At 45.3% G+C, this 115,343-nt stretch carries 102 protein-coding genes, 1 tRNA gene and 4 riboswitches (2 of these 107 only partly in view); of the genes, 74 read left to right on the top strand and 29 right to left on the bottom strand.

What is annotated here, in order from left to right; translation table 11 throughout:
* From MKY63_RS08130 to MKY63_RS08095, 8 genes are all read left to right on the top strand, one after another.
* Positions 1-1,702, top strand: the 3' portion of a protein-coding gene (locus MKY63_RS08130; protein WP_036682608.1) for a hypothetical protein. The gene continues 1,526 nt to the left of window position 1, outside the view; 1,702 of the gene's 3,228 nt are visible here — the last part of the coding sequence; the start codon falls outside the window, past its left edge; the stop codon is at positions 1,700-1,702.
* 209 nt (positions 1,703-1,911) lie between these two features.
* Positions 1,912-2,865: an ABC transporter permease subunit gene (locus MKY63_RS08125; RefSeq protein WP_051491255.1), complete on the top strand. Its 954-nt coding sequence runs from the start codon at positions 1,912-1,914 to the stop codon at positions 2,863-2,865.
* 17 nt (positions 2,866-2,882) lie between these two features.
* Positions 2,883-3,773: a carbohydrate ABC transporter permease gene (locus MKY63_RS08120; protein WP_036682603.1), complete on the top strand. Its 891-nt coding sequence runs from the start codon at positions 2,883-2,885 to the stop codon at positions 3,771-3,773.
* A gap of 92 nt (positions 3,774-3,865) precedes the next feature.
* Entirely contained in the window at positions 3,866-5,560 is a 1,695-nt protein-coding gene (locus tag MKY63_RS08115) for an extracellular solute-binding protein (RefSeq protein WP_036682600.1), read from the top strand.
* A gap of 118 nt (positions 5,561-5,678) precedes the next feature.
* Positions 5,679-7,589, top strand: a complete 1,911-nt coding sequence (locus MKY63_RS08110; RefSeq protein WP_080742381.1) for a sensor histidine kinase — start codon at positions 5,679-5,681, stop codon at positions 7,587-7,589.
* Positions 7,586-9,145 (top strand): response regulator, encoded by a 1,560-nt coding sequence (locus MKY63_RS08105; protein WP_036682597.1) that lies wholly within the window; start codon positions 7,586-7,588, stop codon positions 9,143-9,145. The genes MKY63_RS08110 and MKY63_RS08105 overlap by 4 nt, the downstream gene beginning before the upstream one ends.
* A 73-nt stretch (positions 9,146-9,218) precedes the next feature.
* Positions 9,219-10,022, top strand: a complete 804-nt coding sequence (locus tag MKY63_RS08100) for an AAC(3) family N-acetyltransferase (RefSeq protein WP_036682594.1) — start codon at positions 9,219-9,221, stop codon at positions 10,020-10,022.
* A 38-nt stretch (positions 10,023-10,060) separates the two neighbouring features.
* Positions 10,061-10,699, top strand: a complete 639-nt coding sequence (locus MKY63_RS08095; protein WP_036682592.1) for a histidine phosphatase family protein — start codon at positions 10,061-10,063, stop codon at positions 10,697-10,699.
* A gap of 104 nt (positions 10,700-10,803) precedes the next feature.
* Here MKY63_RS08095 and MKY63_RS08090 read toward each other — a convergent pair whose 3' ends face one another.
* Positions 10,804-17,094 (bottom strand): 5'-nucleotidase C-terminal domain-containing protein, encoded by a 6,291-nt coding sequence (locus MKY63_RS08090; RefSeq protein WP_339812410.1) that lies wholly within the window; start codon positions 17,092-17,094, stop codon positions 10,804-10,806.
* Between the two features lie 418 nt (positions 17,095-17,512).
* A complete protein-coding gene (gene serS / locus MKY63_RS08085; RefSeq protein ID WP_076101338.1) occupies positions 17,513-18,799 on the bottom strand; it encodes a serine--tRNA ligase in 1,287 nt (428 codons plus the stop codon).
* Positions 18,800-19,200: 401 nt separating this feature from the next.
* Between serS and ssuE the strand changes: the two genes are divergently transcribed.
* Positions 19,201-19,749, top strand: a complete 549-nt coding sequence (ssuE, locus tag MKY63_RS08080) for an NADPH-dependent FMN reductase (protein WP_036682586.1) — start codon at positions 19,201-19,203, stop codon at positions 19,747-19,749.
* Positions 19,750-19,930: 181 nt separating this feature from the next.
* Here the strand turns inward: ssuE and MKY63_RS08075 are convergent, their stop codons facing one another.
* The 4 genes from MKY63_RS08075 to MKY63_RS08060 form a co-directional block, all read right to left on the bottom strand.
* Positions 19,931-20,962, bottom strand: coding sequence for a ribonucleotide-diphosphate reductase subunit beta (locus MKY63_RS08075; protein ID WP_036682584.1), 1,032 nt, complete (start codon positions 20,960-20,962; stop codon positions 19,931-19,933).
* 285 nt (positions 20,963-21,247) lie between these two features.
* Complete coding sequence (locus tag MKY63_RS08070) at positions 21,248-23,581, bottom strand: ribonucleoside-diphosphate reductase subunit alpha (RefSeq protein ID WP_076101340.1); 2,334 nt, start codon at positions 23,579-23,581, stop codon at positions 21,248-21,250.
* 55 nt (positions 23,582-23,636) lie between these two features.
* Positions 23,637-24,152, bottom strand: coding sequence for an anaerobic ribonucleoside-triphosphate reductase activating protein (gene nrdG / locus MKY63_RS08065; RefSeq protein ID WP_036682580.1), 516 nt, complete (start codon positions 24,150-24,152; stop codon positions 23,637-23,639).
* Positions 24,149-26,134 carry an anaerobic ribonucleoside triphosphate reductase gene (locus MKY63_RS08060; protein ID WP_036682578.1) on the bottom strand — a complete coding sequence of 662 codons (1,986 nt, stop codon included), beginning with the start codon at positions 26,132-26,134 and terminating at the stop codon, positions 24,149-24,151. The genes nrdG and MKY63_RS08060 overlap by 4 nt, the downstream gene beginning before the upstream one ends.
* A gap of 241 nt (positions 26,135-26,375) precedes the next feature.
* Positions 26,376-26,611: riboswitch (cobalamin riboswitch) on the bottom strand.
* A 378-nt stretch (positions 26,612-26,989) separates the two neighbouring features.
* Between MKY63_RS08060 and MKY63_RS08055 the strand changes: the two genes are divergently transcribed.
* From MKY63_RS08055 to MKY63_RS08045, 3 genes are all read left to right on the top strand, one after another.
* The gene (locus MKY63_RS08055) at positions 26,990-27,298 is read left to right on the top strand and encodes an MTH1187 family thiamine-binding protein (protein WP_036682575.1); all 309 of its coding nucleotides are present in this window, start codon (positions 26,990-26,992) and stop codon (positions 27,296-27,298) included.
* A 94-nt stretch (positions 27,299-27,392) separates the two neighbouring features.
* Positions 27,393-27,464 (top strand) — tRNA-Thr (locus tag MKY63_RS08050).
* A gap of 722 nt (positions 27,465-28,186) precedes the next feature.
* Positions 28,187-28,990, top strand: a complete 804-nt coding sequence (locus tag MKY63_RS08045; RefSeq protein WP_339812404.1) for an undecaprenyl-diphosphate phosphatase — start codon at positions 28,187-28,189, stop codon at positions 28,988-28,990.
* A 278-nt stretch (positions 28,991-29,268) separates the two neighbouring features.
* On the opposite strand, the gene MKY63_RS08040 is transcribed toward MKY63_RS08045, so the two are convergent.
* From MKY63_RS08040 to MKY63_RS08020, 5 genes are all read right to left on the bottom strand, one after another.
* Entirely contained in the window at positions 29,269-29,484 is a 216-nt protein-coding gene (locus MKY63_RS08040) for a hypothetical protein (protein ID WP_036682571.1), read from the bottom strand.
* A gap of 224 nt (positions 29,485-29,708) precedes the next feature.
* Complete coding sequence (locus tag MKY63_RS08035; protein WP_076297301.1) at positions 29,709-30,038, bottom strand: hypothetical protein; 330 nt, start codon at positions 30,036-30,038, stop codon at positions 29,709-29,711.
* Between the two features lie 311 nt (positions 30,039-30,349).
* On the bottom strand, positions 30,350-30,694 hold the full coding sequence (locus tag MKY63_RS08030; protein WP_076103868.1) for a DUF3221 domain-containing protein: 345 nt from the start codon (positions 30,692-30,694) through the stop codon (positions 30,350-30,352).
* A 191-nt stretch (positions 30,695-30,885) separates the two neighbouring features.
* The gene (locus MKY63_RS08025) at positions 30,886-31,707 is read right to left on the bottom strand and encodes an SDR family oxidoreductase (protein ID WP_339812401.1); all 822 of its coding nucleotides are present in this window, start codon (positions 31,705-31,707) and stop codon (positions 30,886-30,888) included.
* Between the two features lie 13 nt (positions 31,708-31,720).
* On the bottom strand, positions 31,721-32,134 hold the full coding sequence (locus MKY63_RS08020) for a MarR family transcriptional regulator (protein ID WP_339812399.1): 414 nt from the start codon (positions 32,132-32,134) through the stop codon (positions 31,721-31,723).
* Positions 32,135-32,461: 327 nt separating this feature from the next.
* On the opposite strand from MKY63_RS08020, the gene MKY63_RS08015 reads away from it, so the two are divergent.
* Positions 32,462-32,875 (top strand): ASCH domain-containing protein, encoded by a 414-nt coding sequence (locus MKY63_RS08015; protein ID WP_076179467.1) that lies wholly within the window; start codon positions 32,462-32,464, stop codon positions 32,873-32,875.
* 196 nt (positions 32,876-33,071) lie between these two features.
* Here the strand turns inward: MKY63_RS08015 and MKY63_RS08010 are convergent, their stop codons facing one another.
* On the bottom strand, positions 33,072-33,464 hold the full coding sequence (locus MKY63_RS08010; protein WP_081386753.1) for a hypothetical protein: 393 nt from the start codon (positions 33,462-33,464) through the stop codon (positions 33,072-33,074).
* Between the two features lie 497 nt (positions 33,465-33,961).
* Positions 33,962-34,052: riboswitch (cyclic di-GMP riboswitch) on the top strand.
* A gap of 108 nt (positions 34,053-34,160) precedes the next feature.
* On the opposite strand from MKY63_RS08010, the gene MKY63_RS08005 reads away from it, so the two are divergent.
* From MKY63_RS08005 to MKY63_RS07955, 11 genes are all read left to right on the top strand, one after another.
* Entirely contained in the window at positions 34,161-35,660 is a 1,500-nt protein-coding gene (locus tag MKY63_RS08005; RefSeq protein ID WP_339812395.1) for a choice-of-anchor A family protein, read from the top strand.
* Between the two features lie 326 nt (positions 35,661-35,986).
* Positions 35,987-36,349 (top strand): LPXTG cell wall anchor domain-containing protein, encoded by a 363-nt coding sequence (locus MKY63_RS08000; RefSeq protein WP_339812392.1) that lies wholly within the window; start codon positions 35,987-35,989, stop codon positions 36,347-36,349.
* Positions 36,350-36,496: 147 nt separating this feature from the next.
* Positions 36,497-37,432: an alpha/beta hydrolase gene (locus tag MKY63_RS07995; RefSeq protein ID WP_305953723.1), complete on the top strand. Its 936-nt coding sequence runs from the start codon at positions 36,497-36,499 to the stop codon at positions 37,430-37,432.
* 819 nt (positions 37,433-38,251) lie between these two features.
* Positions 38,252-38,641, top strand: a complete 390-nt coding sequence (locus MKY63_RS07990) for a NusG domain II-containing protein (protein ID WP_036681022.1) — start codon at positions 38,252-38,254, stop codon at positions 38,639-38,641.
* On the top strand, positions 38,625-39,182 hold the full coding sequence (locus MKY63_RS07985; RefSeq protein ID WP_036681020.1) for a Gx transporter family protein: 558 nt from the start codon (positions 38,625-38,627) through the stop codon (positions 39,180-39,182). Before MKY63_RS07990 ends, MKY63_RS07985 begins: the two co-directional genes overlap by 17 nt.
* A 29-nt stretch (positions 39,183-39,211) precedes the next feature.
* Positions 39,212-40,066 (top strand): ATP-binding cassette domain-containing protein, encoded by an 855-nt coding sequence (locus MKY63_RS07980; RefSeq protein WP_051491165.1) that lies wholly within the window; start codon positions 39,212-39,214, stop codon positions 40,064-40,066.
* Positions 40,057-40,959, top strand: a complete 903-nt coding sequence (locus MKY63_RS07975) for an ATP-binding cassette domain-containing protein (protein ID WP_076215095.1) — start codon at positions 40,057-40,059, stop codon at positions 40,957-40,959. Before MKY63_RS07980 ends, MKY63_RS07975 begins: the two co-directional genes overlap by 10 nt.
* Positions 40,952-41,743, top strand: a complete 792-nt coding sequence (locus MKY63_RS07970; protein WP_339812389.1) for an energy-coupling factor transporter transmembrane component T — start codon at positions 40,952-40,954, stop codon at positions 41,741-41,743. Before MKY63_RS07975 ends, MKY63_RS07970 begins: the two co-directional genes overlap by 8 nt.
* Before the next feature lie 43 nt (positions 41,744-41,786).
* Complete coding sequence (locus MKY63_RS07965; RefSeq protein ID WP_076272721.1) at positions 41,787-43,712, top strand: U32 family peptidase; 1,926 nt, start codon at positions 41,787-41,789, stop codon at positions 43,710-43,712.
* A gap of 96 nt (positions 43,713-43,808) precedes the next feature.
* Positions 43,809-45,095, top strand: a complete 1,287-nt coding sequence (locus tag MKY63_RS07960; protein ID WP_076141847.1) for an aspartate aminotransferase family protein — start codon at positions 43,809-43,811, stop codon at positions 45,093-45,095.
* A gap of 38 nt (positions 45,096-45,133) precedes the next feature.
* Complete coding sequence (locus MKY63_RS07955) at positions 45,134-46,018, top strand: UbiA-like polyprenyltransferase (protein ID WP_076141848.1); 885 nt, start codon at positions 45,134-45,136, stop codon at positions 46,016-46,018.
* 560 nt (positions 46,019-46,578) lie between these two features.
* Here MKY63_RS07955 and MKY63_RS07950 read toward each other — a convergent pair.
* From MKY63_RS07950 to MKY63_RS07935, 4 genes are all read right to left on the bottom strand, one after another.
* Positions 46,579-47,559, bottom strand: coding sequence for a polyprenyl synthetase family protein (locus tag MKY63_RS07950; RefSeq protein ID WP_036682537.1), 981 nt, complete (start codon positions 47,557-47,559; stop codon positions 46,579-46,581).
* 16 nt (positions 47,560-47,575) lie between these two features.
* Positions 47,576-48,025 carry a hypothetical protein gene (locus MKY63_RS07945; protein ID WP_036682535.1) on the bottom strand — a complete coding sequence of 150 codons (450 nt, stop codon included), beginning with the start codon at positions 48,023-48,025 and terminating at the stop codon, positions 47,576-47,578.
* A gap of 245 nt (positions 48,026-48,270) precedes the next feature.
* Positions 48,271-50,151, bottom strand: a complete 1,881-nt coding sequence (locus tag MKY63_RS07940) for an FAD-dependent oxidoreductase (RefSeq protein ID WP_036682533.1) — start codon at positions 50,149-50,151, stop codon at positions 48,271-48,273.
* A gap of 48 nt (positions 50,152-50,199) precedes the next feature.
* A complete protein-coding gene (locus MKY63_RS07935) occupies positions 50,200-51,093 on the bottom strand; it encodes an FMN-binding protein (protein WP_076141849.1) in 894 nt (297 codons plus the stop codon).
* Positions 51,094-51,553: 460 nt separating this feature from the next.
* On the opposite strand from MKY63_RS07935, the gene MKY63_RS07930 reads away from it, so the two are divergent.
* The 5 genes from MKY63_RS07930 (at position 51,554) to MKY63_RS07910 (ending at position 55,866) form a co-directional block, all read left to right on the top strand.
* Complete coding sequence (locus MKY63_RS07930; RefSeq protein ID WP_036682530.1) at positions 51,554-51,757, top strand: CsbD family protein; 204 nt, start codon at positions 51,554-51,556, stop codon at positions 51,755-51,757.
* Between the two features lie 167 nt (positions 51,758-51,924).
* A complete protein-coding gene (locus MKY63_RS07925; protein ID WP_038568513.1) occupies positions 51,925-53,337 on the top strand; it encodes an ATP-binding protein in 1,413 nt (470 codons plus the stop codon).
* A gap of 104 nt (positions 53,338-53,441) precedes the next feature.
* On the top strand, positions 53,442-54,707 hold the full coding sequence (locus MKY63_RS07920; protein WP_339813468.1) for an MFS transporter: 1,266 nt from the start codon (positions 53,442-53,444) through the stop codon (positions 54,705-54,707).
* 19 nt (positions 54,708-54,726) lie between these two features.
* Positions 54,727-55,392, top strand: coding sequence for an oxidoreductase (locus MKY63_RS07915; protein ID WP_076124502.1), 666 nt, complete (start codon positions 54,727-54,729; stop codon positions 55,390-55,392).
* A gap of 93 nt (positions 55,393-55,485) precedes the next feature.
* Positions 55,486-55,866 carry a RidA family protein gene (locus tag MKY63_RS07910; protein ID WP_076185190.1) on the top strand — a complete coding sequence of 127 codons (381 nt, stop codon included), beginning with the start codon at positions 55,486-55,488 and terminating at the stop codon, positions 55,864-55,866.
* A 93-nt stretch (positions 55,867-55,959) separates the two neighbouring features.
* Here MKY63_RS07910 and MKY63_RS07905 read toward each other — a convergent pair whose 3' ends face one another.
* Positions 55,960-56,727, bottom strand: a complete 768-nt coding sequence (locus tag MKY63_RS07905; RefSeq protein ID WP_339812380.1) for a TspO/MBR family protein — start codon at positions 56,725-56,727, stop codon at positions 55,960-55,962.
* Between the two features lie 462 nt (positions 56,728-57,189).
* Between MKY63_RS07905 and MKY63_RS07900 the strand changes: the two genes are divergently transcribed.
* The 3 genes from MKY63_RS07900 to MKY63_RS07890 all read left to right on the top strand — a co-directional run bounded on the left by MKY63_RS07900 (position 57,190) and on the right by MKY63_RS07890 (position 62,391).
* Entirely contained in the window at positions 57,190-60,276 is a 3,087-nt protein-coding gene (locus tag MKY63_RS07900) for a DEAD/DEAH box helicase (protein WP_339812378.1), read from the top strand.
* Positions 60,277-60,309: 33 nt separating this feature from the next.
* Positions 60,310-61,101 carry a hypothetical protein gene (locus MKY63_RS07895; protein ID WP_339812375.1) on the top strand — a complete coding sequence of 264 codons (792 nt, stop codon included), beginning with the start codon at positions 60,310-60,312 and terminating at the stop codon, positions 61,099-61,101.
* A 138-nt stretch (positions 61,102-61,239) separates the two neighbouring features.
* Entirely contained in the window at positions 61,240-62,391 is a 1,152-nt protein-coding gene (locus MKY63_RS07890) for a YCF48-related protein (protein WP_076141851.1), read from the top strand.
* Between the two features lie 362 nt (positions 62,392-62,753).
* Here MKY63_RS07890 and MKY63_RS07885 read toward each other — a convergent pair whose 3' ends face one another.
* Positions 62,754-63,482 (bottom strand): GTP pyrophosphokinase family protein, encoded by a 729-nt coding sequence (locus tag MKY63_RS07885; protein WP_076218890.1) that lies wholly within the window; start codon positions 63,480-63,482, stop codon positions 62,754-62,756.
* A 204-nt stretch (positions 63,483-63,686) separates the two neighbouring features.
* On the opposite strand from MKY63_RS07885, the gene MKY63_RS07880 reads away from it, so the two are divergent.
* Genes MKY63_RS07880 through MKY63_RS07865 form a run of 4 tightly spaced genes read left to right on the top strand, consistent with a single transcriptional unit; the run spans position 63,687 to position 66,301 of the window.
* Complete coding sequence (locus MKY63_RS07880) at positions 63,687-64,478, top strand: zinc ribbon domain-containing protein (RefSeq protein ID WP_036682517.1); 792 nt, start codon at positions 63,687-63,689, stop codon at positions 64,476-64,478.
* A 40-nt stretch (positions 64,479-64,518) separates the two neighbouring features.
* The gene (locus tag MKY63_RS07875) at positions 64,519-65,337 is read left to right on the top strand and encodes a TrmB family transcriptional regulator (RefSeq protein ID WP_036682516.1); all 819 of its coding nucleotides are present in this window, start codon (positions 64,519-64,521) and stop codon (positions 65,335-65,337) included.
* 25 nt (positions 65,338-65,362) lie between these two features.
* On the top strand, positions 65,363-65,665 hold the full coding sequence (locus MKY63_RS07870; RefSeq protein WP_038568522.1) for a hypothetical protein: 303 nt from the start codon (positions 65,363-65,365) through the stop codon (positions 65,663-65,665).
* Between the two features lie 42 nt (positions 65,666-65,707).
* Positions 65,708-66,301, top strand: a complete 594-nt coding sequence (locus MKY63_RS07865) for a xanthine phosphoribosyltransferase (RefSeq protein ID WP_036682513.1) — start codon at positions 65,708-65,710, stop codon at positions 66,299-66,301.
* A 113-nt stretch (positions 66,302-66,414) separates the two neighbouring features.
* Here MKY63_RS07865 and MKY63_RS07860 read toward each other — a convergent pair whose 3' ends face one another.
* From MKY63_RS07860 to MKY63_RS07850, 3 genes are all read right to left on the bottom strand, one after another.
* Positions 66,415-67,371, bottom strand: coding sequence for a diacylglycerol kinase family protein (locus MKY63_RS07860; protein ID WP_339812370.1), 957 nt, complete (start codon positions 67,369-67,371; stop codon positions 66,415-66,417).
* A 110-nt stretch (positions 67,372-67,481) separates the two neighbouring features.
* Positions 67,482-67,820, bottom strand: coding sequence for a membrane protein (locus tag MKY63_RS07855; RefSeq protein ID WP_036682511.1), 339 nt, complete (start codon positions 67,818-67,820; stop codon positions 67,482-67,484).
* A 93-nt stretch (positions 67,821-67,913) separates the two neighbouring features.
* Positions 67,914-68,903 carry a serine hydrolase gene (locus MKY63_RS07850; RefSeq protein WP_339812367.1) on the bottom strand — a complete coding sequence of 330 codons (990 nt, stop codon included), beginning with the start codon at positions 68,901-68,903 and terminating at the stop codon, positions 67,914-67,916.
* A gap of 468 nt (positions 68,904-69,371) precedes the next feature.
* Between MKY63_RS07850 and MKY63_RS07845 the strand changes: the two genes are divergently transcribed.
* The 13 genes from MKY63_RS07845 to MKY63_RS07785 all read left to right on the top strand — a co-directional run bounded on the left by MKY63_RS07845 (position 69,372) and on the right by MKY63_RS07785 (position 80,989).
* Positions 69,372-69,560, top strand: coding sequence for a hypothetical protein (locus MKY63_RS07845; RefSeq protein WP_019913840.1), 189 nt, complete (start codon positions 69,372-69,374; stop codon positions 69,558-69,560).
* A gap of 403 nt (positions 69,561-69,963) precedes the next feature.
* Positions 69,964-71,010 (top strand): cytochrome c oxidase subunit II, encoded by a 1,047-nt coding sequence (coxB, locus tag MKY63_RS07840; RefSeq protein ID WP_076101356.1) that lies wholly within the window; start codon positions 69,964-69,966, stop codon positions 71,008-71,010.
* Between the two features lie 126 nt (positions 71,011-71,136).
* Complete coding sequence (gene ctaD, locus MKY63_RS07835; RefSeq protein ID WP_076185229.1) at positions 71,137-72,984, top strand: cytochrome c oxidase subunit I; 1,848 nt, start codon at positions 71,137-71,139, stop codon at positions 72,982-72,984.
* The gene (locus MKY63_RS07830; protein WP_076101357.1) at positions 72,981-73,607 is read left to right on the top strand and encodes a cytochrome (ubi)quinol oxidase subunit III; all 627 of its coding nucleotides are present in this window, start codon (positions 72,981-72,983) and stop codon (positions 73,605-73,607) included. Before ctaD ends, MKY63_RS07830 begins: the two co-directional genes overlap by 4 nt.
* Before the next feature lie 5 nt (positions 73,608-73,612).
* The gene (locus tag MKY63_RS07825; protein ID WP_036682505.1) at positions 73,613-73,939 is read left to right on the top strand and encodes a cytochrome C oxidase subunit IV family protein; all 327 of its coding nucleotides are present in this window, start codon (positions 73,613-73,615) and stop codon (positions 73,937-73,939) included.
* Positions 73,940-74,024: 85 nt separating this feature from the next.
* Entirely contained in the window at positions 74,025-74,945 is a 921-nt protein-coding gene (gene ctaG, locus MKY63_RS07820; RefSeq protein ID WP_076138229.1) for a cytochrome c oxidase assembly factor CtaG, read from the top strand.
* Between the two features lie 26 nt (positions 74,946-74,971).
* On the top strand, positions 74,972-75,436 hold the full coding sequence (locus MKY63_RS07815; protein WP_076124485.1) for a DUF420 domain-containing protein: 465 nt from the start codon (positions 74,972-74,974) through the stop codon (positions 75,434-75,436).
* 1,015 nt (positions 75,437-76,451) lie between these two features.
* The gene (locus MKY63_RS07810; protein ID WP_339812362.1) at positions 76,452-77,180 is read left to right on the top strand and encodes a hypothetical protein; all 729 of its coding nucleotides are present in this window, start codon (positions 76,452-76,454) and stop codon (positions 77,178-77,180) included.
* Positions 77,181-77,241: 61 nt separating this feature from the next.
* Positions 77,242-77,637: a GntR family transcriptional regulator gene (locus tag MKY63_RS07805; protein WP_248549080.1), complete on the top strand. Its 396-nt coding sequence runs from the start codon at positions 77,242-77,244 to the stop codon at positions 77,635-77,637.
* 19 nt (positions 77,638-77,656) lie between these two features.
* Entirely contained in the window at positions 77,657-78,586 is a 930-nt protein-coding gene (locus tag MKY63_RS07800; protein WP_339812359.1) for an ABC transporter ATP-binding protein, read from the top strand.
* Positions 78,587-78,590: 4 nt separating this feature from the next.
* Entirely contained in the window at positions 78,591-79,493 is a 903-nt protein-coding gene (locus MKY63_RS07795; protein WP_036676693.1) for an ATP-binding cassette domain-containing protein, read from the top strand.
* Positions 79,486-80,766: an ABC transporter permease gene (locus tag MKY63_RS07790; protein WP_339812356.1), complete on the top strand. Its 1,281-nt coding sequence runs from the start codon at positions 79,486-79,488 to the stop codon at positions 80,764-80,766. Before MKY63_RS07795 ends, MKY63_RS07790 begins: the two co-directional genes overlap by 8 nt.
* A 31-nt stretch (positions 80,767-80,797) precedes the next feature.
* Complete coding sequence (locus MKY63_RS07785; protein WP_139329911.1) at positions 80,798-80,989, top strand: hypothetical protein; 192 nt, start codon at positions 80,798-80,800, stop codon at positions 80,987-80,989.
* 464 nt (positions 80,990-81,453) lie between these two features.
* Here MKY63_RS07785 and MKY63_RS07780 read toward each other — a convergent pair whose 3' ends face one another.
* From MKY63_RS07780 to MKY63_RS07770, 3 genes are read right to left on the bottom strand one after another with little or no spacing between them, the layout of a single operon-like run.
* Positions 81,454-81,906, bottom strand: a complete 453-nt coding sequence (locus tag MKY63_RS07780) for a hypothetical protein (RefSeq protein ID WP_038568543.1) — start codon at positions 81,904-81,906, stop codon at positions 81,454-81,456.
* 40 nt (positions 81,907-81,946) lie between these two features.
* On the bottom strand, positions 81,947-82,468 hold the full coding sequence (locus MKY63_RS07775) for a hypothetical protein (protein WP_052096743.1): 522 nt from the start codon (positions 82,466-82,468) through the stop codon (positions 81,947-81,949).
* Between the two features lie 14 nt (positions 82,469-82,482).
* The gene (locus tag MKY63_RS07770; protein ID WP_036676704.1) at positions 82,483-83,037 is read right to left on the bottom strand and encodes a hypothetical protein; all 555 of its coding nucleotides are present in this window, start codon (positions 83,035-83,037) and stop codon (positions 82,483-82,485) included.
* Between the two features lie 68 nt (positions 83,038-83,105).
* Positions 83,106-83,270, bottom strand: a riboswitch (cyclic di-AMP (ydaO/yuaA leader).
* 419 nt (positions 83,271-83,689) lie between these two features.
* Positions 83,690-83,879, top strand: a riboswitch (cyclic di-AMP (ydaO/yuaA leader).
* A gap of 252 nt (positions 83,880-84,131) precedes the next feature.
* Between MKY63_RS07770 and MKY63_RS07765 the strand changes: the two genes are divergently transcribed.
* The 5 genes from MKY63_RS07765 (at position 84,132) to MKY63_RS07745 (ending at position 91,584) form a co-directional block, all read left to right on the top strand.
* Positions 84,132-84,548 (top strand): hypothetical protein, encoded by a 417-nt coding sequence (locus tag MKY63_RS07765; protein ID WP_036676842.1) that lies wholly within the window; start codon positions 84,132-84,134, stop codon positions 84,546-84,548.
* Positions 84,549-84,764: 216 nt separating this feature from the next.
* A complete protein-coding gene (kdpA, locus tag MKY63_RS07760) occupies positions 84,765-86,441 on the top strand; it encodes a potassium-transporting ATPase subunit KdpA (protein ID WP_036676707.1) in 1,677 nt (558 codons plus the stop codon).
* 16 nt (positions 86,442-86,457) lie between these two features.
* Positions 86,458-88,491: a potassium-transporting ATPase subunit KdpB gene (gene kdpB / locus MKY63_RS07755; protein ID WP_339812347.1), complete on the top strand. Its 2,034-nt coding sequence runs from the start codon at positions 86,458-86,460 to the stop codon at positions 88,489-88,491.
* Positions 88,492-88,546: 55 nt separating this feature from the next.
* On the top strand, positions 88,547-89,155 hold the full coding sequence (gene kdpC / locus MKY63_RS07750) for a potassium-transporting ATPase subunit KdpC (protein WP_051490939.1): 609 nt from the start codon (positions 88,547-88,549) through the stop codon (positions 89,153-89,155).
* A gap of 104 nt (positions 89,156-89,259) precedes the next feature.
* A complete protein-coding gene (locus tag MKY63_RS07745) occupies positions 89,260-91,584 on the top strand; it encodes a histidine kinase (protein ID WP_036676712.1) in 2,325 nt (774 codons plus the stop codon).
* A gap of 100 nt (positions 91,585-91,684) precedes the next feature.
* Here MKY63_RS07745 and MKY63_RS07740 read toward each other — a convergent pair whose 3' ends face one another.
* Both MKY63_RS07740 and ytxJ read right to left on the bottom strand, forming a co-directional pair.
* Complete coding sequence (locus MKY63_RS07740; protein ID WP_036676715.1) at positions 91,685-91,924, bottom strand: glutaredoxin family protein; 240 nt, start codon at positions 91,922-91,924, stop codon at positions 91,685-91,687.
* Positions 91,921-92,247, bottom strand: coding sequence for a bacillithiol system redox-active protein YtxJ (ytxJ, locus tag MKY63_RS07735; RefSeq protein WP_038568551.1), 327 nt, complete (start codon positions 92,245-92,247; stop codon positions 91,921-91,923). Before ytxJ ends, MKY63_RS07740 begins: the two co-directional genes overlap by 4 nt.
* 228 nt (positions 92,248-92,475) lie before the next feature.
* Here ytxJ and MKY63_RS07730 point away from each other — a divergent pair, with 228 nt between their 5' ends.
* From MKY63_RS07730 to MKY63_RS07700, 7 genes are all read left to right on the top strand, one after another.
* On the top strand, positions 92,476-93,198 hold the full coding sequence (locus MKY63_RS07730) for an SDR family NAD(P)-dependent oxidoreductase (RefSeq protein WP_036676722.1): 723 nt from the start codon (positions 92,476-92,478) through the stop codon (positions 93,196-93,198).
* A gap of 49 nt (positions 93,199-93,247) precedes the next feature.
* Entirely contained in the window at positions 93,248-93,883 is a 636-nt protein-coding gene (locus MKY63_RS07725; RefSeq protein WP_076101367.1) for a ThuA domain-containing protein, read from the top strand.
* A 144-nt stretch (positions 93,884-94,027) separates the two neighbouring features.
* A complete protein-coding gene (locus tag MKY63_RS07720) occupies positions 94,028-94,420 on the top strand; it encodes a MerR family transcriptional regulator (RefSeq protein ID WP_036676727.1) in 393 nt (130 codons plus the stop codon).
* Between the two features lie 38 nt (positions 94,421-94,458).
* On the top strand, positions 94,459-94,785 hold the full coding sequence (locus MKY63_RS07715) for a thioredoxin domain-containing protein (protein WP_036676728.1): 327 nt from the start codon (positions 94,459-94,461) through the stop codon (positions 94,783-94,785).
* 111 nt (positions 94,786-94,896) lie between these two features.
* Positions 94,897-96,642: a spore germination protein gene (locus MKY63_RS07710; RefSeq protein ID WP_076101368.1), complete on the top strand. Its 1,746-nt coding sequence runs from the start codon at positions 94,897-94,899 to the stop codon at positions 96,640-96,642.
* A gap of 27 nt (positions 96,643-96,669) precedes the next feature.
* Positions 96,670-97,761, top strand: a complete 1,092-nt coding sequence (locus tag MKY63_RS07705) for a GerAB/ArcD/ProY family transporter (RefSeq protein WP_036676848.1) — start codon at positions 96,670-96,672, stop codon at positions 97,759-97,761.
* On the top strand, positions 97,758-98,969 hold the full coding sequence (locus tag MKY63_RS07700; RefSeq protein WP_036676729.1) for a Ger(x)C family spore germination protein: 1,212 nt from the start codon (positions 97,758-97,760) through the stop codon (positions 98,967-98,969). The genes MKY63_RS07705 and MKY63_RS07700 overlap by 4 nt, the downstream gene beginning before the upstream one ends.
* A 28-nt stretch (positions 98,970-98,997) precedes the next feature.
* Here the strand turns inward: MKY63_RS07700 and MKY63_RS07695 are convergent, their stop codons facing one another.
* Entirely contained in the window at positions 98,998-99,885 is an 888-nt protein-coding gene (locus tag MKY63_RS07695) for a CHAD domain-containing protein (RefSeq protein WP_036676731.1), read from the bottom strand.
* Between the two features lie 239 nt (positions 99,886-100,124).
* On the opposite strand from MKY63_RS07695, the gene MKY63_RS07690 reads away from it, so the two are divergent.
* Positions 100,125-101,018: a hypothetical protein gene (locus MKY63_RS07690; RefSeq protein ID WP_081384020.1), complete on the top strand. Its 894-nt coding sequence runs from the start codon at positions 100,125-100,127 to the stop codon at positions 101,016-101,018.
* 100 nt (positions 101,019-101,118) lie between these two features.
* Here MKY63_RS07690 and MKY63_RS07685 read toward each other — a convergent pair whose 3' ends face one another.
* The gene (locus MKY63_RS07685) at positions 101,119-101,904 is read right to left on the bottom strand and encodes a carbon-nitrogen family hydrolase (protein ID WP_036676852.1); all 786 of its coding nucleotides are present in this window, start codon (positions 101,902-101,904) and stop codon (positions 101,119-101,121) included.
* Between the two features lie 158 nt (positions 101,905-102,062).
* Between MKY63_RS07685 and MKY63_RS07680 the strand changes: the two genes are divergently transcribed.
* The 8 genes from MKY63_RS07680 to MKY63_RS07645 all read left to right on the top strand — a co-directional run bounded on the left by MKY63_RS07680 (position 102,063) and on the right by MKY63_RS07645 (position 108,816).
* Positions 102,063-102,491 carry a MarR family winged helix-turn-helix transcriptional regulator gene (locus MKY63_RS07680; RefSeq protein ID WP_036676732.1) on the top strand — a complete coding sequence of 143 codons (429 nt, stop codon included), beginning with the start codon at positions 102,063-102,065 and terminating at the stop codon, positions 102,489-102,491.
* Between the two features lie 35 nt (positions 102,492-102,526).
* Complete coding sequence (locus MKY63_RS07675; RefSeq protein WP_076101373.1) at positions 102,527-103,162, top strand: nitroreductase family protein; 636 nt, start codon at positions 102,527-102,529, stop codon at positions 103,160-103,162.
* 58 nt (positions 103,163-103,220) lie between these two features.
* Positions 103,221-103,514 carry a putative quinol monooxygenase gene (locus MKY63_RS07670; RefSeq protein ID WP_038568563.1) on the top strand — a complete coding sequence of 98 codons (294 nt, stop codon included), beginning with the start codon at positions 103,221-103,223 and terminating at the stop codon, positions 103,512-103,514.
* Positions 103,515-103,689: 175 nt separating this feature from the next.
* Positions 103,690-105,258, top strand: coding sequence for a phospholipase D-like domain-containing protein (locus MKY63_RS07665; protein ID WP_339812334.1), 1,569 nt, complete (start codon positions 103,690-103,692; stop codon positions 105,256-105,258).
* 62 nt (positions 105,259-105,320) lie between these two features.
* Positions 105,321-105,698 carry a hypothetical protein gene (locus tag MKY63_RS07660; RefSeq protein WP_036676739.1) on the top strand — a complete coding sequence of 126 codons (378 nt, stop codon included), beginning with the start codon at positions 105,321-105,323 and terminating at the stop codon, positions 105,696-105,698.
* A gap of 74 nt (positions 105,699-105,772) precedes the next feature.
* Positions 105,773-106,099, top strand: a complete 327-nt coding sequence (locus MKY63_RS07655; RefSeq protein WP_036676741.1) for a metalloregulator ArsR/SmtB family transcription factor — start codon at positions 105,773-105,775, stop codon at positions 106,097-106,099.
* A 107-nt stretch (positions 106,100-106,206) separates the two neighbouring features.
* The gene (locus tag MKY63_RS07650) at positions 106,207-107,970 is read left to right on the top strand and encodes a SulP family inorganic anion transporter (protein ID WP_339812330.1); all 1,764 of its coding nucleotides are present in this window, start codon (positions 106,207-106,209) and stop codon (positions 107,968-107,970) included.
* A gap of 150 nt (positions 107,971-108,120) precedes the next feature.
* The gene (locus tag MKY63_RS07645; RefSeq protein WP_038568569.1) at positions 108,121-108,816 is read left to right on the top strand and encodes a DUF1361 domain-containing protein; all 696 of its coding nucleotides are present in this window, start codon (positions 108,121-108,123) and stop codon (positions 108,814-108,816) included.
* On the opposite strand, the gene MKY63_RS07640 is transcribed toward MKY63_RS07645, so the two are convergent.
* A complete protein-coding gene (locus MKY63_RS07640) occupies positions 108,813-109,130 on the bottom strand; it encodes an MGMT family protein (protein ID WP_036676747.1) in 318 nt (105 codons plus the stop codon). The two genes, MKY63_RS07645 and MKY63_RS07640, sit on opposite strands and share 4 nt — an antisense overlap.
* Before the next feature lie 214 nt (positions 109,131-109,344).
* Here MKY63_RS07640 and MKY63_RS07635 point away from each other — a divergent pair, with 214 nt between their 5' ends.
* The 4 genes from MKY63_RS07635 to MKY63_RS07620 all read left to right on the top strand — a co-directional run.
* Entirely contained in the window at positions 109,345-110,397 is a 1,053-nt protein-coding gene (locus MKY63_RS07635) for a LacI family DNA-binding transcriptional regulator (protein WP_036676749.1), read from the top strand.
* A 67-nt stretch (positions 110,398-110,464) separates the two neighbouring features.
* Positions 110,465-112,876 carry a hypothetical protein gene (locus MKY63_RS07630; protein WP_036676751.1) on the top strand — a complete coding sequence of 804 codons (2,412 nt, stop codon included), beginning with the start codon at positions 110,465-110,467 and terminating at the stop codon, positions 112,874-112,876.
* 92 nt (positions 112,877-112,968) lie between these two features.
* Complete coding sequence (locus tag MKY63_RS07625) at positions 112,969-114,369, top strand: extracellular solute-binding protein (RefSeq protein ID WP_076101376.1); 1,401 nt, start codon at positions 112,969-112,971, stop codon at positions 114,367-114,369.
* Between the two features lie 34 nt (positions 114,370-114,403).
* A protein-coding gene (locus MKY63_RS07620) for a sugar ABC transporter permease (RefSeq protein WP_339812325.1) crosses the window boundary here: on the top strand, positions 114,404-115,343 show its 5' portion. The gene runs 38 nt beyond the window's last position; 940 of the gene's 978 nt are visible here — the first part of the coding sequence; it begins with the start codon at positions 114,404-114,406; its stop codon lies off the right edge, out of view.

Below are 115,343 nucleotides of genomic sequence, written 5' to 3'. Positions count from 1 at the left end.
GCTAGCCCTGTCACAGCAAAACATTGAGGCTGCTTTTGGCGAAGGCTTCTGGTCTGATCACTGGACGTATAATTTGGATCTCGTAGTAGGTTATTTGGACATCTTCCCTGACAAGAAGCAGGAGCTTTTATTTGGGGATAACACTTATGCGTTCTATGACAGCCCAGCATATGTGCTGCCACGTAGTGAGAAGTATGTAATTAGTGATGGAAAAGCCCGGCAATATGGCGCCCTCCTGGAGGATGAGGAGAAGCTGCATAAGCTGAAATGGAAAGCAGGAGATACCCATTGGCTGCGTGCTGAAGGTGGGCAAGGTGCTATTTACCACACCAATCTGTTCGTGAAGATGTTGTCTCTTGCTTTGAATAAATTTGCTACGCTTGACCCTTACGGCATGGGTGTGGAGATGGAAGGCAACAAGCCGGGCTGGAACGATGCCATGAACGGTCTGCCAGGATTGTTTGGCTCCGGAATGAGTGAGACTTTTGAGCTGAAGCGTACTGTAGTCTTTTTGCTGGATGTGCTGAACGGTGCTGAGAATGTACAGGGAGCTGTAAAGCTGCCAGAAGAAATCGCGGAGCTGCTTGAAGCGGTATATCACGCGGTAACTGCTGTCCTAGCAGGAGATGTGGAACAATTCAACTATTGGGATACAGTAGCTTCAGCCCGTGAAGCTTATAGAGCAAGTATCCGGTTTGGCATTACTGGTGTTGAGTCCGCAGTAACGCTGGAGCACATCCGCGAAGCCCTTTCCAAGTTCCTAGTTAAAATTGATGAGGGGATCAACAAGGCGGTAGAAATGGGCAATGGACTTACCCCCACCTATTTCCGTTTTGAAGCGGAGAAATTCCATCAGGTAACAGATGCTGAGGGTCAGCCAGTCATTAGCGGATACGGACTGCCAAAAGCTGTGGTAGAGGAGTTTAAGGCTTATGCCTTGCCTTATTTCCTGGAAGGACCTACCCGCTGGTTGAAGACGATGAAGAACCCGGTGCAGGCAAAAGAAATCTATAATCTGATTAAGCAAACAGAGCTGTATGATCGGGCAACATCTATGTATCAGACCTCTGTTAGTCTAGAAGGCGAATCGCATGAAATCGGACGAATGAGAGCCTTCACACCAGGCTGGCTAGAACGGGAGTCTAACTTCCTACACATGTCCTATAAGTATCTGCTTGAGCTGCTGAAGGGCGGGCTGTACGAGGAATTCTACGGTGAGCTGAAGACGTCGCTGGTGCCATTCCTTGATCCTGCTGTTTATGGACGCAGTACACTGGAAAATTCATCTTTTATCGCAACTGGAGGCAATCCTGATCCAAATAACCACGGTAGAGGGTTCGTAGCGAGACTTAGTGGATCGACTGCGGAATTCTTAAGCATGTGGAGAACAATGATGGCTGGAAGCCATGTTTTCAGATTGGAGGATGGAGCGCTTACGCTGTCTCTCGATCCGGTATTGCCAGGATGGCTGTTTGATGAAGAGGGCAATCTGTCCTTCACTTTCCTTGGGAATACGGAGGTAATCTATTCTAACCCAAAACGTGAAAATACCTTTGGCGAGAAGAAGGTTAGCATTCAATCTTTGATGCTTGTATACCGTAATGGAACTATGACTAAAATATCTGGAGCGTTCGTGCGCGGTGAAGAGGCAGAGGCTCTGCGGCGTGGAGAAATCGCGCAAATTCAAGCAGTATTAGCATAAAAATAGAGGGGCGAGCTGCGGCTCGCCCTTAAATTTTCAATGAATCCGAAAAATGGAACCTATAATCCGAAATTCAAAGCCTTACGGAGACAGGCAAAAGCAAATACAATGGATACATAAACATTGTAAGCGCTTTAGATTAAATACAGATATAGAGCCTGGAGGTCCAAAGGATGGAGAACAAAAAAAGCATGGAAGTAAGCTCAGCGATGAAGCCGTTAATTCCTGGCAATTTCGAAACCGGTAAAGTAAATCGCAGTCCGCTTTGGAAGAGGTTCATTGCCCAGCGTCATTTGCAGACAATGGCTCTACTCGGCATTGCTTGGATGATAATCTTTAACTACATTCCCATGTATGGAATTATCATTGCTTTCAAAGATTACAACATCGTTAAAACGATTGCAGAAGCCCCATGGGTGGGACTTACACATTTCAAAGAGTTCATGGATGATGACAATCTCTCGAATGTAATTAAAAATACACTCGGCATTAGCTTGTTTAAGCTAATTATCGGATTTCCCTTGCCGATAATCTTCGCTCTATTTCTGAACGAAGTTCGTTCAATGAAATTCAAGAAGACTATACAGACGATTTCGTATTTGCCCCACTTTCTCTCATGGGTGGTACTCGGAGGGATTTTGGCTACATGGCTTGCTGATGTAGGAATTATCAATAACATTTTGCTAGCGCTTCATCTTATTGATCAGCCAATTACATACTTGGCTGAGCCGGGTTACTTCTGGACAATTATTATCTCCTCTGATATCTGGAAAGAACTTGGATGGTCAGCGATTATCTATTTAGCAGCAATTTCCGGTGTATCTCCTGAAATGTACGAGGCGGCGACAATCGACGGCGCGGGCAGATTTCAGAAGATGTGGTATGTTACCTTGCCGGCGATTAAATCGACAATCAGCATTCTCTTCATTCTCGCGGTCAGCGGAGTGCTGAACTCCAACTTTGATCAGATTCTGGTCCTGCGCAACTCACTGAATGATAGTGCAAGTAATGTAATTGATTACTATGTGTACTATACAGGGATTCTCTCAGGCCGCTTCTCTTACTCAACTGCAGTTGGATTGTTAAAATCGGTTATCGCTCTAATCTTGCTGCTGATTGCCAACCAAGTATCTAAAAAAATCAACGATACATCGTTGTTCTAGGATAAGGAGGACCATATATGTTTGCACTTAAGCGTAAAACGAAGGGCGAGGCCCTGTTCGATATCATCAATAACCTCATCATGTTATGTATCTGCTTCATAACGCTTTACCCGATCTGGTACGTATTGGTTAACGCCTTCAATAACGGTAATGACGCCATGCGGGGAGGAATCTACTGGTGGCCGCGGATGTTCAGCTTTGAGAATTTCGAGGCCGTGTTTGCCAGCCCCGGCATCATGCAGGCGATGTGGGTTACTGTCGCCAAAACACTTTTGGGTACTGTACTGCATGTATTTTTCACAGCGATGGTAGCTTATGCATTCTCCAGAAAAAACCTCATTGGCGGTAAGTTCTACATGCTTATGGGTACAGTGACTCTCTTTTTTGGCGGGGGACTCATTCCTACCTTCCTGCTGATGAAGGACCTTCACCTATTGGAGAATTTCCTAGTCTATATTATTCCGGTTATGTTTAGTTTCTTTGATCTTATTATCTTCATGACCTTTTTCCGGGAGATTCCCGATGGGCTGGAAGAAGCGGCACGGATTGACGGTGCTAATGATTGGTCCATCTTTTTAAGAATCGTACTTCCAGTATCCATGCCTGTAATTGCTACCATTGCGCTGTTCCATGGCGTGTATCAGTGGAATGATTACTTCACGGGTATGATCTATATCAATAATACTGATCTGCAGCCGATTCAGACGTATTTGTTCCGGGTCGTCGCACAATCGAGCTCTAGTCAAATGATGGTCGCTGTACAAGGCAGCAGCGTTACGAGAAGCGTAACGTCACAGTCCATTAAGCTGGCGACGATGGTAGTGACCACATTGCCGATAGTATTCGTGTATCCGTTCCTGCAGCGTTATTTCGTTAAAGGGATGATGATCGGCTCCATTAAGGGCTGATGTCTAGCAGTGATAACTCCTCCGGTTGCCTACAGCTGTAGGCACTGGGGTTGAGCTTATAATTAACATTCATAGAAAAGGGGTAAACAAGCATGGGCATGAAACGTAAGCCAAAAGCAATGGGAGTTCTGCTTCTCGCAATAATGATGTCATTGTCAGCCGCAGGCTGCTCCAGCGGAAATAATGCTGGCAAGAATGCCGAAGGTAATGCTAACAGCGCTAAAGCTACTAATACGGAGGCAAGTGCTGAACCGACTGCTGCTGCATTATCAGCAGATGAACCGGGATGGAAGATTGATACTTCACCCATTACATTTGACTGGTACCTGAACTTCTCATGGTTCCCTAATAAATGGGGCGTGGACCCAACCTCCCAATATGTAACTAAGAAGACCGGAGTTGATATTAATTTTATCGTTCCGGCTGGTAACGAGAATGAGAAGCTTAATACGCTGATTGCATCCGGTAAATTGCCTGATTTCATCACTTTGGGTTTCTGGGAAGATGCGATTAAGAAAATGGTCGAAGGTGAACTTGTTCTTCCATTGAACAAACTTGCTGATGAATATGATCCGTACTTCTTTAAAGTATCCGATGCTGATAAGCTGGGCTGGTATACACAAGAAGACGGCAATGTGTATGGCTATCCTAACTCTTCTTCCTCTCCTGCCGACTATGAGAAATATGGAGAAAATTACGTATCCAACCAAGTATTCGCTGTCCGCAAGGATATGTATGAAGCTATTGGAAGTCCAGATATGCGCACACCAGAAGGTTTCTTGAATGCGCTTAAATTAGCGAAAGAGAAATTCCCTGACGTAAATGGACAGCCGCTTATTCCACTTGGTTTGCATGAATTTACCGAGAACGGTAACGATTCTTTGGAAGGTTACCTGCAGAACTTCTTGGCAATCCCAAGAGAAAAAGATGGCAAGGTATATGCTCGTGAAACCGATCCTGAATATATCCGCTGGATGAAGGCACTTCGTCAAGCGAATCAAGACGGTCTGCTGGCTAAAGATATCTTTATCGACAAACGCCCACAAATGGAAGAAAAAATTGCCCAAGGCCGTTATTTCGCAATGCTGTATCAACGTACAGACTTTGCAGCACAGCTAGGAACGATTTACCAACAGGATCCAACCAAAACGTATATCGCTGTTGACGGACCTTCCAATACGAACTTGGATAAACCAACCCTTGATGGCCCTGGTATCTCCGGTTGGACGGTAACGCTGATCTCCAAAGATGTTAAGGATAAAGCACGTGCTATCCGCTTCCTCAGCTACTTGAACAGTGAAGAAGGCAACAAAGACTTGTTCTTAGGCGAAAAAGGTGTCAGCTACGATACGATTGATGGAAAAGATCAATTTAAACCAGAAGTGTTTGATTTGATGAATAAAGACCGTTCGACGTTTGATAAGCAAATCGGATCTTCCTTTACATTCTGGATGCTGCAAAATACGAACATTACGGACCAATGGGCTCCTAAATCGGTAGAACCATTTAAGCAATTGGAAGATTGGACTAGAGGTAAATCCATAGGCTCCTCTGAGTTCCAACAAATCGAACCAACAGGAAACTCTCCTGAAGGCATCATCGCTTCGAAGCTGAAACAGCTGCGCGGTAAAACTATGCCGAAATTGCTCATGGCTTCTTCCGATGCGGAATTCGATAAGATTTGGAATGAGTATTTAGAGAAGAGAAAGAAGGAAGGCGAAGATGTATTTGATGCCTACCAACAAAAGAAATATGAAGAGAATAAAGTGAAGCTGTCCATAAAATAAAAAGCATGACCCAAAATGCCCGCTAACTGCGGGCTTTTGGGTTATTTTCGAATTATAATAAGGAATAGTTATTAAGTATTTGAATATTCACTATTTTAGCGAGGTGGACAGGACAGAAGTGTATAAAGTGAATAGGCGAGATCGAATCAGAGCATTATGGCATTCTTTTAGTTATTGGTGGGGGCGGAGATCTCTTCAGAGCCGTTTAATTGCAGCTTATGTTTTTATTGTTTTAGGCCCGTGTATGCTGGTTTCTGTCTATTCCTATAAAGCCATTAATAATACCTATCTCCGCGATGCCGTCGAGAAAAATGATTATTTGTCGCAAATGGAGAAGCTGCATATTCATAATCAGATTGAGGCGATGGAACGGGCGGCACAAATGGCTTATTCTGATGCCGAAGTAGAAAAATTCTTAGCGAATGAAACCGAGCCGCAGCTAGTAGATTTGGTTGATTTTAATACAAATGCCTATGTGAATATGACTCGTATTCAATTTAATAATCCGAATATTGAGCATTTACGGCTGTATTCGAGAAGCAATAAGGTGCATGAAATTTGGCCGATTATCTTTCGCGAAGAGCGAGTTTCTTCCACCCCATGGTTTCAGAAAGCGCTTCAATTGAAGGGGCAGGAATACTGGTCTTTTCAGAAAAGTGATCCGGATTTGATGCAGAGATACTTGGGAGCACCGACGGAGAGTCTGCCAAAGGTTTCTTTGCTGCGTGAGAAGAGTCGGCCAGCAGACAATCATATCGGCATGGTGCAGGTGGATATGCTGCTGAGTCGGTTTACACCCAAGACGTATACAGATGTACGGGATAATCAGACCCAGATGTTCCTTGTGGATAGTGAGCTGCAGCTTTTCACCAGGCCGGACAATTCTTTTTTGCAGGATAATCTAGAGATGGCTGATATGATTGCAGAACGGTATAAGCAGTTCCGGGAAACTGGCGAATGGGACAGTAATTACTCGGAGAATGGTAAATCGTTTTTGTTAATTAACACTCCGCTAGAACGAATTGATGCTTATTTGTTAAATGTAGTGTCAATGGAGGGAGTGATGAAGGATATCTCCCGCACGCGCAACTTAATTATTGGAGCCAATGTTGGTTTTATTACTTTACTAACGCTGATCGCTTATGTGACAAATGCCTTTATTCTAAAAAATCTACGTAGATTGACCGAAACAATGAAAAAAGTGCGCAGAGGTGAAGCGTACACTGGAATAATGATTCGTGGTGGAGGGGAAGTCGGGGAGCTTGCCCATCATTTCTCCAAGCTGATGAATACCATCAATACGTTGGTGGCTCAGGCAGTGAGCAAGCAGGCGTTGTCTAAAGAGGCTGAGCTGCGTACGCTGCATAACCAGATTGACGCACATTTTTTGTATAATACGCTGGAAAATATAAAAATGCTGGCTGAAATTGAGAACCAGCGAACGATCTCGGACGCACTGACCTCGCTGGGTGGGATGATGCGCTATAATTTTAAATGGTCCGGAGAGTATGTGAAGCTGCGGGATGAAGTCCGCCACATTGAAAATTACATTGAAGTGATGAATATTCGTTTTGAATATCCGGTTAAGTTAGTGCTTCATATTGAACCTCGATATTTGGAGCTGGAGGTGCTGAAAATGTCACTGCAGCCTATTGTAGAGAACAGTGTTAAGCATGCTTGGTGCGACGAGAAAGAGAATTTACAGGACCCGAACATTCATATTCATATTTCGGAAACGGAAGGTGATATTTGCATAGAGCTTCGTGATAATGGCATCGGCTTAACTCCAGAGCGTTTGGTTGCTTTGAACGAGGCGATTTATGCGAAAGATGAGCGCTGTGAGAGTGCCTCAGAACAGAGAGATGTTGACCGCCGAACAGGTGGTATTGGACTGAGAAATGTACATCAGCGACTGCAAATCTTTTATGGTGATGAATATGGGCTTGTAGTACAGAGTGAGGCAGGGAGTTGGACGATGGTACGTCTGACCTTGCCGAAAGTTCTTTTGACAGGAGAAAAACAACTATGAAGAAGCTACTGATCATTGATGATGAAAAGAATATCCGTTACGGTCTCAAGACTATGATAGAAAGAGAATTTCCGTCCGTGTATACCATCACAATGGCGAGTAATGGCGCAGAGGGTTTCGAGATATTTAAGATCGAAGGTGCAGATATTATTATTACAGATATACGTATGCCAGTGATGGATGGAATTACGCTGTTGGAGCAGATATCTAAGGTAACAAGTGGTGAGAAAAGCCCAGCAGTGCTGATCTTAAGCGGGTATGATGATTTCGAATATGCCAAAAGCGCGATTCGTTATCGCGTAAAGGATTACTTGCTGAAGCCGATTCGCCGAGATGAGTTGTTCGAAATTTTGAAGAATATCGATAAGGAACAGGAAGAACAGGATCTCAGCGCAAGGCAGCTAGAACAGGAAACGGAACACTTCCGCAGGGAACTGCGGTCCAGTCGTTTACGGGGACTGCTAATGCAGCAGGAGGTTCCGCTGGAGCGTGAGCAGCAAGAGTGGCTAAGTGATCTGCAAGCACCTTTTACAGTTGGTGTGTTGAATTACTATTACAATGACGGAACAAGAATGAAGTCGGGGGATGTTCAGGGACTGGCGGAACGATTGATCGGACCGCTTGAAAAGTTTTTCTCGGAAATCACAACGGATTGGGATGGCAAATTAGTCTTGATCGGGAGTAGAAAACAGGATTTTATGGAGCTGTCCAGACAAGCTGAAGCTAAGGAAATAAAGGGATTATCGATTGGGATTAGCAGCGAAGGAGGAAGTCTTGAGGACCTCCGTTCCTGTTATAAGGAAGCATGCCGGGCACTGCAATATACTTTTTTATATCCGCAAGTGAGTTTATTGGATTATGGGGATGTTGGCCAGGGACGGTCTAACTTTCCGTTACCTAAGGAGGAGCTTCGCAAGCTGCTCAATATGCTGGGAACAGAACGCGAGAAGGAGATGAAGCATCTTCTATCTGTGATTTTTCAAACTGAGCATTTGAAGGAACTGGACCTAGCTTATCTGGAGTCCGTGGGACAGAATGTAAACGAGCTGGTGTTGGATGAAGTGTTTCGGGTGCATGGCGAAGCCTCGGTAGAGGTATTGAAGCTGTATCGTACGGTAGGCAATATGTACAACTATCGTCATTTCCACGAATATTATCGTGCGCTGGAGAACTTACTCTTGAGTGTGAATGAATACATTGTAGGCGTAAGGTCCGCGCATACCGAGCATGCGGATATGGAAGAGGCACTGAGCTATATTGAAGCCAACTACGCCCGTCCACTGAATATGGCTATGGTCAGCAATCATGTATCCTTGAATTATTCTTATTTTAGCGAAGCCTTTAAGGCATATACCGGTGAGAATTTTGTTATCTATTTAAAAAAGGTCCGCATCCGTCATGCTAAAGAGCTATTGGCAAAAGGCTGCGGTAAGCTCGCAACAGTCTCAGAAGAGGTAGGCTTCGAGAACAGTAAACAATTTGCCCGTGTTTTTAAAGAGCTGGAGGGGATTTCCCCAGGTGATTATAGAGCGAAAATAGTATCCGAAGAGTGTTGAGGCTTTTGAAGATGCATTTAGAAGCGGCCCTCCTATATAATGGATTTGAGAAGATTCATTGGAGGAATGAAGGGTGGAAGAAATACAAGGCAATTTGATTACGGTTCAGACATTAGCAGCGGATTTTCGTCGACTGGGCGTTAAGGCGGGCATGACGATTTTATTGCATTCTTCTTTTAAATCGTTAGGCCAATGGGTAGCCGGGGGCCCGGTCGCTGTTATTTTGGCATTGGAGGAGGTCCTCGGAGAATCTGGCACGCTAGTAATGCCCACACATTCCAGTGACCTGACTGATCCCGCAGGCTGGAGCAACCCACCGGTGCCGGAGGCGTGGTGGCAGAGTATCCGCGAGCAGATGCCGGCTTATGATCCAGATCTGACCCAGCTTAGAGGAATGGGGGTTATTCCGGACTGCTTCCGTAAACAAAAAGGAGTAAAACGTAGTGACCATCCGATACATTCGTTTGCCGCTTGGGGCAAGCATAGAGATGAAATTATGTATGGTCATTCGCTTGAAATGGGCCTGGGGGAAGATTCTCCGCTGGCTCGTATTTACGATCTGGGCGGACATGTACTGTTGCTGGGTGTAGGCAATCTTAATAATACTTCCCTGCATCTTGCCGAATGCCGCGCATCTTATGCTGGCAAGAAGGAAACCCTTGGCGGGGCGCCCATTATGGTGGATGGAGTTAGACAGTGGGTTGAATTTAAGGAGCTGGATTGGGATTCTGACGATTTCGTTCAGCTGGCAGATCAGTTTGGACAAGAGACGGGACTTATTACATATGGACAGGTTGCTTCGGCAACCGCTCAATTGATTCCGCAACGGGAAATCGTAGATTATGCAGTGAACTGGATGGAACAGAACAGGAAGTAGAACCTCATTGGATAGGGGAAACGGAAGGAGAAGCTGGCATGAGTACAACAACGATATTTTTAACCCGGCATGGTCAAACGGAATGGAACGTGCAGCATCGGATGCAGGGACATATGGATTCTGAACTGACGGCTCTTGGTGTGCAACAGGCAGAATGGCTGAGCCGGGGAATGCGCACTGAACAGCTGGATGTCATCTATGCAAGCCCCAGCCCAAGGGCGCTGCGCACAGCTGAGATTATTCGTGGAGAGCGGAGCACTCCGCTTAAGACCTCTGAGGCGTTCAAAGAGATTGGCATGGGGGTATGGGAAGGCCGTGATTCTACTGAGCTGGAGAGCGAGTATTCGGAGCAGCATCGCAATTTCTGGCAAGACCCTGAGCAGTTTAAAGTGGAGGGCAGTGAGACCTTCGCAGAGGTGCAGGCACGGGCGCTGGGCAAGCTTCAGGAAATTCTCGTTGACCATCAAGGTGAGACCATTCTTATCGTCACACATACAGTAGTGATCAAGCTGTTAATGGCCTATTTTGAGGGCAGAGCGCTGCCTAAGCTCTGGGATCTGCCTTACATTTATCCGACCTGCTTATGCAGGGTTGATTTTACGGATGGTGTGCCGGAAATCCTGCTGCACGGGGATACGAGCCATTACGAAGAGAGTGAAGCTGGGATGGAATCATAACACTTCCTACAGATCAGGTTGGTTTATTAAAAAAGGCGGTTCCTCGGGTGCGTTACGCACTCGGGAACCGCCTTTTTGTCTTCAGAGCTGGAGATCAGTTTTTGCTAGTTGATAAACTGGAGAGATTTCAATGTCTTCTCCAGCATCGTAACCGCTTCGGCACGAGTTGCCAGCTTCTGTGGAGCAAAGGAACCGTCCGTTGCTCCTTGGATAATGCCCTCAGCAGCGATTTCTGCTACTGCTGCTTGGGACCAAGCAGGAATGCTTGCTGCGTCACTGAATTTAGCCAGTGCTGCAGGATCGGCATTTAAGGTTTTACCTGTGTACTTGATGGCTTTTGCTAATACCGAGGCCATTTCCTGGCGAGTGATTGGGCTACCCGGCTTAAAGCTGCCATCGGTATAACCGGAAATCAAACCGGCTTCTGCTGCGGTGCGTATAGCATCAGCATACCAAGCACTTGGGTTTACATCTTTAAATGTGGTCTCACCATTAGCTGTCGCAAGTCCCAGAGAACGCGTAATTAATGCGGCGAACTCAGCACGTGTGATCGACTGTGAAGGAGAGAACGTATCGTTGCTTGTTCCGCTGACGATCAGCTTGGAAGCTAACAGATCAATGGATGATTTAGCCCAGTGTCCGTTAATATCTGCGAACGTTTTGGAAGACTTAACAACGGTGTAGTAGCTGTTGCTGTTCCGTTTAATCGTAACATCCGTTGTTCCATCTGCTTTAGGAACAAAGATAGCAGGTACGAAAGAGATCTTACCTGAAGCAGGATCAAAGACCACTGCCGTTGCATTATTTGAATTTAAGACGGCAGGTACATTGATCGTGCGCTTCACGTAAGTACTGCCGAAATTGTTCAGCGGCACACTCTTACTTCCGGCTTGCGCTGAAACGCTGAATTCGATTACTGGAGCAGCTAAAGTAGCATTACCTAGCTGTGATGCGATAGCTTGGTTTGTGCTGCTTAGTGTTCCCGAATTCGCTAGTAGAATAGATACCGTAATTGTAAAGTCGCTGGTGCCTAATTGAGCGGCAAGCGCTGCACTGTTTACAACACGGAGTGGCAAGGAATAAGAAGCGCCATCAGTAGTAAAGGTAAGAACTGTGTTAGGCTGTGCTGCTGCTTGTTTTACAAGCACACTGCCTGGAAGTACTACTTGAGCGCCGCCTGTAGTAGCTTTAACCGGAATAACCAGCTCTTGACTACCCGCTGGCAGTTCAGCAAGTTGTTTGGTTAGATCAGCAGCATCAATTGTTGTTACTTGTGCTGAAGCAATTGGTGCTGCAGTTGGAGCAACAGTTGGTGATGGTGTAGCTGTAGCGGTAGGTACTGTTGGAGCCGATGTTGGTACTGATGTAGGCACTGAAGTTGGATCTGGTGTTGGTACTGGTGTTGGGTCTGGTGTCGGAGTTGGATTTGTCTCCGGCAGCGGTGCACCTTTTAGATCAACAATCCGGCCCTCAACGGCGGAAGTGTTCGCAGTGACCGTTCCAACCTTCTGCAGATACTTCGTAAATACATCAAAGTCCGGTAGGTACAGCAGATTCACGCGACCTTCTTTATAGGCCTTTTCAAGTGAAGTATAGAAATCTCCACCCTTAGCTGTGAAAGCATTCGTAGCTACTTCGTAGGATGCGTTCAGATCCAGAGGGACGTATTTATCCCCGTTTTTCACTTCAATACGCAGTACACGTTCGTTCACAGGTTTCGTAGAGTCGTAATAGAATTTCAACCCTGCAACGTGTGGGAAACGTCCGTCTGCTGCCGGCGTTTTGGAAACCCCGTTCTCCATGGCATCCTTAATTTCTTGTCCAGTCAAAGTGATCGTAACCAGATCGTTGTTGAATGGAAGTACGCCGAGTACTTCGCCTTGTGTGATCGGTCCTTCGTTGATGGATTCGCGAATACCGCCGCCGTTTTGCAGGGCGATTACGGCATTAGTGCCCGCTTTTTGAGCTGCATAAAGCATGCCGTCGGCAATCAGGTTACCAAGATTAGTTTCCTTTGTGCGCACATTATCGCGAACGCCGTTTAGAACAACCTCTGAATTTCCTACTACCTCATTGGTTAGTTCTTGAATACCCGGCTTATACTCCGTATCCAGGATCTTTTTGGCTTCTGGGTCCTCGGCGATAACGTAGTTAGTGCCGTTTTTAGCATCGATGGAGATTAATTGATCTTTCCAATCGGTCAGTACGCCATCTTGGTTAAATTTAACTTCAAGTTGTCCAAGGAAAAGACCTTTTTCACCGGTCTGTACAATAAGCTTCGGTGCGTTAGGATCGCTGTTATCAACAACGGCTTGATTCAGTTGCGTGTGGCTGTGCCCCCCAACGATAATATCAATGCCGTTAACAGCTTTGGCTAACTTGAGATCTTCTTCGTAGCCAAGGTGTGAGAGAACAATGATCTTGTTAACATTCTCTTTTTCAAGCATAGCGACCGTTGCTTCCGCTTTAGCGAAGGCATTCTCAAAGGTCACTTTACCTGGTGAAGCAATGTTCGCCGTGTCTTCTGTCGTCAGACCCATGATGCCGACCTGTTGGCCGTCTACTTCTTTGATCAGCGCAGGGTAGATGGTTCCAGCATTACCTGACCGGCCGATTTCATTGGTGAACATTTTGCTAAGAATATCATCCGCTGAGAAGTTCACGTTGGAGGAGACGAATGGGAACTTAGCGTTGCCGATGAATTTGGATAATACATCAGAGTCTTTATCAAATTCATGATTACCGAAAGTCATAGCATCATATTTGACCAGATTCATAAAGGCCAGATCTGCTTGACCCAGATACTTATTGAAGTAAAGTGTTCCGGAGAACACATCACCTGCGTCTACAAGAATAGGATTCTCTGTAGTCGCCTTGGCATCTTGGATTGCTGTTACACGGCGCAAGATGTTGTTTGGCGAGCTGACAGTATCTAATCCTGCGTGTGTATCATTGGTGTGCAGAATGGTTAGTGGGAAGTCTTCAGCAGTATTAAAATCAATCTGTGCCAAAACCGCATCATGATCGGATACCCGGCCATTCGATGGTGAGAAGTCGGCATTTAGATGAACGACATCTACTTTAGAAGAAGCCGTTAGATTTTTACTGACAAGAATATGATCTAGCACTTGAGAGTTTCCGTCATAGGTGTACGTATACTGCTCATTTAAAGGCAATGTATCGATCAAATTGTCTAGTTCTGTACCTTTTAAGAGGGTTGCAGTTTTAGTGAATTGGAAGTCATTCAAATCACCAAGAGCTACGATGTTGGCTTTAGGATTTGCAGTCAGAACCTCTTTGACAAATCCGTTTACGACCGCCGCGATTTTATGGCGCTGTGTTTCACTGGACAATACAGGGGGCTGAACGTTTCCGAAAGGACCGGTATCGCCGCCTTTTGAATTGAAATGGTTAGCGATCACAATTACTGTTTCGCCACCGAATACGAACTGTGCAGCAAGGGGTTTACGTGAACTTGCAAAGGCAGAGTTTGTTGGATCAATTCGGCCCGGATTGTAGGTCAATTGATCTGCCGCTGCATTATATCCAACGGGTTGTGTAGCTGTACCTTTTTGTCCGCTCACACTGTCTGCAAGCTGTACTCTTGCTGGATTGTACAGGAATCCTACGCGAATGTTTCCGCCTGGGGCACCGCCATCCATATTGTTCTCCGGAGCGATGTCTGTGTATTTATATACAGGACCGCCAGCGGTTTCAATGGCTTTAATCAGTTCGGCTGCACTTGCTTCAGTGATTCCATTATTGGTTTCACCATTGCTGTCCTGCATTTCGACAACGCCGATAATGTCAGGTTTTTTCATATTGTTTGTGATGGAGTCGGCTAGTTTCTGGATTTTTGTTGCTCCGACACCGGGGTAGAAGTTTTCAATGTTATACGATGCAATCAACAACTTACTATCATTGACTTCAAGAGTAGTTGTTTCTTGCTTAAAGGTACTTGGAGTGATGGCTGGAAGCTTACCGTTTTCCGGAATCACTTTGAAGTTACCGTTGTTGTATCCGATGACACCAGTAACATCTCCAGCGAACTTATCTCCGGTGATGACTTCTTGCCCCGGATTTCCGTAAGCGATGATGAGGCGCTGAGGATTGTATTGGTTGTATTCTTTGAGAACTAATCCACCAGCTGGTGTGATGACATCAGGTGTATCATTTTCTACTCTTGTAGGGATGTTATAGAGCATAGAATTTCCGCTACCACTTGTCCAATAAGGACTGATAATCGTAGGGGTAGGGAGCTTGACTAGCATACCTTCTAACGATTCGTAGAAATCAATTGCATCTTCATTAGGCTCAAAATTAGCCATGCCGTCATTGTCAATTATGGTAGACGGAATTGCTCTCCCGCCTTTACCAAGTACAACAGGCACCGGCACAGTATAACTTGAAGAGGAGTCCACTTTTATTGAAGTCATAGTAATTTGAGTAGAGGTTAAATTACTTGCGTTACCTTCGTTGTATTCGGAAATAGCTCCACTAACTTGGACTAAATCTCCAATTTGAGGTTTAAGGGATGAATTAGTGCTGTATACAAAAATACCTTCCGAAGTGTTTACATTATCGTCTGGCTGAGGATCTTGCATAAAGAAACCTCTATAAGCGCCAGTTGCAAAGGTGTACCCGTATTGGGTAACGATGCCTTCTACATCAGAAACGTTCTGACCTGTATACTCAGAAGCATGAGATTCTCCTTGAATATCATGTATACGAGGGAGTTCAGACGCTTTATAAGCAAAGGTATAAACCTTACTTGTCTTGCCATCTGCTACGACAATTGCATTGACGGTAAGATCTTGATTAACTGTAATCGGATCTGAATAAAGTTTACTTGCTGTTGTTGGTTCAGTTCCGTTGGTCGTGTAGTAAATCTGTGCTCCAAGAGTAGGGCTGGAAAGGGTCACAGAACTTCCTTTGATGATGCGACCTGCGCCAGGGCTGGCCATAACGGAAAAAGTTTCTTCCACCAAAGTATTTTCGTTAAGTGGAATGAATTGATAAATCGTATTATATTGCTCGATAACCCCAGTGATATTGTCAAAGGTTTTACCCTTAACTAGTTTAGGCAGGGTTGAAAAAATTGTGAATTGTTGTCCACCTTGGCTAGCAGTCACCGTGCTGCCATTTACATTGTCTATGGTCACATTATTCATAGTTACCAGCTGAGCTTCGTGGCTTTCGCCGTTCGCGGCAGACAAGTCGGTTGCGGTGATCAATTTTGGTGCAGGCACCCCAACATTTTGTGCAGCTACATTGTATTGAAGTCCACTTTGGAATTTGATTTCTTGCAGATTGCTGTAGATATCCATTGTGCCGCTTACTTCAACACGATCTCCAACGTTTGCGAACTCTGGAAATCCATAAAGTACGATCCCGCCAGATTCATCCTGAATATACATTTTTGCTGCATTAATGTGAGTTACGATACCTTCTGTTAAAATATTCTGACCTTTACTAGCAAGGCGTGCTGTTGCAACATCTGTTTTGGCCAGAATCGTGTAATCAAAAGTCGATACAGGGCTGTCTGGCATATTTGGTTCTGAAGCATACGCTTTAATCGTAGTGTCCTCAGTTAAGGTAATAGGCCCTGTGTAAGGTTGAAAATTAGTTGAACCACCTGATCCATAAACAGCTGCGTAGACGGATGCTCCAACCGTTGGAGAATTTAAAGATATTTCTGTGCCTACCGGCCAGGCATTAGAGGCTGGTGAAGCTAATACGGAACTAGCAGTCTCCGGTAATTCAGGTAATGTACCGTAGCTGCTGTTTCGTGGACTTGGTGCTTGGACAACAAAATCCGTAGAGTTGTTATCCATATCTAGACCGCGGCTGTCTGCCGGTGCATTAGCCGCAGCTTTACGGATAGCGGCTGTCGTATTGGAGAGAGCAGCGGTCGCACTTCCCTCGACATTTGTGGCTGTTCCGTAGCCAACTAAATCAATCGTTGCACCTGATTTATCAACGAGGTCGACTTTGCCGTTTGTTCCACTCATAGCAAGGATTCCCTTGCTAACATCAGGAGTAGGCAAGTCGGTAGTTCCTCCAGCTCCAGCGGCCTCCTCAATAAGGAAGTATCCATTTGCCGGGATAGTTCCATTTAAGTCTGTTCCACTACTAAAGGTTCCGGCCGCTGAGGTATACCGAACTTTCCATCCAGTCAAATCTACTGGATGATTCGTAGGATTGTATAATTCAATAAAATCATTTTTAAACTCCGCTCCGCCGTTTCCACCACCACCATAGACCTGCGAGATAACAATGTTGCTATTATCCGGTGCTGCCTCGGCAGTCTGGACAGCTGGTAACACACTGCCGGCAACCATTAACATTGCCAGTCCAGTAGCGAACCATTTTCTTACTCTTGAAGAAATAATCATTTGGATAAGTCATTCTCCCCTCGAATCTTTTATTTACAACCTATTAAATCTTAGCATTCAAATGTAAAATGAAAGGTTGTCTTACATGAATATAAATTAAAGTTTGCATCAATTAAATCTAAAAATTGAAATGTTGTGATTTTAGTATAAAAACAGTGCATAAATACAATATTAATAATAAATCTAGTATTTTTATGGTTAATAGATCACCAACATGTTAATTGCATGTTATGTATATTGTTGAATTCAGTATGGATTACGACAAATTTATTCTAGAGTTTTGTTAATTTTTACATAGGGAAAACAATAGAGATTAAAATTATATTGAATGTATCGGAACAAAAATAATGCCCCTCCAGCTTCTTATCGAGAAGTGGAAGGGCATTATTAATTTAAAATCTATTTGGACAACACAGTATTACTGGTGCGGAAGCTCAAGCCGTTCAATTCCATCCATATATTTACGCAGTGCCTGCGGAATGTAAATGGATCCATCCTCCAGTTGATGATTCTCCAGCAGCGGAATTAGGATCCTTGGTGTAGCCACTGCGGTGTTATTTAAGGTGTGGCAGTATTGCAGCTTACCGTCTGTATCCCGGTAACGAATGCCCGAGCGACGAGCCTGGAAATCGAGCAGGTTGGAAGCCGAGTGTGTCTCTCCGTAGGCATCTCTGCTTGGCATCCAAGTCTCGATGTCATACTGCTTATGTGTCTTCAGGGACATATCTCCTGTGCAGACAGCCATGATCCGATAGGGGAGTTCCAAGAGCTGTAGAATATGCTCTGCATTCGCAAGAATTTCCTGCAGCATGCCCTCCGACACGCCCTCATCATTCCGACATACGATAACTTGTTCAATTTTTGAGAATTGATGAACACGGTACAGGCCACGCACGTCCCGTCCCGCCGATCCTACCTCACGGCGGAAGCAGGCCGACATTCCGGCGAGTCGCATTGGCGAATCCAGTTCGACAATCTCATCGCTATACAGCGAAACAAGCGACACCTCCGATGTGCCTACCAGCCAGCGATTGTCTCCGTTTAGCTCATAGGTCTGATCCATCCCGCCGGGGAAGAAGCCCGTACGTTCCAGCGCTTCCGGACGGACGATCACGGGAACATCCATCACCGTGAAGCCGCGGGCAGTCAGTACATCAATGGCCAGCCGCTGTACAGCCAGATGTAACAACAAGCCTGCACCCTTCAGCACATAGCTGCGTGGACCGCCTGCTTTGACGCCACGGGGGATATCGATGATATTGTGGAGCTCGCCTAGCTCCACATGATCACGCGGTTTAAAGCCGAATTCCGGCAACGTTCCGGTTCGTCGTAGTTCTACATTATCTTTATCATCATGACCGATCGGTGTATCCTGCGATACAGGGTTTGGTGCGAGCAGCATGAGTTCTCCACAGCGCCGGTCTGCTTCAGTTAGATCTGCCTCATAGAGATTCAGGCGGTTGTTCAGTTCTCTTACTTGTTCTTTAACTGCTTCTCCTGCCACGCTGTCACCCTGTCGTAAAAGTCGTTCAACCTCTTTGGTCAGGCCGTTACGCTGGGCTCTCAACTGTTCCGTATCTTGGCGCAATTCGCGCCGTTTCTCATCCCATTCCAGCAGTTCATCCAGTGGGAAGTCGACTCTTTTCCAAGCCGTAATGTTTCTTACAAGTTCCTGATTGTCTTTGATCCAGTTCATATCCAGCATACCGTTTCGCTCCTTTTTGGTTAAAAAAACGCAAAAAACGCCCTCATCCATGGGACGAGGAGCGTCAGCTCGCGGTGCCACCCAGGTTGATCGAATCTCCTTAACTGCAGGAACAATCCGACCCTCTTTGGTCTTCGCGGTAACGGGCGAAACCCGGTGAACTTAGGGAGTTGTTGTAGACTCCGGTCGCAGACGCCTCACGGTTGGATGCCGATCATTGGCCTGATTGTTGGATTTAATATTGTTGCTTAGTATAACTTAAGAGCGGGAGGAGCGCAAGTGGTTATGGTTTGACAAAAATATCAATTCTACGTTAGGATTAGTATTAATTTAAAGTAATTTTGTCGGGATAATAAATAAAGCAGTGTGAGCTGCTTAAGTGGGATGGAAGAGGTGGAAAAGTGGCTAAAATTGTTGTGATTAACGGAACGCCTTCCCTGGTATCGCGTATCAATGCAGCTATAGAATATGCGGAGGCCAGCTTAACCAATCAGGGCTTCGAGGTTGAGCGTATTAACGTAGCAGAACTACCCGCGGAGGATTTGATTCACACTAAGTTTGAAAGTGAGTCTATCGTCAAAGCCAATGGCCTTGTAGCGGAAGCTGATGCGGTAATCGTGGTTAGCCCGGTTTATAAAGCTTCTTATACAGGTGTGCTGAAGACCTTTTTAGATCTGGTTCCACAAAAGGGATTGGCCGGAAAAGTTGTACTCCCGCTGTTCATGGGCGGCAGTCTTGCACATCTGCTCACAATTGATTACGCATTGAAACCTGTGTTGTCCGTACTGGGCGCACGTTACATTCTTGGCGGCGTTTATGCCGTGGATTCTCAAGTGGTTCGTAATGATCACGGAGTGGTAGAGCTTGCTGAGGAGCTGAAGCTGCGCCTGAACGATGCATTAGATGAGCTTGCTGAAGAAACTACACATCGTGTGGAACGCAAGGCATAAGACTAAGTAGCAAGCCTTCTGTGCTTAGTGCTAATAACAAATGTATAAGCGTCTCTTTCATCCCTGATACCAGGGGAGAGGGGCGCTTTTTGCATTATATAAGCTATAGCAAAAAGGCCATCTCACTGTGAAAGTAGAGAATGGCCTCTTTTTATATATAGGGCTCGTTATATATCCGGTCTTACAAATCGTCGAATCCGTTATCGTCGCCAACCTTACCGTAGTTGCGGGATTTGGCTTCGAAGAAGTCGGTTTTGGTAGCATTAAGCGCATCATCGGAGAATGGTTTGATCCAAGGCATACAGTTAACGTCAACACCTTGGTAAGCTTTTTCCATACCCATCAAAGTCAGACGTTTGTTCGCTGTATATTTGATGTAGTCGCTAAGCTCGTTAAGATCAATGCCACGCACGTTAGTAAGTGTGTAGTAAGCCCAGTTGGTTTCGAGCTCTACCGCGCGGTCGATGGTACGGTATACGTAATCCATGTTTTCTTTGGTGTTCAGCTCAGGGAAGTCTACGAGCAGCTGCTTAAATACTTCTGCGAAGAAGTAGCAGTGCTGATTCTCGTCACGTTGAATATAAGAGATCATTTGGCTAGTCGCCATCATCTTCTGGTCACGGGCCAGATTGTAGAAGAAGGCGAAAGTGCTGTAGAAGAAAATCCCTTCCAAGATGAGATCTGCTACCAGCGCATGGAAAAAGGTCTGTCTCGTAGGGTTATCACGGAACTCTTGATAAATATCAGAGATAAACTGATTGCGTTCCAGCAGGACAGGGTCTTTTTTCCAATATTCAAAAATTTCCTTCTGCTCACTCTCCGACACGATAGAGGATAGAACATAGGAATAGGATTGGTTATGCACCACTTCTTGCTGCCCGATAATAGCGGAGATAGCTTCCAAAGAGGAATCGGTGAAATAACGCTTCACGTCGCTCACGAACATCGTCTGCATCGAATCCAGCACAGCGAGTAGGGAGATATTAATCTTAAATACGCGTTGTTCCTCGGCATCCAGCATCGGGAATTGTTGCGCATCCTTGGACATTGGAATTTCATCCGCGATCCAGTGATTAAGCAGCAGCACCTTATACAGCTTGTACATATGAGGCATGCGAATATCGTTCCAGTTCAGAATACCTGAGCATTCACCGTCGATAATGCGTGTGGATTGATTAGGTGCTTCAGTATTAAAAATCTTTTGTAATTGCATTTCTTATCCCTCCATTTTTTGCGCGGGTAATCTTTCTTTGGTGTCTAGTTCATAGAAAGACGGTGATGGAGTAACGGAGAGGAAGTTTGGAGCTGTAGGAGCGTCAGCGACCGCCCGAAAGCTTTCCGTAGGAAAGCTCGCATCGAAAGCATATGCTGTCATCGGATGTCATCCGCTAATAGCGGTAAAGATCAAGACATCTGATGACAACAGCGGCCGGAAGCACAAACATTCCTCGCAGTTACGAAATTCATCATCGTTTTTCTATTCAGGGCACTAAGATAATTAGCTAGCGCAAGATTCACACTCTTCTATAGTCAAAGCACGGCTACGCACATAATAAGTTGATTTCAAGCCGCCCTTCCAGGCATTCAGATGCAGTTCCAGGAACTCGGTAGCCTTGATGTCAGGACGGACATACAGGTTAAAGCTTTGGCCTTGATCGACGTGACGCTGGCGAGCAGAAGCCATGCGGATCGACCAGTTTTGGTCAATTGTAAATGCTGTCTTATAGTACCAGATCGTTTTATCGGACAGATCCGGTGCTGGGTTAGCGATCTTATAAGTTGTTTTCTCTTCATAGGATAGCAGTTCATACAGCGGATCAATGCTGGCGGTGGAGCCGGCAATAATCGATGTAGATCCATTTGGCGCAATGGCGAACATCCAAGCGTTACGCACGCCGTCCTTAGCTACTTCTTCTTGCAGCTCGCGCCATTGCTCAGTCGTTACATATTTACCTTCTTGCTCACCGCTAACATACCCGCGGGAAGTGAAGTATGCGCCAGTCTCCCAATCGGAGCCAACAAATTTCGGATAACGGCCTTTTTCACGGGCGAGCTCCATGCTCGAACGAACCAACAGGTAGTTGATATGTTCATATAAATGATTGTTATATTCTACGGCTTCATCGGATTCCCAACGAATGCCCTTGAGTGCCAATAGATGATGCAGGCCGAATGTGCCAAGACCTACTGCGCGGTACTGGCTGTTCGTGTATTGTGCCTGCAGAACTTCAATATTATTAATGTCGATTACGTTATCAAGCATACGGACTTGGATCGGAACAAGTCTTTCTAATACGCCAGCTGGAATCGCCCGTGCCAAGTGAATTGAATTCAGGTTGCAGACTACGAAGTCGCCAGGGATTTTGGAAATAACGATCCGGGTCTGGCCATCTTTAGTTACTAATTCTTCTTGTTCAATTACTGTTGCAGACTGATTCTGCATAATTTCTGTGCACAGGTTGGAGGAGAAAACCATACCTTGATGACGGTTTGGGTTGGTCCGGTTCACGGTATCACGGTAGAACATGTACGGTGTACCCGTCTCTAGCTGTGATTTCATAATCCGTTTCATGATGTCGATCGCAGGAACAGTGATCCGGGATAATTCCAGGTTCGCTGTAGCTTCAGCATATTTTTCACGGAAAGTACCTTTGCCAAGCTCTTCATCGTAGAAATCTTCCAATCCTAGTGGACGGCCATTTTTATCAGTCCAGCCCATGACCTTTTTCACTTCATGAGGGCAGAAGAGGTTCCAGTGGCTGCGCGATTCTACAGCTTCCATGAACAGGTCAGGCAGGGAGACCCCGTGGAACACGTCATGTGCACGCATACGCTCGTCACCGTTGTTCAGCTTAAGATCAAGGAAAGCGAGAATATCTTTATGGAATACATCAAGATAAACAGCTACAGCACCCTTACGTGTGCCCAGCTGGTCTACGCTGACTGCTGTATTGTTCAACTGGCGAATCCAAGGGATTACGCCGGAGCTTGTGTTCTTGTGGCCACGGATATCCGAACCACGTGCCCGTACTTTTCCAAGGTAAACGCCGATGCCGCCACCCATTTTGCTTAGACGTGCTACGTCTGTATTGGAGTCAAAGATACCCTCTAGGGAATCGTCTACAGTATCAATAAAGCAGCTGGATAGCTGTCCAGCGACCTTTTTGCCGGCATTAGACATTGTAGGTGTAGCAGCAGTCATGTAGATGTTGCTCATAGCCCAATAAGCTTCTTTTACAAGCTCAAGACGTTTCTCAGCTGGCTCACGGTGCATCAGGTACATGGCAATAATCATATAACGTTCTTGTGGAAGCTCCATCACACGGCCGTCAAAATCATGCGCCAAATAACGGTCGGATAGCGTAAGCAGACCGATATAGTCAAACAAAAGGTCGCGTGTATAATCGATACACCCACCTAGTTCGATAATTTGTTCTTTGGTGTAATGACTTAGAAGTTCTTCGCGATAGATTCCTTTTTTCACGAGATCCGTAATTAGTGGATACAATTCACCGTAAGGCTCTTCTGGATAAGCTTTGTAGCGGCGATGAACGGCAGCTTTTTTATAAAGGGTTGTCAGAAGGGCGCGGGCAGCTGCGAACTTCCAGGTAGGCTCTTCTTTTGTTACAAGCTCTAGAGCGCTCATGGTGAAGGCGTTGCTGATTTCTTCTCCGCTTACCGAGTCACGACGCAGTTTGGAATTCACTCCACGCAGCAAAGTTTCTTTATTTAGTTGATCGAGACCTTCCAGAATACGGTCAGCGTAGACGGAAAGACGGTTCTCATCAAAAGCCAGTTGGCGATTATCCGGTTTTACTACGAATTGCGGCATGGTTAGTTCATCCCTTCTTATTTCAAATTAATTTTCAATATCAAAAATTGATATATTATAGCGCAGCAGGCTGCCACAGAAAGACCTCCGAGCCGTTCATGCTGGCCGGAATGTCGATAATGCGTTGGTTGGAGCTTCCCCGGTAGAGAAGCGTAGTATCTTTCAGTTCTTCTACAAATCTTCCATCTATTAACACCTGACACTGCTTAAGTAGATCCCATTCCGGCGTACCGGGAAGGGCTGTAAGTTCTTCGTACGTATAACCACTGTAAATCCAGATTGAGAAGCCTGGCAGTACAGCGCGAAGCTCATGAATGAACCCCAGCAACTCTTCTGCTGAGAAAAAAGGATCGCCGCCTGCCAGTGTCAGACCATCCAGCAAAGGGTTAGCGGCGATTTCTGCAATAATTTCATGTTGTCGTTCTAAGGTGAAGACTTCTCCATATTTAAAGTTCCATGTCTCGGGATTAAAACATCCCGGGCAACGATGGCGGCAGCCGCTGAGAAAGAGGACGGCCCGCATGCCCTCTCCCTCGTTAATCGACTCCGGATAGTAACCGCAAATATTCATAGATGCTTAACGCGATCCCGTACTTCAGCTTGTTTGGCGGCATTAAAGCGGGTCTGATAGTCGCCGGTTAAATAACCTGTAACTCTGCGCAAACGGCGGATGTGCACGTCATTCTCATGTGCGTTGCAGGAAGGACAGTTTGTCCCAATTACGCCTTCGTATCCACAGCTGGAGCAGCGGTCAATCGGATGGTTAATGCTGAAATAGCTGACCTGTTGTTCGAGCGCATATTTAATGATTTTGATAAAAGCCGATGGGTTGTTGCGGGCATTGCCGTTTAATTCGACATAAGAAATAGCCCCGGCATTGCAATATTCATGGAAAGGAGCTTCCAAGCTGATCTTCTGAGCAGCACCCAGATCGAAGTATACAGGGATGTGAAAAGAGTTCGTATAATATTCACGGTCGGTTACGCCCGGAATGGAACCCAGTACCTTGCGATCAACTTTTGTGAATTTACCGGACAAACCTTCTGCTGGAGTTGCGAACAGAGTGATGTTGAGATCCAGTTCCTCACTTTTCCGATCGCAATAGTCCCGCATATGACGCACAATAGCCAGCGCCTTGGCATGAACTTCCATATCCTCGCCATGGTGTTTGCCGTACATAGCTTTCATACATTCCGCCATACCGATGAAGCCAAGAGACAGACTGCCATGCTTTAGCAGATCGCCTACAGTGTCATCAGGTGCAAGATGCTCGCCGCCTTCCCAGACGCCTTCTCGCATCATGAAATCGGAAGCTTTAGCTTTTTGTGCGGTTTGAATGTGGAACCGATGAAGAAGTCCTTCCAGCGCAATATCCATATAATGATTTAGATCTTCATAGAAGCCAGCTTCGTCTGCGATGGTACGTCTGCCTGTTACTGTGCCGTGTGCCAGACCTAGCCGAACCAGATTCAGTGTATTAAAGGAAAGGTTGCCCTTTCCAGAGCAATGATTACGACCAAAACGGTCACCGAGCACTCGGGTTCGGCAGCCCATTGTAGCGAACTCCGTATCAGGATCACTTGGATCATAATACTGCAAGTTGAGCGGAGCGTCCAGATTAGCGAAGTTTGGATATAGTCTGCGCGCAGAACATTCAGCCGCTTTTAGGAACAGTTCATAGTTAGGATCGCCTTGTTGTTGATTGATTCCTTGCTTGCATTTGAAGATTTGAATCGGGAACACTGGTGTTTCTCCGCTGCCAAGTCCGTTCATAGTTGCTGTTAGCAGAGAACTGATCACAAGCTGACCTTCTGGTGAAGTACAAGTACCGTAGTTGATGCTGGTAAACGGTATTTGTCCACCGGATCGGCTGGACATGGTATTCAGATTATGTACCATACTTTCAGCCGCTTGCAGGGTTTCGATTTCGGTTTCCTTTAGTGCAAAACGGAACGCTCTTGGATATAACTCCGCCAGATCGGTCCGGCTCATCGTAATCTCGCCCAAAGATTCATCAGCTTGTCCTTCTTCAAAATAATCCAGACCCTTGCGGAACAGCTTGGCGAAGGATTTGGTTACATAAGGTGCCAGATCATAGTCGAGTTTATTGGCGGATACACCACCATATTGAGCATTTTGCTGGGATTGGAAAATAATCGCTACCAGAGACATAGCAGTCATTATTGAGTTCGGAGGACGAACGCTGCCGTTGCCGGTATTGAAACCTTCACGGAGAAGTTTATCAAACGGGATAAAAATACAGTTCGTCGTTCCAATCGCGTATTGATCCAGATCATGCACATAGACGACATTGTCATCAATAGCCTGCACTAGCTGCGGCGGCATCGTAAAATTGCGGGCGTACCATTTTGAATATTCACTGCCGAACTTGCTCATTTTACCGGAGAAACTCTCTCCATTCAAATTGGCATTCTCGCGCAATAGGTCCATATCCCGACTGTCGATAATATCCCGGCCTAAATCAATGAGCTCTTCTAAAAGAACTTCCCGTGCATTTTCTACTCCATTAAATTGTCTCTCCAACAACGTCATTGTACAGCTCTCCTCTCAGTATAAAAGAAAAACATCTATCATCAAATCCATATATCCATAGGAAGTTGGACTGCCATAAGCAGTCGTATATTTGTTCTGATTACATAAAAAAAGCATCCCCTACCCGAGGATGGCAGAAAATGCCCGATGCGTTATGTAAATATCCACACGGATATTTGCAGAGGTCTCTACGTAGATGACCGCATGCGGACACCATCCCTGTTCCTCGCAGGCATCAATAGTTGGTGTCGTCGAAACAGGTAGGTCTCCTGGCTTCCGTGGGATCTCTCGGCGCCTTCCCAAGGGTGTTCCTAACCCTCAGTGGCATCTGCCGGGAGATGTGGATTCTCAAGCTTCCCAGAAGCTTAAGAAGGCCATCCGGTTACAGTGGCGGGACCGCAGCGGATTCTCACCGCGCTTCCCTATTAAGCTCTAAATCCGGTTAAGGATCAAAGCGCCTGTCTCCACTATATTTTGTTGTCGTTAGATAAAAATAACCCAAGATGTTGTGTTTGTAAACAGTTTTTTAGAAAACCCGCGCGGGGAGCGGGTTCTTTAAAAGTACTCCACAAATGATCCACAGGCTGTCCATAAGTAATCCACAATTGATCCACAGGGAGATGCGAAATGATTCATAAATTGTCCGAAAAGATGCCACAAAGAGTCCATAAATATAGTGCAGATGACCCTAGAATTTGCGCATGAGAAAATACTCTTAGCCCAAAGTCATATTTTGGAGTAATCAGAAGAAATAGAAGAGATAAGGGAGGATAATCTTGCTTAGTTTGTGACAGAGCGGTGGAATTGTTACAATGGAAGAAGATAGATTCGATAAAATTTCGAGGAGGTATTCTCATGCCTATTGCTGAAGTTACAGTTATTCCAATTGGAACAGGCAGTACCAGTCTTAGCAGCTATGTTGCGGATATGCAGCGGGTGCTGAAGACAGTAGAAGGGATTACATATGAACTTACGTCCATGGGGACGATCATCGAAGGGCCTCTGCAACGCATTTTTGCGGCGGTAGAAGCTTTGCATGAGTCTCCTTTTGCCGCAGGTGCAGAACGTGTCTCTACCTCACTTAAAATAGACGACCGCCGCGATAAACCCTCCACTAGCCGTGGAAAGTTAGAGTCTGTGGAGCGTAAGCTACAGGTGGATTAGCAGTTTAGGAGGGCGGAAAACAGGGAGAAATAGGCTTGCGTTTCTGGCTGAAAGTTGTATAATATTTTTTGTTTGACAGAAAAATCAGCTTTAAGCTGGTGTAGCTCAGGGGTAGAGCAACGCACTCGTAATGCGTAGGCCGGGGGTTCAATTCCCTTCACCAGCATCCCAAAAAACCATATGTGGCGCGGATTTCCGAGGGTTCGGGACCGCGTCATTTTTCATTAAATCCCCTGGCTTCTAACATTCTTCTAAAAGATAAGACATGGCGAAATCGCTAATGAAAACGGTATGACTAGTGGTCACTGTCGAGCAGATGGAAGGTGTGTCGCAAGCTGACAGCAGTCAGAATGAAGGATGGTGGAGGAGGAGCAGCATAAGCTGCTTTTCTCTTGCGGGGGCAGATTGGTTAGATGGTAATTACTATAAAAATAAAAAAGACACCACAAGGTGTCTTAGTACAGATACTTTTCGCTCGAATTTCACGAGCTCGTCAGTGAACTGAGTTCATAAGCAAGACTGGCTACGGCTAACAGATGAAGAGATAAAGTAATATCAATGTTAAAATGTGCGGTAATATTAATTTTCATAGATAACCACGCTCCTAAAGTATAAATACACATAAAGAAAACTTTATAAAGCGCTTGGCCTGCCATCATCAGTGCCAGGTAGCCATCCTGTACAGACGCCTTAGCGTTTCGACAGTAACATTATACTTAATATTTTGTGTTTTGCAAACCAAAGCCCCCTTAAGACTGAAATAATGAGCAATGTGACAATTATGTCATTCTGAATTGAATATTGTTAGGTTAATCGATGGGGAAGTTTACGTTTCTCCCTTATACTGGAAATTAAATGATTTTATTTCCGAAAGGGGACAATCCACTGATGACTGACGTAATTAAAGCAATAATACTTGGCATAATAGAGGGCTTAACTGAATTTTTACCAGTATCATCTACTGGACACCTTATTTTAGCAGGCGATTTGCTTAGCTTTGAGGGAGATGCTGCAATAACTTTTAAAATTGTTATTCAGTTGGGTGCAGTGATGGCAGTTCTAATTCTTTATTGGAAAAGGTATTTGGAAATTGGGGTTAATATGATTAGAATGGATTTTTCCAAAAGCAAAGGATTAAATGTCATTCATATGATTTTGGCTATGTTACCAGCATTAATCCTATATCTTCTCTTCAAGGACACAATAAAAAGCCAATTATTTGGCCCAACCCCTGTTTTGATCGGTCTAGTTGTTGGTGGGGTGTTGATGATCATTGCAGCGCGGAATAGGCGGACTGAAACCGCTGATACTATCGATGGGATTAATTATAAACAGGCTTTCGGAATTGGTCTGTTCCAATGCTTGGCGTTATGGCCGGGATTTTCGAGATCAGGTTCGACAATTTCAGGTGGCCTGTTGCTTGGCACTAGCCAAAAAGCCGCCGCAGATTTTACATTCCTTATTTCCGTGCCAGTTATGTTTGGTGCAAGCTTGTTGGATTTGTACGATAGTCGTGATTTGCTGAGTTCTGACGATTTACTTCTAATGTTAATTGGCTTTGCGACATCCTTTCTTGTGGCAATGATTGCAGTAGTGACGTTCATCAAACTGATTAAGCGACTTCGATTGGAGTGGTTTGCTCTATACCGGTTTCTTTTAGCAGCTCTCTTCTATTTAATTGTCATACAGTAATTGGATTAGTCAATATGAACATCATGGGAAAGAAGCTTTTAAAAAAGGGCTATACATCATATCCTGCACAGATTAAACTAGAGGTTCAAAACAAGGGGAAATCACCAAACAAGACAAAGCTCAAGTAGTCTATGAACTAAGGAATGAATTTTCGGTGAAAGCACTTCTACAGCTAGCCATTATCCCTCGTTTGTTTCTTCTACCATTAATATCACAAAGTGATTTTACAAGTGTTTGGGAATATGAAAAACCCCACCAGTTTAAGGTGGGGCTTTTGCTTACCAAGTATTATAGTTCGATTGATACTTAACTTGTTTATTCTCATAGCTCTCATTGGGGTAATCACGTCTGACAGACTGCAAGTAGCCTGAAATTGCAAATGCTGCAATAAGCCCTCCTATAATTCCTGTGATTAAGCTGAATGTTGAAAATCCGAATGTGGCAACTACTCCAATGGAAGACAATGCTACAAGCAATAGACTGAATATTTTCATCTTTATACACACCTCCATTTTGTATATGTAGTAATTTGAAAATTAAGATTGATACGTTACTATATTTGATCGGTTTCGATAAAAATAATAATATTTCAGCAAATCTTTAGACGGGCTTCATACTTATTTAAGCTAAGAGGATTATAGTAATCACATAACCCCCTTATAAAATAGATCTAGACCCTGCCGAAAGTGGTGGGGTCACTTTTTTGCACAGAGTAAATTTATAAATATGGTTGCCCAATATAGAAGAGAAACAAGAAATATAGAATGTAGAGAATGGGTAGTTTTATTTTTAATTTCTTGCAGAAATTTTTGAATTTTTCTGAGGTCTTGGACACATTTTTCATCACATATCCATAAATGAAGAATTGTCCAATAACAAAGAAAATGAGCTTAAGGGGAAAGCTGCCCCTGTTCATCTCAGTGAAAATAATAGTGAATGTGACAGCCACGAAGGTTAGTGATACAACTTTTAAAAACTGTGCATAACGATCTGGTGGTTCTTTGATAGGATCCTGTTGTCCCCATTTTCTCTCGTCAATTTCTGTCATGGTAAACCTCCAATCTACGAATGTTATTAGTATTTCACCAGATTGAGATGCTTTTTGAACAATGAGAATTAAGTATAAGCTCCTATAGTTGTTTCGTAAGGTTTCAGTAATTCCAACAAAGAGTAAATTCCCAAATGCTTGGGATTATGCCTACTGGCTTCGGTTGGTGAGCTTTTTCAGTTTACAGAATGTTCCAGAATTATTATATTCAGATTATGCAAATGTTTCGTCCGGGAGAGATTATTCATAATACAGAAGCGCCGTCCCTTTTGGAGACGTCGCTTCTTTATAGTAGATTCTATTCTTTTTGCTCAATTCTTGATTTTGGTGATTTTTTTGGCGGTAACTTGTGCAGGGAATGAATCATCACTTACTTCAAAAAATACTTTAATCTCATCGCCTTTTTTATATTTAGAAGGTGCAACTTTATTTACCCAAATGGCTTGAGAGTACTCATTAGATTCGAGCACCTCCTTGTATTCCTTGTTCAAGTCTTCTTCTTTTAATTCGGAAATTACTAAAATTCTTTTATTTTCTACATCTATTGTATGTACAATTCCTTTCAAAACTTCATCATTCTTACTACAGGCGGTGACTAATAACAAAAAAACAAAAATAAGAGTCCATTTAATAGTAGTACGTGGTTTTTGAATCATGGACCTTCCCCTCTAGTGGTTACGACATTAGTTTAAAATCGGTTGCACAGGCATAGCATTTAGTACATTACCAATATAAGAATAAACAGCAGCATATCCATTATGACGACCTTTATTGATTCCCCTCGCACGCGGCAGTAACAATGTATCCTGAAATGCTTCCTGATGGTTTAGCCAAAAAACCACCATGATTAAACTAATTCGTACTTATAGTCATGTGCAAATTCTTTGAATGTAATGGGTCTTTTACCAAGTAATATTTGTAAATCGGGCGTGATTTTTTTGGCTAATCCAATTTTTGCAGTGAAGTAAATTCCAATCATAACAGTTACAAATTCTTTTTGAATTCCTTTTGTTAACATTTTATCTCTAAACTGAAGAACTGATGGATTAACATATTTGATTGTTTCTCCTAGCTCTTCAGATAAAATTTCAGCTACTTCATAGTAATCTAGCGCTTCAGTTCCCGTTAACGAGTAACCTTTATTTTCATGACCATTCTCAGTTAGGATTCTAGCTGTTACAGTACCGATATCACGAACATCGATAAAGCTAGTCTTGCCTTTTCCTGCGGGTACATAGATCTCCTTTTCTTTACGTAGCTCTTCCCCATGTTGAGAAATTAAGTTTTGCATGAAGAAACTTGGGCGTAAAAAAGTATATGGAATTCCTGATTTTTTAATGATTTTTTCAATTTTATGGTGTGGAACAATTGGGTTTTTCTCTACGCCCAATAGAGATAGAAACACAATGTGTTCAACTCCGACTTCCTTTGCGATATCTATGAGGGGTTGGAAATATTTTTTTGCGTCAGCTATATGAGGAGGGCGCAGTAAAAATAATTTTTTCACTCCTGTTAACGCTGGACGAAAAGAATCAGCATTTTCAAAATCAAAATAAACATACTCACTGTCTTTTCGATGGGAGACAATTTTAAAAGGTGTTTCACTTTTCCTTAGTTCGTTAACCACTTCACGTCCTACATTACCGGTTGCCCCTGTGATTAGAATCATAAGTCTCACTTCCCTAACTAATATTTAAATAGATCGTTTTAAGCACGTTCATAAACGTGGACATTTCTTGTTCAGAAATATTTTTAAGTGCGTTATCCATGATTTCGTCACTAAGAACTTCTATTTGACTCTTAATTATCATTCCCGAATCTGTAATAAATACAAGATTTGATCGTTTATCATTTGGATTATCTCTAATGTCCAGAAGTCCTTTTGCTTTAAGTCGCTCGAGTATACCCGTTATTGTAGGGCGATCCGAGTAAGTTCGCTCTGCAATCATAGCTGGAGTTGTTCCTTCTAAATGAATAGATATATCTTTTAATACTGCCCATTGAGGAGCTGTTACATTATAAAATGAAAGTTTTTTTGTTAAGCTTTTTTTCATTTCAAGACTTACTCTTATTAATAACTGTCCTGGGTTGTCCATAAATTAATTCCTCTCTTTAAATAGTTTGCACACTAACTACTTGATTAGTATACAAACTATATTCTCCTTTATCAATTTTAATTATTTTATTTGTTTAAATTGTGGGGAGTTACAGGTGAATGTCAATAATATTGATATTTAGAACTTTTGTTTGTATATAATAAAAATGAATGTTCTTATTTTTAGAGGCGATCAATCATGGAAATGAGTATCGACCAAACGGTTGGGATTATTTATCAAGTCTAGGAGAGCAAGATTACACAACGCGAGATCGAGATCCGTGACATCCGTGACAAACGTCCAACATAAACAAAGGGGATAGATATCATGCGGTGTATAACAATACGGCAGCCTTGGGCGACCTTAATTGCTCTTGGTGAAAAAGAGTTTGAAACTCGTTCATGGAGAACAGCCTACCGCGGCGAGTTAGGCATTCATGCCGGAATGAGGATTGACAAAAAGATTTGTGAACAGGAACCGTACAAATCAGTATTGGCGAAACATGGCTATACAGCAAATAATTTGCCGACAGGAGCTATTATTGCTACAGGTCAGCTCGCGGGATGTTATGTGGTTACTCCAGAGGTGGATTTAAGGGAATGGATCAATGGGAACGAATATGATTTTGGCGACTATAGCGAAGGACGGTTTGCCTGGAAGCTTGAAGGGGTTCATCCATTAAGCCATCCAATTCCAGCTAAAGGTCGGCTAAGCTTGTGGGAGCACTCTAATCACTTCTGAACAGCGAATGATATTTTTAATGTAATTTTTATGTGCCTATCAGCTTTTTTTCAGGTTCGAGGTATATATTGAAGACACCAAACACCCCCCAGTGTTTTGTGGTATATCTCTCTCAGGTCTTGCCAACTCCCATGGTAAGGCCTATTTTTTTGTTCGCTAATTGATGGGGGGAGAGTAGAGCGGCTTCTATACAGCTTTATTTAATTTGAAACTGTTCTTCGTAACTCTTAAAAGAGGAAATATCCAGCCCTAGGTATCTGCGCATATGGATGGCAGCCTGAGCCGCAACAATGTCATTCAACAGCAGCATTCGTTCGTGATAGCCACGACATATATACTTGGCTTCAATTCCCGTATTAAGTCTGTTTTGCTCATACACCTTGATTCCCCGTCTTCTCATTTCTGCACGAACATCCCTTAGATCTGTTGTAGCTACTGCAGCAGCTGTTCCAAGCACCTCCAGATAAGGGGCGGGTGTTCGTAAGTGTGTAGATAAAATGGCGGAGTCCCGTTCGAAAGCTGATAAAATCATCGGAAGCAATAAATAAGATTTCACCAGCATGTTGTCCCTGCTTTCTGCTCTATGCATGAATCTCATCACCTCTAATAGGAACGTATATTCGTATTCTACCCCGATATTCCAAAAATAATCAATGGTATTTCTAAACAGCTTATCCAATGTGATTAAATTCATAACTAAATAACGAAGAATAAATTATATTAAAATTGTAATAATAAAAAATTAATGTATCGGACGTACATAAAGGAGAATTATGATGGAAAAAGAGGGCAGCCTCCAGCGTGGATTGTTTTTTGGTTTAATTCTGAGTGTTCCCTTATGGATATCCATATTGGGCTATATACAGTTACTTTAAAATTTAATGAAAAACCTTATGCGAAGCGCCTTTAGGCGCTTTTTTTTGTATGGTAATAATGAGCGGAATCATCGAAAGGAATTGATTGACAATTGTGGGTGTCGGGCGCTAAACTGTTATTAATTCAAAAAGTATTAAAAGTCATAGACGGTTATTGGAGAGAATGCTTCGGCTACCAGTTCTGGACTTGCAGTGTAATACATATATATAGTCATGATAATAGCAAACCGTCTGAAAGGGCGGGACGCAAAGTCCAGGAGTCTAAAGTGTCTTAAAGGCACAATGACCGTCCGACTGCCATGAGAAGGGAATTCCACTTCTTTTTGGCGGTCTTTTTTGTTGTTAGGTCCTTTAGAGTTTCTGGTAATTATTCTGATTAATATAAATCATAGTTTTAGGAGGTGTGCCATTTGAAAAGAAGAATAAGACCGTTACTCTCGCTTGTATTAGCTGGGATTTTGACGGTAGGTAGTGGGCTTTCCTCATTAGGAGCTGGAGTTGCTGGAGCTAGTAGTTCTTCTACATTGGGAATTGCAGGGGTCTACAACGTGTTTATTCTAGGGGATATAACAACGGTTTCGGATACGGAAGGAAGGTTTGCTGCTGGAGGTAACGTTAACTTAACCAACTATAGTGTTGGAGATAGGTTGACCGCTGCTGAGGTTTCCTTGACTGACACACTTGTTGTTGGAGGGAATCTTACTTTCAACGGAGGTACTGTTTATGGGAATATCGTGCACGGGGGAGATTTTTCAGGGAATGTAACGCTCCTCAAGGGAGGTACAAAAAGACAGGGGAGTACGATTGACTTTTCAGCCGTAGGTCAGTCTTTGAAGGACAAATCAGCAGAACTTGCAGCATTGCCGGCGAATGGAACAACAGTGTACCAATATGGCAGTCTTACCCTGACAGGTACAGATCCTGCGGTCAATGTTTTTAATGTTCCAGGAGATAACGTCTCTAATACCTACGGAATTACAATAAATGTTCCTTCAGGATCTACAGCAATTATTAATATTGATGGTTCTAACGTAAAAATGAAAAACTTCGGATTTCTACCTAATAACGTGTTGAACAGCAAGAAAATTTTGCTTAACTTTAGCCAAGCTGCGTATATTGATATGGCAGGCATAGGTGTAATGGGAAGCATACTTGCCCCCTATGCTCATGTTGATTTTATTAATGGTCAGATTAACGGTACTTTAGTGGCGGCTTCACTCAAAGGGACTGGTGGTGGTGAATTTCACCACTATCCATACGATGGTGATGAACCTGGACCAACGCCGACACCAACGCCAACAGTGACACCAACGCCAACGCCAACAGTGACACCAACGCCAACGCCGACAGTGACACCAACGCCAACGCCGACAGTGACACCAACGCCAACGCCGACAGTGACACCAACGCCAACGCCGACAGTGACACCAACGCCAACGCCAACAGTGACACCAACGCCAACGCCAACAGTGACACCAACGCCAACGCCGACAGTGACACCAACGCCAACGCCAACAGTGACGCCAACACCAACACCATGTCCGACACCGACGCCAACGCCTACGTCAACACCAACAGTGACGCCGACACCGACGCCAACAGTGACACCAACACCGACACCGACAGTGACACCAACACCAACACCGACACCGACAGTGACGCCAACACCAACGCCGACGCCAACAGTGACACCAACGCCAACGCCGACAGTGACACCAACGCCTACGCCAACAGTGACGCCGACACCAACACCAACGCCGACGCCGACGCCAACACCAACGCCAACAGTGACACCAACGCCAACAGTGACACCAACGCCGACGCTAACGCCAACAGTGACACCAACGCCGACGCCAACAGTGACGCCGACACCAACGCCAACGCCAGAAGCAACACCGACACCACGGTAACACCAGAAGCAACACCGACACCGACGGTAACGCCTGAAGCAACACCGACACCGACGGTAACGCCAGAGGTAACACCGACACCGACGGTAACGCCTGAAGCAACACCGACACCGACAGTAACACCAGAAGCAACACCGACACCGACGGTAACGCCAGAAGCAACACCGACACCGACGGTAACGCCAGAGGTAACACCGACTCCAGAGGTAACGCCTGAAGCAACACCGACACCGACAGTAACACCAGAAGCAACACCGACACCGACGGTAACGCCAGAGGTAACACCAACTCCAGAGGTAACACCAACGTCGACACCAGAGACTTCGGTGTTCCCGACACCAACGCCATCATCCGTAATTGGCACTATAGTTCTTGCAGAAGATCCTGTGCCGCTTGGGCCTGTAGCTTCGCCGATACCAGCGCCAGTACCAACACCGTCGAATAGCACAGAAGTACTTGTTGATGATGATGAGATCCCATTAGGTCCGGTACCGGCAGTGACACCAACGCCAACACCAACACCTGATGAAATCATCGTAGTGGACGATACGATCCCATTAGGTAAGCCACCTGTGAAGGAATTGCCAAAAACGGGTGAATCAAGTCCTGCACCTTACTATGTAGCAGGTTTAGGTTTTGCACTTATCGGATTATTAATGAGAACCAAGTTCTCCAAAAAGAATAAATAATAAACGGTAGAGCAACATAGAGTCGCTTTCGGGGGGTGTCCCGATGGCGGCTCTATTTGTATGTCATGATTGCGATAGTTTGGTGCATTCTAAGTAGATGGTATACTCTTGTTGCAAAAGAAATGAAGAGGGGATGGCGAAGGCGAATTGATATGGTTCATTATTAGCGCTGTAATCATCATAGGGATTCTAATCTATGTGGGATTTTTCTTCTATGGTATTGCTATTAAACGAGCGCCAAAGGTATTTCTAAGTAATAATCCTAATCTGAAGGCTGATCCTCCGGTTGCCGGAGCTTCTTGGGGGGAGGGGAAGGATTGGGTCTCTCGCCAGAGCTTCGAGAATATTGAGATCGTATCTGCAGATGGACTTAAACTAAGAGGTTTCTTACTCCAATCTAATCGTGCTGCGGGACGCACAGCCATTCTAGCCCACGGTTATTCAGGTAAAGCAAAGGATATGGGGGCGTACGCCAAAATCTACTACGAGAACTTAGGCTTTAACATCCTAATTCCCGATGCAAGGGGGCATGGAGATAGCGCAGGGGATTACATTGGTTTTGGTTGGCCGGAACGAAAAGATTATTTGCAATGGATTGAATACATGATTAAAAAGACTAGGTCTAGTGCTCAAATTGTGCTTCACGGTGTTTCTATGGGCGGTGCTACAGTGCTAATGACCTCAGGGGAAGATCTTCCGCCGCAGGTAAAAGCTATTGTTGCGGACTGCGCTTATACCTCAGTAAAAGCACAATTATCTTACCAACTACGGCGCATGTATCGTTTGCCAAGTTTCCCTTTCGTTCAAAGTGCAAGTCTAATCACCCGCTTGAAGGCGGGGTATGGTTTTGGTGAAGCCTCTGCATTAAAACAAGTGCGGAAAGCGAAGGTTCCGATTCTTTTTATTCACGGGGATGCGGATAACTTTGTACCTTTTGCTATGATGAATGAATTGTATGAGGCATGCCAGAGTCCAAAAGAGAGGCTCATAGTGCCGCAAGCGGGGCATGGATTGTCTTATGATACGGATAAGGCGGGGTATATAGATGTAGTAACAGCTTTTGTAAGCCGATATGTAAAATAAGTCCTGAACGTAGACAGCGCCCGATATCCGCTAGGTAGCGGTTATCGGGCGCCTATATTTTTCCACACATGACGTAGTCCTTGAATAAGGATCGTACCGTCATGCTTTCTCGTTATATTCATCCCCCGCCGTTCGTGAGTAACGGGTGTCTTGATTCCTTGTTATTTCCAGCAGCCGTGTGGCGAGAATAATCCTTCCAATACGACAAAAGCCCTACCTCTCTTTTGCCCTTGCGGCTCCATTGACCGCGCCAGTGTGAATCGGAATGCTATATTTCGAATTTAATCTCATAAAAAGGAAGAGTACTGCAAGAAAACATAAAGCCTCTTTGTCCAAAATGCCGATGTGTATAATAGTCGGCCTGACATCTTCTTGGTGGGGATATTCAATATATCGAAAAACAAATACCATATAAATATAACACACTATTGTTTAAAAGGCAAATATAATAATGAATTCCAAGATAAGGTTTATTTGATTCTAGAGAGAAACAAACCTCGATAGGGAGCGCTTAGATTTCGAAAGTAACTTAAATTGGGTTAATTGTGAATTATTCCGGAAAAGCTAGTAAACCAGAGGAGATGGGCGATCTCGGTGCAAATGGGCTAAAATGTAAGTTGGATATTTTTGCAAACGCTACAAACTACAACTGAAAATGCCAGAGACGAAGGGCTTGTGTCTGCTGGGGTTATTTTGCGTGCCTATTTTGTGAACAGCTCTCTAAAACTGACAATAAACTCCAACATTGATTGAAGGATTGAGGGTAGACCGTTATAATTAATAAGTCTGGATTTTAATTAAAAAATAAGGGAGATTTTTATGAAACGCGCAGATGTGTGGCTGATTTCCATCGTATTGATTGCTGCGCTCGCTTTTCTCGTACCGAGATGGTTTTCGGACAATGATGACAAAGGTGGGGCCGGTAAAAATCTCATAGCCAATGTAACGGTGGACGGTGAGTTATTTAAAACGGTAAAGCTTACAAAAGAAGAACAAACCATTGAGGTCCGCACGGAACGCGGCTATAACATTTTGAAGGTGCATGATTACGGGATTGAAATGTACGATGCCGATTGCGCTGATAAAGTTTGCCTAGGTTTTGGTTTTATTACCCTGCCCAAACAGACGATTGTCTGTCTACCGCATAGAGTATTAGTCGAAATCACCAGTGCGTCGGGGGAGGATGATATAGATGCCTATGTCCAGTAGTGAATCTGCAACAGCTTTAAAAAGAACAGTGATTATTGCGATTTTCGCCGCAGTGGCAGTAGTGTTAAGTTTAATAGAGGCACAGATTCCGTTATCCGGGATGGGACTGGTGCCGGGTGCTAAGCTCGGACTGGCCAACATTATGATTTTGACTTGTATTTACTTTTTACGTGGACGGGATGCTTTCCTGCTTGTCATCCTCAAAACACTGCTTACTGCATTTCTGCTAGGTACCTTCTCAAGCTTGCTGTTTAGTTTATTTGGTTCACTTTTTAGCTTTGTTGTTATGTTTGTGCTGATGCTGATTAGTGGCAAAGGTAAGAGTATAAGCTTGATCGGAATTAGTATAGCTGGTGGGATTGCACATAATATCGGTCAGCTGCTGGCAGCTTCTATGGTATTTGCATCACTTAGTATTTTTTATTATCTTCCCATGCTGCTGATCACTGGGGTAGTAACAGGAATTGCCGTGGGCTATGCAGTCCGTTATTTGGTGGCGTCATTGTCAAAAATATCGCTGTTTGAAGAATTTTTGGACTGATTAGTCACATCAGCGGAAGGATGACTAACATGAATGAATCATACGAAGGTCAAGACTTAGAGGGAGAAGGACAAGCAGTCATCTCTCTGGATGGGGTATCGTTTGGCTATGATCCCGAGCATCCGATTCTTCAAAATATAACGTTATCTATCTCACAAGGACAATGGGTCAGCTTGGTTGGTCCTAATGGCTGCGGGAAGTCTACGTTGGTCAAGCTGCTTAATGCTCTGCTGCCTAAGGGGGCTGGTGAGATTGAGGTTAGTGGCATGCTGCTTAGTGAGGAAACGATCGGAAGCATTCGGCAATGTATCGGAATGGTGTTCCAAAATCCAGATAATCAGTTTATTGGAGCCACTGTAGAGGAAGATATCCTATTCGGCCTGGAAGGGCTTTGTTTGCCGTACGAAGAGATGGCTGAACGTTTGCACTCCTATACGACAAGACTAGGAATAAATCATCTGTTGTCCAAGCATCCGGGTGAGCTGTCGGGAGGCCAAAAGCAGCGTGTTGCTATCGCTTCCATTCTTGCTATGGAACCAGGCATCGTCATTTTTGACGAGGCCTCTTCTATGTTGGATGAAGGAAGCAGAAATGACCTTCTCGGCATTCTGCAGGATATGCGGGCAGAAGGGAAGTACACGATCCTCATGATTACGCATGATGCAGATGAGATTTTGGCATCGGATCGGGTGCTTGCGCTGCATGGAGGTAGTTTGGCTGCAGATGTTACACCGGCGGAGTTGTTCCGCAACGAGGAGCTTCTGGAAAAATGCCATCTGCGTGAACCTTATCCTTGGCGCCTTGCACGCGAGCTGCAGAACCAGGGTATTCATGTGGATGTTCCGATCAGTGAAAAGGAGCTTATAGACACGTTATGGCCATAGAATTACAGCAAGTAAGTTACACCTACGCTGACCGAAGCCTCTGGAAGCTGACGGCGCTCCGGGACATTAACCTCAGTGTACCCATTGGCTCGATGGTTGGTATTGCGGGGGCGACGGGCTCAGGTAAATCGACGCTGCTGCAAATGTTTAACGGGATACTGAAACCAACCGAGGGTACGGTAAAAGTGCTTGATGTAACCATTCAGGCTGGTGAGAAGTCACCTAAGCTAATGCCACTGCGCCGCCGAGTCGGATTGGTATTTCAATTTCCGGAGCAGCAGATGTTCGAAGATACGGTCGAAAAGGATCTCATTTTCGGTCCCCTTAATTTCGGTATGAGTCTCGATGAGGCAAAGTCACGTGCACGTCAGGCCATGTCAGATATGGGGCTGGATCTCGCGTTGCTGGAGCGGAATCCTTTTCAATTGAGCGGTGGACAAATGCGTAAGGCGGCTATCGCTTCCGTGCTAGCTATGGACCCGGAGGTCATCGTTCTGGATGAGCCCACGGCAACGCTTGATCCCATTAGCCGTGCAGAGCTAATCAGCTTGCTGGAGCGATTATGCCGTGAGCAGGGCAGAACGATCATTATCGTTACGCATCGGATGGATGAGTTATTGCCTTATGCGGACAGCTGGGTTGTACTTAAAGAGGGCAGCACGGCGTTTCAGGGCAGTGTAAAGGCACTTGCAGATGATCCTTCGATTCTGGAACAGTGTGGTTTGACGGTTCCTCAGTCCCTTCGTTACTGGCGTGCAGTTGCTGATCATTTAGGTCTTGTGGATGAAGTCCCCCGCTTGACGGCTGAGAGTCTGGCAGAGCTTATAGCTTCGCTGCCAGCGGAATCAATAAGCACTGGTAAGCCCGATGGAAAGAGGGATGACCATGAATGAGAAACTGATCTTAGGTCGGAGTATTGAGACCGGTTCGTGGGTGCACAAGCTGGATGCTCGTGCCAAAATCACTGGCATGCTATTATACGTAGCTGTTATCCTGCTCTCACGTTCGTGGATGGCCATGGCTGTGTTGGCTATTTTTTCGATAGCCGTTATGGCTTCCACGCGGATTCCGCTTAAATACTTCCTGAAAGCAGCTAAGCCTTTACGTTATTTAATGTTATTTATCTTTATTGTGCAGGTGGTGTCTGTGAAGACAGGGGAGGTAGTGCTGACTCTTGGTTCCTGGTCTATCTATGAGGGAGGGCTAAGATTAGGGGCATTTTCGGTCATCCGCATGTTCTTTCTTATCACCTTTACAGCGCTTCTGACCTTCACAACAACGCCGGGGAGGCTGAATCAAGGGTTGGAGGGGATCTTGACACCCTTCAAAAAGCTTGGCTTATCCCCTGACCGTATCACGCTGATGATCAGCATTTCACTTCGTTTCATTCCTACGATTCTAGATGAATCGCAGATCATAATGAAAGCGCAGGCCTCAAGGGGAGCCGATCTAAAAGAGCTGCCTTTGAAGGAAAAGGGACGGATGTTAGTCTCCCTGCTGGTCCCGATTATCGCCAGTGCTTTTAGGCGTGCTCAGGATCTGGTGTATTCCATGGAAGCCCGCGGTTTTCGCATGGATGCTCCCCGCAGTCGGTATCACCGCCTAAGGTGGGGCAAATTCGATACTGTTTTTATTGGGATGTTTGTGGTCATGGGAATTGCAGTAGCTTTGTTATAATACTCATTCCCTATTAGTAGTATCAACTTGGGAGGGAACTTGAATGGCACGTTATTTTAACGGTAGAGAAGTTGAATTACTCGCACCCGCAGGAACGTTTGAGATTTTCAAGGAAGTGATCCAATCACGGTGTGATGCAGTTTATTTTGGTGGACCTGTATTGAATATGAGAATGATGCGTAAAGGTTATAATCTTACTCATGAAGAGATTGTAGAGGCACTTGATATCGCTCACCGTCTAGACAAAAAAGTGTATATCACTGTGAATAATCTTTTTAGTGAGGAAGATGTGGAAGAAGCTAGAGAATACCTGCGTTTTCTTGATAGTGCTCGGCCGGATGCCTTGATTGTTCAGGATATGGCAGTGTTGGAGCTTATTCGGGAGATGGAGCTTAACCTTCCTATTCACTCTTCAGTAATGATGAATGTTCACAACCTGGAGATGATCTATGCACTGCGTGATCTGGGTGTAACTCGTGTAGTTACCTCGCGGGAAATGGACCTGCAGACAGCTAAGCTGCTTGGTCAGCGGAGTGGCATGGAGCTGGAATATTTTATTCATGGAGATATGTGCTCTGTGCATGGTGCAAATTGTTACTTTAGTTCCCATGTTTTTGGTATGAGCAGCAACCGGGGGAAATGTATGAAGCCTTGCCGCTGGGATTATCGGGTTAAAAAAGACGGATATGTATATCCTGCTGAATATCCACTGGCTGTCAAAGATATGTTTATGTATGAGCATCTTCCGGAATTGATTGAATCAGGCATTACTTCTTTTAAAATTGAGGGCCGTATGCGTGATAAGGAATTTATGGTGATGCTGGCGAATAGCTACGGCGAAGCCATTGACCGATATATCGATGATCCGATTGGTTTTGATCGTACGGTTGATACCAAAGAACTGTACAACAACCGCAAGCGCGACTTTTCGACAGCTTATGCTTTTGGTAAACCAGGGTTAGCTAATATCAACCGTCGTTATGAAGGTACGGGCAAATTCTATAGCACTGGAAAAGTATTTAGCACACCAACCGCAGAACGTGAGCTATCTGAAAAACGTGTAGAGGAATTGCGGGAACGTTTGGCGCAAGAAAAGAAGCCTAAGACAACAAAAGCGAAGCTGGCTGTACGTGTGAATAATATGGAACAGGCGCGCGTAGTATTGGAACTGGGTGTGGATAGTCTGTATTTGCCGGGCGATGTATTTGAACCGGACAGACCTTTTACAAAACGTGATATTAAGGAACTTGGTGAACTAAAAGGCGATAGCAAAATATATTTAGGGTTGCCACGCATGATGACCGAGCTGCATTTCGATCAATATGATCAATTGCTTGGTGGAGAACGCTTGCCGATCGACGGTATAATCGTTACTAATTTGGGAGCGATTCGCAGATACAGCTCTACAGGTTATCCGTTAATTGGAGATGGTAGTTTAAATGTCTACAATCATCTTTCAGCCCAATTATATGCAAAAATAGGTTTGACTCAGCTTTCGGTTTCACCGGAAATGACGCTGGAGCACTTTGCTACCTTTGCCTCACGTTGTGACACGCCTTTGGAAGTTGTTGTACATGGTACACCTGCACTAATGTATATGGAACATGACCTTTATGAGAATACTGAAGTAATGGAGCCTATCGCTGAAGAGGATAATCAATATGTGCACAATAATGTATTGGTTCTAAAAACAGACAAAGGTGAAAATCCGGTATATCGTGATCAGCACGGCCGTTGCCATCTTTTGTTCGCAAAAGAGCTCTGCTATTTACCGTTACTTGGTGAGATGATTGATCTAGGCATATCTAGCTTCCGTATTGAAGGAGCGACGTATAGTGCTCAGCAGTTGCGTGAAATTATAATTTCTTATCAACAAGCTATGAATCGTACTGAAGTGAAAGATGACATGCTAGGTGGTCTTGAGCCCATTTATGCGGGTTATACTCTAGGTTCGCTGCAATTTAACTAATTCTATTTTTCTGGACAAAATATCGTCTGCTAGTAAGAAGAATGCACAGTACTCTATCAATAAGTTACTATTTTCACAAGAAGAGAGGGAATAATCATGGAACAGCAAGAATTCATCGGAAGAGAAGCCGTAGCGGCGAAGCGTAAGCAATATTTCTATCCGTGTACACAGCATTTTTACCGCGATGCGCCTCAGCTTGTGCGAGGTTCGATGCAGTTTGTGTATGATGAAAATGGCAAACAATATACAGATTTCTTCGCAGGTGTATCTGTAGTCGCTTGTGGGCACTGCAATCCAGCCATAACTGGACGTACGATTGAGCAATTGCAGCAGCTGCAGCATACGTCTACGATCTATTTAACTCAGCCAAATGTGGATTTGGCTGAACGTCTGGAAGAGGTTATGCCAGGCAGTCTACGCCGAACCTTCTTCGTGAACAGCGGCTCAGAGGCTAATGAAGGGGCATTGCTGCTCGCCCGGATGTATACAGGACGTAAGGGGTTCATTGCATTGGAGAGTGGTCTACACGGCCGTACCAATCTAACTATGAGTGTGACAGGACTGCCGATGTGGCGTACCGATAAATACTTGGATCATGACGTTGAGTTTATTCCTCGCCCATATCATCCAGAGCTATCTCTGGAGGAAGCCGCTGCACTCTCCCTGGAATCTTTGGAGCGAGTGCTTGAGGAGAAGGGGAATACTATCGCCGCAATGATCGTAGAGCCAATCCAAGGCAATGGTGGTATGATTATGCCAACGCCAACCTATTTCAGTGAGGTCAAAATTTTGCTGGAGAGATACGGCGTACTTCTGATCGCTGATGAAATTCAAACTGGATTTGGTCGTACAGGCAAAATATTCGCTATGGAGCATTTTGACGTAGTGCCCGATATTATAAGTATGGCTAAGGCACTGGGGAACGGAATTCCGGTGGCAGCCTTTGCGACAACGGATGAGATTGCACTTGCGCTGAACCGTCCGTCGGCTTCAACCTTTGGAGGCAATCCGGTATCTGCTGCAACAGCACTGGCTGTGCTTGATTATATTCGCGATGAACGGCTTCCTGAACGCTCAGTGCTGCTCGGAGAACAATTGAAAGCAGGGCTAAAGACCCTTCAAGAGCGTTATCCTTCGCTTATTGTGGATGTCCGGGGAATTGGGCTTATGTTGGGAGCGGAGCTTGCCGGTGAGAATGCTGAAGGCTCTGCGGCGCTTACAGATCAAGTACTGGAAGCGATGAAAGACAGAGGATACCTGATCGGCAAAAATGGCATAGGACGCAACGTACTAGCCTTTCAACCGCCGATGATTATTACGGAAGAGGATATCGACGGGCTGCTTAACAACCTGAATGAAGTCCTTGCGGAGCTTAATGTCTAATACAATGAATTTCAAGTAGCGAAGAAAGAGGAAAACGAATGGCTATTCTAAACATTTTTAAAACTGCAGGCCTAAAGCTGAAAATGTTCAGTGAACTGGTGATGTTCTCTCATACACTTTTTTCGCTGCCGTTTGCCATTATCTCTATGGTGTGGGCCGCTGGGGGCTGGCCATCAGGGCATGTAATGATCTGGGGTCTGATTGCATTGATCGGTGCCCGTAATGGCGCTAATGCATTCAATCGGCTGGCAGACCGTACGTTTGATGAACAGAATCCTCGTACGGCACATCGGCATTTGCCACAACGGTTACTGGCAGAAAAAGAAGTGGTTGTCTTTGTTATTGTCAATTATGCCATCTTTATTGTGGCTTCAGGCATGCTCAACTTGCTCTGCCTGCTCTTATCGCCGGTAGCAATCGTATTGATATCGACTTATTCTTATACAAAACGTTTCACCTTTCTCAGCCATTTATATTTAGGCTTTGTCATTGCTTCCGCGCCGATTGGTGCATGGTTTGCCGTAACTGGAAATATCGCATTTACACCGTTTGTGATCGGAACGGTAGTTATGCTCTGGATTGCCGGATTTGATATTATCTACGGCACTCAGGACATTGAATTTGACCGGCGGCATGGGTTATGGTCTATTCCGAGCCTCTTTGGATTAGAGAATGCGCTGCGTATCGCCAAAGGTCTACATTTCATTATGATTATGCTGCTATTATTCCTATACGTATGGCAGGATCTCGGCTGGATGTATCTGGTTGGGATTGGCATCGCTACATTGCTCCTGATGACCGAGCATAAGATAATAAAACCTTCGAATCGTAAGCTGATGAAGGTGGCTTCTTATAATCTAAATCAGGTAATCAGCATAGTGATATTATTGTGTACGCTGATTGATTTTTTCTATGTTAGTTAGAGAGCTGGCTTTGGTGAGCCGGCTGGCTGAGCATTGGCGCATTGCCCGCAAACTAACAACAAAAGACAATAGCCTACCCAAAAGGGGTAGGCAAAGGAATCGGAAAGCTGGCTACGCTAGCTTTCCTTTTTTGTGTTGACTCGCTCCCCGCTCTGTAAGGGGGAAGCTAAATGCAAAGATTAGGGAAAACCTCCCTAATCTTATTACGTTTATTATTTTTAAACTCTGTTTTAGGGAATTTCTCCCTGAAATATAGCTGGTTACTCTTAAAAGCATGCTAAAGTGGACTTTATTAGAAAGGTTTTCCCTAATATCGTAGTTTTCGAGCGATTAGTAGCTAATTTTAGGGAGGTTTTCCCTAATTACGTCCGATGGAGTAGAATGACTAAACGAGCTCATGTGCGCTACGCTGCGTTTGCGTGTTTAGCTTGTCTTGTTGAAGCGGAAAAATATCGGTTTGAATTTGCGACAAGATCAATGAAATGATGTGTTTAAATCAAAAAAACGGATACCCCCAAGTGAATGGGAGGTATCCGTTTTTAAGTATGAGAACGTACTCTTTAGCGATCACGGTCCGCAAAATATTGCAGCAACGTTTCCAGATCAGCATGCGCCGGGTAGGAGGAGAGCTGCTGCACAATAGCTGCAGCTTTATCCAGATAGTTCTGGCTGACCCGTTCAGCGCGAGCGAGGGCATCGCTATTGTTAATTAGGGTGAGCACATGTGCTACTTCAGCGTCGGAAGAATCCGGGCCGATTGCACGGATCACAGGCGAGAGCTTAGGGTCCTGCAAGGCGTACAGCACTGGCAGGGTGACCTGACCATGTCGCAGGTCGCTACCGGCAGGTTTGCCTAGGACATCGGCGGACTGTGTGAAATCTAGCAAGTCATCTTGTATCTGAAAGGACATCCCCAAGGCTTCTCCAAAATTATAAAGGAGATTGGCAACTTCTTCGGTGCTTTCAGTGGACAAAGCACCAACCCGTAAGCAGGTTGCCATAAGAAGAGCGGTTTTGTTTAAGGATTTCTCCAAATACTGATCCATTGTAATTTCATAATCAAAAGCATGTTCCATTTGCTGATATTCACCCAGACACAGCTGAGCGGTGGCTACAGAGGATAAGTCATGAACGTATCTGTTTTTATCTCCGGTATATTTGCTCAGCAGCTCGATGACCCGAGCGGACATGTAATTACCAACATGTACTGCTGACAATGTCCCCGTCTTAATATGTAAGGCGGGTACGCCCCGCCGTAACTCTGAACGGTCAATGATATCATCATGAATTAATGAGGCGGCATGAATAAATTCAGCAGCAGCAGCTAATTGAAGCGCTCTGCGGCCGGTATCCTTACGGCCAAACCGACTGCCAACAATGACCATGAGGGGACGAAGGCGTTTACCACCGGAATTTATAAGCTCTAGAACACTTTGCGCGAGCTGAGATTTCTTAGGTACATCTTTATCACGCGCCACAAGGTTTACGATTTCGCGGTTGATTTCATTTATGTCTATATTTAAGGCCTCATGCAGCTTCATTTATGGATCCCACCTGTCAAATGGCTTTGCTTGTGCGATTACGCTGTCTGCACTCTTGGATCAAGAACTCTTCGATTCCAGTAGCTGGATCATGTTCCGCGAAGTCTCCATTTGACCGTCTAATCTGCATTTTTTTGATCGAAGGAGCTAGATAAGCAACTAAGTCGAGCTCACGGCATTTCACCGCAAACTGCAGGTAAAAGCTATACAAATAATCTCCATCCAAAATGTTGCGTGTAAGGTCGGGATGATGTGGGATACATTCCATATGGCGCTCTGCTGCCAAAGTGAGAATAGTGTAAATACCCAGCAAATTGACTTTGCGGCTGTATTCCAGATCATGGCGTTCCAGTACCGAGATTAACTGTTCACATGCAGCCGGAGAGGGCTGAAGCTCAATTCCGGCAATAGGTGACATTTCAGTATGCAACAACCGGAGGGTATCTTCTATGAGTTGTTTGTTCACAAGATTCTCTCCTTCTTGTCGGTTTTGCCGGAAGAAACCATACCCCGATCATCCCTACAAAACCATTCATTCAAGAAAAAACCACCATTTCCTAGGATTAGGAAGGTTATTTTCTTCTTGTAAATAAGGAGAGTAATGTGTCCTAGGGACACATTACTCTGAAGTATATCCATATTTAACCCTAATAAAATACAATTTGCACATATGTTCTATATGATAAATTACACTAATTCAGGGTTTTATTATCAGTCGGTGTATAGATACCATCGTCTGACGAGCGGAATTCTCTTCCACTGTTTCTTAAGCCAAGGAAGTACATAATAGTCTAGACCAAGTGTGCTTCCTGATCCGCCGATGCAGGCAATACCAGCAGCAACGTACCATAACATTTCTGTCGATGCCATTTTGGTTGACCAAATCATGACCGACATGGCGACAGTCGCTATAGAAGCGAGTGCAGTGAAGAGACCAACGATGAGCATAATACCGAAGACGATTTCTGCACATACCATACCGATTTGGAACCATTTCGCGAGGAAAGTGTAACTTCCGTCGTTGTTGTAGAACATCAAATCCATGAACCAGTTTGTAATGTTGTATACGAAGTTAGGTACAGGCAACGCTTCAACAGCTTCTTTTGCAGTGGATACTGCTGAAGCTGCAGATTGTGCATCTACGGTGTCTTTAACTGCATCTACTGCAACACTGGCTGCTGATGAAGCATCCGTTGCAAAAGGAGCAGCTGGAATCAAGAAAATCTTATCTGGATCTTTCCAAATCTTTTGGATCTTCTCAATACCTTCGTATAACCACATACCACCAAGTAGAACACGAAGTGGTACGAGCCAGAAATTAGGTGAACGTTTGGAGAAGTGACCACCCAAGAAGCTCTTGCGGTTCTCAACATGGAAGAACTCATGCATCATATATGTCCATACTTTATTGAATCCGACAACCTGAGACAGGTAGAACATATTAATAAAGTGTTTGGAAAGCATTGCCATGAATCCAGTAAGCATAAAGAACTTACCTGGCAGACCAACGTTTGCTACACCGTAGCGGCTACCAATGGAGACCATTGTACCGTGGAAACCTGGTTTGTAAGCTTTTTTAGCAGTGTTCTGAATGTCAGCGGCAATGTTGCCAGCAACAATCGGAGCTGCTTGTTCAGCGTTCTCAACCATTTGTGGTACAGGACGAGTTTCACCTTCAGGAATGTAGAAAATGTTGTCCCCTACTACGTAAACGTTCTTATGATCTACACTTTCCAGGTTCTCATTCGTAACAATCCGTTTGCGGCCTTGTTGTTGTACTTCAAGTCCACCAACGATTTCGGAGCCTTCAACACCAGCAGTCCAAACAATTGTTTGGGAATCGACAACGTTTTTCTCACCAAGTGCAACACTACCATTGCCTACTTCGGTGATTTTAGCGCCAGTCACGATTTCTACGTTCAGCTTACGAAGGCGAGCTTCAGCTTTTTGAATCAGCTTATCTGGAAGGATAGGCAAAATCTTCGGAGCCATATCAGCCACAATCAGTCTTACTTCGGATGGGTCGATAAAGAACTCCTTGCATAATTCCTCGCGTTGTTCAGCCATTTCACCAACTAGCTCGACACCAGTAAAGCCGGCACCGATAATAACGAAGGTTAGCATAGCACGACGTACAGCTGGATTTTTCTCCATAGCCGCTTTGGTATACATATCGCGGATTTGACGTTTCAATGCTACCGCATCATCGTAAGACCAGAAGGAGAAGGTGTTTTCTTCTGCGCCTGGAATGCCGAAGAAGGTTGGTTTGCTACCTGTGCCGATTACAAGGTAATCGTAAGCGTAGGTAGCTTTATCCGATTTAAGTTTTCTGCTTTTGAAATCGATATTGCTGATCTCATCAAGAACAACATCTACTTTAAGGCCCGCAAAAATCTTCTTAAGATCGATCTTGATTGAATCCTCTGGAGCACGGTTCGCGGCAACCTCATGCAGCTCAGTCAATAGAGTGTGATATGGATTCCGGTCGATCAGTGTAATTTCAACATCTTTGTTTTTCTTAAATTTCTTTGCCAGTTTTTTAGCCGTGAGTACGCCGCCGTAGCCGCCGCCCAAAATGACTATCTTCTTCAAGAGAAATTCACCTCATTCGTCTGATTAGCTGCAGAAGGTCCTGCGAAATTATTTCGCGCCTTCGAGTGCTTTTTCTGCAAGTGTAAAATATTCACCAACATGAATACTCACGCCGGAAATTGCATCAGTTTTGCCTTCAGCATCAAGCGTTGGAGCAACACCTTTGTTTTCAAGGAAGTATTTTTCAGCCAAAGCGATTTCTTCATGCCATTCAGCAGAAGCGCCGCCAGCTTTCATACCATATTTACCATCAACGGAGAATTGCTTCTTGTCATCGCCAGCAGCATTCAAACCACTGAATTTAACAGCTACAACATTACCGTTAGCAACAGTCAGGTCAACAGTGGATTTCCAACCGGATTCAGCGTCCATTTCGCCTTCAGCATGGTAGCCTCCGTCTTTATATTGACCAGCTTCTACTGGACCAACAGCAAGAGCAGCTTGAGCAGCTTTTACAAAGTCAGATACGTGTACGGATACACCAGAGATGGCATCAGTTTTCCCTTCAGCATCAAAAGTTATAGCTGCTGGATCTTGTTTTTCGATCAGGAATTCTTCAGCTTTAGCTGCTTGCTCGTGCCATTCAGAAGAAGCACCGCCAGCTTTCATGCCATATTTACCATCTTCGGAAACTTTTTTCTTCAGGTCGCCTGCAGTGTTAACGTTAAAGGCATCCCAGTCAGCTTTAGTGATCTTTCCACCTTCTACAGTTAAGAGTGCGAAATATTGCCAGCCAGTTTTAGCATCAACGTCAGCAGTACCGTAGTAAACTCCGTCTTTGTACTGTCCAGCTTCAGTTCCAGCGTTACCGGAATTTGTTGCAGGAGCAGTTGTTTCAGCTGGTGCGTTAGTAGGGGCTGCGGCGTTGTCTGTGTTGTTACCACAACCTGCGAGCAATCCAAGGATAAGTGCGCTCGACAAGATAACAGAAGCTTTTTTCATTTCAAATGACCTCCAAAAATATAGTTTAAAATATATATATTAAAATGTAAAACATTTTAATAGTCGAGCGAAGTGATAAAAATCACTTTATAAATGATATTTGTCACTTTAATCTCATGCGTTATTACCCATTTGTAACAGTATCTTGACTTATATCGGCATACATTAGGAAAAAATTTAATGATGTTGTTTTATCTCCGATGGCATTCTAGCACATGGACTAGGAAAACCATTGTGAAATAAATCACTTAAAAAATTAAATATTTAATTTATATCTGGATTATATCAAATTTTAAAAGATTTGAATACATATATTTAAAAATATATGTGACAGAATACGACTTAATTTGCGAATGTCTTGAAATGTGGAAAGATTCATAGCGAATGGGGAAGGGTAAGTAAAGGTAACACGGGATAACAATCCTACCCTAATTAATTCAGCTAAGGAGATGAGCTTATAATGGACAACAATGTATTTAAAGGAAAATGGAAACAGCTCAAAGGCGAGGCCAAGAAGCAATGGGGCAAGCTTACAGATGATGATCTTGACGTAATTGACGGTGAAAAGGATAAATTAGTAGGTAAACTACAAGAACGTTATGGACATACGAAAGAAGACGCGGAGAAAGAGTACCAAACCTGGGGACGTTCCTACCGCGATTAATTCATTACTAATGACGTTAATATAAAATTCCAGAAGAAGAGCGCAAATCGCATCTGATTTGCGCTCTTCTTCTGCGTCCATGGGCGTTAGTTATCGAATGGGGCTTTAGTATGGTAGTATTATGAGATGAAAGTTGTATTTTATTTTGCCGAGGTGGGAGTGAATCTATGGGTTATCTTAAAATATTTTTTGGAAACACCGCAATGCTAATAGCTGTAGCCTATTTGGCTAATCTTATATATAAAAACACCATTTCAAATGCAAGTGTAGGAATAAAAAAGGTAAGCTGGGTATTACTGGCCATTTTTGCCGGGTGGATTAGTACTCTTTTTGGATATAGGCTGGGTGAGCATGTGATTTTTGATTTACGTTTTGTGCCACTTATTATATCAACGCTGGCTTATCCGCATCCTTTCATTCTTGTTTTGATCGGTATAGGAACAGGTCTTACACGGTTAACTTTTGGAGTAAATGAGGCGGCGATGGCCGGAACCATTAATCTGTCCATTCTAGGATTTGTTTGTGCTGCGCTTAGCTACTGGGTCAGACGATCTAACTTATGTATGGTGAACAAAGGTTTGATCGTGATTCTAGTCATAAATGTAATGAACGCAATCAACATTATGGTGTTTGGTGTGATCCCCGCCCCAGAGTACATAAAAGAGATTATGCCGATTACTTTCCCTGCCGGATTGATTCTAAGTGTTCTATTCTCCTTAATTATCCGTGACTTTCAATTGGGTCTCTTGCGGAATGGACAGATTGAGCGTGCTAATGAACAGCTGTCTGCCCAGACGGAGGAGCTGCATAAGAATAAGATCGAGCTTGAAGAGCGTGCCGATCAGTTAATGATGGCTTCGCAATTTAAATCGGAATTTCTGGCAAATATGTCTCATGAGCTTAGAACGCCACTGAATAGCATTATTAATTTATCGCAATTAATTGAAGACAATGATAATTCTCTTACGGAAGCAGAAATGAGGGAGTATGCAGCTATTATCCGCCGTTCTGGTGAAGAATTATTGATGATTATTGGCGATATATTAGATCTGTCCAAAGTGGAAGCAGGTCGATTAGATATTATTAATGAAGATTTAAGTGTTAGTGAGATTCCAGAGATTCTGGCTATGCAGTTCGCTGTGACAGCGAAACAAAAAGAACTGGAATTTAATATTGATATGGAAAAAAATGTTCCACAAATGATTCATTCCGACCCGCAGCGGATTCAGCAAATCCTGCGCAATTTGCTTTCTAATGCTTTTAAATTTACAAAGTCTGGCCATGTCGCACTCCGTATTCGTCAAGAGGAACGTGGGGAAAGAGCTATTGTGAAGCATTGGATTGTATTTGAGGTAGAAGATAGCGGTATTGGTATTGCACCAGAGAAGCATGCCATGATCTTTGAAGCCTTCCAACAGGCGGATCGAACAATTAGTCGAAAATATGGCGGAACAGGATTAGGGCTTTCTATTAGTAATGATTTGGCCAGACTGCTCGGAGGTTTCATTACTTTAGAAAGTGAGGAAGGTAAAGGGAGCCGTTTTTCGCTTTATTTACCCCTCGAAATCATAGAAGAGTAAGCTCCAATATTATTTGTTAATTTGGCGTATTGACAGTAGATTGATGCGGAGTAGAATGAAGCAAATGCCGCATCAAAGGAGTGTTACCCCTCTCTATGAACAACATGGAAACTAAGCACACAGTTACTAGTTCAAAGCGTGTCCGTAAAACCTCAGTACATCGCAGAAATTTGCGCATTGCTACCTGGGAAGGTGTGCCATCGACCATTTTCCAGGTACTGCTGCAAGGGCAGTTTCTAACAGGATTCCTACTATATTTAGGAGCCACTTCAAGTCAAATTGGATTTGTGCTAGCGCTTACCACCTTGGTTAATGTGATGCAGATCGGGGTAGCTTTTTTGATCCAGAAGCTGCCAAGCCGCAAATGGGCTATGGTTACTTTTATCGGCCTGCATAGGATACTTTGGAGTTCTACGGGGCTAATTCCGTTTATTTTTCCTAAAGAGTATTGGGTCATGACTTTTATAGCCTTATATACTACTGCATTTATTGCTAATACGGCGGGTGGTGTGCTATGGAGCTCTGTGATCAGCGACCTTGTTCCAGCACGTGTGCGTGGACGTTATTTTGGGATTCGTAATACGTTCCTGAATGCACTCGGTAGTCTGGTGATGTACGGTGGGGGTATCGTTTTGGATCGTTATCCCGGTAGCCATGGTTTTCTGATTCTTTATATTGTTGTGTGGATCTTCGCGATCTCTAACGTCGTTGTATTCTTTTTTTATCCCGACGTGCCTTTCGAGAAGTCGGAAGAACATAAATTTTTGCCGATGTTTAAGAAACCGCTTAAAGATACTTTATTTATGAAGTCTACTTTGTTTCTGGCCGCCTGGTTGCTGCTGCAGAATTTAACTGTTCCGCTATACTCGTATGTCATGTTGCAGTTACTTCATATAAATTATGAAACATTATCACTGCTTAATGTGTCCCAGACTCTTTTTATGATGGCTAGTTTCTACGTTTGGGGTAATCTAAATGCAAAATATAGCAATAAACGTCTGTTGTTCTTTACGTTGCCGATTATTGCCTTGTCCTCGTTGATGTGGGGACTCTTGTCTGTGCTGCCGATGCTGTTGGTGTTGTTTGCCGCTCATATTGTTTTTGGTGTAGGTGTAGGCGGTTTCAACCAGCTGGCCTTTAATTTTATTATTGGAGACACGCCGAAAAAAGAACGGCCTATGTATATGGCGACCTATGCGGCGCTTACGGGTTTATCATCCTTTTTTGGTCCGCTTATTGGGGGACAGCTGTATGAAAAAATTGCCCACTGGCCGCAATGGACCCAAGTATACGGTATGCAGTTGGTAGTGGGAACGCTTATGATCGCTCTTGCCTTCCTGCTGGGCCGTCGTATTCTAAAGGACGAATAGAAGTAAAGGGGACTATTCCATGTTAAGGATTGCGTTGGTATTAGGGGCTACTGGATTAGTAGGGAAAGCGGTTACGGAGGAATTGCTGAATCGTGAAGGTTGGGGTGAGGTGAGAGTGCTTGTACGGACTCCATTAGCTTTAGAACATCCTAAGCTTAAGCAAATCGTTGTGGATTGGGAGAGCCTGGCGGAGTATAGCGATTCGTTCGAAGGCGTTCATTCCATCTTCTGTTGCCTCGGGACTACGATCAAGAAGGCAGGTTCACAAGAGCAGTTCGAACGTGTCGATCTGGATTATCCGCTTGCAGCTGCTGCTATTGCGAGAGATCACGGTGTTAAACAGTTCTTGGTTGTTTCATCCATGGGGGCAGATGCCAAATCGCGCAATTTCTACAGTCGGACTAAGGGGAGAGCAGAGGAAGCGTTAAGCAAAATCGGTTTTCAAGGGCTGCATTTGTTTCGGCCATCCTTGCTGCTGGGTCATCGTGAGGAATTCAGACTGGGAGAACGCGTCGCGGCTAGATTAATGAAAGCGCTGGAGTTTGTGATGGTTGGCAAAGCGGCTAAATATCGTGCCATACCTGGTGTAACTGTGGCGAGAGCTATGGTTAACATTGCCTCTGCTGACACGCATGGTTTGCATATCTACACGAATGAAGTAATACATGTGATTGGAAAACGTTAAGTTTTTCGGGCTGGTAATAAATTTGCATTACGGTGAGAACAGGACTTACAATGGACAATAAATGATCAGCGTTTAATGGAGAGGGGTAACAAGATGAGTAAAAAACAAGTAGCTACTACAAAAGCACCAGGAGCCATTGGTCCTTATAGTCAAGCCATTACCACCGGTAGTTGGGTATACACTTCAGGACAACTGGGCCTTAATCCCGAGACAGGGAATTTGGTTGAAGGCGTTCAGGAACAAGCTCGTCAAGCACTTAGCAATGTACAAGCTATTCTTGAGGAAGCTGGTGCATCACTGGATCATGTAGTGAAGACCACCGTATTCCTAAAAGATATGAATGATTTTGCAGCAGTTAACGAGGTTTACAGCACCTTCTTTAAAGAACCTTATCCTGCCCGCAGTGCCATTGAGGTTGCTCGGCTGCCCAAAGACGGACTTGTTGAGATCGAAGCGGTAGCACGTAAGAAATAAATATGATTTCGCACTTCTAGATTATTCTACAAAAAAAGGCAGGTTAAGGAGGATCACCTTCTTAGCCTGCCTTTTATATTATCAAGAGGACAATCAGTATCTGCTGTATCTTCTGCGGCGTGGTGTGAGCAATAGCCAAATGCTGTAGAGCAGCAGAAGACCTGCCGTTATTGTGCCCGTTACAAAGACTGCATTAGCCTCTCTATGTTCCAGGGCGATCGCGATGAAAGCCCATACGAAGACCAGAGGATAGATGCTGTCTCGGTTAGGATAGCTGACTAACACCGCAAGTAGTGTCCCCACGCAGAGCATGATCACGGCCCAGGTTATCCCGCTAAGTCCAAACCCATCCCAATGATTTTTCTCCAGAACAACGCTAACATTCACGATAGTCGCCACAGAGATCCAGCCAAGGTATATACTAAAGGGTAGCTTGATCAGCCATTTCTCACCTGAAGTAGGATTTGCGATCTGGCGCGTTCGGCGATAGATAACAATGATGGAAATTAACATTAACACCATGGCAATCAAAGAAAGCTCGATGTATAGATACTGCCAGAGGAAAAGCCAGCTCATATTAAAAACACAGCTCAGGATAAACCAGAACGAAATAGCTCGTACAGAATCCCTAGAGCTTGTATAGGAGCGGAATTGATAAATAACGAAACCGGCTAACAAGAGATAAATCAGTGACCAAATGGAGAAGGCGTAGCCAGCAGGAGTCATGTAAGTCTTATATTTGTCAGAGATTTCTCCTGTACTGTTTCCGCCCAAAGGCAAGGTTACCGCCAGCACATTTACGATAATTACACCCACAAAGAATACGAGGTTCCACCATTTATAAGGATTATAACGTCTCAAATAATTCACTCCCTAGCTTTTTAATAGGGTGTTGCTTATTTAGAATATACCCCTTTTTGGCCTAATTAAGACTATAAAAAGAAAAAAAGTGACTAGTGAGTCATAACATTCTTGGATAGCAGGGCAGTAGTGCGGGGTATTTTAAATGAATCAAATTACTGGGTGTTTCTATATCCTTCAACTTTATTTCATAAAAATCTACAGAAAATATGCAGAAATGTTTTTAAATCAGCGCTTTTTCGTATAAGATGAAGAGATGAAGATTCAAGAAAATATAAGTTTTGTCCTAGTTCTTTATCCTTATATTTACCGCAGGAGCGCATCGCCTCTCTAAAAGAGGAAGAAGCGGCTTCTACTTGTATAGCTTCAAAATTTATTTCTCGCGGAAAAGGTTGCAGTTACCCTTCCTGATGGTGGGGGGCTGGTTCTTTTTTTGCTTGCTTAAAAGACAGGAGATCACCGATGACTAAGCATCTGTATGCAATATGGTTAGGGGACGTTTTATTTTGCTTCTCTGGCGAAACTTCGGAGCCGAAGGTTGACGCTTGGACTCGCGTAGTGAAGCGGATGGAGCTACAGGGAGGAGTGCGTCCTTTTGCAACTGCTGCTCTGCGTCTGGCAGAAGTGAAATATCCGGCTCCCCCTGTAGAGGGGAAGCCAGCCCGGCGCGGATTGCCCGGACGAACGTTCGAAGGGCTCGCCTTGGTTCCTAGCGATGCATTTCAACTGCTTCTGGCATGGGATGAGACGTTATGCCGAGATCAGGGAGTGGAGCCAGGCGGCGAACTGCGTTACTGGGCAGCAGCGGCACGTTTTGCGCTGGAGCTGATGGGTACAGGCGGGATTACCCCGGGAGCCTTGCCACCACGCCCTGTGGGCTCACGTCGCCGCGGCGGCGAACAGGCGGCGACGGTCTGCTGGTCGCCAGCTTTCCGAAAGCAGGAGGACAAAGAGATCTTTCTGCAGCTGGCAGCATCCATGCCTGTTCTTGCACTAGGAACGCATATCGCAGAGGCAGGGGATTTATCCTCTCGTGATGAGGCTGGAGCATATGTGCTTTACTCCTTTATGCAGGCTGTAATGACTGCTGAAATAAAAAAAGTAATTGCGGGTATTGAAAGTGAGTTAACCCCTTATAAAGCGAATTATCGCCGGGGTTATTCCCCTTTAACTGAACTGTGGTGGAATAGCCTTCTCACGGGAAGCCGAGATATACCCGTGCAAGGAACTCCGGCAGAGGTGACAGACCTTTTGGTCACTGTGAACGAGACCGCTGGCAGCGATGTGCCACATTCAGAACCAGAGGAAGCACGGAGCGGGCAGCTGGGTCTTGGGTTACGGCTGGAGCCGCCAGAAGACAATAATGAAGTGTGGCGGTTAACCTTCTGGGCGGAGAACAAGGAAGAAGGGGAATTCTGGTTTCCCGCCAAATCGATCTGGAGCAGTAAGGAACGAGAGTTTACGTTATGGGGGAAACGCTATCGCAATATCCAGCAGCAGCTGCTTATAGCGCTGGGCCGGGCTGCGAAGATATCGCCGGATATTCAGCGCGCTCTTGCTAAGCCTGCACCTACGGGGGCAGATTTGGAACCGGAGCGTCTTTATTTCTTTTTGAAGGAGACGGTGCAGCAGCTGCGCGATCGGGGAATAACGGTGCAGATGCCTTCGCGCTGGAGCCGTGAGGGACGCCGCCGCATTGGCATGAAGATGAAAATGCAGCCGGGCGTGAACGGGGGCGATAGTCCGGCACCCGCGGCTCTGGGTATGGAAGAACTGATCTCGTTCCGTATTGAGGCCTCGCTTGGAGATAGTACGATTAGTGAGGAAGAATTAAATGCGTTAGTAGAAGCAGGTGTACCTTTTGTACGTTTCCGCGGGGAATGGATCGAGATAGATCCTAAAGAAATCCGCCAGGTTCTTAGATATATGAAACGCCACGAAAACGGAGAAATGACTGCCGCGGATTGGATGCGCCTAGAAGCCGAGGATGGTGAAGATCGGCTCTGGAAAGGAATGTCCGTCACTGGGATGGAGACATCGGGGCTGTTGGCATCACTTATGCGCGGAGATGTATTACGTAATCTTCCGGTGCGTCCTGTACCTGAGGGTCTGCATGGAACTTTAAGACCTTATCAGGAGCGGGGTTATCAGTGGCTGGCCGAGCTCAGTGGTCTGGGTTTTGGGGTGTGTCTCGCCGATGATATGGGTCTAGGTAAAACGGTGCAGGTTATCACCTGCCTGCTGGACCGGGCGTTAAGTGCTCCCCCTGAAGAGAAGCAGGAGCCTGTACTGATTCTTTGCCCAACATCGCTTCTTGGCAACTGGCAGCGGGAGCTGCAGCGCTTTGCACCTTCGCTTAATGTACACATACATCACGGTGGACGCCGTGTTCGGGGAGATAGCTTCTTAGAACTGGCAACCAGTCATGATATCGTACTGACGACCTATCACTTGGCAGGGCGTGACAGCGAGGATTTAGCCAATGTCCAGTGGTCAACAGTAGTGCTGGATGAAGCTCAATATATTAAAAATCACCGGACGAAGCAGGCACAGAGTGTGATGAAATTATCGGCACCGCATCGCATAGCTATGACAGGTACTCCGGTAGAGAACAGACTTGGCGAGTTATGGTCTATTTTCCACTTTTTAAACCCGGGCTATTTAGGAACCTATCATTCCTTCCGGCAGCGTTATGTGTCTGGGGAGGGTGGGGAACGTCTGCGGGAGCTGCATCGCTTGGTATCTCCCTTCCTGTTGCGGCGTCTGAAGAGTGATCCGGATATTTCTAAGGATTTACCGGAGAAGCTGGAGCTGAAGTCTTATTGTCCACTGACCGAGACCCAAGCTGCCCTGTATCAGGGTGTCGTGGATGAAATGCTCGGCGTGATCGGGGAGAGCAGCGGTATGGCCCGCCGTGGACTGGTGTTATCCTCTCTGACGAAGCTGAAGCAGATTTGCGATCATCCTCAGCTATTCCGGAAAGAAGAAGGTCGGAGTCCGCGTAATGAACATTCCGGTAAAATGGAGGTTATGTTCGAGGTGCTGGACAGTATTGCTGAAGTCGGCGAGTCTGCGTTGATCTTTACTCAATACGTAGCGATGGGTGAGCTGCTGGTGAGCAAGCTTACTAAACGTTATGGTACATCGCCGTTGTTCCTTCATGGAGGAATTCCAAAACGGGAGCGGGACGAGATGGTGCATGATTTTCAGGAGGGCAAGGGTCCATCCTTCTTCGTGTTATCTCTTAAAGCGGGCGGAGTAGGATTAAACCTAACCCGGGCCAATCATGTTATTCATTACGATCGCTGGTGGAATCCGGCAGTGGAGAATCAGGCGACAGACCGGGCTTTCCGAATTGGGCAGGATAAGAACGTACAAGTTCATAAGCTGATTTGCCAAGGAACGCTGGAGGAACGTATTGACGAATTAATTGAGCGGAAGAAAAGCCTTTCGGAGCAGGTTGTTGGTTCTGGTGAAACATGGTTGACCGAGATGTCTAATCATGAACTGAAGGAGCTTATTGAACTGCAGGATCAGGATTGGATGTAAGGAAAGACATGAGCAATGCGGAGGGATCGAACAATGAGTGAACTGTTAGAGATGCGGCTGGAAGTTGTGCCTGGATTAGTAAAAGCAGCATGGATGGCTTCGCCCGGGAAAGTGACGGGAGGGTCGCGGGCAAAAGGTGAATGGAATGTCGGTACTTCTGCTGTTCCTCAGGGACAAAGACCGGAGCAACCTCTCTCTCTGAAGGTTCCAGTCTGGCATGCTGCCCGTAGAAAAGAAATATTGCGGCGTCTGGCGCTAAGTCCGGATGAGGTATTTGCTTTGCTGCAAGGGAGATTGACGGGTGGGCTGGCGGAACTGGAGCTTCTGCCTACAGATACAGAGCTGGAGCAAGCCCTCTTTGAGGGGGAAGGGTTAGAGAACCAGGCGGAGACTCTGCAGCTTATAAAAGAACGACTTGCTGAAGAGCCGCTGCTGGCGCTTTCTCTGAGAGGATTTACTAAGGGAGAACTCCTGGATGGAATATTTGCCCTTTGGGCTGAAAGTGATATAGCTGCCGATGATTCTGAGACAGAGGCAGCCCCCGTTAGTGAGCTTGCAACGGAATTAGCACGGCTAGAGCGCAAGGGCCCCGCAATTTCCTCTGGAGAATGGCTTGCAGAAGCGGCTGCTGAAGGTTCGCTTCACCAGCCGGGACCGCAGTTCCATGAGATTACGGCTAGGCCATTTCCTTCATCGCCGGTAGTAGCAGCGGTAACGGAAGACTGGGGAGCTTTGCTGCCTCAGACACCTAAGGCGCTAGAAGGCCTAACTTTGATTATGAATCGAGTAGCAGAAGCTGCTGCCCGTCGAGCAAGTAAGGCGTAATTAAACAGCAGTGGAGTGTAGAGAAGCCGCATCCTATCTGAGGAGGCGGCTTCTTTGTGTAAAGCTTCTGTAACCTTTTACTATTAAACTCTGTCTATGATTATAGAATAGAAGGAAATGGAAAAAGGAGGATTTCATTTGAGACTATATGCCGTTTTTGCCCCGATAATCATTGCCGGGTTATTTCTGCAATCCTGCATGGTAAACGATAAGTTTGGTTTAGATTCGAGTATTGGGACAAATACCGCTGAGCTGAAGACGGATATGAATTCTTTGCAGGGGTATCCTGCTAAATTTAGCATGAATGACATAAAGCATGGGTGGGGAATAGACGAGACTGGATTATGGACTACGAACGATGGAGGGAGTAGTTGGTACCATCCGGACAGCAATATCGTTCCTATTCCACAAGAAACAGGCATCTTTGCCGCAGCAAGCTTTTTCCTGAATGCCACAAATGGCTGGATTATAAGTAGTCATGGTATGGGTCAATCTGTCCTGATCTATCATACCTCTGATCAGGGCCAGACCTGGAAGGAGACAAAACTTCCCGTCACGGAGGATTGGGAGCAAGGATACAGTGGCGGATTTATTCATTTTATCGATGTGAATAACGGGTATGTGCTGCTGGATTCAGAACCTGGTCTCGGGATGATGGAGAAATCCTTGTATCGCACGACAGATGGCGGGAACAGCTGGAAGCGAATCGGAAATCTAACGGGGAGTATTAAAGCCTATCCAACAGGGATGACCTTTCAGGATTCCCGGAATGGCTGGATCACCTCCAGCAACCATGGGCAAGAATACATTTTAACGTTCAGAACTTCGGATGGCGGGAAGAGCTGGAAGCCGGAACAATTAAAGAAGCCGGCTGCTATGGCAGCATTTACTTACAGTAATAGTTATCCACCTAAATTCTCAGGCAAAGACAATATGAAAGGCATCCTGCCGCTGGAGATTGTTGACGATGGGATTCGAAGTATGGTGTTTTACATAAGTGATAACGGAGGTAGGACATGGAAGCCGGGCCCTCAATTACTCGGTACTGAGGCGGTGAGAACAACATGGCTGAACGCTCGGGAAGGTTGGGCCTTGCAGGAGGGTGGTAAACTGGTGGCGACTGTCAACGGGGGTGTAAGCTGGAGGATAATTGCTACTTCGCAGCTATTCACGAAGGCAGAGAATATTCAGTTTGTTACGCCGAAAAACGGTTGGCTGGCGGGTCCTGAATTTCTACAGACCACTACAGATGGTGGCGTTACATGGAAGCCTTTGGTTGGCAAGCCTTGAGGCTGAATACAGCGGAATGCCGGATGTAATGATTAGCCGTTGAGACTTAGGGACCCAGGGGGCGTTATTCACACATTTACCGCCTATCCAGCATGTTTTCGGACTCCAGTGCAGCTATTTCATATAGTAGGGCGCAGATCCGGTGTTTTTTATGCCGTTAGTGACTTTGGGGTCCGTTAGTATGCAAAATGGAGGATTATTCTGTGAATAAGATCGGCTGTGTCTGATAACCCCTTGCTTCGGCGGCGAAGGGTATCGATCAAACGGCCTAATCGATTAAAAAGAAGGGGGTGTCCCAGCAGCCATTGTCATGGCTTATGAGACATCCCCTTAATTTTTGAGAAATGTAGAAATATGAAAGCTTAAACCTGCCCGCCGGCAGGGGATTCCCCTTCTGCAAGTTCCAGAATCTCACGGCGCAGGCGCAGCATTTTTTGATCCAGTTCATCGGCGGCGCGTGCGGCATCCTTCAATTCCTCAGCAACATGCGAAGGGAGCTGTTTATCGAATTTATAATACAGAATATGTTCCATACTTGCCCAGAAGTCCATGGCTAGGGTTCGCAGCTGTATTTCTGCTTTGACCCAGCGTGTTCCTTCCAGCAGGACGAGCGGAATTGCGACGATAAGATGCAGGCTTTGATACCCATTCGGCTTGGGATGGGCTATATAATCTTTGATCTCCAATACGCGAATGTCTTCGCGTGTGCTGAGGTGATCAACCAGACGGTAAATATCTTTAACAAAAGCACATACAATCCGCATACCTGCAATATCGTGAATGTGCTGCTCCATATTTTCCAAGTTGAACTCGAAACCTTTGCGCTCCATCTTTTGCAGGATGCTCTTGGGTTCTTTAATTCGGCATTTAACATGTTCGATGGGACTGAAGCCGTCACGGACCTGCCATTCCGTTTTGATCACATCGATTTTATTCTCAAGATCATTTAGTGCATGGCGATAGAGTGCTGGCAGAGACTTAAACTCATTGATAAGATTTGTGAAATCCTCGTTATCCTGCCAATGTTGCAGATCCTTAACGTGTACCTGCATCTGTTTTAGCGTAAGCTGTGTGCTGTCATGTTCTTCCACTGAAACTCTCCCAATTTCGTTATTTGTGATTAATTCTATTTTAACCGATGTAGAACCCCTGACGCAAAATAACGTCTGAAATCAGTGAAAATAAGAATTTATAGGAACATTCTCCGCTAAATCGCGTATTAAAGCACATTAATGAATCTGTTCGATACATTTGGTATGATAGAATCACGTATCGCTGGAGAGGGAGGAACTGTAATGAGTTTTATGAAACGAATCAAAGATAGTGCGAGCCGGGTTACTGAAAAAGCACAAAGCTCTGTTGAGATTGGCAAGCTGAACGGGCTTATTTCCGATATTGAACGTGAGATGGAAGTGGAATTCACGAAAATGGGCAGGCTTTTTTATGAAGGGTATCGCACTAAGGATATGTCGGTAGCTGAAGGCAAAATGGTAGAGCTGGCACGGACCTGTTCCAAACTTCAGGAAAAAATCGAAGTCCAACGCGCAAGGATTGCTGAACTGAAAAATGAACGGTTATGTTCTTGCGGCAATGTTGTGGCGCTCGATGCAAACTTTTGTCCAAAGTGTGGAAGTAAGCTGGAGGAGCTAACCACTTCAAGAAAGATTCCTTCACCGCCCGTATTCGTCAAAACTGTGGATGAGGACGAAGAGGATGAGGATCAATACTATGGTGCAGATGAGCTAACGGATGAAGAGAAGGAGATTGCAATGAAGCTCCATCCGCAAAGTATGGTGTATTCTGAGATCCTGCCTTCAGAGGATGATGAGCTGCCATTGGAGGAATATGCGGCGAACGAACATGACATTGAACGGGATCGCAGACATGCTGATCAGCTGGAACGGGAAAGACAAAGACAGCTTGAGCTGGATCGTCGCATCCGCGATTGGAATGCGAATGAACATCAGGAGGAGTCCGCAGTCACCCAGGACAGTGGTGTACGTGATATGATTAAGTGTCAAATCTGTCGGAATGAATTGCCAAAGGGCTCCTTATGGTGCCCGCGTTGTGGATCGGAGCAAATATAGTACAGATATCAGTCAGCTTAGGGCTTAGGGGGACAACAAGATGGAACAGCTGCTGCTGCATCTGCGCAATCTGGGCTTCACGGAGATGGAGTCCAAAATCATGGTCGAGCTTGCGACTAAAGGTCAGGCTTCTGGCTATGAGGTTGCCAAACAGCTCGGAGTTTCAAGATCAAATGTGTATGCGGCGCTTCAGCGCCTAACACAGCAGGGATATGTACGATGTGGTGAAGGAGAGCCTGCGCGGTATAGTGTTCTCAATCCAGAGGAGCTGGCGACGATGATCTCGGGAAGAGTTCAAGCTTCGCTGGCTTATATGGAAAGTGAGATGCCTCGCGGGGGGCCTGTTAGTCCTTCTTTTTATAATGTAGAGGGCGACCGCAATGTAATGGGGGCGCTGATTCGCCAGCTTAACATGGCAGAGCAGGAGATTGTAGTGGATATGTGGCGCGAGGAAGCGTCGCTTCTGCGGAGCGAACTTGAACAGGCCGAACTGCGTGGCGTTAGGCTTTTATGGGCTTTTGACGGTGGCAATGCTGCTGCTGCCTCTTACCCGGTATGGCCGTCATTCGGAAAAGATTCGCAGCGGGCGGATGGACGGAAGTTCTCATTTGTGATCGACCGGAGCTGGTGTATGCTGGGGATGCGTTATGATGATGGATCCGCACAAGCAGTGGTAACAGAGCACCCGGTGTTAGTGGAGCTGCTGTTGAATCATTTTACACAGGAAATGGTCTTATTCGAGCTGGAGCAGGATATGGGCGCAGAATTAGTAGAGCGTTATGGAGAACGTTACAGCAAAATTCATAGCAAATATGTTATGTATGATCAAGGCGATGATGGGGAAGAACAGGCGCAGTAGTTATTATCATAGGGAGGTGAGAAGCATGGAATGTATCGTTCATTTTGAAGTGGTGCACAATGATGGTCCTAAGAAATTGCGTGGACTATTGTTTCTGGATAAGGGAGCATCTCCTGGAGAAGCAGAACTGGTCGAAATGTTTAAGGATATGAATTTTAACGTGAGACTGGAAGACCGCGAGAAATTGATTTTTAAACCGGTAAATCCGGGAGATTTCTTGGAGATTCGAATTACGGGTTATGATAACGGTCAGGAAAAGAGCAAGGATGATCATAATTTAAAATCGATCGTTGGAAATTTATTGCCTCAGAAGCCGACAGGCCTGTAATGTGGGGAGAATGGATTTAATGATGGGAGAAGGAGGAGCACTATGGAGCTGTTGAGACAAAAGGTATTGAAAGAAGGTATTGTACTCGGGCAAGGAGTGCTCAAGGTGGATTCTTTTCTGAATCATCAGATGGACCCCTTCCTGATGCGCGAGGTTGGCCGTGAGTTTATCCGCCGGTTCGCTGGCGAAGAAATTACGAAGGTGCTGACTATAGAATCCTCGGGAATCGCTCCGGGGATTATGACAGCATTAGAGCTGGAGGTTCCATTGATTTTTGCCCGTAAGCAGAAATCGCTGACGCTGACAGAAGACATTTACGTGGAGAAGGTATACTCCTTCACGAAGAAAGAAACGAATGAAATTACCGTTTCGAAGAAATTCATTGCTCCCGGAGAACGGGTGCTGATTGTTGATGATTTCTTGGCGAATGGTGAAGCCGCCTTCGGACTTGCCCGTATTGTTGAGCAGGCGGGAGGGAGTGTGGTTGGAATTGGCATTGTGATCGAAAAAGCGTTCCAGCCAGGGAATCGGCTGCTGCAGGAAGCGGGATATCGCGTAGAATCACTCGTGCGTATCGCCTCGCTGGAGGACGGAAGAGTCACTTTCGTGGAAGACGAGGAAGAGCATCTTGTTTGAGTCTTTTGGAATCAATTCTCAGTCAAAAGCTATAGGATATGCAAAACAGCAAGCGAACTGGTAATGAACCAGTCGCTTGCTGTTTTTTGTGTGTATGGTATGCACGGGTCAGGTTACCCGTTGCTGCCGCATGCCGCTGCAGTGTCGACGGGCAGCTGTACGCTGTCCGCCGCCAGCGGCGATAGCACCCGCAGCGCCCCCGGCTCGCAGCGAACGGCCAGCGGCCCTTTGCCGAGGCTCTCGCCGTCGCCGATCGCAGGCCGGGCCTCGGCAAAGCCTACGGCTACGCTACGTCCGCGCAGCATAGACACGAAGGGCAACGCCACATGCTTGCCCTTCAGTACCGTGGGGAACAGCCGCAGCAACTGCCCGCGGCTGCACCCATGCACGACGCAGACGTCAAGGTGGCCGTCATCGGCCTTTGCCTGCGGGCAGATCAAAAGCCCGCCGCCGTAGCTGGGCAGGTTGCAGATCGAGACCAGCCATGCCTTCTCGAAGGCGTGCTCCGTACCGTCGCAGACTACGCTTACCCGGCAGGGCTTGAATGTCATCAGCGTATGCAATATGCCGATGATATACGCCAGCTGGCCTGCTCCAATGGCATTGCACAGCCGTTTGTAACGGCTGGCATTCACATTCTCGGCCACTTGAGCATCAAAGCCATTGGCAACGGCTGTTACGGTCAGTCCGTTTGCGCCTGAAAGCAGGTCTGCTTCGATATACCGCTCGCTAAGGGCGGCCTCCAGCGCGGCTTCTATTGAAAGTGGAATGCCAAACCCCCGGGCGGTGTCGTTGCCGGAGCCGGCAGGAATCACGCCCATGGGGATATCTTTGCCGCAAAGTGCACCCAAAATGCTATGGAGCGTGCCGTCGCCACCGATTACAATCACGGCTTTCCAATCCTCGCGATGCTTTAGTGTATTTAAAACAAGGGCCTCTGCACCCTCTACGCTGTGCGTAAACAAGGACATGAAAGGCAGCGAACGCTCCTTCATGAGCGCCTCTACAGTATGCCAGGTCCGGCCGCCTGCCCCCCCGCCGGAACGCGGGTTTATGATAAATAGATACATATGATTTCCTCCAGCCTGTAGAATTCCATTGATGCCCTTTCTACATTGTAAGGAGTGGATGGGCAAAAGGGAATACTTTTCAGCGATCAGAGGGGCTGCTTTTTGGGGGATTACAGATGGCGAATCTGACTTTCTGCGATATCACCTGCCCAAGGGAGTTTATACCACCTGCCACTTAAGGCATGGTAGATCATTAACAGCCACACCCCAAAGCTGCAAAGAGAGACGAGGGCACTCATCAAGGGACCGAGGAATGGGACCAATCCGGTTAGTACGTGGAGGATCATCAGCACCCCGAAGGTAATCAGTGATTGCAGCGAATGGAACAGCACAAAGCGGCTGCGTTTCTCCAATGCGAGAAAGACGACGCCGCCGAGAAAAGGGAAAAAGTAACACAACGCGCCCGCTATATTATCGGGCAATCCGGTGGATGATTTAAAAGGGGACAATGGGCTCACTCTCCTTCTGCTTGGAGAAGAAGGGGCTTGATTGTTCGAATCCTTCTTCCTTACAAGCCTATGACTTGTCAGGAAAAAGTATGTTTAGCTCATTGAAGGGAGAACATACTTTTCAAGCAGCCTGCGAGGGTTCTTCCAGTTGTTTGTCTTGCTCTCTGCTGTAAAGACCACTACAGCATCCAGATTGGGGAAGAGCAGAATCTGCTGCCCGCCATGCCCGTGGGCGAGCTTGTAGGGCTGCCCGCTCATCGTACCGATCCAAAACTGATATCCGTAATCACCAAACGCTGGATATCCCTTAGTTTGAGCGGTAAGTGCTTCCTGCAACCAATGTTCTGGGATGATTTGCTGCTCTGCAAACACTCCATTATTCAGCAGGCAAATTCCGAATTTAGCCATATCCCGAGACGTTAGGTGCAAACCGATATGACCCATGCTATGTCCTTCGGGGCTAGGTAACCAAGCGGTATTAGCCATTCGGAGTGGAGTGAATAAATGCTGTGCTGCATAGGAAAATGCATCAAGACCTGTAGATTCACTAATCATCATCGAGATTAGATGTGAGTCGATGCTTCGATATTGGAACTGGCCGACTTGTTCTGGAATAATGTTCAAGCTAAGGCCAAAGGAACCCCAGCGGCGGCTGCGATGGAGGTTCCGAACGAGCGGTTCACCAAGCTTCTTCCCTGTGATCCAGCTAAAGCCGGAAGTCATGGTAAGAAGATGACGGAGTGTGATCTTTGAGAGATGTGGGGAGTGAAGGTATGGAATATGCTTGCGAAGAACCTCGGACACAGAAATATGGAGATCAGGCATCTCTCCACGGCCGATAGCGATTCCCGTAAGGACGCTGACAAAACTTTTGGTGGCAGAACGGAGATCATTTAATGCTCCAGCATGATGGTCGTTATAATAACGTTCGAAGATAAGTTTTCCATGACGCACAATAAGCATGCTATGCATCTTGGAGTATTCTTTTAGGATAGCTTGATGGGCTTGTTCAAGACCCTCCAGGCGTGTATCGGTGTCTTCTGGCATTGCGGTAGTCATTAGGGGAATTACAGGCTGAGCCATAACGATCTCCTTCTCATTTCTTGATAAATGCAGTTTTCCTTGCTGTTTAGGTTATTTTATTTTAACCAGTTTGGAGACATCTGACTTACGAAGGCAGCTGTAAAAATAATATTTTCCAAATAGTACATTTTACAAGGAAAGGTGGAAGTTAATCCGGAATATGATACAATATAACGATAAGGCCCGAAAGGAGTGATTCAGTAAGTGGCTCTTCGGGTAATAAAAGTGTCAAGGAGCTATCGTTCATCAGGCGTCCTTACTCTCAGCCCAAATCACGACGAACCTGCTTCACCGGCAAGGCGGTGTTTCAAAGGCTAGATTTAGCTTTAGATTCCACGTTTTGACGGATAGTGCAAGCCACGTATGTGTAATGGATACTTCACTTGCATTCGAGGTTACGGCGTACTTTTCATCATGCATTCTCTACAACGGAGCATTCATTTTCAATGTTTTGGGAGGGAACTGATCATGGCAAGTAAAGGTCATAACGAAGTCAAGGAAAGTCTACGGGAAATGACACGCATTTTCCGGCCCAAAGATCCCAAGAAATTCGTAAAGGAGTACGTCCGAAAGTATCGGATTACAGGAGGCTATGAAGAAGAACTGACCATGGTCGTGGAACACGAGTTGGTACGGATGAATTCATCCGTCTCCTAGCTAACAGATACGTTTGTCACTTGCTTAACTTTAGACATCATTTTGAGTAATAACATCCACGAGGATTCTTATAAACCGTGCCCGAGCAACTTTTGTTGCTGGAATCGGTTTTTTTTGTATGCCCATTTACGAATAAGGAAAAGTCTTCCTCATAGAATAGTCAAATGAATTAATAGACACATTTTAAATTGAATACGCTTTCTTTAATATTTTTTATTTGTTTGCGTTTTCATAAAATGCTATGAAATCCAGATGGGACAAGGGTTTATTGTGTCGAAAATTACAATGTGAACTAGTTGTGAACGATTGACAAAACTTTCCCTTAAACTTATATTAATAGTGATTGTTATAATTGACAGAAAAAAACAGGAATCTACGAAATCGGGAAAAGCGGGGTAGATCAATGATGAAAACGTGGCAGGCTGTAAAGCGACTCCTTCCCATGACCGCTATGTTTGGACTCTTTCTTGCCGGGTGCGGTCGTGAGGACTTGTCAGTACTCAGACCACAGGGACCTGCAGCAGACAGATCTTACGGATTAATGGAGCTGTCGATCAGCATTATGATCGTGGTGTTGCTGATTGTCTTTACGATTGCAGCTTATGTACTGATCCGCTTCCGCAGAAGACCGGGTCAGAATGAAATCCCTGAGCAGGTTGAGGGCAGCATTAAACTTGAGATTCTCTGGACAGTCATTCCGCTTATCCTTGTTGTAGTACTGGCCGTGCCAACGGTGAAAGCAGTGTTTGCCGCTGGAGATGATCATTCCAATGACAAGAATGCGATCAAGGTTAAAGTAACCGGCCACCAATACTGGTGGGAGTTTGAGTATACCGACTATAAGGTAACTACAGCGCAGGACCTGATTATTCCGGTGGGCAAAGATATCGCCTTTGAACTGGAAACTAAAGATGTGCTGCACTCCTTCTGGGTCCCTTCTCTTTCCGGTAAAATCGATACCAACCCAGCTGGAACGATTAACCGCTTTAGCTTTAGTGCGCCTAATGAAGGCGTTTACCGTGGGAAATGTGCGGAGCTATGTGGTCCTTCTCATGGATTGATGGAATTTAAGGTGAAATCAGTTAGTGAACAAGAGTTTCAAAAGTGGATTGATTCTATGAAAGCACCTGTAGCTGTGCTGCCAGAGGATCCTGCTTTAGCTGAGAAGTTCAAAGCGGCATGTCTGACTTGCCACGCTGTAGGTGATCAAGGGATTAATAATGCGCCGAACTTGACCGGAATTGGTTCTCGGGAATCGATTGCTGGAATTCTGCTCAACGACGACACGAGGGAAGATGGTGCGCCGATTGAAGAGAATCTCAAAACCTGGCTGCACGACCCGCAATCCGTAAAACCAGGCAATCTGATGCCTAACCCCAAAGATCTGGGCCTGAGTGATGCTGAGATTGATGGCATTGCAGAGTATCTGGCCAACTATAAGCTGGACTAATGCCTTAGCCTAAAGGCGGGCGGAACTTTCGAAAAGGGGGGACGAACTTTGGCTCAAGCAGCGCATACCTTGAATTCATCCAAGCCTCTGGGGCACGGCCACAGTGTGAAGCGCCATACAGGACTTATGGATTGGCTAACAACCGTCGATCACAAAAAAATCGCGATTTTGTACCTATGGGCCGGAGGATTATTTTTTGGCATCGGGGGAATTGAAGCGCTTCTGATTCGCTGGCAGCTCATCAAGCCGATGAATAACTTTTTGGATGCACAAACGTTTAATGAACTCATAACCATGCATGGTACGACGATGATCTTCCTCGGCGTCATGCCAGTCATCTTCGCACTCATGAATGCCGTCATTCCGCTACAGATCGGTGCACGTGACGTAGCCTTTCCTTTTCTAAATGCACTTGGTTTCTGGACCTTCCTGTTCGGCGGGATTCTACTGAATCTTAGCTGGGTTATGGGTGGTGCTCCTGATGCCGGGTGGACCGCCTACACCCCACTATCTACGAGTACATACAGCACTACACACGGTGTAGACTTCTATACGATCGGCTTGCAAATTGCCGGATTGGGGACCCTCATCGGGGGGATTAACTTTCTAGCCACGATCATTACGATGCGTGCGCCGGGAATGACCTATATGCGGATGCCGATGTTCGCCTGGACCACATTTATCACTTCCGCCATTATTTTGTTTGCTTTTCCAGCAATAACAGTAGGTTTAGTACTGCTGACATTCGACCGGATTCTAGGAGCCAATTTCTTCGAAGTCGGAGCCGGAGGAAGTCCAGTGCTATGGCAACATATCTTCTGGATATTTGGTCACCCGGAAGTGTATATTCTCATTCTGCCTGCCTTCGGGATTATTTCCGAGGTCATCCCAACCTTTTCGCGTAAAAGACTGTTCGGATATAGCTCCATGGTGTTTGCAACCATCTTGATCGCCTTTTTAGGCTTTATGGTTTGGGCTCACCACATGTTCACAACTGGACTTGGACCTGTAGCTAACGCGTTGTTTTCCGTATCAACGATGTTAATTGCGGTTCCGACCGGGATTAAAATTTTTAACTGGTTGTTCACGATGTGGGGCGGGCAAGTACGTTTCACAACCCCTAACCTGTTCGCTGTAGGATTTATTCCTACATTTACTATGGGGGGAGTAACTGGAGTGATGCTGGCGTCCGCACCTGCTGACTTTCAGTTCCATGATACGTATTTTGTTGTAGCGCATTTCCACTATGTTATTGTAGGTGGCTTGGTGCTTGGCCTGTTCGCAGGTCTGCACTACTGGTGGCCCAAAATGTTCGGACGGATGCTGAGTGAAACGCTGGGCAAGTGGACTTTCTGGACGTTTATCATCGGATTCCATCTGACCTTCTTTGTACAGCATTTCCTTGGGCTTATGGGGATGCAGCGCCGCGTGTTCACTTATTTACCAAATCAGCAATTTGATTTGCTAAATCTAGTCAGTACGATTGGTGCAGGTCTTATGGGTGTCGGTATGATTATTTTCTTGGTGAACATCTTCCTGACTTCCAGAAAACCGGCGGATGCAGGCAATGATCCGTGGGAGGATGGACGTACATTGGAATGGACCATTCCTTCACCGCCGCCAGAATATAACTTCAAGCAAACACCTCTTATTCGGGGGATTGATGCCTTCTGGAAAGAAAAAGTAGCAGGGAATAAAGGCATGACACCAGCAGAGCCGGTGGGCTCAATTCATATGCCGTCGGCAACGATTTTACCGTTTACGATGTCTGTCGGAATTTTTATCGCTGGGCTTGGCTTTATGTTTAGCCGTGATGAATTCGGCAATGCTTTTATGAGCTTCCTGTTTAATAATTATATCGTTACAGCCATCGGTCTTATTATTACATTTGGATCCATGCTGATGCGTTCGCTGTATGATGATCACGGATGGCATATTGAACCTGAAGAGCTGGAAGGAAGTGAGCGGACATGACAACGGCACATGCAGAAGCTTCTAAGGATACCTTTCCGCACGAGCCGGAAAAAGCTACGCTCGAAGGACGCAACAAGGTTCTTGCCTTTTGGTTGTTTCTAGGCGGCGAAGCGGTATTGTTCGGCACGTTGTTCGCAACTTTCCTCGCACTGCGTAATCAGACGAATGAGGGGCCTTCGGCGAATGAACTGTTTCACCTGCCGCTTGTAGCCGCTGCAACATTTATCCTGCTGGTAAGCAGTCTGACGAGTGTATTCGCTATTCAAGCGATGCACAGAAATCGGCCGGCACTGCTACGGAATTGGCTTTTAGTTACTGTAGTCTTAGGTTTAGGTTTCCTGGTTTTGGAGATCTATGAGTTTACTCAATATGTAAGACACGAAGAATTCGGAATGACCACAAGTGCATTCAGTTCGGCATTCTACACACTGGTAGGATTTCATGGTGCGCACGTAGCCTTTGGGATCGCTTGGATCTCCATCTTGATCGGGCAGCTCGCCCGCAAGGGGTTAACGGTAGTTACTGCACCAAAAGTGTATGTGTCAGCCATGTATTGGCATTTTATCGATGTAGTATGGGTCTTCATCTTTACGGTTGTATACCTACTCGGAAAGGTGGGCTAGGCACTATGACGACGGATCAGCATATGCCAGATAGCGGCGGGTATAAGCAACGTCATCGGCATGAAGGACCACAGAAACATATTGTTGTCTTTATTTTCTCCATTGTCTTAACATTGATTGCTTTCGCTGCTGTTGCGGCTGGGGGCGTAAATGCAACCTTTGCGATTATTTTGCTGCTGGTAATGGCTGTTCTTCAGGTCATTGTACAGATGGGCTTCTGGATGCATCTAAAAGATAAAGGGCATCTTCTGCCGATTCTCTTCATGCTGGGTGGCTTCTTTATCGCTGGGACCTGTATTGTTATGTCGCTGTATTGGGTTTGGTGGAATTAACGGACAATAATGAAAGAGGTGGGCTGCAATGCCCCCTCTTTTTGATGTTTAGATATATGAATTCCTGCGCTAGGAGGTTGGAATTATGCTGGGATTAGAATACTTTAGCTTTGCTGAACTATGGAGTCCGCTTTTTCTAGCGGTAATGCTGCTGCTGACAGCAGGTTATTTTGTGTGGATTGGTCCGATTGCTGGGCGTTATGCCGATTCAATAACGGTGCCATTTTGGCGTAGAGCGTTATTTGTCTGCGGGATGCTTGCCCTTTATCTGGCACAAGGAGGACCCATTAGCCTCTTAGGGCATATGATGTTTTCCTTCCACATGGTCAGTATGGCCTTGTCTTACCTGGTAGCGGTGCCGCTGATTATGCTTGGAATTCCAGATTTTATCTGGCGCAGGATACTAAAGGTGAATCCGCTTCGGCGGTTATCTTTTTTAGCTCATCCGGTAGTAGCTGCTCTATTGTTTAACGGACTTTTTTCCTTGTACCATATTCCTGTTATTCATGATTATGTGATGCTGCATTTTACTGTTCATCGTATTTATTACATTGTTTTGTTCCTGACCTCTGCTTTAATGTGGTGGACACTGATTAATCCGCTGCCGGAACATCGTATGGCGAGTGGGCTTGGGAAGATTGGGTTTATTTTTCTGAACATGGTATTGCTGACGCCAGCTTGCGGGCTGATTATATTTGCCGATCATCCGCTCTACGCCACTTACAGTGATCCAGAGACTTGGGCGCGTGCTATGGGCTATTGTATCTCGGGTGACCCCTCTGTTTTACTTCAGAATTTTGGAGGTCCTGCATTCTTTGAAGTGATGTCGCCGAAGGTGGATCAACAGGTGGGAGGCATCGCGATGAAGTTCATTCAGGAATTTATTTTTGCCTCTATGCTTGCTTATGTGTTCTATCATTGGTATAAAAAAGAGAACGGACAAGACGACGATGAATTGTCGACGCCATCCTCAACACTTCAGGAGAGCAACTTGAACCGTGCATAACTGGTAGACTGCCGAGGGGGAGAATCATGGATATTTTCACAGTGTTTCCGACTATTAGTACGTCATTCATCGTGATCAGCGCGGTGCTGGTGGCTATAGGTTGGTGGCTCATTATCAAGGGCAAACGCGAGGCGCATAAGAAAACGATGATTGCTGCCGCTATCGCTGCGCTGCTGTTTTTTATTGTTTACGTATCGAGAACGTTGTTTGTGGGGAATACCTCATGGGGCGGACCGGATGAACTGAAGACAATTTATCAAGTGTTTTTGATCTTCCATATCGTTCTGGCAACCGTAGCTGCGGTATTCGGACTTACTACGTTAACTCTTGGTTTCAAGGCGAAGTATTCCAAGCACCGTAAGTGGGGCAGAGTGACATCGATAATTTGGTTTATCACAGCGATTACAGGCGTTATGGTGTACGTGCTGTTGTATGTTTTGTATCCAGGTGGACATACCAAGCCGGTGTGGGAAGTTATTTTGGGTGCGTAAAATAAGTGCTTGAATAGAGCACAGAGTTTAGTGCGTTGAGCGAATGAACAGCACTAGAGTAGCAGAGTCGTAAATAGTTATGAAATAAGCCTATATATCTGCATGTTCCTGAGTAGGGATTGCGGGTGATGGGCTTATTTTGGTTTGTAGAGCTTCGGGATCTGTCCTGAAATTGAACGAAGTTAGCCCGAAAAAGACGCAATTAGGGAAAACCTCCCTGATAATGCACGAAATTAGCTAAAAAAGGCCATAATTAGGGAAATCCTCTCTGAAAGTGAATGGATTTAGTTCAATAACGGAGTAATAGCTGAAATTTTGGGTAGGATTTCCCTAAAAACTAATAATCCAAGCTCGGTTGGGCAGATTTTAGGGAGTTTTTCCCTAATGTTAATCCGCCCGGCAGTCGCCCATATCCCACACCTGAAACTGCACTAGCAGCCGAACTAGCATTCCACACCTGAAACCTGAACCAGTCAGCAGCCGAACCAGCACCCCGCCCCCGAAACCGCACCAACCGCCGCGCCCGCATCATACAATCGGAACTGCACCATCCGCCGCGCCCGCATCATACCCCCGAACCAGCACCACAGCCGCACCAGCATCCTAACCCGAACCAGTATCCGCTCCGGCACTCGCCCCCATAACACACATCACACCAACGCGTTACATAGAAGCAAAGAGGGGGCTCTTACTACTTCATACCCTGAATGAATTATCTAGTAAACTCAATTATCCCAGCTACATTCGCCCCCGTAGCAGCATTCTGCCTCAATTCCCCCCTCATTGTAGTTAATCTCAATTAATAAGCGTTACCTAACGTCTGAGAGTGTCTTCATAAGCTTGAAGTATGAGGTTGCCCAAACCTCCTACTTCTTTTGAATAATTTCCAGTTACAGGATTGACAATGAAAAACCAAGGTCATATACTGTGTATATAGATATATACAGTAAGCACAGGGATATGAACACCTGCTTCTGCTAGACGCTGAAGACATTGTAAAGCGAGGTTAGCATTAATGAGAACATTAAAAGATTCATGGTTTATGTTGCGCTCTGATTTTCGCGGAGACAAATTAAAAATATTAGGGACCCTCGTAATAACAGTTGTTTTTATGAGTTATCTTGGTGGACTGACTAGCCTGATAGCAAATGATGTACTAGGTGAGCAGGATCGGACGATGCTAGCGGATTTCTTATTTCTCTCCTTTATCCCCTTATTGGGATTAACATTCTCTCGCCGCTCCATGAAATATTGGAGTGAAGATTCTTACACAAAAATGTTGGTTTACTTACGAACTTTACCGATTCCAGCTGCAGTAATATTATCGCGGAGGAAACTTCAGGGTGTGGGCTCCTTTACTCTAAATGGTACGTTATTCTTCGGTATTATTTACTTGTTAGGAGAGAATTTTCGGGCAGAGCTGGCGGTTCCATCGTATATAGCTTTTGCGATTACTTGGCTCGGCTTCGGATTCATGGTCTCAGGTCTATATATTTTTATTGAATATCTTTTTAGCGGCAAAGCTTATCTATGGCTAACATTGCTTATCGTAGTTTTATCGTGGGCAACATCGTTCCTAGTTACACTGGGCGGAGGCAGTTTGTTCTTATACAGTATCTCCTATTCCAAGGAGTGGGGGCTGTTATCTCCGATCATGTGGGGGTCACTTCTGCTGGGAACAATATCTGTGCAGTTATTCTCTAAATGGACTATACATCGGCTGAAAAGTCGCAATCTCATATAAAAAATCGGAAATGGCAAGGACTGCGCTCTAGCACGCTAGAGTGGAAGGCGAGGTGTAAATAATGTGGATACCGGTACAAATCAACGAAAATAGTGCAGAGCCCCTCTATCATCAAATAGAGACTCAGCTTAGATCATTAATCATTAGCGGAGTCATTACAGAAGGTACGCTGCTGCCCTCGATTCGTGAGTTCGCAGGAGATTTGAAATGCAGTGTAATTACAGTGCGGCGCGTATATCAGGATCTGGAGAACGAAGGTTTGCTGCGAACGCGACAAGGAACAGGTACCTTTGTATCCCATGTAGGTGACGGAGCAATGGAAGAATATAAACGTGAAACGGTTGGCAAAGCACTTGAGAGTGCAGTGGATATCGGCCGATCGGTACATTGCAGCAAGGATGAACTTGAACAGATTTTTATGGAGATTATAGAACGCAAGTATAGAGAAAAGGATTGAGAGGGGGGCGCTTACTCATATGGTACAGATGGCTATAGAATTGCGGAATGTACTTAAACGGCGGCGAAACAAGACGATAGGGCCGCTGACCCTGAATCTGCCTAAAGGATATATTACAGCTTTGGTAGGTCAGAATGGATCCGGCAAAAGTACGCTGCTGAATTTGCTGATGCAGCTGACTAATCCAGAGGAAGGCGAGATATATTGGTTCGAGAACAGGTATGATAGCGGGTTGTCTCTGGAGCTTCGCCAGACCATGGCCTATGTTCCTGAAACGTCAATTACTGAGGAGAACCACTGGAATGCAGAGGAAGCAGCTCGATTTCGGAAGTATTGGTATCCCAATTGGGACGATCAGTATTTTCACGAGCTGATGGATCGCTTTGAGATTCCGTATCATATAAGACTTTCGAAGATGTCTAAAGGGGAGCGCAGGAAATTCGAAATTGCTGCAGCACTTGCGGCACGGCCAAGTCTGCTGCTATTGGATGAACCTTCATCGGGTCTTGATCCTTTTGCCTGGAAGATTATGATCGAGACACTTCGTAAATATATGGATGAGCACAACGCAACGATTATCATCTCCACACACATTGTGGATGAGGTGCGACGGCTGGCAGATTATATCGTCCTTATGCATCGGGGTGAACTGCTGGGCATGGCTGAAAAAGACAGTCTGTTCGGTGCTTGGACCGAGGTTTGGGTGAATGCTGCGGATGAAGAGGAGCTTGCGGAGTTATCGGCTGAGTTGCCAGGAGGCTTGCACTTTACCATGGATACACCGGGTGTAGCTTCTTTTATCATAGAACAATTTTCTGAAAACGAGAAACGCATTCATGACTTGGGCGTAAAGGTTATCAAGAGCCGCAGTTTGGAGCTGGACGAAATATTAAGTTTATGGACACAGGGTCATCGTCCTATTCTAATTGACCACAAGAGAGGGGACTAGAGAAATGGAAGCCTTAAAGCTGGAAAGTGTAGTTAAGCAATATGGAGAAAAAACCGCAGTAAACGGAATTAACCTAACCGTAGGTAAAGGGGAAATTTACGGATTACTGGGGGCGAACGGCGCGGGGAAAACAACCACGATGCGTATGGTACTCGGCCTAATCTACCCTGATGAGGGCAAGATTTTGTATAACGGGAAGCCTTTCAACAGTGAACTGCAGCAACTTATGGGTTATCTGCCCGAAGAACGTGGACTATATCCTAAGGTGAAGATCAGTGATCAAATCGTTTACTTGGCCCGCCTGCGTGGGATGTCAGCTAGTGATGCAGATAAGAGCTTGCGCTATTGGCTGGATCGATTCGAGGTTCCGGATTATTACAATAAAAAAATAGAAGAGCTTTCCAAAGGAAATCAGCAAAAAATGGGCTTTATCGCCGCTGTCGTTCATAAGCCGCAGATTCTGATTCTAGATGAAGCTTTCAGCGGGCTGGACCCAGTAAACGTGGAACTGCTGAAAGATACGGTCAAAGAATTACGTGATTCGGGAACAAGTATCCTCTTCTCTACGCACCGGATGGAGCATGTGGAAGAGCTATGCCGTAACATTACGATTCTCGATCGTTCCAATACGGTCGTTCAAGGGGATATCCGCACGATCAAGAATGGCTACCCGCGGGAAGAAGTATTGCTGCGTACAGCTAATGAGGTAAAAGGTCTGGAGTCCATCGCAGGTGTTACAGCAGTTAAACGGCTGGAGCGTGGGTATCTGTTATCGATCAGTGAGATCGGTGCAGCACAGCGTATTTTACAGCAGGCGATAGCACAGGGTGAAGTGGAGCATTTTGAAATCAAGGAACCTACGTTAAACCAAATCTTTATCAGAGCGGTGGGTGAATCTAATGAATAAGATGGGGACAATTATCGGCTTTACCTTTAAAAATAAAGTTAGAACGAAATCATTTATGATTACTACTTTGATTCTAGTATTATTGCTCAGCATAGGGATGAATCTTCCCTATATCATCGATCAGTTTAAGGGTGATTCGGCCAAAAGTGAAGTTACTCAAATTGCTGTGATTGCTGAAGAGGGAAATCAGGTTGCAGAATTGTTGAAGGCTTATACTGCGCCAGAGGGCATGCCGCAGGCTAAGATAGTACAATATGCTTCTGCGGAGGATGCCGAGTTAAAGAAAGCATTAGATGAAGAGACAGTAGAAGGTTATGTTACTTTTGCGGAACCTACTGGCGAAGGGCTTCCACCCGTTACTTATCATAGTAACGATGGGGAACTAAACGGAGATGTTCAAGTTTATCTTCAAAATGCACTTCAGCAAGCAAACACACAATATATCGTTGGTGACAAGCTGACCTCTGAACAGATTGCTGCAATGTCAACACCAGTGCAGATTACTACACAACAGCTTAACGCAGGCGGTGGCAGTGAAAGCTCTCAGGAGGACACTCCGGCCATTAACTACATTATCGTATATGCCATGCTTATGTTGTTCTTTATGTCCATTATGATGACAGGCAACATGATTGCCGCTGAGATAACTTCTGAGAAAAGCTCGCGGATTATGGAGATTCTGATTACAAGTGCCTCACCTCTAGCGCAAATGTTCGGTAAAGTTATCGGTGTTTTCCTAGTAGGAATATTGCAAATTGGGATCTTTGTCGCAGCGATCGTTGTCAATTTGACGCTCCCGCATAATGCGACTGTATTGGCTGATTTTGATCTCGATTTAGGCCAGCTCAATATTAACTTGCTGCTCTATGGATTTGTCTTGTACGTATTAGGTTACTTCCTCTATGCCTTGATGTATGCGGCTGTGGGTTCGATTGTCAGCCGTACGGAGGATCTCGGTCAGGCGGTAATGCCAATCATGATGTTAGGCTTCGTAGCGTTCTATGTTCCACTGTTCAGTATCTCCAATGCAGATACTCTAGTGGTTAAGATAGCGAGTTATGTGCCTTTCACCTCACCATTGACGATGCTGCTCCGAATTGGTGTCGGCGAGGTGGCGATCTGGCAAGTCATTGTATCGCTGCTGATCCTGCTTGTGACTACCTTCATCTTCGGATGGCTGGCAGCCAAGATCTATCGTACCGGCGTACTGATGTACGGCAAACGCCCAAGTATTAAAGAAATCAGAAAAGCAATGAAAGCTTACAAGATCTAAGATGACCTCATATAACTTTTAAGGAGTGCTAATGATGTCTACAAGCGAACAATATACCATTATGCTTTTAATGAGTTCGGTATCGCTGGCTACGGTTAGTAGAATGCTTCCGGATGGCTCCACTTTTATGGATTTCGTTCAAGGCGTATTGACTGGTGTTGCTATAGTGGGGATGTTGGCAGGATTGTGGATGTACGGTAAGGCGCGTAAGAGTAAAGCGTAATAGTAGGCACTGAATTTTCGGGGGTATCCTAACAGCCATTTATGGTTGCTGGGATATCCCCGTTTTTGAGTTGGCAATCTCTTTGTATACGAGCTGATATAGCTAACGGATCCAGCAGCACTTAAATGCAGCAATCATCGAGATTTAGCAAGATATCGGACATTATAGTCGCTATTGGCATGAAAAAGGGTGAATTAGTAGCTCTTTTAACCAAATAGTTGCACTGGAGTCCGATACTATGCTCAAAAGGCGATAAACGTGCAAGTAACGTCATCTGGGTCCGTAAGCCTTGCCTTGGTGGAAGATGATTAGGGCCTGCTTGAAGACGATCCGAGACGCTCATCGCTCGGGATTTCTACTGGAGTCCGAACGCCGGCCAAATTTGAGGAAAAGCTTCAATTAAAGGCTCCTGAGTCCGTTAGATGCTTCATGCGCTTAAAGATCGTCTGAATTCTAGTCAGTGACTAAATTATAGAAAGATTTGCGCTCGTTCGTATATCCGCTTGGTCGGTCATCTGCTCCCGTACAGCTCTAAGCTGTGCTTTCAGTGCAGGAACACTTTTTTGCAGAATAATGCTTATTTGAGAAAGAGGCAGCTTTAAGCCGTACCACAATACCTTCACAAGCTGTTCCTCCCAAGGTAATCCCTTAGCCGATAGAAGAGAGCGCCGGGCAAAAGAATCAGCACACTGGCGAATACAAGTGCGGTAAGCGTGGATAGAGAATAACTGAGGGTCGAAGTTATCCTGACGATATATTTTATGAAGCTCTGTGAAGGTGCGGATAGTAACCTTGTCTGCCTCATTAGATTGTTCTAATAACATGGAACTGAGTACGTAGACTTCATTAGTATACTTTTGAACACACTCTGCAAATTTAGCACTGTAGGTGGACACGGGAGGTAAGGGGTCAGGCATGGTGAACACGATCCTTTCAGAATGAGAGATTTGCTTGAATCTATAATATAGAAAAGTAAGAGATGGATTTATTGATAAGATCGGCGGTGTCTGGTTCCGGGCAACTGTGTTTCTGCTGGGAGGCAGTGGAAAAAGCTTTGGAAGGTTTGTAGTAGAGCCGTTCACTTCTGGAATTGCTCCCCCCAGCTGCAACACTGTACAGACGCCCTTGCTGAATATGCCCAGCCAAGGATTTACCCTGGAGCTTGGCCTTTAAATCCTGCAAAGCACCCTGAACTAGCTCAAGCTTAACCTGCTCCCAATCTGAACCTTCGCGGCGGACCTTATCCAGCGCTTCCTCAAGACGGCAATGACAGATAGCCCGTAAAAAAGAACTCCATTTAATGAGATCGAAATTTTTGGTGTTGGCAGAGATTAGACAAGCCCCCCAACTGCAACCTCCCTTACAGGTGAGCTTCAGAATACCATAACGGCAGCCTTCAGCCCCTTCCATTCCATAGTGAATAGGCTCGGGTTCATCCAATACAAATACTTCAATGCGGGATAGTCTGCGCTGGTCCATAGTAGGGTTCCTCCTTAGATTTCCAAAAGCTTTAAGTCTACATGATGAGTGACACTAGCCTTTTCTACACAAGCGAGCATTTCCATTTTATTCTCACAGACTGCGGTATGCTCTAGCCATAGTCGGAACTTCTCTTTCCGTATAACAGATAGATGTAAGGGAAAGGTGCTGCGGGATCTCAAGACATACCAACCGGCGCTTACATCTTTCCAAGGCTCCTTGAAGGCTGTAAACCACGGGAGTTTTTGATGCGATGACCAATCCTGCTGCTGTTGTTGTTCTCGAATTTTTTTATATATTTCATATACAATCTTAGAGTCTAAACAGTCTTTACAAGAAGAAGGTGTACTGAATTGGCGAAGGGCTTGGATCTGGTTCTGGCCAAATGCATAACCTACAATGTACCTGTGATTATTTTCTTCGAACCACAAGGCCCCGAAACAAACGTAATTTAGACTTATCGGCTCAAGCAGCCCTTGATGTATCCCTAAATAATAGTGCTTCAAAACATTCACCCCATCCAGCGTGCTATCACCTAATAGGCTCAGGTAACGCAAAAACCGCAGCAAGAGGAGGACCTCTGCTGCGGTTTTGGATTACAGGCAGATATACCTGGGCCAAAGCGTGGCGGATCAAGGGTCTCTCTCTTTACGCTTACGAGGTTAGCTGTCGGATTCGGACGGTGAGAGTCGCCCTACCTATTGAGACTTACGCAGTCTCCTTTGGATTCACCCCAAGTAGGCCAGGTGGCCTGATGGTTCCCCCGTTCCCTGCGAATGCAGGAACTCAGCGTTGATTGTTTTTCATGAATTAGATTCAACCCGAATCATACTCTTTTCAAGATTTTCTGTAAAAAACGGAAAATGTTCTTTTAGAGCGATTTTAACCATATCCTGCCGACTACGACTGAAAAACGAGGTAAATAGGTATTTATGGCGTGTTATCGCGCCTCTTTCTCGCTCAACCTCTGCTTCTTGCGTTTCAACCTATAAAGGGAATTTGCAGTATTTTCACCCTAAAAAGGTGAATAAAATCACATGGGTTATAGATAGCGATTAAACGCTCGAAACTCGAGTAAACAAGAGATATAGAGAGATTAGATATCAAGTAAGCGCTATCTAATGGGAAAATAGTTTTTAATTTGCATTATTTTGGCATCATTCAGGTTTTACAAGTCTTCGTGCATAAGAGTATGATTACTCCTGTTTCAACGACAATCGAATATTTGATCCGCTTAATTTCCGATAAGGAAAGCGGGGGAACCAACAATCGGCAGCCGATGTGAGAGTCGGAAGCTGATTATGGGGTGAATCCTGTAGAGGGTGCGAGTGAGTTCGCATCTATACAGGTAGGGCGACTCTCACCGCCCGAATCCGACAGCTAACCTCGTAAGCGTATGGAGAGAGGATGAGTGCAATGTGACCGCTAGCGAGCCACAGAGGAGATCCTTTGTGGCTTTTTGCTGTGCTCTTAGAAGCAAAGCATTTATGGAGGCCTCCCCCAAGAGGTCGCTAAATTCATCATTAGCGGTATTTGTAAGGCAGCGTCTAATGACGTGACACAACCGAGCTTTAGGTTGTGCCCGAAAATGACGATAGGTCAACATCCTTTCGGAGATTTTCGTTGCCTCCTTGTTGTAAATGAGCAGGAGGAGAAAAAAGAGATGACGGATCAGAATGAATATGTGCTTGTATGTGCGCCTACAAAGGCGGGAGAACATTTCATTAAACTTCTGAAGTTCAGGGGTATTAAGATGGCGGGATTAACCAACAATCTGGCTGAGAAGGCTTTACTAGAGGAGCTCGGAATCGAGCAGGTTATTCTAGTGGATACCCGCCATCAGAGCACTTGGTTTCGCCCATCGTTCCCGGTAGGCAGGGTATATCTGTTTGAGAGCAGCTTTCCGCTTTGCTGCCGCTATATTCAGATGTGCCGTACCTGGACGACACAGCCAATTTTTGTGATTACAAGTTCTATAAATCCTAGATTGGTCTATAAAAGACTTGGTGCGAGCTATGTAATCTATTCCCATAGTGGTGATGCTGATTTTCTAATCGATAGATCACCTCATCAAGGATAATGGAAGGAGTGCGGAAGATATGATGGATCTGTATATGGTGGCTTCGTTAGCTGTAATTTACGGGTTATTTTATGGCTTTATGCGCTGGTGCGCAGGTGTAGTTGAGGATACGGGGAGGGATAAGCTGTGATTCTAGTAATCGCTGTTACCCTACTGTTGTTTATATATCTGGTTTACGCGTTGATTCATCCTGAGAAATTTTAAGGAGGGGCATTCATGGGCATTTTGCAAATAGTCGTCGTAATTGTAATTCTCATCTTGTTGGTCAAGCCGATGGGGACGTATTTATATCATGTATTTTCTAACGAACCGAATCGTACGGATCGCTGGTTTGCAGGCACAGAGAAAGGTATTTATAAGCTGATCGGCCTGAAAAAACGGGACGGAATGTCCTGGAAGAAGTATGCACTCAGCTTTGTTTTAACTAATATCGTACTGGTTGCTTTCAGTTATATTTTTCTAAGATTACAGCGGGGATTGCCGCTGAACCCGAATGGAATTGCCGATATGGAACAGACGCTTTCATTTAATACGGTGATCAGCTTTATGACCAATACGAACCTGCAGCATTATAGCGGGGAGACGGGACTATCGTATTTTTCACAAATGGCAGTCATCACGATGATGATGTTCACGTCTGCAGCGAGCGGATTTTCTGTTGCGGTTGCTTTTGTCAGAGGGATTACAGGACAGAAATCAGTCGGGAATTTTTTTGAGGACTTCGTAAAAGCACATATTCGTGTATTCATTCCATTAGCTCTGCTAGTTTCATTGGTGCTGGTAGGATTGCATGTGCCACAAACGCTCAAGCCATCGCTTGAGGTCACTACACTCGAAGGGCAGACGCAACAAATCGCTATCGGTCCAGTCGCTTCTTTGGAGTCAATTAAACACTTAGGTACGAATGGTGGCGGCTTCTTCGGAGCCAATTCAGCGCATCCTTTTGAGAACCCTAATCCACTTACGAACGTTCTGGAGATTCTCTCTATGTGGATGTTGCCAGCCTCTTTGCCATATATGTACGGGTTGTTCGCTAAGAACAAACGTCAGGGCTGGGTGATTTTCACAGCAATGATGACCTTGTTCGTTCTGCTGCTGGGGCTGAATTATTATGCGGAAACTAAAGGGAATCCCGCTATTAATGCGCTGGGGATCGAGTCTTCGCAAGGCAGCATGGAAGGTAAAGAGGTACGTTTTGGGATCCCGCAATCTTCGCTGTTCACTTCGGTAACAACGGCAGCTACGACAGGTAGTGTTAACAATATGCATGATACGCTGACACCGCTGGGTGGCATTACCCCTCTGGCCCTAATGATGCTCAATAACGTCTTCGGGGGAAAAGGTGTAGGACTAATCAATATGCTGATGTATGCCATCATGGGCGTCTTCTTATGTGGACTAATGGTTGGCAGAACACCAGAGTTTCTCGGGCGAAAGATAGAAGCCAAGGAGATGAAGCTGATTGCGATTGCTATCCTTGTGCATCCGTTCATTATCCTTGTACCAACAGCAGGTGCGTTCTTAACGGGCTTGGGCAACGGTTCCATTACGAATCCCGGATTCCATGGACTTAGCCAAGTGTTATATGAATATGTCTCTTCTGCCGCGAACAATGGTTCAGGATTTGAAGGGCTTGCGGACAATACCACCTTTTGGAATGTTACAACCGGGATCGTAATGCTGCTTGGCCGTTATGTCTCTATAATCGCAATGCTGGCAGTTGCAGGTTCACTGATCCAGAAGAAGCCGGTTCCTGAGACGATTGGCACATTCCGCACAGACAATGGTCTGTTCACCGGAATTCTGATTGGTACGGTAGTGATTATCGGTGCGCTGACGTTTCTGCCGGTCATTGTGCTCGGCCCGATTGCAGAATATTTGACCTTACGGTAGGAAGAGGGAGAACAAGATGAGTACTGTAAAAAGAAAAAAGCTGCTGACGGGACCCATACTCCTAAGCGCTGTAAAGGATAGCTTTATTAAGCTTAACCCGGTGACGTTAATCAAAAATCCGGTCATGTTCGTAGTCGAAATCGGCACGATTATTGTATTGCTTATGGTACTGGCCCCCGGATATTTTAATGCAGAGAAATCGGTAGGCTTCAATATCACGGTGTTGTTCATTCTGTTATTCACAGTGCTGTTTGCCAACTTCGCTGAAGCGCTGGCTGAAGGCCGCGGGAAGGCCCAGGCGGATTCGCTTAAGAAAACGAAACAGGATATCACAGCTAATAAGCTCGTTGGAGGGTCTGTGAAGACCGTTTCTTCCTCCGAGCTGCGGAAAGGAGATATCGTGATCGTCAGTCAGGGAGAACTTATCCCTGGCGATGGTGAAGTGATTGAAGGGCTGGCCTCCGTAGATGAATCGGCAATTACAGGTGAATCTGCACCTGTTATTAAGGAAGCCGGCGGAGATTTCGGCTCAGTCACAGGCGGCACCCGGGTAGTTAGTGATGAGATTAAAGTCAAAATTACCAGTGATCCCGGTGAGTCATTCTTGGATCGGATGATCTCCCTCGTTGAAGGGGCGAAACGTCAAAAGACACCCAATGAAATTGCACTAAATACACTCTTGATCAGTCTGACGTTGATTTTCCTGATTGTAGTAGTGACCTTGCGGCCAATTGCGACTTATCTGGGTGTTGATCTAGATATTCCTGTTATGATCGCCCTGTTGGTCTGTCTGATCCCGACCACAATCGGGGGACTGCTCTCCGCTATCGGGATAGCAGGGATGGACCGCGTCACACAGTTTAATGTCCTTGCTATGTCAGGGAAGGCCGTTGAAGCTGCCGGCGACATTAATACAATGATTCTAGATAAGACCGGTACGATTACTTTCGGAAACCGGATGGCGAGTGATTTTGTGCCAGTTGGAGATGAAACGGAAGCTGAGCTTACGGCTTGGGCAGCTATTAGTTCGCTAAAGGATGAGACTCCGGAAGGACGTTCTGTTATTGAGCTGGCTAAGAAGCTGGAACGCAGCTATGACAGCAAACTTGCTGAAGGCGGAGAGTTCGTAGAGTTTAAGGCTGAGACCCGGATGAGTGGTATAGATCTGCGGGATGGACGATCTGTTCGTAAAGGGGCAGTCGATTCCGTGAAGAAATGGGTACAGTCGAAGGGCGGAGTCATTCCCGCGAACCTCGACAGTAATTCCGATGCTATCGCTCGAATGGGGGGGACCCCGCTTGCTGTTGCGGTAGACAACCGGATTTATGGACTTATTTACTTAAAGGATACAGTTAAGCCAGGCATGAAAGAGCGGTTCGATGAGCTGCGAAAAATGGGAATCAAGACTATCATGTGTACAGGGGACAATCCGCTGACCGCAGCTACTATTGCCCGTGAAGCAGGGGTAGATGATTTTATTGCAGAGAGTACACCTGAGGATAAAATAGCGGTTATCCGCCGCGAGCAGAACGAAGGCAAGCTGGTGGCAATGACTGGTGATGGAACGAATGACGCACCTGCCCTTGCCCAAGCTGATGTGGGCTTAGCGATGAACAGTGGGACTACAGCCGCTAAGGAAGCAGCAAACATGGTTGATCTGGACTCCGATCCCTCGAAGATCATTGAGGTTGTAGCTATTGGTAAACAGCTACTGATGACACGGGGCGCGTTGACAACGTTCAGTATTGCGAATGATATCGCTAAATATTTCGCAATTATTCCGGCAATGTTCATGCTCGCCATTCCTGAAATGGAAGCTCTGAATGTCATGGGATTGAGTTCACCTAGCTCGGCAATTATATCTGCATTAATATTTAATGCGATTATTATTCCGCTGCTGATCCCATTGGCTATGAAAGGTGTCTCGTATAAAGCGATGAGTTCTACGAAGCTGCTGGGACGTAATATTTTTATCTATGGTCTAGGTGGGGTAGTCGTTCCTTTTGCGGGCATCAAACTTATTGATTTGCTCGTAAGTGTATGGATATAACAACGGATTAACTAATCATTGAAAGGGTGAGAGCATCGTGAATAACAGAAAATCGATTGCGGACGCTGAAGAACAGTTGTCATCATCGAAGGGTGCTAATTTCTTTATTATATTACGGCTATGTCTAGTGTTTGTTGTTCTCTGTGGAGTGATTTATCCTCTGACTACTACAGCGATTGCTCAAGTTCTGATGCCATCGCAAGCGAACGGCAGTCAGCTGAAGAATGACGCTGGAGTAGTAGTGGGTTCAGAACTCATCGGGCAGAGCTTTACGGACCCGGCATTATTCCATGGCCGTGTATCCAGCATTGATTATAAAGCGGAAGCTTCAGGCTCCAACAACTATGGCCCATCCAACCCCGATATGCTGCAGCGGACGAAGGATTCCATCACACAGTGGCAGCTGGATAATCCGGATGTGCCTGTAAACAAGCTGCCGGTTGATTTAGTAACCAACTCAGGTTCAGGTCTTGATCCGCATATCACTCCTGCATCGGCAATTGTGCAGATTCCCCGGATCAGTAATTTGACCGGGATTCCAGCCACGCAGCTGGAAGAGCTAGTGAATAAGCAGACCGAAGGTCGTGATCTAGGGCTGTTTGGTGAAGAACGGGTAAATGTTCTGAAGCTGAATATGGAGCTCCAGAAATTAACGAACAAATAAATATAGCTAATATCCCTGCCCGATTGTTCAAACTGGGTCAGGGATATCTTGCTTTCTGGCATAGAAGAGTGAATGGATGAACGGGTTATTAAGGAGTGGTCTTGATGGGAACATATCGGAGGAAGACGCCGGAGGAACTGCTGCTCTCTATCTATGAGCTGCATCGTGGACGCCTGAAGATCTATATAGGTCCGGTCAGTGGATCAGGCAAGACCTATCAGATGCTGCGTGAGGGGCAGGCGCTGAAAGCACAGGGCATCGATGTTGTAATCTGTGCGGTTTCAACCAACCAGAGTCCAGAAACAAGGGATCAGCTGGGTGACTTGGAACGGATTCCAAGTATTCATTGGTTTCAGAAGGAGATCGAGAAGAAGGATCTGGACGTGGAGGCCATTGTGGCGCGTAATCCAGAGGTTGTACTGACCGATGGATTGGCTCATCATAATCGCGAGGGTGCGGAGAGATCAACTAGGCTGGAGGATATCAAATATTTATTGGGCTGTGGAATTAGTGTCATCACAACTGTAAACGTATACGAGCTGGAGGGCGCAGCAGATCTAGCGCGAAAGTGGACGGGGATTGAGGTGGAGTATTCCTTGCCTGCGGAAGTGCTCACCCTTGCAGATGATATCGTTCTAATTGATGTGACTCCGGAAAAGATACTTCAACGTTTGTCCGAAGGACATTTGGGCAAGAAGCAGCGGACATCGCTTTTTAACAAAGGGAATCTAAGCAAGCTGCGGGAGCTGGCGCTGAGAATGGTAGCGGAGGATGTTAATGGTTCGCTGGAGAAGCATCGGGAGGAGCAAGGGTTGCTTGGAGCTTCGGGGATTGCCGAAAAAGTGTTGGTGTCCGCACAGTATTATTGGAATGGCTCGATTCATATCCGCCGTGGACAGCAAATCGCTAAACGGTTAAACGGAGATCTGGCGGTGGTATCCTTCTGGAAGCAGGGCCTGACGCCCTCTAAGGAAGCAGCAACCTTCAAGCGATCCCTATGGAAGCTGACTGAGAAGATTGGGGCCTCGATGGAGGAGATTTCTTTTCGCTCGAAGAGGGAGATTCCGGGACTTCTAGTGAAATACGCCATCCAGCATAATATTACCCGTATCGTTATGGGACACTCCAAGCAAACGGCGTGGCAGGAGCTGTGGAAGGGTTCGATTGCTAACTCATTGTTAAAACAAATCCGCGGAGTAGATGTGTTTTTCGTGGCTGATCGTGCTGAGCGTGAGGGAGAACGCGTTCTTCCTACCCGGCAGAGCCGAAATGAGCGGAAAGCCGATGCCTATCACAGATTAAGCAGTCAGGAAGTAAAGGATAAAATCGATGCCATTCGTGGGGGCACATTTAAAGTGTACATTGGTGCTGCTCCCGGAGTGGGCAAGACTTATAAGATGCTGCGAGAAGGAAATGATCTCCTAAAGAGAGGGATCGATGTTGTTATTGGACTACTAGAAACGCATGGACGTAAAGAAACCCTTGAACAGATCGGTGATCTGGAGATCCTTCCGCGACTGAGTATTGACTATCGGGGGACTGTCCTTGAGGAAATGGATACGGCAGCTATCATTAAGCGTAATCCGGAGGTCGTACTGGTAGATGAACTGGCACATACCAATATGCCGGGCAGCAAACATAAGAAGCGGTATATGGATGTTATGGAGTTATTGGATGCAGGGATCTCTGTAATCTCCACAGTGAATGTTCAGCACTTAGAAAGCTTGAATGATGCTGTAGAACAAATTACCGGAGTTAGAGTTAGAGAGACTTTCCCAGACAGCATTCTGCAACGGGCCGACGAGGTTGAACTTATCGATGTATCTCCTAAAACACTGCAAGAGCGGATGAAGGATGGGAAAATATATGCGATGACCAAAGTGGATCAGGCGCTGGGGGCTTTTTTCAAAATCGGCAATCTAATCGCCCTCCGTGAACTGGCGCTGCGGGAAATTGCTGATGATGTGGATGAACGTCTGGAGGCCTGGGAACGTGTCGGGTCGCTGCGGGGACCTTGGCGGCGGCAGGAAGTGATCTATGTGTGCATCACCTTAGGAGATCATGCGGAACGTCTGATTCGGCGAGGTTTTCGGATTGCCTATCGTCTAAAAGCTTGCTGGTATGTTACGTACGTACAGGAATATAAGCAGAGCGGGCCTTCTTACGATAAACGAATTAATGATTTGAAAGAATTGACGGAACGACTGGGTGGAACGTTTAAGATGATTCCTAACGTGCTCCCGGCACGAGTGTCTTCCTTGCTGCTTGAAAGGTCTCAAGCCTTACAGAGCACACAGATTATTATCGGCCAATCTCAACGCTCCTGGGTACGTAAATGGCTGCGTGGGGATGTCACTAAGCAGATTCTGCGTTCGGCCAGAAATGTAGATGTACTGGTCGTGGCAAATCTTATGCGTGAGGAACCTTAAGCTTTAGAACAATGAAAAAAGGGGATTCCTAGCCAAGTGGCTGTTGGAATACCCTTTTTTGGTATGCATATATCAAGTGCTAAATAATTAACCGGATGAATTACTGGGCCGCTTCGATGAGTGCTTTCAGCTCGGGAAGATTGAATCCTTTGGTGGCATGATCCCCTGCTACAGTAACAGGAACACCCATGAAACCAAGCTTTTCGACTTCCTCTTGATAGACTGTGCTAGTCATAACATCTCTTACTTCAAAAGGGATACCTTGCTCCGTAAGATATTGTTTGACCAGATTACAATCGCTGCAGCCTGCTGTTGAATAAACAATCACTTGCTGGCTCATTGGTTCACAGCCTCTTTGATAGCATCTCTTGTGATCTTCCAGTGGGAAGTGTTCCAGCGAACCTCATTATCCTCAAGCAGGAAGAGCTGTGGAGATTCATGCTTAATCCCGAAATCCTCGGCAATTTGATTGGAAACTGGACGATCCTCGATGACTAGAACTACTGCTGCTGCAGTATCCGCATCCTTTAGATAAGCCTGGAATTCTTCATTAGCTTTGGCGCTAATCGGGCAGGTAGTGCTGTGTTTGAACAGCAGTTTTTTGCCAGGTTTAGCCACATACTGCTTAAGATCTTCCAATGTATGAAGTTGTTGAATAGACATAGATATCACCCTCCTGGGATCGTTATTTTACTAACCATTGTGTTGTTAACAACCTGTAATCATGATTGTAACATATATTAAATTTAAAACAAAAAGGATTCTGGAGCAGCTAATCCAAGGATGACCAAACCCTCATTTTAGCGCGTTGAAAAAAAGGGGACGGCATGCTAAGGTGAAAGCAAGACAACTTGCTTCAATAATCCTTACTAGGTAGGAGTGTTGATAAGAATGAACAGAGTCGCATGTGTGACTGGAGCTGATCGGGGTCTTGGATTGTCTCTTGTACACTCTCTTTTAGAGAAACAGTTCTCAGTATTTGCTGGACAATACATGAGAGACGCAGATGAATTGAAAGCGCTTCAAGAAGAGTATCCGGAACAGCTGGAACTTATTCCACTCGATATTGGTAGTAAGGATAGTGTAAAGCAGGCAGCAAGGGCTATCGCCAGCAGAACTGGGCATGTTGATATTCTTATTAATAATGCCGGAATTATTCATTCCGCAGATGATGCTACGATGCTGGTGGATATGGATGATGAGGGCATGGCAGAGATTTATAATGTGAATACGCTAGGCGCGTTGAGAGTCAGCAATGCACTTATGGGTCTATTATTGCAAAGTAAGGATAAATTAATTGTTAATATTTCTTCGGAAGCGGGCAGCATTGGCAGAAATAAGCGTATTAATATGTACGGCTACTGCATGTCTAAAGCGGCACTGAATATGCAGTCCTCCCTGATGCACAATCATCTAAAGACGCTTGGGGGTCAAGTGATGGTGTTTCACCCCGGCTGGATGAAGACTTATATGCATGGCGAAAAAAATGAGCAAGCGGATATTTCACCTGATGTGTCCGCAGATCAGATTATAAGTCAGGTTATGGAGTATAAAAAATATCTAGGGGATGAGCCGGCCTATCTTGATGTGGATGGCAATACATGGCCTTGGTAGAGGGGTTTCCCGTAATCAAAAAAAGTACACGAAGAAAGGCGATGATAGGATGTCTATACTAAAAGCACTGGCACTCGGAAGTTATACGGAGGTTAAATATCATCCATTTGCGGGTGTAGACCGAGAGATTGAGCAGATACTGGCCAATGATCTACAGGTAATCTCCTCGGAAGATTACGGGCTGCTTAATAAAGAAACATTATCTGACTACAAGCTGGTAATCTCCTATACCGAATTCTCCGATGATAAAATACCGGCGGAACAAAGCAGCGCATTGCTCTCCTATGTGGCTAATGGTGGCGGATTACTAGTGGTACATAACGGAATCTCCTTACAGCGTAATCAGGAGCTGGGCGCCATGCTGGGAGCTCATTTCACTCATCATCCAGAATTCACTTCGCTCCAGATGTCCATACCGGCAGGGGAGCATCCCATTATGCAGGGAATCGAAGAATTTGTGATCGATGATGAGCCTTATTATTTTGAGCAGCATCCCTATTTCGAAACAACTGTGCTTATGGAATATCCTCATGATGGGGCAATGAGGCAGGCGGCTTGGTGCCATGAATTTGGTCTAGGCCGGGTTGTTTATTTAATGCCTGGTCATCATTTGCCGTCATTTTCCGTAGAGCCTTTTCGCCAGATGATTCGTAGAGGTGGACTTTGGGCGGCGGGATTATTGTAGGATATAAGCGGATATACCTGTTGTAACATAAAACACGAGTCCAACTGCGGGTTAACTGCGGTTGGATTTTTTTGTTGACTCTAACATTGGTGTCAGGGTTTATACTGGTGTAGAACAATTCTCATGAACCCCGGGGAGAATGCTATGAAAATAGGTGAGCTTGCTAAACTGACGGGCGTAAGCGTCCGTTCACTTCGTTACTATGAGAGTCAGGGATTAATCTCGCCGATCCGTCAGGCCAACGGATATCGGGAGTACTCTTTACTTGCTGTAGAGACGGTAGAAACGATTAAACTATATTTGAACCTGGGTCTGTCGACAGAGCAGATCGCGGGCTTTCTACATTGTGTGTTGAAGAACAAAGAAGCCTTCTGCGCAGAAGTGATGCCACTATACCGCAGTAAACTGGAGGATATTGAACGTCAGCTTGTAGAGCTAAATCAGATCAAGAGGAATTTGGAAGAACGAATGGCATCTATCTTGCAGGAGCAGGATGAGAGCAAGTTGGGCGCGTGTACACTGGAGAACTTGGAATAGGTACTGCTGGTGCTGGAAAATATGAGGAGGAATGGCAAATGTCAATTATAAATGCCGATAGCGCGGATTGGGTGCGGGCAGAAATACGTGGTGGAGGAACCGTGCTGGTGGATTATGGTGCGCCATGGTGCCCCCCTTGTAAGGTGCTGTTGCCTCTTCTGGAAGATCTTCACCAGGAATATGGAGACGATGTTTCTATTGTAAAGGTGAATTGTGATGAACTTCCGGATCTTGCTGGGGAAGCTGGTGTTATGGGGATGCCTACTGTCATTGTATATAAAGAGGGACAGCCTATAGAAAAGCTGGTCGGTCTGCGTCCGAAAGCAGCCTACCAAGGCATACTGAACAAGGTTCTCCAAGCATAAGGCAATAAATATAAAGATGAAATTAGGGAGACTCCATATTGTGGGGTCTTCTTTTTGTGCATGAATTAACCATCTTCGGTAAAAAATACGAACACAGCTATAAAGGAGGTGATGAGGGTGTGGGGTAGTATTTTAGAGCTAATTCCTAAATGGAGCGTAATTTTCCAAGGTTTTATGATCTTTTTCGTTCCGTTTATTCTAATTCGTACGACGAGTTGGGCTAGGGCAAAGGAAGATACGATAAGTACTAGAGCAAAAAAAGCTGCCGGCAGCATAGGCGGGGGTGTTCCTTACGGAGAAACATCTATAGGTACTAGCGGCACGAAAAAGGTTGCTAAGCCAGATGGATCGGCTGATCTAAGTGAAGGTCCTACAGGAGCAAGCTATAGCGGTCAATTTCGGGAGGATTTGCAACGATTTAAAGAGATGAGCACAGATATGCATGATGTGAGTTTTCGGGAGTTGCGTATCGGAGGTATAAAGCTGCAAGCGGCCCTTATATTTGTAGATGGATTGACGGATAAAGATAAAATGGATCGGAATATTCTGAAGCCTTTAATGGATGCTTATCAGGTCTTTAAGGATCCCCATACGATACCGGAAGCAAAGGATCTAAAAGATATTCTCATTCATGAAATTGTGCTTATTTCGGAAGTTGAGTTTACGGATAATGTGAAGCTCTCGCTTCAAAAGGTGTTGTTCGGCTCTGTAGTGCTGCTAGTGGAAGGGATACCGGAGGCTATTGTGCTCAGCACCCCGAAGGGGAACACAAGAGGGATAGAGGAGCCTGAATCAGAGGCAGTCTTGCGGGGATCACGAAGCGGATTTAATGAGACGTTAAGTGACAACACAGCATTACTGCGCAGGCACGGGCAAAGCACAGAGCTAGCGATGATTTCGTTTACTGTAGGAAAGAGAATGAAGAAGGATTTGGTTCTAACTTATATCAAAGATATCGCGAATGATGAACTTGTCGAAGAAGTCAAACGAAGAATTAGGACGATTGATATAGATGATGTGCAAGAATCTGGTTATGTGGAGCAATTAATCGAAGATAATAGCTTCACGCCATTCCAGCAGATTCAGAATACGGAAAGACCTGACCGCGTAATGGCAGCGCTACTGGAAGGGAGAGTAGCTATTTTACTGGATGGCACTCCCTTTGCCCTGATCATGCCAGTTTCCTTCGGGATGCTGCTGCAATCACCTGAGGATTATTACGATCGGTGGATGGTGGGTTCGTTGGTGCGCTTACTGCGTTTTCTCGCGGCATTGATATCAATGTTTGCACCGGCACTATATATTTCCTTCCTCTCCTTTCAGCCAGGATTGATTCCAACAAAGTTGGCTATTTCAATCATCAGCTCCCGCCAAGGTGTACCTTTTTCGGTATTAATCGAAGCATTGATTATGGAGACCTCCATCGAAATATTACGGGAGGCTGGACTCCGGCTGCCTAAACCTATCGGTCCTGCAATGGGGATTGTTGGCGGTCTAATCATCGGTCAAGCCGCGGTAGAAGCCGGAATTGTGAGTCCAATTCTAGTCATCGTTGTTTCAGTTACAGCAATTTCTTCCTTCACCATCCCTATGTATAGTGCTGGAATGACACTTCGCACGCTCCGTTTTGTAGCTATGTTTTCTGCAGCAGTCTTTGGATTATATGGAGTTGTGTTATTTTTCCTTTTCCTGAGTGCCCATTTAATCAAGCTAAGAAGCTTTGGCATGCCCTATCTTGGCATGTTCATACCGTATAAGATTAAGGATTGGAAAGATTTTATATTCCGTATGCCACTGCAATTTCTAACAGGCCGCCCTACGCTGTTGAAGCCGAAGGACCCCCGACGCAAAGGGTGAGGGGTCTAGGTAAAGGAGGAAGAAATTATGAGTACCGAGGTTAAGGACCGAATTACTGCTGTTCAAGCAACGATCATATTAGCCAATTATACTATTGCGGCAGGGATACTTACACTTCCTCGGACGATTGTAGAGGCTAGTGAGACTCCAGACGTATGGATCTCCGTTTTTTTAGGGGGAGTGATTACCTTTTTTACAGGTTTAATTATAGTGAAGCTTAGTCAACGGTTTCCAGGTCAAACCATCTTTCAATTTAGCGGGAAAATCATTGGCAAGCCACTTGGAGTGATTCTTTCTATATTAGTGATTGTTTATTTTCTGTGCATAGCCAGTTTTGAAGCACGTTCCGTGCAGGAAGTGACCTCTTTTTTTCTGCTGGAGGGAACCCCTCCTTGGGCTATTGTTGCCGTGTTTATTTGGATAGCCTTCTATTTGTGCAGAGGAGGGCTTAATGCCATAACTAGCATGTGTAGGTTGATTGTTCCGATTGCATGGACAGTTTTTGTTGGGGTATGTTTGCTTAGTGTTGAAGTTTTTGATATCGATAATCTGCGGCCTTTTCTTGGAGATGGGTTAGGACCGGTATGGAAGGGCATCAGGCCAACCATTCTGACTTTTACTGCTGGTGAAGCGATGCTGTTCATTGTTGCTTTTATGGATAAGCCACAAAAAGCAGTAAAGGTAATTATTGCTGGATCATGTATATCAACGTTCTTTTATCTTTTAGCCGTTGTAATGACTATTGGTGCGTTTTCTATAGATGGAGTGGTCACAAGAACTTGGCCATTTCTTGATCTAGTGAGAAGCTTTGAGGTGAATTATCTTATTTTTGAGAGGTTTGAATCGCTGCTGCTGGTAATCTGGATTATGCAAATTTTCTGCACCTTCTGCATCACTATTTATGCTGCTGCTTTGGGAGTTTCTCAAATATTTCATAAACGATTTAATAGCTGCTTATTGGCTATACTTCCAGTAGCCTATGTAGTTTCCAGAACGCCTCCAAATGTGAATGCTCTGTTTGCATTAGGGACAGTTGTGGGGAATTGGATGATCGTTTTATTTGGATTAATTCCATTGCCGCTGTTAATCATCGCACATTTCCGGAGGGCGGCTTCATGAAAAAGTGGAGAGTGTCGATTACATTTCTTATATTATGTATTCTGTTGACCGGTTGCTGGAGCAGTACACCTGTTGAGGAGTTGAGTATGGAGATTGGTGTTGCCCTGGACAGTGCGGAGGAGACAGGGGATGAGGAGGCAACTCAGCAAGGAGGTGGGGGGAATCCCATGCCTGCCCAAATAATGAGTACCTATCAGTTTACGATTCCTCAAGGCTCAGGAGGGTCAGGTATGAAGTCTGGGGCTTCCCCATCCTCAACCAGAAATTACTATAACATGAGTGAAGTAAGTGATTCGATGTTTGAAGCATTACGGGCACTTTCACTGCGTACTAGACGTACTCCGATCGGACATCACCTTAAGGTCATTGTGATCGGTGAGAAGCTTGCACGCTCTACTAAGTTTTCTGAGTTAATTGATTTCTTTAGCAGGGATAACGATATTCGTCCCAGTGTTCTACTATATGTCAGCAAGGGAAAAGCCAGAGATGTATTGGAAAATGCGCTGCCGGGCCAAACCCCTTCATTTGTATTAGAGGGGATTTTTGTGAATAGAAGTCGGAGCACGAGGATATGGGAGCCAGTTTCAATAGCTAAAGTAGCGGGTCCTTTGCATGGTAAAAGAAGTTTCATGTTGCAGAATGTAATATCTTTAGAAAAAGAGAAGGAGACAAAGCTGGATGGAGCAGGCGTAATTAAAGGGAAAACGGGAAAACTCGTTGGTTTTTTTGATGCATCGGAGCTGGAAGGAATGGTCTGGCTGACTGGAAAGGGAGAGGGGGGTGCTCTCAAAGCATACGACCCGTCTAACAATAAGCTCATTACCTATGAAATCAAATCCCTGGGTAGCAAGTATAAGGCTATTGTGAAGGATGGGAAGATCTCCTTTCATGTGAAAATAGAATCTACGGGGAGATATGGTGAGGCTTTTGCTAAGAGTGCGAAGAAGTTACATGACGGCATTGTAAAGGAGGATAAAGCAGTGCTAGAGAAGCATGTCGTAGACATGCTTCAGGTCACTGTGAAAAAAATGCAGAAGGAGCTGCATACAGAGGTTGCAGGTTTCGGCAACGCTTTGCGTATTCAACATCCAGCCGTATGGCGGAGCGTAGAGGATAACTGGGATGAAACCTTTAGCGAGATTCCGATTACCTATGAAGTGAAACTGAATATTGAAGAGTATGGTGCATCAGATACATCGGCTGAATAGAAAGGGCTATTTGCAATGTTGTATGGAGCTACTTCGTTTGTGTCTGGATAGGAATGACATCATTCTGATGCAGTGCATCGAGCACTTCATCCTTTAATTGAGATGTGAAGGCATTCCATGTTTTTTTACCGATGTCCAGTTCTTCACGTCCAATAGCATTCAGTGTTTCTAGCCACAGACGTTTGTCGTTAATCAGCCCAAGTTGATCTTGAATCTCCTTATAGATCTCCTCATGCGCATGGAATTTCTGATTTAACGCAAAATCGGCTGCACTCGCGGTATAGCGCAGTTCCTTAGCGGCAATTCTTAGCTGGTGCAAAGCGTCGAAGGCTTCTTTAGATTCGGCATTGTCTTCATGAAAAATAGCTTTACAGGTTTTTTTCTTCTGCTCATAAGCGATCTCAAGCTCACGCATAACAACGTTAACATTCTTTTTTGCGACTAGGGCTTCAAGCTGCTCGCTTAGGAAGGTCTTCCACTTTTCCTCGAGGCCTTCATTGATTAGTTCAGGCAGCTCATTAGTGAGCTTCTTGCGGTAAGTTTTGCGCTTGTCCTTTTGGTAAGCAATCACTGCCTTTAACAGGTCTGCAGTTTTAGAATCTCCGTTCTCCTTCGCTTGCTTGCGCTTGTTCTTAAAAGATTCTATTAGAACATCTGCATCTCTCACTTTACCTAATCTCTTTTGCGCTTTTTTGAAAATAGGGTACAGGCCTGAAGTGTGCCGCGGATCAAGAATGGATAATAGACTTAGCAGCTTACGGCAGTTCACTCTTGCCTGGTGGATATCTTCATCAGCGAATTTATTTAATGCGTCATGGCTGTAATCCCAAAAGTTGATATAAAGGTGGTTAAGGGCTTGTTCCCATTGCTTTGTTTTGGTTAGCTGTCGTTCTTTGGTCAGCTTGTCTCCTGTCATGCAGCATCACTCCTTAACGTTTGGGATAGCATGAATTTAGGGCTTCCCCTATTATGCTCTGGGGCAAGTCCATTTACTATAAGAATAGCGTTATCATAACCTCATTTCAATTCTCTACTCACAGCATAGAGACAGATCGGTTACAATATTACTATCATTATTTATACGGATAGGCTTGGATCTTTAGCTGGTAGAGAATAGCAGGTCTCGTGGCTCATATTCGGGAAAGAGGGGCTTTGGTGGATACTCGTGAGTATGATTCAATAGTTAGTAAACTTCCTTCAGAAATGGGGCTCTTTCAACATCTGAGTGCAAAGGATGAGAGCAAAGATACAGAAGCAGGGAGCCTAGAAGATATGTTGGTTCCATTCGCTTTTGAGGAAACCTTATGCAGGGATGTTGGAGCGGGCATTATACCTCCTAGCTTACATCTGTGGAGTCATTCTGGTGGTGTGGCGCTTGGACTTCGGGACAGTAAGCTACCGTGTGCAGCTCAGGCGATGCTTATGCTTGAGGAGCAAGGGATTAGAACGGCGGTTAGGCATTCAGGCGGGGCTGCGGTGCCTCTGGATTCAGGGATCGTTAATGTTTCTCTAGTTCTGCCCAAAGGACGTGGAAAGCTGGACTTTCATGATGACTTTAAGCTCTTGGCTGCTTTGATCACGGAAGCGGTTGCTATAAGTCATCCACAGGCTGCGGCGCAAATTGAGGCTGGTGAGATTGTTGGTTCTTACTGCCCGGGTGATTTCGATCTGGCCATTAATGGTCGGAAGTTTTGTGGGATCGCTCAGCGTAGGCAGAATAATGCTTATTTTGTACATGCATTTGTTGTAGTTTCTGGCTCGGGACAAGAACGCGGTGAACAAATCCGCGATTTCTATGCGCAAGCCTCCGGAGGAGACTCCTCATTAGCTTATCCACGGGTTCGTCCAGAGACGATTGCTGGACTTGGTGAACTCGGTGGACCTGAAGTGGCGACAGTGTTTGTGGAGGGAATTATTCAGGCTTTAATTCACCGGGGAGTGTCTCTTAGACCATCCGGCATTTTGCAGCAAGAGACAGGATACAGCTTGGACTATGATGATCCACGTGTGCTCGATGCAACGCGGGTGCTTCGCGAGCGGTATTCCTGAGGGCTAAGCATGGGTTGGAGTCTGTTAAAAAAGGACGTAATGGAAAGCTGGCTAGAGCCAGCCTACGAAACGTCTTTTTTTAATATTCAATCACGCTCTTTTAATTATACAACTCAGGACGTCTGTCCGAAAAAATCGGAATTTGTTTCCTAATCTCACGCACCTGATGTAAATCGATATCTCCAGTTAGAATTTCTTCCTCTTCAGAAGCTTCACACACAATATCTCCCCAAGGATCAATAATCATAGAATGCCCAGCAAAGATATTGGCTGGATCGCTGCCTGCACGGTTGCAGGCTACAACATAACATTGATTCTCGATGGCCCGGCTGATCAACAGCGCCCGCCAGTGGGACAACCTGGGCAGTGGCCATTCAGCGCAGACGAACAGGATTTCCGCCCCTTGTGCGGTATGGGCGCGAACCCACTCCGGAAAACGGATATCGTAACAGATTAGCCCTGCACATAAGATGCCGTCCAATGTGAAGAGTCCTTTAGTTTCTCCCGGTTGGAGATACAAATGCTCCTCCATCAGCTGGAACAAATGCAGCTTGCTGTATTGTCCAACAAGCTCACCTGATCGATTAAATACATACATACGATTGGTGACCCCAGCATCATTACGGCTAGCCACTGAACCGGCGATGATATTGATGCTGTATTGTTTAGCCAAGCTGGAGATGAATTCCTTGGTAATTTCTCCTTCTAGATCGCCAATATCTTCTAAGCGAGTCAGATCATAGCCAGTGGTCCATAGCTCAGGGAGAATCAGACAATCAGGGGCTGCGGAAGCAGCTTCATTTATTTTCTGGGCAACAGCAGCATAATTCATAGCGGGATTGCCAAATGCTATATCCAGCTGAATCAGGGATATTCTCATAGGTATCCTCCTCTTTTGTTCAAGCGTATAGCACCGGATAAGGATAAGCAATGTTGATTTTTTAAAAATGATTTGATATATTAGTTGACGGGTCAATGATTATGCGTTAGTATAATTTTGTACAAAACAATTGCATGCAATTAAATTTAGAAAGGAGGCATATTTTGACGGAGCACTGTCCTGAGGAAGAGCATATATTTGAACTGCTGCAGGCTTTAAACAAAGGAATCTCTCCAAAATTCGAACGTTGTGCCGGGATTAGTCCCACACGGCTTCGCCTCCTGCACGAACTGTTTCGGGTAGACGAAGTCAGCCAAATCAGTCTGCAAAAGGAAATGGAGATTGATGGGGCAGCCGTCACACGTCATCTGAAGGGATTGGAAGAGAGTGGCATGATCGCCCGCCGCAATAACCCAGCCGATAACAGGGTCACATTGGTCTCATTAACCGATCAAGGTCGGGAAAGAATGGTTAAATATAGCGAAGAGAAAAGGCGGTTTATCGCTACTTTGCTAACAGGTTTTAACGATCAGGAGCGAGCAGTGCTCATTGATATGCTTAATCGTCTGCAATCTAATATCATTCTGTTGTAACTTACAAATCACACACTCAAAGGAGAATTACACATATGAACGCTACACAAACAAATGATTTTCAAGAAATTATTACAGGACGCCGCTCTATCCGCAAATATGATCCATCCGTTAAAATCAGCAAAGAAGAAATGACACAGATCCTTACCGAAGCTACACTTGCTCCATCTTCAGTGAACATGCAGCCTTGGCGTTTTCTGGTCATTGAAAGTGACGAAGCTAAAGCTACTTTAGCGCCTCTCGCTCGTTTTAATAACGTACAAGTAGAGACTTCTGCAGCTATGATTGCCATCTTTGGTGATCTGAACAACTTCGATTATGCTGAAGAAATTTACGGTACTGCTGTTGAACGTGGACTTATGCCTGCTGAAGTAAAAGAAAATCAATTAACCAGATTATCCGCTCATTTCGCTAACCTGCCACGGGAAATTAACAGAGACACCGTGCTTATCGATGGCGCACTTGTTGCTATGCAGCTGATGCTGGTTGCTCGTGCACATGGTTACGATACAAACCCAATTGGTGGATTTGAAAAAGACCAAATCGCTGAAGCGTTTGGTATGGAAAAAGATCGTTATGTTCCTGTAATGCTACTCTCCATTGGTAAAGCTGTTGATGCAGGTTACCCATCTGTTCGTCTGCCTATCGATAAAGTTGCTGAGTGGAAATAATTATAAAGTTAGTAAGCCAACGCGCTACCATAAACACTAATCTTAGGAGGAATATACAATGATCATTATTCATGCTGTACTTAAAGTTAATCCAGAGCGTCGTGAACAGTTTTTGACGGAGTCTAAAGCATTACTGGCTGCTACTCATGCTGAAGAGGGTAACCTTTCTTATGAGCTATATGAGAATGCTGGAGAAGCCAACTCATTTATTATGATTGAGCAATGGCATGATGCTGAAGCAGTATCCAGCCACAATACGAGCGCTCATTTCACTGCTTTCTCAGCTAAAGCTGGCGAATTCTTGGCTGCTCCTCTAGATGTTAAAGTATTTAGCGCAGAACAGGTAAAATAAGCTGTCTCCATTCTTAGCGAATTCTGTTTAAACCTAAACAGGGATGATCCATAGCCATAAAGGCTGTGGGGCATCCCTGTTTTGCATTTCACCCCGTTTATAAAAAGGAGATCTAGGGTATCTATCCTTACCTTGATTCAAAGGCATGCAATATAAACGATGGGGGACTTTACATATGAAGACACAGAGAAATATGATTGATTTCTTGAATTATTATCTATCCGGCGGATCGCTTGCCCGTATTATGGGTGTAGCAGGAGAAGAGGTGGAGCGTAAGCTTGAGGGGATAGACCTAGAGGCTGCCAGAGCCTATCGTCAGACGCTTGGCGGGGTCATTACGACAAGTCAGCAGCTATTCCAACTTCCTGGATTTAGTCCAAGCTTACTGGAACAACTTACTGAAGTATTGGGCAGACTAGACTCAGGTAAGCTAAAGGTTCTGGCTCCGCAGACTACGTGGAATAATCAAGTAACACCTTACGTGAATGGTCCAGAGTGTCTAGGAATGATATTAGAGGAGATCAGAAAAGCGCAGCATTATATCCACCTGTCTGTCATGCTTTTTTTTAATGATCGTTCGGGGAATCTGGTTGCAGATGAACTGTTTTATGCTCTTAAGCGTGGCGTTAAGGTAAGGGTTATGGTCAATTACACATTGACGGCTTTGGGGTACGGAAATAATCTGGAGTACGGCCAGTTCTCCAAGATTGCTGATCAGCTTGAGAATGCAGGCGCCAAGCTGCTGAATACCTTCAATTCGTATTATACAGCCATTGAATGGCGGGTGAAACGAAAGGCGCTGGAGCAAGAGGGAGTGCCGGGAAGTATCCTGTTTCTGCAGGATAAAGTGCAAGAGGATGTTGAGGTTACAGGACTGAATGTCATCGATCATCGGAAGTTTATGGTCATAGATGGGGTAACCTCGATTATAGGCAGTGTAAACATTGGTGACCAATATACGTATGAGACCCCAGTTCAGGCGTCCTCTGCAATGAGTATAGACGGACATCCACAGGGGATTCCTAGTAAAGAGGCTGAGTGGCATGATGGCTGCTTCCGGATTCGCGGCGCTGCAGCGCAGCCTTTGAATGCGATGTTCTATTCTCGCTGGCTGCTACTAGGCGGAGATCATTTTGATGTGAATGATGTCTTTTATTATCCTGATGTAGATTATCATTTTGGTGAGGAAGAATGTACGCTGTTAGCAAGCTTTCCAGGTAACCCGGTTAACCTGATTCAACAATATTATCTGGATTTAATTACTTACGCGGCTGAAGAGACTATCATCGTGAATCCTTATTTGATTGATCAGGATTTTTGGGATCGGCTCGGGCTGCTTGGTCCGGAATGCTCGTGTAATTTGAACATTTGCAACCCGCTGGAGGTCAATGATCATCCTACAAATCGCGCGGCGGTAAGAGGCAATATGTATATGCCGTTTATTAACGGTGTTTCCTTCTATGACTACAGTGCCACCGGTCGATTTTCCCATTGGAAAATTACCTATGATCATAGATCACAAGCCGTTTTTCATGGTTCATATAATATCAACGAAAGAAGTGCCTGCCACGATTTTGAGCTGGGAATGCTGGTAAAAGGGGAGGCCTTTGCAGAGCAGATAAAGTCTATGATCGATTATGACCTGAGTGTCTCGCGGAAGATTACCAGTAAAAGTGAGTTCTTTAAGCATCCTTGGCTACACCCTAGTACTTATCTGAATAAGGTAACCCAGAATTATACTTGATAAATTGGGCTAATTCTCATGATATAATGATCGTTATAAATCATTAGGGTGGAGTATTGGCTATGCAAATCAAAATTACAAAAAGTGGTTTGAAAAAGGACGAGGTATTCTTTCTCACAGAATTTGGGGAGGGCCGGGGAATCTGGTGTGGTGCTCCTGTGAATCCAGGGGCAGAAATGGATGTGGAATTCGAGCTTTCGGAGCTGCTTATGAGGTGGGTGGATATCCATCCTGTACCTGCAGGTGAGTTCAATATCAGGCTCGAGCAGGATAAGGTTATTTTTACGGGCGTGTTGGAGAATATTGAAGAAGATGGCACAGGATACTTACGAATAGGTGAAGGGTTAGTGATGTTCGAGTGTCTCGGTGAACCTATGGCACTGGGTGTGTTCGTAGAATTGCAGGTTCGTGATGTGCGAATCTATCCCTTCAGTATTTGACGCTTCTCAGGGACTAAGATAACATACAAAGATAACATTAGATTCAGAAAGTTAAGCAAGAGGAGTAGAAAGCTATGAACACCGAAATTCAGCAATTTAAGACCGAATTCTTCAAGGCGCTGGCTCATCCGATGCGTATTCGTATTCTGGAGCTGCTCAGCGAAGGTGAGAAGAATGTGAATGAACTGCAGGCTATTCTCGGCTCGGAAGGTTCTGCTGTATCCCAGCAGCTAGCTGTTTTACGCGCCAAAAATGTAGTAACCAGTGTGAAAGAAGGCACCACAGTCATTTATGCCTTACGTGATCCTCTGATCAAGGACCTTCTGGTCGTGGCCAAACAAATATTTGATAACCATCTCGTGAATACCATTTCATTGCTGGAAGGCATGCGCGGCGAGTGAAAATGGCATAGATTAACGTTATTTTGGCGTTGACAACAGTCGCGTCCTAGAGTAATGTTCTTCTTATATTCAAATAATCAGATATTTAAAGAAAAGAAGGTTTGAACATGACAGGGCGGGGTCGTTATAAAGGCTACAACATGAACGCTTTTCGCAAGGATTTGATATCAGGGACAATCGTCGGGGTTATTGCCATTCCTTTAGGGATGGCATTTGCTATTGCTTCTGGTGTAAAGCCGGAGTATGGCATTTATACGACAATCGTTGCCGGCATATGTATTTCATTGTTCGGGGGATCAAAATTTCAGATTGGTGGACCGACAGGTGCATTTATTCCTATCTTGTTCGCCATTGGGATGCAGTATGGTTATGAGAACCTGCTGTTAGCGGGGATGATGGCGGGGGTTATTTTAGTCCTCATGGGATTGTTAAGGCTGGGTGTACTGATTAAATTTATTCCGAAGCCGGTCACGATTGGTTTCACAGCAGGAATAGCGGTTATTATCTTCACCGGACAGATTGCTAATTTCCTTGGGTTAAGGAATATTGAACGGCACGAGAGCTTTGTAGATAACATGAAAGAAATTGGACTTCATCTATCGACGATCAATGGATATAGTATCCTGACCGCCGCGATTTGTCTGGCCGTTGTTATCCTAGCGATTCGCTTCGCTCCGAAGGTGCCGGGCTCATTGGTTGGCCTTCTTTGTGCGACTGTCATAGCAGCGTTATTTTTTAGCGGTAAGGTGACTACGATTGGTTTGGCCTATGGGAATATCCCTAATACACTGCCAAGCTTCCGTTTTCCGACCATTACCTGGGAGCGGATTACACTGCTGATTCGTCCGGCCTTTATCATCGCGATGTTGGGTGCTATTGAATCCTTATTGTCAGCTGTCGTAGCTGATGGGATGACAGGCAGCCGCCATAACAGCAACCGTGAACTGATTGGTCAGGGAATCGCCAATATTGCAGCTCCATTGTTTGGAGGAATTCCAGCTACAGGTGCCATTGCCAGAACCGCCACAAATATCAAAAGCGGTGCAGTTTCTCCGATCTCAGGGATCGTTCATGGGGTAGTGGTATTCCTAATTCTTCTGTTGTTTGCACCCTATGCTTCTAGTATTCCGTTGGCAGCGATGGCTCCTATCTTGATGGTAGTAGCTTGGAATATGAGTGAACGCAAACAATTTCTTCATTTGCTTAAAATCAAAACAGGCGATTCTTTGGTATTATTCATCACCTTCTTGTTGACGATATTTGCAGATTTAACGCTGGCCGTAGAGGTGGGATTAATTCTTGCGGTGATTTTGTTTGTGAAACGGATGGGTGAGGTTCATCTGGTATCCAAAGTATTGCCTGATCCTAATTCCGTCAAGGTAGGGGCACATATGGTAACGGAGAGTCATGATTGTCCGCAGATTGGGATTTATACCGTGGAAGGGCCGCTGTTTTTTGGCGCTGCGTATAGATTTGATGACACCATGCCGGGTTATGGCTCCGATCAGCCGAAAATTATATTAATGCGGATGGGAAAAGTGCCATTCATGGATACTACGGGCGAATCCAATCTGGCGGAGCTGGTGCGGCATTTACATGCTGTTGGAGGGAAACTAATGATCTCTGGTGTTCAGCCACAGCCGTTTGAGCTACTTAAGAGAACCGGGCTATATGACAAAATAGGAGAAGCACAGTTTTATCATCATACCGGTGAAGCGATCAATGAAGCTCTTAGCAGTATTAATCACAACAAATGTATCGGATGCAGTCATGCGGCGTTTAGGGAGTGTACGGCATTATCCTGTCAGGAGGATGCAGGTGGACTACGAGGTCTGACAGGACGCAAGAAGCCAGCATTGCCTCTGAACTAATCAGCGGTACTTGAGCTTAATAAATAAAGTCGGCCTGGGCGCTATTCTTGCGTCTGGGCTTTTGTATTAAAATTGGACTTCGGAATTCTGAATTTGTACAATTGGGTATAAGTTTAATGTAATCAATATCGATAAGGAGAATATAAGCTCATGAAGGAATTGAATTATCCGAAGGTGTTTATGCTCTTGGCGGGATTGTCTGTCGCTACATTGGCGGTATATCGTGTAGTGTCACTTCAGACGGATTCGTTTTACGGTTTTTTAATTTGGAATTTGTTCTTAGCTTGGATTCCGTTTTTATTCTCCATGGCTGCTTATGAGCTAGACAAAAGGAAGATAGGCGGTTTATTACTTCTTCCTTTGGGTGTCGCGTGGCTGCTGTTCTTTCCGAACGCGCCTTATCTCATGACTGACCTGGTGCATTTAACGGTAAGAAAAAGTAGATATATCGTGGAGGGAGCCATTCAGAATCGCTACTGGTATGACTTGGTCACTCTTTTATTGTTCACCTGGAGTGGATGGTTGACCGGGTTCTTCTCATTGTATCAGTTCCAGACGGTCATTTATCGTAAAAGCAACCTGCTGTGGTCATGGGTATTCGTTCTTGCGGCATGTATGCTCGGGGGATATGGTGTACTGCTTGGCCGAGTCTACAGACTCAATAGCTGGGACGTCCTGACGGACAGGCATCAGTTGTATCAACTTGTTCTGGATAGCCTGAATCTCCAGTCCGTATTTTTCAGCTTGTTCATTGCCTTTGTCCTGCTGGTCATTTACGCGACGATGTATTGTCTACTCAATGCTCTTGGCACCGGAGAAAGACGAAGAGTTACCAGAGGGTACTAATCGGTACACTCCGGCTCAAACTGGAATTGCTTCAGATCTACCACACCTTTTTCATTAAAACTAACTCCCTCTCCCTGTAGATAGAGCCTCTGGAGGGAGTTAGACTCATCCTCAGTTAGTGCGATCATTCCCTTAGCATTAATGACCCGATGCCAGGGCAGCTTATATTTTTTGCTCATGGAGTGAAGGATGCGAACGACCTGCCTCGCTCCTCTTGGGCTGCCTGCCGCGCGGGCAACTCCTCCGTAAGTCATCACTTTACCTTCTGGTATAGACTGTATGATATGAATAACTCTCTCAGTAAATGGTGTCATAGCAAGCTCAAGCTCCTATATCTTATTTTTATCCATTGCTCAACAGATAAATCAATTCTAAACGAAACGGGGGACGAACAGGAGGATTTTTTGAGGATAGCAAAAAAAGGGTTGCAAAGCAATAAATACGCGTGGTATATTCTAACTGTAAAAATAATCTAAACGTTTAACAACGTGATTGAAAGAGTTCCATAATAAGATAGGAGAAGGTGTAATGAGGAAAACCAGCATTAAAGACATAGCCGCAAAGGCTAATGTTTCGATTGCTACAGTCTCCTATGTGCTTAATGGTACCCGCAATGTACGTTCCGATACAAGGGAACGAGTTGTTGCCGCCATTGAGGAGTTGAATTATAAGCCGAATGCTATTGCGAAGAGTCTCAAACTCAACCGTACGAATACAATAGGTGTTATTGCAGAAGATGTGACGGTATTTAACACCCCCGATATTATCGATGGAATTAATGATTTTGGAGATCGAAACGATTTGCATATTTTACTGGTGAATCTTCGTTTAGACAAGCGTATCGGCCGTAACTTCTCGAATACGGAAGACTACCGAAAGTATGCCGCTAATGCGGTTGCCGAACTGCTCAGCAATCAAGTGGATGGGATTATTTATATCGGTGTTCATCCCCGTGATTTAACGGGTCTAATCGATACGGAGGGTAAGCCGATTGTGTATACCTACTCTTACACACAGGACGATATCTCTATCCAGTATAATGATGAGCAAGCTGCTTACCAAGCCATGTCCTACTTGGTTAACCAAGGACATAGCAGAATTGCTGTAATCAGTGGTTTGATGGATTCTATCCCTTCCAGATTAAGACTGAACGGTTATTACAAGGCAGTTACTGAATATCAATTACCGTTCGATCCACTGTTAATTAAGATGGGAGACTGGGAGAGGGAATCAGGGTATCGCCTTACCTCCGAGTTGCTCGCTTTGCCGGAGCCCCCAACCGCGATTCTTTCCATGAATGATGTAATGGTTGTAGGTATTTTGCAGGCGGCAGAGGAAAAAGGGGTTAAAATACCGGATGATCTGTCGGTTGTCGGTTTTGATAATCGTGAATTCAGTGATTACTTACGCCCGCGTATAACAACAATGGGACTTCCGCTACATGAGATGGGCTATCAAGCTATTGAGGTTTTGTTCAATTTAATCAAGGGGACGAAGATGGATTCACTGACCATGCCGGAGTGCCGGTTGATCGAACGTGATTCCGTGGCTACGTTAAAAAATGCTGTGAAACAAAAATAAGTTTCACAGCTCCTTTTTCCTCATAAATCTAAACGTTTAACTTAAAATATCAAAGAGGTGCTAGGCAATGACGATTCTAGGCAATGAAAACTTCACGATGGAGCTAAGCGACCGCGGAGCACTTCAGTCTCTGAAATTACAGGGCGACCCTAGTGAAATGAATTGGGTAGTTGATCCGTCTTATTTGAAAGAGGCAGGTTATGCGGATACAGATAAGCTATTCGGAGAATGGACAATAGAGCTGGACGGGAATATCATAAAAAGCACTGATCTGTTGCCCAAAATTACGCCAGAAGGAAAACACCGTGTAATTGTGGATTTTGAAGGCGCACCGATTGCAATCAGACTTACATATTCTCTGGAAGATGAGCGACTAAGATGGACTATTGAAGCTACAAACCGCTCACCACAATCTGTAAGAATTAATGGACTTCATGTGTGGCTTTCGCTCGCGTATATCATGTACAGAGATGAAAATGTGCAGCGCAATATGAGCCAGTCCTGTGCAGTGTTCCCCCATCTTGGTGGGGATTTCGCTAAAATCGCTGCTATTCGACGGAGCAACAAAGCACCACATCTGGGTGTTTATGGGGTTCAGGGCAGAACAGTAACCGTAGGTACTTATTGTAGTTATAAGAATCGTTTTCTTGAGCAGGTCTCCCCTTCTTTGGATGGTCTGCTGTATCATCGGCTATCGTTGGTGGAGGACGGATCATCTATGACCGAATCTGCAGCTGCCGACTGGATATATGGTGGCGCTTACAGTTCGCTGGATCTTGGCGCTGGGGAGACCTACAGCTGGGAATACATATTCCATCCCTGTCAGAATCGAGATGATTTCTATAGGCAGGGCATGGCCTATGGACATCCGCGCTGGAGCTATACGCCTGTATTAACCCGAGGAGGAAGGTTCGAAGCTGTTGTTGATCTGCCGCAGGGCCAGGTTCTACGTGAGCTGCGTTTGTATAGCACTTTACCGGGGACGGAGCTGATCCGCCAGGAGAATATTACGAACGAAGCTGTACGGTTGGAGTCAGGCAGTAGCTATGCTATATCTTTACAGCGTTTGGAGCCGGGAGAACATAAGCTGGAGCTGGTGCTAGAAGATGGACGGAGCGATATCCTGGTCTGGAATGTACTGGAGTCGATTGACTGGATTCTGGAAAAGAGAGCCGAGTGGTTGGTAAATAATAACTTTGGAGGGACAGGGGAGGTCGAAAGGCCATATGCCTTCCGTCCGCTATCGAATCAGGGAGAATCGCTGGGTAAGGTTGCTTTTCTACTGATGAAGAATAGCATGGCCAAGGCTGTCCCAGAACAAGTAGCTAAGGCCGAGATTGCAGCAGTATTGGATGTGAAGGAGCATTGGTTTGAAGGCGGGGATTTTAATCATCCGCGTCCCTTGTACGGAGAATTCTACCGCATTTATGATCTGGATTATATTGGGCATGTCTTTTATCTATTGTCACGAATGGATGGTTCATTACTTAAAATTCATTCTCCTAGAGAATATCTACAATGGGCTGCCGAAATCATGTGCCTTCGCCTAGACCCTGATCGGCACAGTGGCCAGCGTGAGAAGGATGAGAGCCGTCTAAATGGGATATTTGTGCTCTATATTCTTGATTTATTAGAAGCACTGAAGCAGTGCGGTCTTTCAGAAGAGTATAAACGTCTACTTACCTTATGGGAGCGCTTTGGTAGAAATCTGGAGACAGGGATACAGCAGTATGAGGGAGCTATAACGGAGCATTTTTACGATAATGCAGGATTTGGCCCTACCTGTGAAACGTTGTGTCACCTTGGAAATAAAGAGGAGGCCCAGCGTTATGGACAACTAATTCTGGCAAATATCGGATTCAGCAATGATTACAGAGTGCAGAATCCGGATCGCTGGTGGGAAGCTTTGTCTTATATGATTCATTCCCTTTGGGGTGGATTGGTAGCAGGAGCATCCCGGGTTGCCTATGAATTCCTTGGAGACCCTGAATATTTGGAAGCCGCTTACCGTTCTACGATGGCAGTATTCAATTGTTACGATTGGAATGTACGCTCTACTCCACGCCGTTTGTTGCCTGGAGAGGCAGCTTCTACATATAGTGTGGCAGCTCCTAACCTGAATATGCCAGAATTGTCGCGAAACCGTTTTGGGCAATCCGTATTTGTGGGGGCAAGTGATTCCTTGTTTGCTTCGCTGTTCTCGGGTGTGACAGGAGATGATTGGGATATGGGGGAGGAGCTAGTGGCCTATCTAATGGGCTTCGGGACAACCACATATTTGTACAGGGATCCACGCGGAAAGATGCGCTGTATTAACGGTTATATTGAAGAAGACTCGGAGGGCTGGATCGTAACAAGTTACGCTGCATATCCGTCAAGATATGTGCTGCTTGAGGACAAGCTCGAATATCGCACAACTGAGGGGATGCTAGAGCCTCACGTAAGACTGGCAGGCGGAATGTTCAGCCCTTGTCTGTAATCGCTAAGAATGACAAACCATGATGATTTTAGGCTAAAGCTTTAAATGCTTGGCTTGAAATAAATAGATATGAAAAAAGGGAGGCAACAAACATGAAGTTTGGAAAACGTACTCTAGTTCTATCTTTAGCATCAATGATGGTTTTTTCCGCACTGGCAGGTTGTTCGGGCAATTCCAACAATGCGGCTCCAAAGGCATCTGAAGGGTCTGGAGCAGCCAACAAAGAAACTACGCCTGATAAAGATGTAACCTTGGAATTATTGTATTGGGGTGATGATGTACAGAAAAAGCTGGTAGAAGCGGCAGCAGAAAAATATACAGCCGACACCGGAGTAAAAATCAATGCACAAGTGCTTCCAGCGGATGGCTCCTTTGATACATTTATTCAGACCCGGCTCGAATCCGGCGAACTTCCAGATATCAGTTATATGGGTGAAGGCGATATCCAAAAGTACAATGAAATGGGAATTATCGAAGATATCAGCGATTTATTAGCGGACGGAAGCATTCCTGAAAAACTATCAGCGATTACAATCCATTCACCTGAGCAAAAAGTGATTGGAGTCGGCCTATCCAACCAGTTGGAGCTGCTTTACTATAGCAAGTCCAAATTTGATGCAGCAGGTCTTGAATATCCACCCTCCAAAGTTGAAAATGCGTGGGATTGGGATACATTCGTGACAAACGCGAAAAAGCTAACGACAGATACTAAAGGAAAAACAGCGGCAGATGAAGGCTTTGATGCTGCTCTGACCGAGAACTACGGGCTTGGTATGACAGCGGGACGGGAGTTCCACCACTTCTGGGCAGCTTATGCCAACGGTGGCGGGATTGTTTCCCCGGATGGAAAGGAGTTTCAATGGGATTCTCCCAAAACGGTTGATGCCATCCAGAAGCTAGCTGATCTCGTTAACAAAGACAAGGTTGCATCCGCTTTCAATTACACTTGGAATTCTGGAATTGGTTCTGCGGTAGACGCTTTGAGTGGTGGTTATGCCATGGCAATCAGCGGCTCTTGGGATCTAGCTAATATCAAAGGTAATGAAGATATCGGCGTTGGCGTTCTGCCTAAGATGGAAAAGGCAGTAACGATGAACTGTGGTGCTCCGCTTGTTGTGTACAATACATCGAAGCACATTGAGGAAGCCAAGAAATTCTATGCTTACATGGTCAACCCTGAGAACAGTCTGGAGCTGCTGAAGAGTGGTGCGTGGTTGCCGAACCAGGCAGATTGGTATACCGATCCTACCTTGGTTGAAAAGTGGACCTCCGATCTTCCTGAAAGCGCAAAAGAAACTATCCTTAGTTATTCCACAACGAAAGACTCTATCGCACAATGGCCTGCATATTACGTTCCTGCCTACCTCAAGATGAATACTGAATATGAGAAATCTATTGATCAGGCGTTGGCAGGTAAGAAAAGTGTTAAAGAAGTCTATGACGCGATCATGCCAGCGATCAAGCAGTTGTTCGAGAGCGGCAAGGTTTCCTAATTAGAGCTTATATTTGAAAAGAGGGCTATTGCTTATGAACCCAGAGAGCAAAACCGAAACGGCTGCGGTCTATGTTAAAAAGCATGCCAGAGGTGTCACCAAAGAGGCGGTGGCTGGATATTTGTTTGCAGCACCGGCCATTATTGGATTTTTGGTATTGACGCTTTATCCGATGTTGGCCAGTTTGTTTTACAGCTTTCATAAAATAACGATTATGAGCGGAAGCCAAGTTATGGAGTGGATTGGGCTGGAAAATTTCCGGTACATATTCACCAATACCAGCTCCGAATTCAAGAAATCTATAACGGTAACCTTGATTTATGCTTTCATTAACGTCGCACTTGTAATCACCTTTTGTCTGATTGTTGCACTCTTATTGAACCGTAAATTTATCGGCAGAAACTTGATGCGGGCTATATTCTTTCTGCCGTCTGTAGTTCCGATGCTGGCGACAACGATTGTGTGGCAGATGCTTCTACAGAACCAAGCCAAGGGTGGACTGCTTAACTGGATTTTATTGCAGATAGGAATAGCCCCTGTTGATTTCCTGACAGATCCCATCCGTATTTTTGAGACATTGTTTATCATGAGCTTGTGGACCTGTGGTGGGACGATTGTTGTCTTCATCGCTACGCTGCAGGATGTTCCGGGAGAATTGCTGGAAGCTATCGAGATGGACGGGGGAAATGCTTGGCACAAGTTCCTCAAAGTAACCTATCCGACGATCAAGCCTGTACTCTTTTTCCAATTGATTATGTGCATGATGACCTCTATCCAGATTTATACGCAAAGTGTGGTGTTGTCCAGAAATGGTGCACCCGATCGGATGACTTATTTTATCAACGTTATGATCTATGACCATTCATTTGTTCAGGTAGGGATGCGCGGTTTGGCGTCTGCTGAGGCATGGGTCGTCTTCCTAATCACTATGGCCATTACTGGTGTGCTGTTCTACTTCCAGGGCGCATTTAAAA

Origin of the sequence: Paenibacillus sp. FSL R7-0189, from assembly GCF_037969925.1 — a bacterium.
Classification (GTDB): domain Bacteria; phylum Bacillota; class Bacilli; order Paenibacillales; family Paenibacillaceae; genus Paenibacillus_AQ; species Paenibacillus_AQ odorifer.
Note: the sequence above shows the minus strand (reverse complement) of the source record. Positions and strands in the feature narration are given on the sequence as shown.

Coding starts and splice junctions, on each gene's coding strand:
- MKY63_RS08125 (WP_051491255.1), top strand. CDS start 1,912: ATGAAGCCGTTAATTCCTGGCAATTTCGAAACCGGTAAAGTAAATCGC.
- MKY63_RS08120 (WP_036682603.1), top strand. CDS start 2,883: ATGTTTGCACTTAAGCGTAAAACGAAGGGCGAGGCCCTGTTCGATATC.
- MKY63_RS08115 (WP_036682600.1), top strand. CDS start 3,866: ATGGGCATGAAACGTAAGCCAAAAGCAATGGGAGTTCTGCTTCTCGCA.
- MKY63_RS08105 (WP_036682597.1), top strand. CDS start 7,586: ATGAAGAAGCTACTGATCATTGATGATGAAAAGAATATCCGTTACGGT.
- MKY63_RS08095 (WP_036682592.1), top strand. CDS start 10,061: ATGAGTACAACAACGATATTTTTAACCCGGCATGGTCAAACGGAATGG.
- MKY63_RS08090 (WP_339812410.1), bottom strand. CDS start 17,094: ATGATTATTTCTTCAAGAGTAAGAAAATGGTTCGCTACTGGACTGGCA.
- serS (WP_076101338.1), bottom strand. CDS start 18,799: ATGCTGGATATGAACTGGATCAAAGACAATCAGGAACTTGTAAGAAAC.
- MKY63_RS08075 (WP_036682584.1), bottom strand. CDS start 20,962: ATGCAATTACAAAAGATTTTTAATACTGAAGCACCTAATCAATCCACA.
- MKY63_RS08070 (WP_076101340.1), bottom strand. CDS start 23,581: ATGCCGCAATTCGTAGTAAAACCGGATAATCGCCAACTGGCTTTTGAT.
- nrdG (WP_036682580.1), bottom strand. CDS start 24,152: ATGAATATTTGCGGTTACTATCCGGAGTCGATTAACGAGGGAGAGGGC.
- MKY63_RS08060 (WP_036682578.1), bottom strand. CDS start 26,134: ATGACGTTGTTGGAGAGACAATTTAATGGAGTAGAAAATGCACGGGAA.
- MKY63_RS08055 (WP_036682575.1), top strand. CDS start 26,990: ATGCCTATTGCTGAAGTTACAGTTATTCCAATTGGAACAGGCAGTACC.
- MKY63_RS08045 (WP_339812404.1), top strand. CDS start 28,187: ATGACTGACGTAATTAAAGCAATAATACTTGGCATAATAGAGGGCTTA.
- MKY63_RS08040 (WP_036682571.1), bottom strand. CDS start 29,484: ATGAAAATATTCAGTCTATTGCTTGTAGCATTGTCTTCCATTGGAGTA.
- MKY63_RS08035 (WP_076297301.1), bottom strand. CDS start 30,038: ATGACAGAAATTGACGAGAGAAAATGGGGACAACAGGATCCTATCAAA.
- MKY63_RS08030 (WP_076103868.1), bottom strand. CDS start 30,694: ATGATTCAAAAACCACGTACTACTATTAAATGGACTCTTATTTTTGTT.
- MKY63_RS08025 (WP_339812401.1), bottom strand. CDS start 31,707: ATGATTCTAATCACAGGGGCAACCGGTAATGTAGGACGTGAAGTGGTT.
- MKY63_RS08020 (WP_339812399.1), bottom strand. CDS start 32,134: ATGGACAACCCAGGACAGTTATTAATAAGAGTAAGTCTTGAAATGAAA.
- MKY63_RS08015 (WP_076179467.1), top strand. CDS start 32,462: ATGCGGTGTATAACAATACGGCAGCCTTGGGCGACCTTAATTGCTCTT.
- MKY63_RS08010 (WP_081386753.1), bottom strand. CDS start 33,464: ATGCATAGAGCAGAAAGCAGGGACAACATGCTGGTGAAATCTTATTTA.
- MKY63_RS07990 (WP_036681022.1), top strand. CDS start 38,252: ATGAAACGCGCAGATGTGTGGCTGATTTCCATCGTATTGATTGCTGCG.
- MKY63_RS07985 (WP_036681020.1), top strand. CDS start 38,625: ATGCCTATGTCCAGTAGTGAATCTGCAACAGCTTTAAAAAGAACAGTG.
- MKY63_RS07980 (WP_051491165.1), top strand. CDS start 39,212: ATGAATGAATCATACGAAGGTCAAGACTTAGAGGGAGAAGGACAAGCA.
- MKY63_RS07975 (WP_076215095.1), top strand. CDS start 40,057: ATGGCCATAGAATTACAGCAAGTAAGTTACACCTACGCTGACCGAAGC.
- MKY63_RS07970 (WP_339812389.1), top strand. CDS start 40,952: ATGAATGAGAAACTGATCTTAGGTCGGAGTATTGAGACCGGTTCGTGG.
- MKY63_RS07965 (WP_076272721.1), top strand. CDS start 41,787: ATGGCACGTTATTTTAACGGTAGAGAAGTTGAATTACTCGCACCCGCA.
- MKY63_RS07960 (WP_076141847.1), top strand. CDS start 43,809: ATGGAACAGCAAGAATTCATCGGAAGAGAAGCCGTAGCGGCGAAGCGT.
- MKY63_RS07955 (WP_076141848.1), top strand. CDS start 45,134: ATGGCTATTCTAAACATTTTTAAAACTGCAGGCCTAAAGCTGAAAATG.
- MKY63_RS07950 (WP_036682537.1), bottom strand. CDS start 47,559: ATGAAGCTGCATGAGGCCTTAAATATAGACATAAATGAAATCAACCGC.
- MKY63_RS07935 (WP_076141849.1), bottom strand. CDS start 51,093: ATGAAAAAAGCTTCTGTTATCTTGTCGAGCGCACTTATCCTTGGATTG.
- MKY63_RS07930 (WP_036682530.1), top strand. CDS start 51,554: ATGGACAACAATGTATTTAAAGGAAAATGGAAACAGCTCAAAGGCGAG.
- MKY63_RS07925 (WP_038568513.1), top strand. CDS start 51,925: ATGGGTTATCTTAAAATATTTTTTGGAAACACCGCAATGCTAATAGCT.
- MKY63_RS07920 (WP_339813468.1), top strand. CDS start 53,442: ATGGAAACTAAGCACACAGTTACTAGTTCAAAGCGTGTCCGTAAAACC.
- MKY63_RS07915 (WP_076124502.1), top strand. CDS start 54,727: ATGTTAAGGATTGCGTTGGTATTAGGGGCTACTGGATTAGTAGGGAAA.
- MKY63_RS07910 (WP_076185190.1), top strand. CDS start 55,486: ATGAGTAAAAAACAAGTAGCTACTACAAAAGCACCAGGAGCCATTGGT.
- MKY63_RS07900 (WP_339812378.1), top strand. CDS start 57,190: ATGACTAAGCATCTGTATGCAATATGGTTAGGGGACGTTTTATTTTGC.
- MKY63_RS07895 (WP_339812375.1), top strand. CDS start 60,310: ATGAGTGAACTGTTAGAGATGCGGCTGGAAGTTGTGCCTGGATTAGTA.
- MKY63_RS07880 (WP_036682517.1), top strand. CDS start 63,687: ATGAGTTTTATGAAACGAATCAAAGATAGTGCGAGCCGGGTTACTGAA.
- MKY63_RS07875 (WP_036682516.1), top strand. CDS start 64,519: ATGGAACAGCTGCTGCTGCATCTGCGCAATCTGGGCTTCACGGAGATG.
- MKY63_RS07870 (WP_038568522.1), top strand. CDS start 65,363: ATGGAATGTATCGTTCATTTTGAAGTGGTGCACAATGATGGTCCTAAG.
- MKY63_RS07865 (WP_036682513.1), top strand. CDS start 65,708: ATGGAGCTGTTGAGACAAAAGGTATTGAAAGAAGGTATTGTACTCGGG.
- MKY63_RS07860 (WP_339812370.1), bottom strand. CDS start 67,371: ATGTATCTATTTATCATAAACCCGCGTTCCGGCGGGGGGGCAGGCGGC.
- MKY63_RS07850 (WP_339812367.1), bottom strand. CDS start 68,903: ATGGCTCAGCCTGTAATTCCCCTAATGACTACCGCAATGCCAGAAGAC.
- MKY63_RS07845 (WP_019913840.1), top strand. CDS start 69,372: ATGGCAAGTAAAGGTCATAACGAAGTCAAGGAAAGTCTACGGGAAATG.
- coxB (WP_076101356.1), top strand. CDS start 69,964: ATGATGAAAACGTGGCAGGCTGTAAAGCGACTCCTTCCCATGACCGCT.
- ctaD (WP_076185229.1), top strand. CDS start 71,137: ATGGATTGGCTAACAACCGTCGATCACAAAAAAATCGCGATTTTGTAC.
- MKY63_RS07830 (WP_076101357.1), top strand. CDS start 72,981: ATGACAACGGCACATGCAGAAGCTTCTAAGGATACCTTTCCGCACGAG.
- MKY63_RS07825 (WP_036682505.1), top strand. CDS start 73,613: ATGACGACGGATCAGCATATGCCAGATAGCGGCGGGTATAAGCAACGT.
- ctaG (WP_076138229.1), top strand. CDS start 74,025: ATGCTGGGATTAGAATACTTTAGCTTTGCTGAACTATGGAGTCCGCTT.
- MKY63_RS07815 (WP_076124485.1), top strand. CDS start 74,972: ATGGATATTTTCACAGTGTTTCCGACTATTAGTACGTCATTCATCGTG.
- MKY63_RS07810 (WP_339812362.1), top strand. CDS start 76,452: ATGAGAACATTAAAAGATTCATGGTTTATGTTGCGCTCTGATTTTCGC.
- MKY63_RS07805 (WP_248549080.1), top strand. CDS start 77,242: ATGTGGATACCGGTACAAATCAACGAAAATAGTGCAGAGCCCCTCTAT.
- MKY63_RS07800 (WP_339812359.1), top strand. CDS start 77,657: ATGGTACAGATGGCTATAGAATTGCGGAATGTACTTAAACGGCGGCGA.
- MKY63_RS07795 (WP_036676693.1), top strand. CDS start 78,591: ATGGAAGCCTTAAAGCTGGAAAGTGTAGTTAAGCAATATGGAGAAAAA.
- MKY63_RS07790 (WP_339812356.1), top strand. CDS start 79,486: ATGAATAAGATGGGGACAATTATCGGCTTTACCTTTAAAAATAAAGTT.
- MKY63_RS07785 (WP_139329911.1), top strand. CDS start 80,798: ATGATGTCTACAAGCGAACAATATACCATTATGCTTTTAATGAGTTCG.
- MKY63_RS07780 (WP_038568543.1), bottom strand. CDS start 81,906: ATGCCTGACCCCTTACCTCCCGTGTCCACCTACAGTGCTAAATTTGCA.
- MKY63_RS07775 (WP_052096743.1), bottom strand. CDS start 82,468: ATGGACCAGCGCAGACTATCCCGCATTGAAGTATTTGTATTGGATGAA.
- MKY63_RS07765 (WP_036676842.1), top strand. CDS start 84,132: ATGACGGATCAGAATGAATATGTGCTTGTATGTGCGCCTACAAAGGCG.
- kdpA (WP_036676707.1), top strand. CDS start 84,765: ATGGGCATTTTGCAAATAGTCGTCGTAATTGTAATTCTCATCTTGTTG.
- kdpB (WP_339812347.1), top strand. CDS start 86,458: ATGAGTACTGTAAAAAGAAAAAAGCTGCTGACGGGACCCATACTCCTA.
- MKY63_RS07745 (WP_036676712.1), top strand. CDS start 89,260: ATGGGAACATATCGGAGGAAGACGCCGGAGGAACTGCTGCTCTCTATC.
- MKY63_RS07740 (WP_036676715.1), bottom strand. CDS start 91,924: ATGAGCCAGCAAGTGATTGTTTATTCAACAGCAGGCTGCAGCGATTGT.
- ytxJ (WP_038568551.1), bottom strand. CDS start 92,247: ATGTCTATTCAACAACTTCATACATTGGAAGATCTTAAGCAGTATGTG.
- MKY63_RS07730 (WP_036676722.1), top strand. CDS start 92,476: ATGAACAGAGTCGCATGTGTGACTGGAGCTGATCGGGGTCTTGGATTG.
- MKY63_RS07725 (WP_076101367.1), top strand. CDS start 93,248: ATGTCTATACTAAAAGCACTGGCACTCGGAAGTTATACGGAGGTTAAA.
- MKY63_RS07720 (WP_036676727.1), top strand. CDS start 94,028: ATGAAAATAGGTGAGCTTGCTAAACTGACGGGCGTAAGCGTCCGTTCA.
- MKY63_RS07715 (WP_036676728.1), top strand. CDS start 94,459: ATGTCAATTATAAATGCCGATAGCGCGGATTGGGTGCGGGCAGAAATA.
- MKY63_RS07710 (WP_076101368.1), top strand. CDS start 94,897: ATGAGGGTGTGGGGTAGTATTTTAGAGCTAATTCCTAAATGGAGCGTA.
- MKY63_RS07705 (WP_036676848.1), top strand. CDS start 96,670: ATGAGTACCGAGGTTAAGGACCGAATTACTGCTGTTCAAGCAACGATC.
- MKY63_RS07700 (WP_036676729.1), top strand. CDS start 97,758: ATGAAAAAGTGGAGAGTGTCGATTACATTTCTTATATTATGTATTCTG.
- MKY63_RS07695 (WP_036676731.1), bottom strand. CDS start 99,885: ATGACAGGAGACAAGCTGACCAAAGAACGACAGCTAACCAAAACAAAG.
- MKY63_RS07675 (WP_076101373.1), top strand. CDS start 102,527: ATGAACGCTACACAAACAAATGATTTTCAAGAAATTATTACAGGACGC.
- MKY63_RS07670 (WP_038568563.1), top strand. CDS start 103,221: ATGATCATTATTCATGCTGTACTTAAAGTTAATCCAGAGCGTCGTGAA.
- MKY63_RS07665 (WP_339812334.1), top strand. CDS start 103,690: ATGAAGACACAGAGAAATATGATTGATTTCTTGAATTATTATCTATCC.
- MKY63_RS07660 (WP_036676739.1), top strand. CDS start 105,321: ATGCAAATCAAAATTACAAAAAGTGGTTTGAAAAAGGACGAGGTATTC.
- MKY63_RS07655 (WP_036676741.1), top strand. CDS start 105,773: ATGAACACCGAAATTCAGCAATTTAAGACCGAATTCTTCAAGGCGCTG.
- MKY63_RS07650 (WP_339812330.1), top strand. CDS start 106,207: ATGACAGGGCGGGGTCGTTATAAAGGCTACAACATGAACGCTTTTCGC.
- MKY63_RS07645 (WP_038568569.1), top strand. CDS start 108,121: ATGAAGGAATTGAATTATCCGAAGGTGTTTATGCTCTTGGCGGGATTG.
- MKY63_RS07640 (WP_036676747.1), bottom strand. CDS start 109,130: ATGACACCATTTACTGAGAGAGTTATTCATATCATACAGTCTATACCA.
- MKY63_RS07635 (WP_036676749.1), top strand. CDS start 109,345: ATGAGGAAAACCAGCATTAAAGACATAGCCGCAAAGGCTAATGTTTCG.
- MKY63_RS07630 (WP_036676751.1), top strand. CDS start 110,465: ATGACGATTCTAGGCAATGAAAACTTCACGATGGAGCTAAGCGACCGC.
- MKY63_RS07625 (WP_076101376.1), top strand. CDS start 112,969: ATGAAGTTTGGAAAACGTACTCTAGTTCTATCTTTAGCATCAATGATG.